Raw genomic sequence first — 107,926 nt, forward strand, 5'->3', positions numbered from 1 at the left:
GCTGGCGGGCATGCGGGCGATGGGCGCGGTCGCCTATGGACCGTCCAAGGCGGCGATGGCGCAGCTCTCGCGCGAGATCGGCGTGCTGCACGGCCGGCAGGGTATCCGCGTCAACACCGTCGCACCCGGGCATGTCATGACCCCGCACGCGATGAGCAAGCTGCCCGCCAGCATGCGCGAGGCGCGCCGCAAGGTCGGCCCGCTCGGGATCGAGGGTGATGCATGGGACGTCGCCCAGGCGGTGCTGTTCGTCGCCAGCGACGAGGCCCGCTTCATCAACGGCGTCCACCTCGCGGTCGATGGCGGGGTGGAGGGGATCGGCCCGATGGTCGGCCACGCGCTGATCTCCGAGGCATGAGCGGCCTTCGGCTGCCACTGCTGCCCGAGGAGGTGACGCCCGCCTGGCTCGGCGAGGCGCTGTCGGCCCATGTGCCCGGCGTCGCCGTCGAGCGGATCGAGGTCACCGACATTCTCTGGGGCACCGGCACCAAGATGATGGTGACCGCCGTCTACAACCAGGCCGGCCGCGACGCTGGCCTGCCCGAGCGACTGTGCGTCAAGGCCGGGCTCGCCGAGCATCGCGAGCTGGTCAAATTCTGCTACCAGACCGAAGCCCGCTTCTTCGCCGAGATCGCGCCTCGGCTGTCGATCGGCCTGCCGCGCTGCTTCTTCGCGGCCGCCGATGCCGACCAGGGCGTGGTCATCATGGAGGATCTACGCCCGACCGGCGCGCAGATCTGCCGGGTGCAACAGCCGCTCAGCCGCGAACAGGCAGCCGGCTTCCTCGACGACCTCGCGGCGCTCCACGCGCGCTGGTGGAACAGCCCAGCGCTGGCCGACGAGGGCGAGTTGGGCTGGCTGATGCGGCACGATCCATTGCCCGACGAGGCGTGGGGCGATTTCGGGCGTGGCCAGCTCCAGCCCGAGGCCTGGGCGCATTATATGAGCCTGCCGCGTTCGCTCGGCCTCCCGCGCGTCTGCCGCGATCGCGAGACGATGCACGCCGCCTTGCGGGCGTTGCGCCGCTTCGCGCCCGGCGGGCCGACCTGCGTGATCCATGGCGACGCGCATCTCGGCAACATGTATCTCGATGCCCAAGGGCGGCCCGGCTTCCTCGACTGGCAGACCGCGCGGCGCGGCCATTGGGCGCAGGACGTTACCTATTTCTACGTGTCGGCGCTCGATCCGCTCGATCGCCGCGCCTGGGAACGCGACCTGATCGCCGGCTACCTCGCCGCGCTGCAACGCCATGGCGCGGCAGACGTGCCGAGCGAGGCGGAGGCCTGGACGGCGATCCGCGCGCATATGGTCTACGGCCTGTTCTACTGGATGGTGAACCCGGTCGAGTGGCAGGCCGAGGAGAATAATGCGGCGGTGGCGCCGCGCTTCGGCTGGGCGGCGGTCGACCTCGGCGCGCCGCCGGCCGAGGCTATGTAGCATCCGCACCACAGTCCATCGAAAAATAGGTTCGGGCTGCTTCCGGCGCACCTGATCATGGAGCCGATATGTCCGCGGCGCCGTTGCCTCACCGGGCTCTTTGGCTGTTCTCTTCCCCCGAAACAATAAGCCCAGGGCACGGCCCCGAGGGTGTCGAGAGGAGGAGGATCGTCATGGCATTTCATAGAAACTGTCTCCTGGCTTGCGCGGCTTCGCTGCTGCCCCAGCTCGCGGCGGCGCAGATCGCTTCGTCGCCGGCCGAGGCCGCTGTCACCGATGCCGGCGACACCGGCGAGATCATCGTCACCGCTCGCCGCCGCGCGGAGTCGCTGCAGGACGTGCCGATCTCGGTCAGCGCGATATCGGGCAAGGCACTGACCCAGGGCGGGGTCACCGACGCGCTCAGCTTCCAATCGCGGGTGCCATCGCTCAGCCTGACCAACCAGGGCACCACGCGGTCCGAGCTCGGCTTCTCGATCCGCGGCCAGCGTACCCAGGAATCGCAGCTTCTGACCGATCCGCCGGTCGGCACCTATTTCGCAGAGGTGGTGCAGGCGCGCAGCACCGGCTTCGCCAACACCCTCTACGATCTGGAATCGGTACAGGTGCTGAAGGGCGTGCAGGGCACGCTGTTCGGGCGCAACATGACCGGCGGCGCGGTGCTGGTCGAGCCGGCCAAGCCCACCGATCAGCTCGCCGCCGAGGTGCGCGGCCAGATCGGCAATTTCGATCTGCGCGATGCCTATGCGATGCTCAACCTGCCGATCGCCGACGGGATCGCGGTCCGCTTCGCCGGCAAGACCCGCGAGCGCGACGGCTTCACCAAGGACGTCAGCAGCGGTCGCGACTATGACGACCAGAATTACGACACGTTCCGCGTCTCGCTGGCGATCAAGCCGGCGGAGAACATCGAGTCGACCACGATCTTCGACTGGGTCCGCACTCGCGAGCACGGTACCGCGCTGGTCGGCACCGCCGCCAACCCCGCCGCGCCGGCGATCGCCGGCTATGCGGCGCTGCGCGGCTTCGGCATTCCGGTGTCGGACGTGCTGGCGCAGTTCGCCCAGCAGGCGGCGCGCCCGCACTACCGCTTCGACACCGCCGCGGGCGAGGACGGCACGCTCGACGCCTATGGCGTCAAGCCGTTCGAGCATCTGAAGAATTACGGGATCACCAACCGCAGCTCGATCGATCTGGGCGGCGTCACGATCAAGAACATCTTCGGCTATCGCCGGCTCAAGTTCAACCAGATCATGGACCTGGACGGCATCCCCGCCTTCCTGATCAACAGCAACCGCTTCCGCGACATCAAGCAATATAGCGAGGAGCTCCAGGCGCAGGGCAAGGCCTTCGACGATCGGCTGACCTATGTGGTGGGCGCCTATTATTTCCTGGAGAAGGGCACCGACGGATCGACGTCGAGCCAGTTCCCCGAGCTGGCGATCGCCGGTCAGGGTCTGCCGCTGACAACGCCGGCGTCGACCTTCCTCAACGCCTATGTCGGGCAGGGCAGGGCGAAGACGGGAGCGCTCTACGCGGCGGGCACCTATAATGTCACCGACCAGTTCAAGCTCTCGGCAGGCATCCGCTACACCGAGGACAAGCGCCGCGCGACGGTGACCGCCTATTATCCCAATCTCGGCGCCTGCCTGTTCCGGCTCGCCGACGGCACCACGCCGAGCCTCGCGAACTGCCCGCAGACCAACAGCAAGAAATGGGACGACGTCACCTGGGACGTGACCCTGCAATATGAGCCGAGCGACGACCTGACCGCCTATGTCTCCACCCGGCGCGGGTTCCGTGCCGGCGGCTTCTCGCTGCGGGCGGCCTCGACCGCCGAGCTGGCGCCGTTCAACCCGGAAACGGTGCAGGAATATGAGCTTGGCTTGAAGAACCGCGCCGATCTCGGCGGTGGCGCGACGCTCCGGACCAGCCTCGCACTGTTCTACCAGGACTATAAGAACGTCCAGAAGCAGGCCTCGTCGATCGACGCGGCGGGCAATGTCAACACGGTCATCACCAACACCGCCCGGCAGAAGCATTATGGCGGCGAGCTGGAGGCGACCCTGTCCGCGGGGCCGATCGACCTGACCGCCTTCTATTCCTATGTGAAGGTCGACATCAGCAAGGGCCGGCAGCCTGGCGAGTTCGAGCTGGTCGGCGCTCCGCACCACCAGCTCGGCGCCAATCTGAGCTACCGGCTGTCCTTGTCGGAGAGCATCGGCACGGCGTCGCTCAACGCCAATGTCGCCTATCGGAGCAAGCAGCATCTCGACAAGAACGACGTGCTCGCCACCGAGCCGGGCTATGCCCTGGTCAATCTGCGCGCGAACCTCGACAATATCGCTGGCACCGGCTTCGGGGCGGCGCTGTTCGTCAACAACGCGACCGACAAATATTATCGGATCGGCGTGATCGGCATCTACAACGAGGCCGGCTACATCTCGAGCGTCTATGGCGAGCCGCGCACCTACGGCCTGGAGGTTTCGTACCGCTTCTGAGGGTCCAAGGCGGGAACCTGGCGGCCGGCCCGACGCCGGCCGCCATTTTTTATGGTCAGTCGCGCCTGACGAAGCGGTTCGGGATGTCACCGAACAGATAGGCGCGGTTGGCCTCCTCGTCGAAGGCGTCGAGCGTCCAGCCGCCAGGGTGGAAGCTGGTGCGGATCGCCTCGGGTTCAGGGATCAGCGCCACCTCGTCGCCCTGGATGTAGAAGTCGCGGCCGCTGACATGGCCGGCGGCGTCGGTGCAGAGCCACACCACCAGCGCCGCGACATGCTCGGGCAGCGCGGTCATGCGTGGCGCCGCCATCGGCTTGTTCCACAGCAGCGGGATGCCGAGCCGAGCCGATTCGGCGATGGTCTCGTCGATCTCCGGCGTGTGGGTGCCGGTCAGGTGCGAGACCGGGCGGATCATGTTGCAGCGGACGCCGAACTCGCCCAGGTCGCGCGCGATCGAGCGGGTGAGGCCGAGCACGCCTTCCTTGGCGGCCGAGTAATTGGCCATCCCCCAATGGCCGAAGCCAGAGGGCGAACCGGTGTTGACGATCGCGCCCGATCGCTGGCCGATCATGTGCCGGGCGGCGGCGCGGCAGGTGTGGAAGGTCGCGGTCAGGCTGACGTCGACGCAGAGCTGCCAGTCATCGTCGGTCATCCGGTCGATCCGCGCCGGGCGGACGATGCCGGCATTGTTGACGAGGATGTCGATCCGGCCCCATTGGTCGATCGCCGCCTGGACAGTGGCCTCGGCGCCTTCGCGGGTCGCGACGCTCGAACATTGGCCGATCGCTTCGCCGCCCGCATCGCGTATCTCCTTGGCGATCGCCTCGGCCAGCGAGGCGTCGGCCGCCTCCGTACCATAGGGGCCGCCACCGAGATCGTTGACCACCACCCGCGCGCCCTGCTCGGCTAGCAGCATGGCCTCGGCCCGGCCGATATTGCGCCCGGCGCCGGTCACCACCGCCACCTTCCCTTCGAGTCTTCCCGCCATCCGTTCCTCCATCGTTTCGGCGGAGCCTAATCGGAGGCAGGAGAGGGGACCACGCCGGGCGGCGGCGCCATCATGCTGATGATGAGTTTGCCGTGCGGCGCGCGCATGATAGCCTGCGGGAAAGCGATGGAGGGAGAGGCCTTGAACAAGGATATCAGCGACGAGGAAAGCCGTCGCATCATGAACATGGCGACGGACGTGCGACCCGACGAGAACGTCCACCGCGATCCTGCGCTGGCGCCCCCGCCGGTGGCGAAGGCGCGGCCGGTCACCAGCCGGGAGAGCCGGATGATCATGGCGCTAGCGACCGACATGCGGCCGCTGGAGAATGTCCACCCGGAGCGTGACGAGGAGGCCTGAGATCGAGCTTCTGATCCGCACATCCTGAGGAGGGACTGAACGGAGGTGAAGGCCCGCCTCGAAAGTTATCAGGCCGTCATGTCCCCGGACATGACTGAAGACTCCTTCGAGACGCCATTTCGCCTTCGCTCAATGGCTCCTCAGGATGAGCGGAGCTCGGGGCAAGTTTCTAGGGCGCCGTGCCTTAAACATGACCCGTTCACCCTGAGGAGCCACTGAGCTTGGCGAAGTGGCGTCTCGAAGGGCTCTTCGAGACGGGCTTCGACTTCGCTCAGCCCTCCTCAAGGCGAGCGGATAAGGTGATCCCCGATTCACGGCGCGATGCTCTAGGTTTGCCGCAGGCTGCGAACCTATCCCCGCTCCACGTCGGGGCCAAAGTCGGGACCGGCCGTGGCGGTCCAGGGGAAATGCTCGAAATAGCGCGCGCCGGCCTCGGCCTGGTCATGGACCACGGTCAGCCGGCTCTCGTCGATGATCCGATCCAGCACGCCCGCGACCCGCTCGGCATCGAGGTCCGGATCGCAGACCTCGCCGGTCTCGGCCATCACCAGGCTCGACAGCCGCCCGCCGCCGGTCAGCCAGATGCGGCCCGACATTGTGCAGTCGCGGCTCAGGAACCAGGCCATCGCCGCGGCGACCTGTTCGGGCGCGAGGTGGTCGCGGAACCAAGCCACCGTCGCCGGGTCGGGGATCTGCTCGATCATCCGCGAATAGGAGGTCGGCATCACCGCGTTGACGAGGATGCCGAGCGGCCGGCCCTCGATCGCGGCGTCGAGGGTGAGGCCGAGCATCCCCGCCTTGGCCGCCGCATAGGGCGCGTTGCCGCCGACGCCGAGCGCGCCGTTCGAGCTGACGTTGAGAATGCGGCCGTATTTCTGCACCGCCATCAGCGCCCACACCGCGCGCATCAGGTGATGGCCGCCGATCAGGTTGGTCGCGTAATGGCGCTCGACATCCTCGTCCCGATGGGCGGTGAAGGAGCCCGCCAGCGCGGTGCCGGCATTGTTGACGAGGATGTCGACCCGCCCGAACGCGTCGAGCGCGGCGCGGACGATGGCGCGGGCCGCGTCGGCGGTTCCCACGGCCTGGCCGTTCGCCTCGGCCTGGCCGCCGGCGGCGCGGATCTCTGCAACCACCGCGTGCGCCGGACCGGGCGTGCCGTCCTGCTGGCCCAGCACGCCGCCGCCATAGTCGTTGACCAGCACCTGCGCCCCGCGCCGCGCCAGTTCGAGGGCATAGGCGCGCCCCATGCCGCCGCCCGCGCCGGTGACGATCGCGACCTGGCCGTCGAAGCGGATCATGATCCGGCCGCCTTGGCCAGCTCGGGCATCAGCTCGGCGCCTGAGGCGAAGGAGCTGGTCCATTCGGGCCTGGCTTCGAGCCGCGCCATCACCTCGTCGATCGGGCCGCTCGACAGATCCTCGATCGGTCCTTCAAGGATCTGGACGCGGCGGACATGACCGGCGCCGGCATGATAGATGCCGCCTGAGCCGCCGCAGCGATCGCTCGCCAGCCAGCCGACCACCGGTGCGACCCGGTCGGGAGAGGCGTAGTCGGCCCATTTCGCGTCGAAATGCGCCGCCGACATCGGCGTGTAGGCGGCCGGCGCGATCACGTTGATCCGGATGTCGGTGCCCTCGGGCACGTCCAGCGCGATCGAGCGGGCGAGGCCGACCATCGCCGCCTTGGAGGCGCCATAGGCGGGCGAGCGCATCTGGCCCCACAGGCCCGCGCTCGACGCGGTGAGGATGATCCGGCCATAGCCAGCCGCCGTCATCGCCGGCCACACCGCGTTCAGCCCATGGAGGCAGCCCCACAGGTTGATGTCGAACACCTCGCGCATCGCGTCGGCGGTGACGGCGCCGAACTCGCCCCAGCGCACCACCCCCGCATTGCTGACGAAGATGTCGATCCCGCCGAAGCGGCCGAGCGCGAGATCGGCCATCTCGACCGCCGCCGCCTCGGATTCGACCGGCCCGTCATGCGCCACTGCGCGGCCGCCCGCCGCGACGATCTCGTCGACCGTCGCCTGCGCCGCCGAAGCGCCGTCCGCGGCGGGCCGGTTGCTGACGACCACCGCGCAGCCGCGCGCGGCGAGCCAGCGGGCATAGGCGCGGCCGAGGCCCTTGGCCGCGCCGGTGACGATCGCCGTCCGGCCCGTGAAATCGAGCTCCGCCATCACAGCATCATCTGGCCGCCGTCGACGTTGATCGTCTGGCCGGTGACGTAGCGGCTGTCGTCGCTGGCCAAGAACAGCGCGGCGGGGCCGATATCCTCGGCGCAGTCGCCCAGATAGCCGAGCGCGACGAGCTTCATCACCTTCTCGGCCTCCTCGGGGAAGTCCTTGACCCATTGCTGGGCGATCGGGCTCAGCGCGGCGGGGCAGATCACGTTGACGCGGACCTTGTACTTGCCCAGTTCGCGCGCGGCGGTGCGCGACAGGCCGCGAATGGCCTCCTTGGTCGCGGCATAGGCGGCGAAGCCGACCCCGCCGTGGATGCCCTCATAGGATCCGAAGTTGATGATCGATCCGCCGCCGCGCTTCTTCATCGCGGGCAGCGCCGCCTGCATGTGCTGGAAGGTGCCGTAGAGCCCCGAATTGATCGTCAGCGCGAACAGATCGTCGTCGGTATCCTCGAACATCGCGCCGGGACGCGACGTCTGGGCATTATTGACCAGGATATCGAGGCCGCCGAACAGCTCGACCGCCTTGGCGACCGCCGCCTCGGCGTCGGCGCGGACCCCGGCGGTGCCGGCGATCCAGGCGGCATCGCCGCCGGCCGCCTTGAGCTCGGTGACCGCCGCTTCCAGCTTGTCGGGAGTGCGGCCGGTGATCAGGACCTTGGCGCCTTCGCGCGCGAATACCTGGGTGATGCCCTGGCCGACGCCCTGGCCGCCGCCGGTGATGATCGCGACCTTGCCGCTGAGCCTGCCCATCTTCGTCGTCTCCCGATCTATTCGCTGATGAATTCGCGCAAGGCGCGGTGGAAATTGGACACGCTCTTCTCCTGGACCGGGTTGGTGCGCGATCCGGTGAAGCCCCGCGAACGCATGCCGCGCTGCACCTCGGTCATGTTCTGGAAATCCTGCTCGAGGATCAGGCCCCAGCCGTCGTGATCCTTCCAGTCCGCGAAATATTGCCGTTCGAGCGGCGGCTCCTCGCCCTCGGGGTAGAGCAGCAGCGAATAGACCTCGAAGATGCAGCGCTCGGGATCGTCGCGGTCGGGCCGCGCGCGATAGGCGAGCATCGCGTCGGGTGCCGGCAGGAACACCATGTTGGGGAAGAGGTGCCAGTCGGCGCCGGCCCGGCCGATCTCCTCGGGGGTCAAAGCGGGGAAGGGGATGCCGCGCTCGCCGGCCGCCTCATGGGCGATCTGGCCGTATTTCATCAGCACATCGAGCAGGCTGGCGTCGGCTGGAAGCTCGTCGACCAGCCGGTCCATCAGCTCCGACATGTGCGGCGGGATCGAGGCCTTCAGGTCCTGTTCGAGCATCAGCACGAAGTCGCGGACATTGTGCCGGTAGTCGACCGCCCTGGCGGCCAGCCGCGGCGATCGCTCGCCCAGCGAGATGCGGCCGGGGGCGAGCTGGTAGCTGCCGTGCCGGCCCTCGGCATGGGCCAGCGCCTCGTCGTCGTGGACGGGCAGCAACTGGCTGTGAGTGGTCTGGACGTGATAGCCCTCGTTGAAGGCCTCCAGCGCGGTCTTCCAGTTGCAGGCGATGCCGGTCGACTTGTACCAGCGGTAGCGCATCTTCTCGAACGGATAGTTGCGGAACACGTCGGGCAGCGGCGCCAGGAATTCGAGCAGCGGCTCGGTCTCCTCGCTCATGCAGACGAACACCCAGCCGCCCCAGCGGTCGACCCGTACCTTGGGCAGGGCGATGTCCTCGTCCTTCAGGCTGCCGTCCCAATTGTCGCGGTCGACGACATGGGCGATCGTCCCGTCGAGCTTCCACGACCAGCCATGGAAACGGCAATGGAGCCGGGCGGCATGGCCGCAACCTTCGGTCAGCCGGCGGCCGCGATGCTGGCAGGCATTGTGATAGGCGGCGATGCGGTCGGGCGCGGTGCGGACGACGATGATCGACTCGTCGAGCACGTCATAGGTCACATAGTCGCCGACGCGGGGGATCTCCTCCTCGCGGCAGGCCATCTGCCAGGTCCGCGGCCAGAGCCGCTCGGTCTCGCGCCGGGCGAAGTCGCGCGAGACGTAATCCTCCTTGGGGATGAAGTCGTCCGGCCCGGCCTTGGCACGCCGGGTGATCTCGGGCTGCAACTGTTGCACTGGCTGATCCACGTCGCGATCCTCTCCCGGCGGACGCGAAGAAAGGACAGTGGCGACCCCTTCGCGTCAATGCGTTAAGGCGCCTTCCTGCACGCTCATCACCAATCTGATCGGTTGGCGGGGCCGATTGTGCCGCCCGGCAAAGCCCTCGATGGTCCGCCCGACACCAGAGGAGGGAGCGGCATGGCGCAGCGATGGTTCGTCACCGGCGTGACCGGCGGATTGGGGCAGGCACTGGCGACGGCGCTGCTCGATCGCGGCGATGTCGTCATCGGAACCGCACGGCGCGTCGCCGAGGCGGAGGCTTTCGCCGGCAGCCGGCCGGGCGCCGCGCTCGGCATCGCGCTCGACCTCGACGACCATGCCCGCATCCCGGCGGCGGTCGAGCAGGCGATGGGGCTGGCAGGTGGCAGGATCGACGTCGTCGTCAACAATGCCGGACGCAGCCTGTTCGCGCCGGTCGAGGAGACGCCGCTCGACGACGCCAAGGCGCTGTTCGCGACCAACGTCTTCGGGCCGATGGCGGTGATGCAGGCCTTCCTGCCGCATGTCCGCCGGCAGGGGCGGGGGACCTTCGTCAACATCTCCTCGGGCTGCGGGCTGATGGGCGTACCGGGCCTCGGGGCCTATTGCGCCAGCAAGTTCGCGCTCGAAGGCCTTTCCGAGACGGTGGCGATCGAGATGGCCGGCTTCGGCGGCCGGGTGATGCTGGTCGAGCCGGGCGCGGTGCGGACCCGTTTCATCAGCCATGGCACCGCCGAGGTCGGCGCGCGGGGCGGCCATTACGGTACTCTCGACGGCGGCAAGGGGCTGCTCGACGCCTATTATCAGGACAAGGCGATGGCGCCCGAGGCGGTGGTCGCCGCGATCCTGGCGGCGCTGGACGGCGGCGATCCGCCGCCGCGCCTGGTGCTGGGTGAGGATACGCGGCCGGGCGCGCGGGCGAAGTTCCAGGCGCTCGCCGATCTGCTGGCCGATTGACGGGAGAAGGACGATGACAGGCACCGACGCCGCCTGGGCCGATTATCAGCGCGTGATCGACCAAGCGCGCACCCGCGCGATGACGTCGAGCTGGGCGAGCACGCCGCAGCTTCGCGCGCAGGCGGCCTATTATATCTCGATGCTGCAGGCGTTCGGCTTCAACCTCTACATGGCGCCGCGGCAGGCCTATCCGACCTTCTTCTCGCACACCATCTTCACGCCGGTGGAATATCAATGGGGGGCGCCGAGCCCGGATTTCCGCTACCACTGGACCGCGATCGACGGCCGCCGCACCTACCGGATCTGGGGCCGGCGCGGCAATACGCGCTGGCTCGACATCCAAGCGCAGCATGGCTGGTGGGGAGACGCCGACCAGCGCAACCTGGCCAATTGGGATATCGACGAGTTCGAGCTGGGCGCTGACGGCAGCTTCGAGGCGATCGCCTCCGCCGATCCGCAGCCCGGCAACTGGATGAAGCTCGATCGCGACAGCCACAATATCTGCCTGCTGGTGCGCGACGTCTGGGACGACTGGGCCAATGCCGACGGCGCCACCATCCACATCGAATGCATCGACCGCGCGCCGTCCGACACCGTGCTGCTGAGCGAGGCGCAGATCGCCGAACGGCTCGGCAAGATCGCGCATATGACCAGCTTCTCGGTCGACTGGTACCAGGACATGTCGGACACGGTGCTGCGCGAGGCGGGCGGGTCCAACCGCCTGTGGCTGCCGACCATGTCGGTGTCGAACGTCGGCGGCAATCCGCGCGCGGTCTATATCCAGATGATCTACGACCTGGCCGAGGACGAGGCGCTGATCATCGACAGCGAAATCCCCGACTGCAAATATTGGTCGCTCCAGCTCGCCGATCCCTGGTTCCAGACCACCGACTATCGCTTCCACGCCAGCTCGATCAACGACAAGCAGGCGCGCCGCGACGCCGACGGTCGCGTGCGGATCGTGCTGAGCCCGCGCGATCCCGGCGTGCCCAACTGGGTCGATACGGCGGGCCTGCTCAAGGGATTGGGGATGTGGCGCTGGTATCTCTCGCCGAGCCATCCGGTGCCGGCGACCAGCAAGGTCAAGCTGGCCGAGGTGCGCGATCACCTGCCGGCCGATACGCCGACCGTTTCCCCGGCCGAACGCGCGGAGATGCTGGCGACCCGACAGGCCCAGGTCGCGCGGCGGTTCGGTTTCTGAGGGCCGATCAGCGCGGCTCGTGGTCGACGATCAGGCGGGTCAGCTTCATCGTCGTGATCAGCCATCGGCCGTCGCGCTTCTCATAGCTCTCGTGATAATGGCCGAAGCCGTGCAGGCGGCGCAGCGGCGCAGCGGGATCGTCGTCGTCCCAGCGGAGGATGTCCTCCATCGCCCAGATCGCCCGCGCCTCGGTGGGCGACAGGATCTCGACCTCGGGACAATGGCCGTGATGGACGCTGCGGCAGCGGGCGAGCGGGGTGCTCGCCGCCTCGACGATCGCGGCGCGGCCGCGGATGACGCCGCCCGGCACGTCGTCGCTGATGTCGAACAGCGCGTCCTCCGCGAACAGCGCGGCGAAGCCGGCCCAGTCCTTGGTGTCGACGCAGCGGAAATAGCGCGCCTTGACCGCGCGGACCTCCTCGATCGCCAGCAGCGTCTCGATCGCGTCCATCAGGCCGCTCCCGCGGCGGCGATCGACGCCATGATCTCGGCGCTGGTCGGGTTGCGGCGCAGCGTCAGCCCGCCGGTGACGTGGAAGGTCTCGCCGGTCATGAAGCATTCGTCGCCAGCCATGAACAGCGCGGCGTTGGCGACGTCGTCGACCGTACCGATCCGGCCCAGCGGATATTCGCGCGCATAGGCCTCGGCCATGCCGGGCACGTCGTAGGCGCCCAGCATCGGCGTGATGGTGAGGCCCGGCGACAGGATATTGGCGCGGATGCCATGCCGGCCATATTCATAGGCGACGAAACGGGTCATGTGGTTGAGCCCGGCCTTGGCGCCCATATAGCTGCAGTGGTTCTCCGACATGATGTCGGCGACGGCCGAGGAGACGGTGATGATCGATCCGCCCCGGCCGACGGGGCGCTTCATCCGCCCTACCATCGCCTGCATGAAGAACAGGCCGCCCTTGAAGATGATCGACAGCATCTCGTCGACCTGTTCCTCGGTCTCCTCCTCGAAGGGAGCGAGCGCGCCGGTCGCCGCGGCGTTGACCGCGATGTCGAGGCCGCCATGGCGGGCGACCACGGCATCGGCCAGCGTCTCGATCTCGGCGCGGCGGCGGACGTCGCAGGGGAGGGCGGTGGCGCCGGTCTCGGCGGCAAAGGCGTCGAGACCCTCGCGCCCGCGCCCGGAGACGACCACGGTCGCCCCTTCGTCGATGAAGCGCCGGGCGATCGCCTGGCCCATATTGCCCGCGCGCGTCGCGCCCATGATCAGCGCGACCTTGCCGTCCAGCCTGCCCATATCACCCTCTTCCTATGAGGACCGCGATCATGCGCCGGATGGAAAGCGCGGTACCAGCCGCCGGCGTCGAACATCACAGCCATGATCGACGAGGGCGGCCGGCCGTTCGGGCTCGCTTCGCCTTGCCGCGCTATGTCATGTGTCGCCGGGCAAGGACAAGGATCGCGGAGAGGGCGTGTCATGGGCATGAAATGGCTGAAGTCGACGGATTGCGTGGCGTTCGACGTGCGCGACAATGTCGCCCGGGTCACGCTGAACCGGCCCGAGAAGCGCAATGCCCTGTCCGCCCAGACGATCCGCGAGCTGCACGAGGCGCTGCTGGAGGCCGACGACCGGCGCGACGTCAACGCGATCCTGCTGTCGGGCGCCGGCAAGGATTTCTGCGCGGGATACGACCTGACCGACAGCTATGGCGGCGCGGCCGCGGCGGCGCCCGATTATGACGTCGACCAATATCGCACCCGCGCCGGCACCCTCGACGACGACATCTGGAATCTCGAGCGGCAGCAGGAACTCACGCTGATCATGCTCGATCTGCACAAGCCGATCGTCGCCAAGATCCAGGGCAATTGCCTGGCCGGCGGCACCGACCTGGCCTTTTCCTGCGATATCGTCCTCGCCGCCGATGATGCCCGGATCGGTTTTCCGGCGGCGCGCGCCAACGGCACCCCGCCGACCAATTTGTGGTTCTATCATTGCGGCCCGCAATGGTCGAAGCGGATGCTGTTCACCGGCGATACCATCAGCGGGATCGATGCCGCGCGGATCGGCCTGGTGCTGGAAGCCTATCCCGCCGAGGAGATCGACGCCGAGGCTGACGAGGTGGTGCGTCGCATCGCCTGTGTGGATGCCGAGATATTGGCCACCCACAAGCGGGTGATCAACATGCAGATGGAACTGGCGGGCGCCAAGCTGTCGCAGCGCTATGCTGCCGAACTCGACGCGCGCGCCCATCTCAGCCAGGGACCGCGCCGCAGCCAGTTCCGCAAGGACATGGCGGAAAAGGGGCTCAAGGAGGCACTGACCAACCGCGACGCGCCGTTCGGCAACAGCCGGGTAGCACTCCGGGCGCGCCGTCCGGTGAGCTGATCACCCCAGCGCCCGACCCCAGAATGCCTGGGCGTCGGCATCGAGCATGTCCGCGCCATAGGTGATGCGGCCGTCCTCGACGCGATAGAGCATCGCCCATTCATAACGTATGTCCTCGCCGGTCGCGCGGCTGCGGCGATAAGCGCGGGCCTGGACCAGCGCGCACTGCTCGTCGATCCCATGGATCGCGACGATCTCGTCGCTACGCTCGGAGATCGCCGCCGCGCAGCGGGCGACAAAATCTAGAAAGGCGTCGCGACCGACCAGCATCTCCTTTGTGCCGGAAGGACCGAACAGGCTGTAGCGGGCGTCGGGATGGATATGCGCCCAACTGTCGGCGCGCGAACGGTCGATCGTCGCGATCGCATCCCATTCCTCGGCAGCGCCGAAGCGAAACACCGTCCGCAGCAGCTTCTCCGCTTCGTTCATGCCAACCTTCCTCAACCGCGGGCGAGCACCACCGTCGCCTCGCTCGACAACACCCCGCCATTGCCATGCGCCACCGCCAGTTCGGCGCGCTTCAACTGACGCTCGCCGGCTTCGCCCCGCAACTGCCGGACCGCCTCGACCAGCAGGAACAGCCCGTACATGCCGGGATGCACGCAGGAGAGGCCACCGCCGTTGGTGTTGACCGCCAGCCGTCCGCCCGGCGCGATCGCGCCGTCGGCGACGAAGCGGCCGCCTTCGCCCTTGGGGCAGAAGCCGAGATCCTCAAGGAACAGGATCGGGGTGATGGTGAAGGCGTCGTAGACCATCGCCAGATCGATGTCGGCCGCCGTCACCCCCGCCTGGGCGAAAGCCTGCGGACCTGAGATCGCAGCTCCCGTCACCGTCAGGTCGGGCATCGAGCTGATCTCACGATGGGTGACGGCATGCGCCGCGCCCAGCACCGGAATCGGCCGCCTGGCGCAGTCCCTGGCCCGGTCGGCCCGCACCATCACCACCGCCGCGGCGCCGTCGTTGAACAGGCAGCAGTCCCGCACGCTCAGCGGATCGGAGACCATCCGCGCCGCCAGCACCTCGTCGATCGTCAGCGGATCGCGCACCGCGGCCTCGGGGTTGAGCTGCGCCCAGCGCCGCGCCGCCACCGCCACCTCGGCGAGTTGGGCGCGCGTGGTGCCGTAGAGATGCATGTGCCGGCTTGCCGCCAGCGCATAGGAGGAGATCGGTGCGACCGGCCGGTAGGGGGCTTCCCACGGGCTCTGGCGGGTCATGCCGACGCCGGGCGGCGGGTTGCTCGCCGGATTCGAGCCATAGGCGATCAGCGCGCAATCGATCAGCCCCGCTTCGAGCGCGAGCGCCGCCTGCTGGACATAGACCTCGAACGCCGAGCCGCCGGTGCGGTTGCAATCGACGACCTTTGGAGTGAGCCCGAGATATTCGGAAAGCTCCATGCCTCCCAACGCCTCATAGGGCGCCGAGGTGTAGAGCGCGTCGACGTCGGCCAGCGACAGGCCGGCATCGGCGAGCGCCAGCATCGCCGCGCGCGCGGCCATGTCGACGGCCGAGACGCCGGGGCACCTGCCGATGCCGAAGGTGGCGGCGCCGACGATCGCGGTGCGCCCGCGCGGGAAACCATGGCTCATGCTCATGCCGGCACGAAGACGAGCAGCGGCTTGTCCCCCTCCTGGACGATGCGCGCGGCGACATCCATGCCGATGCGGACCGCATCCACATCGGCCCCGTCGATCCGGCTCATCAGTCGCGGGCCCTCGGCCAGGTCGACCAGCACGACATTGTAGCTGTCCGCGGGGTCCTTCTTGCGGACGACGGTGACGGCGTGGACGACGCCCTTGCCCGACGCCTCCACCCATTCGAGGTCGTCGGCGCCGGTGCCGGGCTCGACGATACGCGGGTAGAAGACATGGCCGCCAGTCGACCGGCTGCGCTGGATCATGAAGCGCCCTTCGGCCAGATGCGCGCGCCACTCCGCTTCGGGGTGGATCATAGCGGTCATTCTCCCCTGAAGACCGGCTTGCGCTTCTCGCGGAAGGCGCGGAGGCCTTCCTCATGGTCCTCGCTGCGGCTCGCGATCGGCTGCATGGTGAACTCCATGTCGAGATATTGCTCGAAGCCGGCGTTCCAGGAGAGGTCGAACTGGCGCTTGGCGAGGCCCATCGCGATGCTCGGGCCGGCGGCGAAGCTCTCGGCCAGCTCCATCGCGCGTTCCATCAGCTTGTCGTCGGTGGTCTTCTCGAGCACCAGGCCCAGCGACAGCGCCTCGTCTGCGCCGATGATCCGGCCCGAATAGACCAGCTCCTTGGCCTTCTGGACGCTGATCTGCTGGCGGAGCTGCCAGACCAGGCCGCCGTCCGGCGCCAGCGCGATGTTGCGGAAGATCGCGGCGAACCGGGCCTTCTCGGCCGCCAGCACGACGTCGCAGGCGAGCGCGTAGGACCAGCCTACCCCGACGCACACGCCCGGCACCGCCGCGATGGTCGGCTTCTTGAGCGTGTGGATCGCCCGCGCGATGCGGTTGAGCGTGTGCATACGGTCCATCGATCCGACCACGCCGCCCCGGCCCATGCCGCCGACGTCCATGCCCGAGCAGAAGGCGCCGTTCGCGCCGGTCAGGATCGCGGCGCGGATCTCATGGTCGAGCGCGATCTGCTCGAAGGCGCCATAGAGCTGGCCACGCATCTCCTGGGTGATCGCGTTCCTGGTTTCGGGGCGGTCGAGCGTCACGATCGCGACCGCTCCCCGCTTCTCCACACTGATCGTCATCTGGGCGCTCCAAGCCGAATTTCGACGCCCGGTGTGTTGGCGCGGGGTGCGATGGTCAAGCGAGCCGGGAAACATCGCAGACGTGATGAGCGCGGCCGACGATGGCAAGCGGCGGGCCCGGCGATTATCTCGCGCTCAGGTTGCGGGAGGACAGGACGGACATGAAGGAAGCGGCGATCGTCGCCACCGCGCGGACCCCGATCGGCAAGGCCCATCGCGGTTCGCTCAACAACGTCCATGGCGCCACCATGGCCGGCCATGCGATCGCGGCCGCGGTGTCGCGCGCCGGGATCGATCCGGGCGAGGTCGAGGACGTGCTGCTCGGCTCGGCGCGCTGCGAAGGCGCGGTCGGATCGAATATCGCGCGGCAGGCGGCGCTGCGGGCCGGCCTGCCGGTCGAGGTGTGCGGCGTCACGCTCGACCGCAAATGCTCGTCGGGCCTGCAGACCATCGCCTTCGCCGCCCAGCGCATCCGGGCCGGAGAGGGCGGCATCTACGTCGTCGGCGGCGTCGAGACGGTGTCGCTGGTCGATCCGCACCGCAACGCGTTCCGCACCCGGGACGACTGGCTGGTCGAGCACAAGCCCGAAATCTACATGGCGATGAACCTGACCGGCGACATCGTCGCCCGCCGCTACGGCGTCAGCCGCGAGGCGCAGGACGAATTCGCGGTGGCGAGCCAGGCGCGCGCCGCCGCCGCCCAGGAGCTGGGCCATTTCGATGCGGAGATCGTGCCGATCGACGTCACCCGCAACCTCGTCGACAAGGCGCTGGCGGTGACCGGGCAGGAGGAGGTCCGGTTCGGGCGCGACGAGTGCAACCGGCCGGGCACCGACGTCGAAGGGCTGGCGAGGCTCCAGCCGCTGTTCGAGGGCGGCACCGTCACCGCCGGCAATTGCAGCCAGCTTTCGGACGGGTCGAGCGTCTGCGTGGTGATGGACGCCGACGAGGCGGCACGGCGCGGCATCCCGATCCTCGGCCTCTACAAGGGGATGCAGGTCGCGGGTTGCGAGCCCGACGAGATGGGGATCGGCCCGGTGTTCGCGGTGCCGAAGCTGCTCGATCGCGCGGGGCTGTCGGTCGACGACATCGACCTGTGGGAGCTCAACGAGGCCTATGCCAGCCAGGCGCTCTATTGTCGCGATCGGCTTGGCATCCCGCAGGAACGGCTCAACGTCGACGGCGGCGCGATCGCGCTCGGCCATCCATTCGGCATGACCGGTTCCCGGATGACGGGCCATGCCCTGCTCGCCGGCCGCCGGCTCGGCGCCCGCAATGCGGTGGTGACGATGTGCATCGGCGGCGGGATGGGGGCGGCGGCGCTGTTCGAGCTGGTCTGACACCGGCGCGAGGCCAAGCCTTCACAACCGCGATATCCTTCCGCGCCGGCCGCGCGGGGACTGCCAAGCGACGCCGAACATGGCAGAGCAGGGTTCGAACGACCGGTGCGCCGGAAACAGAAAGGCTGATCGATGACCAACAGGGCCGTGCCCGACGCCGGGACCCAGATCGAGATCTACCGCCGCATGGCGCTGATCAAGGCCAATGACGAACGCTCGCGCAAGGTGATCATGACCGGCCGCCTGGTCATGCCCTATTACAGCCCGCGCGGGCAGGAGGTGATCCCCAGCGCGATCTCGGTCAACCTGACCGACGAGGATTATGTCTGCACCATCTATCGCGGCAGCCATGACCAGCTCGCCAAGGGGCTGCCGCTCAAGGACCTGTGGGCCGAGGTCGCCGGACGCACCACCGGCACCTGCAAGGGCAAAGGCGGCCCGATGCACGTCACCTACCCGACCAAGGGGATCATGGTGACGACCGGCATCGTCGGATCGACCATGCCGATCGCCAACGGCCTCGCCTGGGCCTCGCAGCTGCGTGGCGACGGACGGGTGACGGTCGCCAATTTCGGCGACGGCGCCGCGAATATCGGCGCCTTCCACGAATCGCTCAACCTGGCGTCGGTGTGGAAGCTGCCGGTGATCTTCGTGTGCCAGAACAACGAATGGGGCGAGCACACCGCCTATGACAAGACCAGCAACGTCAGGGTCGCCGATCGCGCCGCCGCCTATGGGATTCCGGGCGAGCGCGTCGACGGCAACGATCCCTTCGCGATGTACGCCGCCGCCCGCGAGGCGATCGAGCGCGCCCGCGCCGGCGAGGGGCCGACGCTGATCGAGGCGATGACCTACCGTTTCCACGGTCACGTCTTCGGCGACCAGGACGCCTATATGGACAAGGAGCGCAAGGCGCGGGCGATGGCCGATGATCCGGTGCCCCGTTTCCGCGCCCGGCTGATCGCCGACGGCGTCGCCAGCGAGGAGCAGCTCGCCGAGATGGAGGCCGGAATCGAGGCGCAGATCGACGAAGCGGTCGAATTCGCGCTCGCCAGCGACTTCCCCGGTGTCGAGGAACTGAAGCGCGACGTGTTCGCGGAGGAGCTCAACTGATGGCTACCCAGACCGCTGCCAAGCCCGCCAAGGCCAATATCCTCCAGGCGATCAACGCCGCCATCGCCGACGCGATGGAGGCCGACGACAATGTCGTGGTGCTCGGCGAGGATGTCGCCGATCCCGAGGAAGGGGGCGTCTGCGGGGTGACCAAGGGCCTGTCGTCGCGCTTCGGCGATGCGCGCGTCCGTTCGACCCCGATCTCCGAGCAGGCGATCGTCGGCGCCGCGATCGGCGCTTCGCTGGTCGGCTTCAAGCCGGTCGCCGAGATCATGCTGATGAACTTCACGACGGTGGCGATGGACATGATCGTCAACCACGCCGCCAAGCTGCGCTTCATGTCGGGCGGCCAGACCCATGTGCCGATCGTGATCCGCACCATGACGGGCACCGGCTTCGCCTCAGGCGGGCAGCATTGCGACTATCTGGAGGCGTGGTTCGCCCACACCGCCGGGATCAAGGTGGTGGCGCCGTCAAGCCCGCGCGACGCCTATGGACTGATGCGCAGCGCGATCGACGATCCCGATCCGGTGCTGTTCATCGAGAATCTGCCGACCTACTGGACACCGGCCGAGGCGCCCGAGAAGGACCATCGCGTGCCGATCGGCAAGGCGAACCTGCTCAGCGAGGGCAACGACGTCACCATCATCGCCTATGCCCGGATGATCCAGGAGGCGATGCCGGCGGTAGCCCAGCTCGCCGAGGCGGGGATCTCGGCCGAGCTGATCGACCTGCGCACCATCGCGCCCTGGGATCGCGACACTGTGCTGGCGTCGGTCGCCAAGACCGGCCGGGCGATGATCGTGCATGAGGCCGTCACCCCGTTCGGGGTCGGCGCCGAGATCGCCTCGGTGCTGAACGAGGAGCTGTTCGGCAAGCTCAAGGCGCCGGTGAAGAGACTCGGCGGCGCCTTCTGCGCGGTGCCCTTCTCCAAGCCGCTGGAGACGGCCTTCGCGCCGCAGACCGCCGATATCGCCGCCGCCGCCAAGGCGTTGATGGCTTGAAGATTTTAGCCTGACGATTTTCCAGGGGAGTTACCGAAGATGGCTGTTGAGGTTCTGTTGCCGAAGCTCGGCTTTTCGATGAACGAGGGCGTGCTCGCCGAGTGGCTGGTCGCCGACGGCGGCCAGGCGGTCGAGGGCGCGCCGCTCTATGCGCTCGAATCCGAGAAATCGACCCAGGAGGTCGAGAGCCCGGCGACGGGTACGCTCAAGATCGTCGCCCAGGTCGGCGAGACCTATGAGGTCGGCGCGGTGCTGGCCGTGATCGAATGACGGCGCGCTACAAATTGCATGTCTCCTCGCGTGCCCTGCCGGGCCGCGAAGAGGATTATGACCGCTGGTATGCCGAGACCCATGTCGCCGACATGCTGGCGCTGCCGGGCTTCCTCGCCTGCGACCGCTATCGCCAGCTCGATATGGAGGGGCGGCCGACCGGCGTATTCGTCGCCCTCTACGAAGTGGAGACCGACGATCCCGCCGCGTTGCTGCAAAGCGTTTTCGCGGCGGTGCCGACAATGCGGCTGACCGACGCGATCGATCCCGACAGCGCGGCCTTCGCCTTCCTGCAATGACGATGCGCGCGGTCGCGATCCGAGGCTATGGCGGGCCGGACGTGCTCGAGTTCTGCACCTGGCCGCACCCCGTGCCGAAACCCGGCGAGGCGGTGGTCGCGATCCGCGCCGCAGCGGTCAATCCGGCCGACGGCAAGTGGCGCGCCGGCATGTTCGCAAGCTTCGCGCCCGTCTCCTTTCCCCATATCCTCGGCTATGACATCGCCGGGGTGATAGTTGGCGGCGCGGGCCTTACGCCCGGAACCCGTGTGGCGGCCATGCTCGATCCATTCACCAAGGGCGGCTACGCCGAATATGTCGCGGTGGCCGCCGACAGGCTCGCCGCGATCCCGGATGGCCTGTCGTTCGAAACCGCGGCGGCGGTGCCGACGGCGGGGCTGACCGGCGCCCAACTCGTCGAGCGCGCGGTCGACGCGCAGCCGGGCCAGAGCATCCTGCTGACCGGCGCGGTCGGCGCGGTCGGGCGTTTCGCGCTCGATGCGGCGCGGCGGCGCGAGGTGAAGGTCGTAGCGGCGGTGCGCGGGACGCGGAAGGACGAGGCGCTGGCGCTCGGCGCGGCGCAGGCGATCGCGCTTGGCGAGGAGGATTGGTCGGGCGCGCCCTTCGATCATGTCGTCGACACGGTCGGCGGCGATGCGGTCGCGGCGCTGTGCCGGCACCTCCGCCCCGGCGGCCGGATCGCCACCGCAGCGACCACGCCGATCGATCCGCAGGGCCTGGCCGCCACCCCCGAATTCTACGCCGTGGTCGCCGACGCCGAGCGGCTCGGGCGGCTGCTGGACGCGGTGCGGAAGGGCGAGGTCGCGGTGCCGATCGCGCGGGTGATGCCGCTGGAGGAGGCCGCCGAGGCGCAGCGCCTCACCGATGCCGGCGGGGCCGGCGGCAAGATCATCCTGATGCCTTGATCCGTTCCTCGCGCAGCGCCGAGCGCCGGACCTTGCCGGCTTCGTCGCGGATCGGGCGGCAGGTGAACTCGGCCGAGCGCGGCCGCTTCAGCCCCGGCAGCCGGTTGGCGAGCGCGGCGAGGAAGGCGTCGACGTCCTCGGGCACATCGCCCGGTGCCGCGACCTCGACGATCGCGTGCAGCCGGTTGCCCATGTCGGCGTCGGGCAGGCCGATCACGGCGCAACCGCGCACGCCGGGCAAAGCCTCGATCGCTGCTTCGATCTGGGCCGGATAGATGTTGATGCCGCCGACCAGCACCATGTCGGTGCGGCGATCGGCGATGTGGAGATAGCCGGCCTCGTCGAGCCAGCCCATGTCGCCGAAGCTGTCGATGTCGCCCTTCACCCGGTCGGCCGCGCCGATATAGGCATAGCTGGTGGCGACGCCGCCGGCCTTGCGGAAGTGGATCTCACCGATCGTCCCGGTCGGCAGCGGCGCGCCCTGCTCGTCGGTGATCAGGATCTGCTGGCCAGGGCTCGCCTTGCCGACCGTGCCCGGATGCTCCAGCCATTCGGCGCCGCCGATGGTGGTGACGCCGATCCGCTCGGTGCCGCCATAGACCTCCCAGACCCGCTCCGCGCCGATGCGGTCGATCCACCAGCGCTTCACCTCGGGCGGGCAGGGCGCGGCCATGTGGAGCAGGGTGCGGATGGTCGAGAGGTCACGGCCTTCGGTTTCGGCAGCGGGCAGGCGCGCGATCCGCGCCATCATTGTCGGCACCATATAGGCATAGTCGACGCCATGCCGCTCGACCGCGTCGAGCCAGCCATGCGGGTCGAAGCGATCGAGGCAGACGATATGGCTACCCTGCGCCAGCGCCATCGTCGTCGTGTTGAACGGCGCCGAATGGTAGAGTGGACCGGGGTTGAGCAGCGTCAGCCGCGGCCCGCGCCGGCAGCCCTCCTTGTCGGGCCCCCAGACCGAGGGCAGCGGATCGACGATCAGCTTGGGCCGGCCGGTGCTGCCGCCGCTGTTGGCGATCTTGCCGGGCGTGGCGATGGCGGGCGGCAGGGGACTGTCGTCGATGCCGTCGGGCAGCGGATCGTCGATGGCGTAGAGCCGGCCGGCATCGACCGGCAGGCCGGGCGCCCCGATCACCGCGCGGGGATCGGCGAGTGCGAAGATCTCGGCGAACTCGGCCGGCGCCAGCCGTTCGGAGACAGGGCAGGGCGTCGCGCCGATCTTCCACAGCGCGAAGGCGCCTTCCAGATAGTCGGAACGGTTGGCCATCGCCAGGATCACGCGATCGCCCGCCGCGATGCCCCACCCGGCCAGATGCCGCGCGCGCCGGTTGGCGCGCCGATCGAACGCGGCGAAGCTCAGGCTGGTCGGGCCCAGGGTGAAGGCCGGCCGGTCGGGCGTCGCGGCGGCGTGGGCGCTGAGCAACATGCCGAGCGGCGCGCCGGCGACCGGTTGGCCGCTGGCGAGATCGATCCAGTCGGCGGGGTCGACGGGATCAGCCATCGCCGTCGCGGTACATGCGCTCGAGCGTCCCGGCGAGCGGCACCGGCACGAAGCCGTCGCCGAACGGCCAGTCGAGGAAGCCCGCCGCCGCCATCGTGCCGCCGTCGACATGCAGCGTCGTGCCCGAGACGAAGCGGGCGAGGTCGGACGCCAGGAACAGCACCGCGTCGGCCAGCGCTTCGGGCGGCGGCTGCTCGCCGCGCGGGATGTACATCGTCATGCCCTGCGGCTTCACCGCATCGGGCAGGCGCATGAACGCCTCGCCATATTCGGGCGGCAGGCCGTTCATATTGCCCCGGCTCGGGGTGGTGTCGGGCGCGATGCAGTTGAGCCGGATCTTCTCCTTGCCCAACTCGACCGCCATCGCGCGGGTGAAGTTGGTGGTCGCCGCCTTGGCGCCGGCATAGACCGAGAAGCCGGCCGCGCCGCGATGCGCCTCGATCGTGGTGAAGCTGATGATGCTGCCGCCGTCGCCCGATCGGCGGATCAGCGGCACCGCGCGCTGCACCGACTGGACGACATAGCCGTAGTTGCGCTGGATATCGTCGGCGATGGCGGCGCGGCTCGCCTCCATGAAGCTGCGCCGCCGGGTCCCGCCGGCGACGTTGACGAGGATGTCGAGGCGGCCGAAATCCTTGGCGAGCTGATCGTAATAGGCGTCGAGCGCGGCCTCGTCGGTCGCGTCGACATGGCGCGTAGTGACGGTGCGGCCGAGCGCGCGGGCCGCTTGCGCTGTCTCCTCCATCGCCGCCGCGTCGATGTCGCAGATCGCCAGGTCGACCCCGGCCTCGGCCAATGCGGTCGATATCGCCGCGCCGATCCCGAAACCGCCGCCGACCACCGCCGCGACCTTGCCGCCGAGCCCCGCGCGTTCGTCGAGGAAACCCGCCATCATCCTTCTCCCGTCTGGCTTACCATTTGCGGCGGAGCTGCGATCCGATCCGGCGGCGGCGCAGCGCTTCGGCGCGCTCATCGCTGTCGATCCGGGCCACGCCCTCGGGCAGGTGCCGGTCGAGATCGGCGAATTTCACCCGGGTGACGCTCGGCGTCGGGTGTCCCGAGCAGCGATACCAGCGCCCGATCAGCATGCCGTAGAGATTGCCGCCGGTATCGAGCCAGTTGGCGACGCCGGGGTCGCGATGCGCCAGCACCGCACGGAACTTGCCGTCGGCGTCGACCTTGGCCTGGAGGCCGTTGAGGCTCGACTGGCGATAGACATAGTCGACCTGGTTCCACAGCCCGTCGATCACCTGGATGTTCCAATAGGGCCGTTGCTCGGGCAGCTCGGATTCGATGATCAGCGCCTCGTCCTCGGCGATGTCGAACACCGTCTCCCAATAGGCCTGGGGCCAGTCCTTGCCGTTGCCCAGCTCCTGGAAGCTGGTCAGGTTGAAGCGGTTGACGAAGCCCTGCTCGGCGCAGCGGACGACCGCGCCGATCGAAATCTGCGACAGGTTGCGCGCATAGCCGCCGAACAGATGGGCGAGCTTCGCGTCGACCTGCGCCGGGGTGAGGGCCGGGCGGATCGGCGGCGCGTCGAGCCGTTCGATCGCGAGGCGGACGTCGCGCTCATTGCCCCAGTCGTAGGAGAATTGGCGGACCAGGATGAAGTCAGCTTCCTCAGGCAATTTCAGCCAGTTGCCCTGATAAGCTGCGGGGCGTTCGGAACTGAAGATCACCTCGAAGCGTCCGTTGGAGTCGATCTCCAGATCGTCGAAGTCGTAATTGCCGAGGCCTTTGCCGGGCAGCGGGTCCATACCGATGATCTTGTTGCCCAGCGCGAAGCCGGCGACCGGCGCATTGCCGCGCTCGCCGGTCACCCGATAGGTGCCGCTGCCGTCGATCGGGGCGTAATAATAGACCGCGTCGGGGTTGGGCTGGGCCAGGAACACCGAATTCTCGAAGGGCGCGAATTCGGGATGGTCGGGGGTCGACTGGAACAGCAGGAAATAGCCCTGCGACAGGTTCATCGCGAACTGGCGCCACAGTTGCGCCTGCATCGCCTCGCTGTCGGGGGAATGGGTGCGGGCGAGCAGGTCCGCCGCCGGTTTCAGCAGGTCCGCATAATCGGCCCAGTTCCGCATCCTGTCTCTCCTCACCGGTCGCCGGGCGAGAAAAGCAGTCGCCTGCGGGCATGGACAGTCCGCCGGCCGATCCACCGCATCCGTGATGGGCGGCCTTCTCCCATTATTCGATTGTCGATGATAATGGATATGCGGCAAGGGCCACTATTCGGGAATGGTGATGGATCGACTGACGGCGATGGAAGCCTTCGTGGCGGTGGCGGAGCTGGGCTCCTTCTCGCGCGCCGCGGCGCGGATGCGGATGTCGGCGGCGATGATGACGCTCCACGTAGCGCGGTTGGAGGAGCATCTCGGCGTCCGCCTGTTCAACCGCACCACCCGCCGCGTCGACCTGACCGAAGATGGCCGTGCGCTGCTCGACCATGCGCGCGCAGCGCTCCATGCCTATGTCCAGGCGGAGAACGCGCTGAAGCCCGGCAGCGGCCTGACCGGCCGGGTGAGCATCGACGCGCCCGCCTCGATCGGCCACGGCTTCGTCGTCCCCGCGCTCGAACATTTCCACCGGCTCCATCCCGACATCGTCGTCGATCTCAGCCTCGGCGATCGCGGCACCGTGTTCCGCGCCGACGGCTTCGACATATTGCTGCGGGTGGGGGAGGCGCCGCTCGCGGGATGGATCGCCGTGCCGCTCGGCGCCACGCGGCTCACCTGCCTCGCCGCGCTCGACTATCTCGATCGCCACGGCACGCCCGAGACGCCCGAGGACCTCAACGAACATCGCTGCATCCTCTATGCGAGCGTCGAGGGGCCGGGCGGCAATCCGTGGAGCTTCGTCCGCAACGGCCGGCGGGTGCGCATCCGCCCGCCCGCCGCCTTCACCTTCAACGATGGCGCCGCGATCATGGCGATGACCGCCGCGGGCCTCGGCATCGCCCAGAATCTGGAGATGCTGGCGCATGACGCGCTGCAATCGGGCACGCTGCGGCGCGTGCTGGAGGATTGGACGACACCGACCCTGCCGGTGGTGCTGATGAGTGCCAAGGACCGCTACGCGCTGCCCTATGTGCGCGCGGCGATGGATTTCCTGGCCGAGCGGATCGACTGGCGGCTTTAGAGCATCGCGGCCTTAAATCGAGATCACCTTATCCGCTCAGCCCTCCTCAGGGTGAGCGGGTCATATCCAAGGCGCGACACTCTAGCCCCGGTCGCGGGTCAGCGGGCGGAGATAGGAGATGTCGCCCTTGTCGCGGCGGTTGGGGCCGGATTTATAGAGCATCGCCTCGGCCTCCTCCGGCAGGCGGTTCTCCATGAACAGCCCCGCCTTCTCGTTGACGCAGACGCGGTGCGCGATCCGCCATTCGCCGTCGCGCTTCTCGAAGCGGTCGACATAGCGGCCGAAGGCGAGGGTGGGCGGGCCCATCCGGTTCTCGCCCCAGAAGACGTAGTAGGTCTCGCCATGGGCGGTGTCGCCGTCCAGCTCCAGGCTGTGGTTGGCGATGATATGCTGGTGCCTGGTCTGATATTCGCCGTGCCAGCCGATCGCCCAGTCGACGAAGTCGGCGGCCTCGCCCTCGGCGACCCCATGCTCGTCGAAGGCGTCGGGCCAATAGGCGGACAGCATCAGATCGCGATCGTGCCGGTCGACGCCACGGGTGTAGCGCAGCAGGCATTGCTGGATGTCGAAGCGGTCCTTCTGCTCGCGCATGAAGGCAACCAGCTCGGGCGTCAGCGCGGCATCGGACATGGCTGTTCCTTCGGTTCGGTCGGTCAGGCGGCGACGGGGGCGGAGCGGCCGCCGCGGACGAGGCGGCCGGGCAGTGCGCCGGTCGGCTCGCCGTTGCGATAGGTGACCACGCCGCTGACGATCGTCGCTTCATAGCCGTCGGCGCGCTGTGACAGCCGCCGCCCGCCCGTCGGCAAGTCGTAGCTCGCATGCGGCGCATGGAGGTGCAGCCGGTCCATGTCGATCACGTTGAGGTCGGCCTTGTAGCCGGGCTTGATCAGACCGCGGTCGTTGAGGCCCACCGTCTGCGCCGGCTCGTAGGCGAGCTTGCGGATCGCATAGGGCAGTTCGATGCGGCGGTCGGGCTCAGCGTCGCGGACCCAGTAGGTCAGGAAATAGGTGGTGTAGGCCGCGTCGCAGATCATGCTGTAATGCGCGCCGCCGTCGCCCAGCGCCGGCACCGTATAGGGGTGCTTGATCAGGTTGCGGCCCGAGCTTTCGAACTTGTCGCCCTCGGCATTGCCCATCGGCCGGTAGAGCACCTCATGGCCGTCGCGTTCGAGCAAGGCATCGTAGATCAACTCCTTGGGATCGATCCCTCGCGCGCGCGCCTTGGCGGCGATGCTGTCCTCGGCGCGCGGATTGTAGTTGGGCGGATCGCCCAGCACGAACAGGCAGTCGAGATCGGATACGATGAATTTGAAGAAGGGCTGCGGATCCTCGGGCGATTCGGAGATCAGCCGCTTGCGAAATTCGGGATCGCGCATCCGGGCGACCTTCTGGTCGAGCGGCAGATTCTCGATCTCGCGGAAGCTGGGGTTCAGCGCGAAGGGATGGAGCGACAGCTCCAGCCCGAGCAGGCCGCCGGTCGGGCGCGGGATCACCTGCCCGCGAATCTCCAGCCCTTCCTTGTTGGCCTGCTCCAGGTCGGCCAGCGTCTCGCGCCAGTCGCCCGGCGTCTGCGGCGTCTGCATGAAGGTGAAGGAGACCGGCCGGCCCGAGGTTTTCGCGATGTCGCGCAGCAGGTCGAAGCGCTGGCGCGCGGTGACGTCGTAGCTCGGCACCATCTGGAACACGCCCTTGCCGGCGTCGCGGAGGCCGGCGGCGAGCGCCAGCACCTCCTGGTCCTCGGTCGGCACCGACGGCGCCAGCTCGCCGGTGCGGAAGCGGTGGGCGTAGCTGCGCGAGGTGGTGACCCCCAGCGCGCCGGCCTCGATCGCCTCGGCGGTCAGCCGCCGCATTTCAGCCAGGTCCTGCTCGGTCGGCGGCTCCAGATGCGCGCCGCGCTCGCCCATCACGTAGACGCGGAGCGGCGAGTGGGGGAGCTGCGCGGCGAAATCGATATCGCTCTCCCGCTTGTCGAGTGCGTCCAGATAGTCGGGGAAGCTCTCCCAGTTGAACGGCACGCCCTCGGCCATCACCACCTCGGGGATGTCCTCGACGCCTTCCATCAGCTTGATCATCAGATGATGGTCGCCCGGTTTCACGGGAGCGAAGCCGACGCCGCAATTGCCCATCACCACCGTGGTCACGCCATGGTCGGACGAGGGCGCAAGCCGGTTCTCCCAAGTGATCTGGCCGTCATAATGGGTGTGGACGTCGACGAAGCCGGGGGTGACGATCCGGCCGCGCGCGTCGATCTCCTCGGCGCCCTTTCCCTCGACCGCGCCGACCGCGACGATCCGCCCATCCTTGACCGCCACGTCGGCGGTGAAAGGTTCGCCGCCGGTGCCGTCGAACAGCGATCCGCCGCGGATGACGATATCGAACTCAGCCATCTGTCCACTCCTCATGTCGCGCCAAGCCTATTCCCACGTCCGCCGCGCGACAAACGCGCGGCGCCAGCCTTCAGCCCTGTGATATCTGCGCGAAGAAGCGCCCGACATTGTCGGCGAAGGCGGCCGGCTCCTCCAGCGCGGCGAAATGGCCGCCCGCCTTCATCTCCCGCCAGTCGGCCACGTTGAAGGCGCGTTCGGCCGCGCTGCGCGGCGGATAGGGCATGAACTCGGCGGGGTAGAGGGCGAGGCCGGTCGGCACCCCGATCCGCTTGCCGGGCCGCGCCTCGGTGAAGATCGTATGGTACATCCAGATCGCCGACTGCACCGCGTCGTTGACCAGATAGGTCATGATATTGTCGAGCAGCCAGTCCTTGGAGAAGCGGCTCTCTATGTCGCCGCCGGTGTCGCCCCAGCCGTGGAATTTCTCGCAGACCCAGGCGGCGAAGCCGATCGGCGTGTCGGCCAGCGCCAGGCCGATCGTCTGCGGCTTGGTGGCATGTTCCATCATATAGGCGGATTCGCGGAGCTGGATCGCCGACAGCTTCTGCCGATAGGCGGTCGTCTCGGCATCGTCGCCCTCGGTCGCGGGCGGCGCCATGAACAGGTTCAGATGGATCGCGCTCACCACGTCGCCATGCTCGGCGCCGAGCGCGGCGGTCACCGCCGATCCCCAGTCGCCGCCCTGCGCGCCGAAACGCGGATAGCCGAGCGCCTCGGTCATCAGCTTGCGCCACAGCCGGGCGACGCCGGCGGGCCCGATCGGCCGGGGCGGCCGGGGCGAGAAGCCGTAGCCGGGCAGCGACGGGATGACGAGATCGAAGCCCATTGCGGTCAGCGGCTCGATCACGCCGAGGAATTCGAGCACCGATCCCGGCCAGCCATGGGTCAGGAGCAGCGGGAAGGGGCGGGCCGGCCCGGCGCCGCGCACATGGATGAAGTGGATGTCGATCCCGTCGATCCGCGTGCGGAAATGGGGCAGCCGGTTGAGCGCGGCCTCGCAGCGGCGCCAATCGTAGCGGGTCCGCCAATGATCGAGCAGCCCGGCCAGCCAGCGCGCGTCGGTGCCGTAGCGCCAGTCGGCGTCGTCCTCGGGCGCGTAGCCGACCTCGGACAGGGCGAGCCGGGCGGCGATGCGGTCGAGCTTCGCCTGCGGGACGTCGATGCGGAAAGGGGTGACCATCGCCGTCAGGCCGCCACGCGGCCCATGTCGCCGCCCTTCTCGAACCGCTTGAGATAGTCGGCCATGCCGTGCGGCTCGGGCCGGCGGGCGGGGTTGTAGAAGGGCGAGAAGATCTTGAGGATTTCCGCCCCGGCAGTGCTCCGCATATGCGCCTGGAACTGCTTCACGCGCGCCTTGGAGCGCTCGACCTCCTCGGGTGTCATCGACCGGCGATCGGCGTCGATCAGCGTCTGGGCGACGCGGTTGGTATAGGCGCCGAGATGGCGGACCGTGCGGACGAAGCCGTAGCAGCGATAGAGCCAGCCGTTCCAGAAGCGGCCCCACAGGCTGCGGGCGTAGAGCGCGCGGAACAGCTGGAAGCACACCTCGCGATGCTCATATTCCTCGGCCATGTGCCATTTCCACAGCGCGACGGCTTCATAGTCGGCGCCCTCCAGATAGGGCGTGTACTTGTCGAACCACATCACCGCGCCGAGCGAGCCCAGTGCCTCGAACCCCTCCGAATAGGCGAGGCAATATTTCAGCGAGCGATGGTCGAGCATCTCCTGATATTCGCGCTCGATCCGCTGCTCATGCTCGACGATCTCGGGATAGGCCTCGCGGATGTGGCGGTTGAAGCCGGCATGCTGGCGATAATGCTGGGCCTCCTGCGCGATGAAGATGTCGATCGCCGCATGGAGTCGGGTCTCGCTGGCCGGCAGCACCGCCTTGGCCTTGTTCATCACCTTGATCAGCCAGGGCTCGACGAACACCGGGATCGTCGAGGAGGCGTTGACGTTATGCGCGAACTCGCGGTTCGGTGCCCAGTGCGGGCGGACATGCGAATAATCGATCTTCGGGATACGGGCTTTCATCGGTCCTCTCCTCGTTGCCCTCAGCCCCAGGCGACCGGGAGCCGGCGGCGGCCCCAGTACATCCAGCTATCGATCCGCTCGGTCTCGCCGGTCAGGCGCAGGTGGGGCAGCCGTTCGACCAGCTTTCGCAGGCCGATCTGCGCCTCCAGCCGGGCGATCGGCGCGCCCAGGCAGAAATGGACGCCATAGCCGAAGGAGAGATGGCGCTTCACCTGGTTGAGCGGGCGATCGATCCTGAACGTGTCGGGATCCTCGAAGATGGCGGGATCGCGGTTGGCGCCCATCATCGAGAACATGAGCTTGCTGCGCTCGGGCAGTTCGGCGCCGTGCATCGTCACCGGACACAGGCTGGTGCGGAAATGCGAGTTGATCGGCGGATCGAAGCGCAGGCTCTCCTCGATCGCGTTCTCGACCAGGTCGGGATCGGCCTTGAGCTGCTCCCACAGTTCCGGCTTTTCCAGCAGCCGCCACACCACGTTGGTCAGCAGGCTGGTGGTTGTCTCCTGCCCGCCGGTCAGGAAGGCGGTGCAGATCTGGAACAGTTCCTGGTCGTTGAAGCGCCGCCCCTCGACCCGGCTGACCAGGCCGAGCGAGATATAGTCGAAGGGCAGCACCGTGCCCCAATGCTCATGGGTCGGATCGTCGATGCCGGCGTCGCGCAGCAGCGTCTTGCGCTCCTCGATCAGGCCCATGAAGTGCGGCATGATCTCGGCGATCAGCGACTGCTCTGCGGCCGGGTTCTTGTCGTTGAACAGCAGCGACTGGAGCTCGTCGGCCCAGCGCTTGTAGTCGGCGTACATCGCCTGATCGGCGCCCAGCATGAAGCACATGGTGCGCGCGGGCAGCGGCAGGGCGAACAGGTCATGGAAATTGCCGCTCTTGTCGGCGCGCGCCTCGAGACCGGCGACCAGTTCCTCGGCGATCGCCTCGACCTCGGGCTGGTAGAACTTCATCCGTGACGGGGTCATGCCCTTGCGCAGCGCCGCGATATATTCGAGGTGGAAGGGCGGATCGGTCAGGATGCCGAAATCGCTGAACTCGGCCCAGTCGATCGGTCCGTCGCCCCATTTGAACGACCACACCGGATTATCGGACAGGACCTTGTCCCGGATCTCCTTGTAATCGCTGGTGATGTAGAACTGATATTCGTCGCCCTGATAATGGTAGAAGGGGCATTTGGCGGCGAGCTCGGAATAGGCCGGACCGGGATTGCGCACCGTCTCCGGATCGAGCGGATCGAAGGCGTGATCGGCCCTGGTCTTGAGCTGCCGTTCAACCACCTCGTCGCGTGGCCTGGCCTGCGCCGCACCCGTCATCCCGTCCTCCATTATCTGGTGCGGGAAATTTACGCCGGGCCGGGCCGCCAATTGAACGGCGAATTGTTTAGGGTCCTAATCATCGCTGTGGGGCACGCCCACGAAATCGCGGTCGAGCTGTTCGTGCATCTCGCCGAGAATCCGGCTCAACGCCTCGCGGTCGGCGGTCGCCAGGCGGCGGAACAGCTGGACGATCTTCGCCTCGCTGGCGATCAGCCATATCGCATCCTTGATGAGCGTGCGGCCCTTGTCGGTCAGGTGCAGCTCGAAGGCGCGCTTGTCGTCGTCGCACCGTTCGCGGACCAGCAGGCCGTCCTTCTCCAGCCGGGCCACCCGCGTCGAGAGCACGGCGTTGGAGACATAGAGGATCGAGGTGAGATCGGTCGCCCGCAGTGCGCGGCGACGATCACGGCCGAGGCTGCCGAGCAGATGGACGTCGGCGAAGCTGTAGCCGAGCTTGCGGGCTATCCGGTCGAGATCGGTCGCAACGAGGTGGCCGACCGTCGACAGGTGCCACATCGTCGCGAAATATTCGACGTCGAGTTCGGGCAGCAGCCGCGCATAATAGTCGCGGCCGGCCTCCAGCTCCTCGATCGGTTTCTTGGGCATGGCGGCGGTTGTGCCACCGGCCGGCGATCAGGGCCAGACCAGTTCCAGCCGCAGCACCCCATTGACCATGCCGGTCGCCAGCACCGGCCGGGTGCCCGGCTTGATCCGGAAGTCGGGGATGCGGCTCAGCCATTCCTGCAGGAAGATGCGGATCTCGCGCCGGGCGAGCACCGCGCCGGGGCAGGCATGGGCGCCGTTGCCGAAGGCGGCGTGGACCGGCTTCTCACGCGAGAAGTCCACCACCAGCGGATCGGGATTGATCCGGTCGTCGACGCCGACGAACAGGTTGGCGGGCAGGATGCGATCACCGGCGCGGAAGCTGACGCCCTTATAGTCGAAGTCGCTGGCGATGACGCGCGCGGTGTTGGCGAGGCCGTGGCGGCGGACCATCTCCTCGATCGCGTTCTTGACGAAGGCGTCGTCGTCGAGCCGCTCGACGAGCTGGCGGCGCTGCTCGGGATTCTGGGCCAGGAAGCGGGCGATGAACGCGATCATGCCGGCCACCGTGTCGAGCCCGCCGAACAGGACGAGCGTGGCGTAGGAGGTCGCCTCGGCCTCGGAGATGCGCTCGCCGCCGATGTCGACGTTGACGAGCTTGCTGAGCAGATCGTTGCCCGGCATCTCGCGGCGCGCGCGGATCCAGGGGAGCAGATAGGCGCCCATGAGCTGCTGCGATCGGCCGCGTGTCTCGGCATCGCGCCCGCGCACCGAATCCTCGGCGAGGGCCAGCAGATAGGCCTTGTCGTCGAGCGGCAGCTCGACCAACTCGAGGAAGACGTGGATCGGCAGGACCTTGGCGAAATCCTCGACGAACTCGCACTCGCCGCGCGGCAGCAGCCGTTCCACCGCATCGATCGCAACCTGCCGTACCTTCGACTCCAGCTCGGAGACGATCGACGGCAGCAGCGCCTGCATCAGCGGGCGGCGATAGCGGGCATGCTCGGGCGGGTCCATCTCCAGCGGAATCTGGCGCGGCGCGTCCGGCATCGGCGGCAGCACGATATGCTGGTGCGAGAAGCGGTTATAGTCGCGCTGCATCTCGACGATGTCCTCGCCCCGCGTGGCGACCCAGTGGCCGCCATTGTGCGGCGTCCAGAAGATGTCGGGCGACGCCTGCTGGATGGCGCGATAGGCGGCCTGGATGTCCTCGGCGGCGCCGGGGATGTCGTAGAGGTCGAAATCGCGGACCAGTTCGGCCGGGACATGCTCCGGCCGGGGGGCGAGCGTCCTTTCCATCACGTCTTGCATCGAATGCTCCTCCGATCTCGGCGTCAGGCGGCGGGAATGGCGGCCGCGTCGCGTTCGCGCGCGGCGGCGGCGACGGCGTTGAACTCGTCATAGACGGTCATCGGCCGATGCAGCGTGGTGGCGTCGCATATCCGGTCGAACTGCTCGGCGACATCCTCCACGCTTGGCGCGTCGGAGCCTGCCGGGGAAATCCAGCCCTGGGTCGCCTGGATCAGCACCTGGGCATAGCGGCCGCCATTGGCGCTGAAGATGCCGTGGGTCGCCTGGCACCGCTCGCTGGCGAGGTAGAGGGCGAGGGGGGTGTTGAACGCCGGCAGCAGCCGGTCCTGCACCGCCGAATAATCGGCCTCCTGCACCGACCGGGCGAAGTCCGGTATCTCCATGAAACCGTCGTCCATCTCGGCCATCAGCCGCGACTGGGCGGTCGGCATGAGCAGGTTGGACGTGATGCCATAGGCCGATCCCTCGATCGCGACGATATGGCTCAGCCCCATCAGCCCGCCCTTGGCGGCGGCATAGTTGGCCTGCCAGGCATGGCCGAACATCGCGCTGGCCGATCCGGTGAAGACGAAACGGCCATAGCCGTTGCGCCGCATGATCCGATAGGCGGGCTGGGCGACGTAGAAGGCGCCTTTCAGATGGACGTCGACCAGCGCGTCGAGCCGGGCGTCGTCGATATCCTCGAAACGCGCGTTGCGCAGGAAGCCGGCATTGCTGATGACGATGTCGACCTTGCCGAACGCCTCGACCGCGGCGGCGACGATCGCCTCGCCGCCGGCGCGGGTGGCGACGCTGTCGTAACTGGCGGCTGCCTTGCCGCCCGCGGCGCGGATCTCGTCCACCACCGCGTCGGCGGCGTTGTGCGACGCGCCGAGGCCGGCGCCGCTGCCGCCCAGGTCGTTGACCAGCACCGCGCCGCCGCGCCGCGCGATCTCCAGCGCATAGTCGCGGCCGAGCCCGTTGCCGGCGCCGGTGATGACGGCGACGCGGCCGTCGAAGCGGATATCCCCGGCCATGGCTCAATCCTCCGGCGCGATGGCGACGCGCAGGCCGGCGAGGCCGTCGTCGATGGTGATCTGGCACGACAGGCGCGAGGTCTCGTCGCGATGGTCCGAGCTGTCGAGCAGGTCGCTCTCGTCCTCGCTCATCGGCGGTAGCTTGGCGAGGAAGGCGGGCTCCACCTTCACGTGGCAGGTTGCGCAGGAACAGCAGCCGCCGCACAGCGCCAGCAGCTCGTCGGCGCCGCCGTCGCGGATCACCTCCATCAGCGACAGGCCGTTGTCGGCCTCGAGGCTCAGTTCCTGACCGTCACGGGTGGTGACGAGGATGGTCGGCATGCGGTCAGTCTCCGAAACGGACGTAGAGATGCCTGGGTACACGCATCATCGAACCCTGGATCTGCGGAGGCGCCTTGTCCGGATCGAAGCGCAGCCCCGGCAGGTGATCGAGCGCGGCATGCAGCGCACGGGTCATCTCCACCCGCGCCAGATGCTGGCCGACGCAGATGTGCGGCCCGCGCGAGAAAGCGAAATGGGGCTTGCGATCGCGGAAGATGTCGAAGCGATCGGGATCGGCGTAGATCTCCGGATCACGGTTGGCGGCGCCCGCAACCACGTCCAGCAGCGACCCGGCCGGAATGGCGACGCCGGCCAGCTCGGTGTCGACCGCCGCCATCCGCATCTGCACCGCCACCGGCCCGTCCCAACGCAACGCCTCCTCGATCGCCTGCGGGATAAGCCCGCGGTCGGCGCGGATCGCCTCCATCTGGTCGGGATGTTCGAGCAGCGCGGTCAGCAGGATGCTGGTGCCGCGATAGGTGGTGTCGCCAGCCGCGTTCATGAGCTGGCGCAGGAAGGAGATCAGCACCTCGTGCGGCAGATATTCGCCGTCGACCTCGGTCAGCGCCAGCAAACTGACGAGATCTTCGCCCGGATCGCGCCGGCGCTCCTCGACCAGCGCGGTGAAATAGTCGCCGAGCTTGCGGCCCGCCTCGATCGCCTTCTCATGGTTCACATAGTCGGTCTGGCCGAGCGCGAGCCGCTGGAAGGTGTGGACGTCCTCCTCGGGCAGGGCGAGCTGGTGGTAGATGACCTCGAACGGATAGCGCAGCGTGAACTGCTCGATCAGGTCGGCGTGGCCGAGCGGCAGGAACTTGTCCATCAGCCCGTGGACCACGGGGTCGACGATCGTCTCGCCCCATTTCTTCACATATTGGGGCAGGAATATCTTCTGGAAGATCCGGCGCCAGCGGCCATGCTCCGGATTGTCCATGGTGCTGATGCTGCCCTGGCCGAAGGTGACGCCCAGGTTGAACTTGTAGCCCGCGTTGGAGAAGCGATCGGTATCGGTGAGCACCTCGTTCACCTCGCTCGATCCGACGACGGTGAACATCTTGCGGTCGGGGTAGAGCGCCGCGGGCAGGCCCATCAGCGGGCGATAGCCGCCCTCGATCACAGGCGCCTCGGCGCGCCAGCGCGCGATCAGCGGATAGGGATCGGCATGATCGCCGAAATTGATCTCGTCGGAATTGAACGGATCATAGTTCGGATCGTCGAACTCCTGGATCCGGACGGCGCTCTCCATCGCTCACCACCTTATATGAAGTGGTCACTACATAAGAGTGCGCCGTCGCCGCTGTCAATCGGAGCGGCCCCGCCACATCATATCCGCGATCATTTGCTCGAGCGCCGCGATCAGCGCCTCGCGGTCGGTGTGTGGCGGGAACAGCATCGGCTGGAACAGCACCGCCGAGGCGATCATGCCGAAGCCCAGCCGCACCGCGATCGCGGTATCGGCGCGGGTCGCGCCGTCCTGGGCGGCATAGGTGGTCGATTTCTCGAAGAAATTGTCGAGGCCGCCGAAGGGCAGGGCGGGTTGTGCCCGGCCGTCGGCCGGCATCTGGAACAGCAGCGCGCGGAACATCTCCTGGTTCTGCTCGAACAGGGTGTAGACGGCCCGGACGAAACGCCGCGCATCGGCGTCCCGGTTGGGGTCGCGCGGGTCGGGGTGGAGGGCGACGAAATCCTCCATCAGCCGGTTGAAAGGCGCCGTAACCACTTCGTCGAACAGGGTCGCCTTGTCGCCATAATAGCGGAACAGCAGGGTCTCGCTGACGTCGGCGAGACGGGCGATCTCCTTGGTCGTCGCGAAGGCATAGCCGCGCTCGGCGAACAGCTCGCGCGCCGCGGCGCGGATGCGCTCGACCACGTCCTCGCGGGTGCGGCGGCGGCGGCGGGTGCGGGGCTCGGGGGCGGCGTCGATCGCGGCGTTGCTCATGGCCGCTTTAGACCGTCTCGCGAGGGCCGAGTCCAGCGCACTAGCGGTTGCGTCCTTCGAGGATCAGCGAAGCGGCGTGCCAGGCTGCGGCCATGATCGGGCCGTTGGTGTTGGCCGAAACCATGGTCGGCATGATCGAGCCGTCGACGACGCGTAGCCCGTCGACGCCGCGCACGCGCAGCTTCTCATCGAGCACGGCATCGTCGAAATCGCCCATCCGGCAGGTCCCGCAGGCATGGTAGCCGGCCTGCCCCTGGCTGCGGAAGGCGGAGAGAATCTCCTCGTCGGTCCGCATCGAGCGGCTCGGCTCGCGCTCGCCGATCACCATCGGCGCGATCGCCGGCTGGTGCATCCATTCGCGGATGTAGCGGTGCATCGCCACGGTGACAGCGCAGTCATAGGGATCGGTCAGATAGCCGGCGTGAATCTGCGCCGGCTGGTTCGGATCGGCCGATGCGATCCGTACCCAGCCTTCGCTGCGCGACCGCAGCGGATAGCCGAACAACTGGACGCTGTGGGCGCGATCGACGACCATGTTGCCCTTGTCGTCAGGCATCGCCACCGCAGGCGAGAACAATATCTCGATGTCCGATGTCTCGGATTCCGGCAGCACCCTGGCGAAGGCGCCGACCGTGCCATAGGCCACCGCCATCATCCCCGATCGATTGAGATAGTAGCGCAGGACGTTGGCGGCGAGGCGCAGGCCCCGAAGCTGGGGATTGTGGCTGTGCGGCACGCTGATGTCGAACTGCATCATCATCAGCCGATGCTCGAGCAGATGCTCGCCCACGCCGGGGCTGTCGACCACCGGGGCGATGCCGAGCGCCTGGAGATGCGCGGCATTGCCGACGCCCGAGCGTTGGAGGATCTGCGGCGACATTAGCGATCCCGCGGAAAGGATGACCTCGCCCTCCGCGTCGAAGCGCCGTGGCGCGCCGCCGACCGTCGCAGCGACGCCGATCGCGCGGCGGCCGTCGAACAGGATGCGGTCGACCGTGGCGCCGGTGACGACGCGCAGGTTGGGCCGCCCGCGCGCCTGCTTGAGGAAGGTCTGCGCCGTGCTCTGGCGGCGGCCCTTCCAGATGGTGCGGGTGGCGTAGCCGACGCCCTCCTGCCGGGGCCGGTTGAGATCCTCGACGCGGGGCAGGCCCATCTGCTCGCCGGCGGCGATGAACGCCTCGGTCAGCGGGGTCCGTTCGCGCTCGACGCTGATGCCGAGCGGGCCGCCGCCGCCGCGCACCTCGTCCTCGCCCAGTTCGTGCCGCTCGATCGCGCGGAAGGCCGCACCCATCGCGCTCCAGCCCCATCCCCTGGCGCCGAGCTTCTCCCAACCGTCATAATCCTCGGGCTGGCCCCGGAAATACATCATCCCGTTCACCGAGGAGGAGCCGCCGAGCATCTTGCCGCGGATCCAGGTCTCGGACGGCACGTCGTCATGCGCCTCGGTCTGGAAATACCAGACGTGGCGCGGATCGGTGTAGAGCTTGGCGACACCGCGCGGCATGTGGATGAAGGGGCTGCGGTCCTCGGGCCCCGCCTCCAGCAGCAGCACCCGGTTCGCCGGATTGACGGACAGCCGATCGGCCAGGACGCAGCCGGCCGAGCCGGCGCCGACGATGATGTAATCCCAGCTCACAGCGCGGCCCGGATCACATCGCCGATCAAGGTGCGGCTGTCCTGGTTGATCTCGATCGTGTCGAACATGCGGTTGTGGCAGAAGGCGACCGCGAGCTTGCGGTCGGGATCGGCCCAGCCGATCGATCCGCCCATGCCGGGATGACACAGCGCGCGCATGTTGCGCGGGCTGGAGACGGGCGGGGCCTCCGCGCCGCCCAGCCAGAATCCCGCCCAGCCGATCGGCACCTTCATGCCGAAGAATACCGGATCGGCATCGTCGAAATGCGGGCGCGGGCCGGCGAAGCTCGCCACCCGTTCCTCGGACAGCAGGCGGACGCCGCCGAGCTGCCCGCCATTAGCGAGCATCGCCCAGAAACGTGCCTCGCTGCGCGCGTTGAAGATGCCGCCCACCGCTGGGATGCAGGCGCGGCGGACATAAGGACGCTCGAACGGATCGGGCATCAGGTCGACGACGAGCGGCTGCGCCTCTCGCATCGCGTTGCCGTCGGGCATCACATAGACGGCGACGGCGTCGAGCCGGGCGATGCGCGGCTCGACCTCGGCGGGAATGCCGAACCACAGGTCGGTCGCGCCCAGCGGCTCGGCGATCTCCTCGCGGACGAACTGGCCGAACGGGCGCCGCTTGGGATCGGTGCGGCGGACCACCTCGCCGACCAGCCAGCCGAAGGTCATCGACTGGTAGGAGGAACGGCTGCCGGCTGGATAGGCGCCCGGCATCTCGGCAATGCGGCCGCACATCCAGTCCCAGTTGGTCATCAGCTCGGGGGTGACGTCGGGCGGCATGCGCAGCACGCCGGAGACATGACCGAGAACGTGGCGAACAGTGACGTCGCCCTTGCCGGCCTGTGCAAAGTCGGGCCAGTAAGTGGCTACAGGAGCATCATAATCGACCAGGCCTCGTTCGGCCTGGATATGGAGTGCCGTGGCCGTCACCGCCTTCGACACCGAATAGACGTTGAACAGGGTGTCGCCATCGACCGGTCGGCCGGTCTCGGGGTCGGCGATGCCCGCCCAGCAATCGACGACCTGCTCCTCGCCGACCCAGGCCGCGACCTGCACGCCGATCTCGCGCCCGTCGGCGACGAGCGAATCGAGCGTGCGCTGCACCGCCTCGTTGACCTTGTTCGCCACCGCCATATCGCGCCTCTCCCTCTGGCCTCGTCTCTTCCGTTCGCCCCACTTATCAAGTACGCACTACATAGTATAGTGTGCGGCGGAGCAGCCGAAGGGAGAGGTCATGGGCGGAAAATACGAGACAATCGCGCTGCGGCGCGAGGGCGACATCCTCGAGCTGCGAATCCATCACAAGGGTGAAGCCGCGCGCTGGGGACTGTGGGGCGGGCTGCATCGCGAACTGGGGCTGGCCTTCGCCGAGATTGCCTCCGATCCCGATCTCCGCGCGTTGATCCTCACCGGCACCGGCGACAGATTCTGTGCCGAATTCGACATGGAAGGGGAGATGCCGCCGCCCATGTCCCCGGCGGTCTGGGACGTGATCTTCCGCGAGGGTCGGAGCCTGCTCAACAACCTGCTCGCGATCGAGGTGCCGGTCATCGCCGCGGTCAATGGTCCCGCCTTCATCCATGCCGAGCTGGCGGTGCTGGCCGATATCGTGCTCGCGTCCGACACGGCCGTGTTCGCGGACAAGGCGCACGGCGTGGCCGGGGTGGTGCCCGGCGACGGCGTCCATACGATCTGGCCGATGCTGCTCGGGCCCAACCGCGGCCGCTATTTCCTGCTGACCGGTCAGGAAATCGGTGCGCAGGAAGCGCTGGCGCTGGGTATCGTCGGCGAGGTGCTGCCGCGCGACGCGCTGCTCGATCGTGCGTGGGAGCATGCCCGCGCGATCGCCGCGCGCCCACCGCTGGCGATGCGCTACACCCGGATCGCCCTGACCACCCGACTGCGCGAGCAGGTGGCCCGCGAGCTGGGGCCGGGCCTGATGCTCGAAGGCATGGCGGTACTGGCGGGGCAGGGCAACTGATTATTCTGGAATATTGAAAAGTATCTTCAAAAACGAAGGGATTATATCGTCGGGGCGACGGGCTTATCCTCCACCCCAAGACATAAGGAGGGAGAGGAGCTTGGACTTCCCACATCTGTTCGCGCCGTTCGCGATTCGCGACCTGCGCCTGAAGAACCGCATCGTCATGGCGCCGATGGAGAGCCATCTCGGCAATGCCGACGGTTCGGTCTCGAAGGAGGCGATCGCCTATTATCGCGAGCGAGCGCTGGGCGGTGTCGGCATGGTCGTGGTCGAATATACCTGCGTCGACGGGCAGGAGGGTTTCAGCTCGATGGCGCCGCAGCTGCGCCTCGATTCCCCTTTCTACCGCTCAGGCCATGGCAAGCTGGCGGCGGCGATCCAGTCGGCCGGGGCGCGGGCTTGCGTCCAGCTCAGCCACGCCGGCCGCCAGTCGCGCGAATCGGTGCTGGGGCGCCAGCCCGTCGCTCCCTCGGCGGTGCCGCTGTCGTCGCTTTATCTGAACGCGGTGCCGCGCGCACTGGAAGCGGACGAGATAACCCGCATCGTCCGGCGCTACGCCGATGCCGCCGCGCTCGCCGCGCAGGTCGGTTATGACGCGGTGATGCTCCATGGGGCGCACGGCTATCTGCTCCAGCAATTCCTCTCCCCCCTGGTCAACCGGCGCGACGACGAATGGGGCGGCGATTTCGAGCGACGGCTGCGCTTTCCGCTGGAGGTGGTGAAAGCGGTCCGGGCCGCGATCGGCAACATGCCGCTGCTCTACCGCATGTCGGTCTCCGACTTCATCGATGGCGGGCTGACGATCGAGGACAGCGAGCGGATCGCGCCGCGCCTGTGCGAGGCGGGCGTCGATGCGATCGACATCTCCTGTGGTTCGCTCGACCGGGTCGATGTGATCGTCGAGCCGATGTCGATCGAGGAGGGCTGGCGCCTGCCGATGGCGCGGCGCATCCGCGCGGCGACCGGCAAGCCGGTGATCTGCGCGGGGGTGATCCGCCGGCCGGAGATGGCCGAAGCGGCCATCGAGGCCGGCGATACCGACATGATCTCGCTCGGCCGCGCGCTGCTCGCCGATCCGCTGTGGCCGAACAAGGCGCGGATGGGGCGGGCCCAGGACATCCGCCCCTGCACGTCGTGCAACTGGTGCATCAAGGAAACCGGCGGCAATCGCGGGGTGAGTTGCGCCGAGAATCCGCGCTGCGGCCATGAGACCGACCCGCCGATCGACGCCTTCGGGCGCGGCCTGCGCGCAGTGGTGGTCGGCGCGGGGCCGGGCGGGATCGCCGCCGCGCTGCTGCTCGATCAGGCCGGCTTCGCGGTGACGCTGTTCGAGAAGCGCGGCTCGGCGGGCGGCAACCTGATCACCTCGGCGACGCCTCCGAACAAGGAGAAGCTGTTCTGGTATCACGACTTCCTCCAGCGGCGGCTGGCGGCGAGCGGGGTCGACCTGCGGCTCGGCACCGAGGCGACCGCGGAGAGGGTCGGCGACGAGCGGCCCGACGTGGTGGTGGTCGCAGGCGGATCGCGCCTCGCACCGCTGGACCTGGGCGGGGCGGGCGGGCTGCCGGTCCACCCCGCCTTCGCGCTGCTGCTGGGCGACGTCGAGCTGCCGCCGTCCTCGCCCGAGCGCCCGATCCTGATCTACGGCGGCGGCGAGACCGGCACCGAGACTGCCGAGCATCTCGCCAAGCAGGGCCACCATGTCCTGCTGGCCACCCGCTCCGACGCAGCGATGCTCGCCCGCAACGCCGAGCCGCTCTACCGCATCCACCTGCTCCAGCGGCTGCGCGCCAACGCCGCGATTGCCGTCGCCGACCATAGCCTGCTGACCGCGATCGAAGGCGACCACGTCCTGCTCGAAAGCCGGGGCGAGACACGGCGCCAGCCGGCGGCGGCGGTGCTGCTGGCGCATGGGTTGGTGCCCGATACGACCATCGCCGAAGCGCTGCTCGACCTGCCGGTGCCGGTGGTGCCGATCGGCGATGCGGTGCGGGTCGGCCGCATCGGCGAAGCGGTGCGCGACGCCTATCGCTGCGTCCAGGATCTACGAAGGACCATATATCAACCGGAGGCCATAGCATGCTGATCGAAGACACCAGGGCCGAGGGCCTGACCATCCGCCCGCTGGCGCCGGGCTTCGGCGCCGAGATCGTCGGCGTCGACCTGAGCCGGCCGATCGACACCGCGACCGAGGAGGCGATCCGCGCCGCCTGGATCGAGCATGGCATATTGCTGTTCCGCGGCGAGGACCAGGACGACGCGGCGCAGATGCGGCTGAGCGCGATCTTCGGCGAGATGGAGCCCGCCGCCACCGCCGACATGAACGATCCCAACAACAAGTTCATGATGACGCTGGCCTATGATCCGGACGACAAGGCGCCGCGTTTCCAGCAGCACTACAATGTCGGCGGGATCGATCGCGCCGGCTGGCTCGGCTGGCATTGGGACCAGGCCTTCATGCCGACGATCGTACGCGGCGCGGTGCTGCGGATGGAGATGCCTTCGCCCGAAATGGGCGAGACCGGCTTCATCGACGCGGTCGGCGCGTGGGACCGGCTGCCCGACGATCTGAAAGCGCGGATCGAGGGGCTCGAGGTCGTCTATCTGTTCAACCCCGATTTCGTCTCGGGCCAATATGGCTTTCCCGAGGACATCCGCGCGCTGCCGCGCGAGCGGCCGTCGAAGGAGCCGTCCTACGACTTCCCGCCGGTGGTCCATCCGATGGTGATCACCCAGGTCGAGACCGGCCGGAAGGTGCTCAAGCTCTCGCCGATGCACGCGCGCTACATCCTCGGCATGGACGCGGCCGAGAGCGACGCGCTGCTCAAGGAGGTGGCCGCCCACCTCGTCAATCCGGCCCATGCCTATTTCCATGACTGGCAGAAGAACGACATGGTCGTCTGGGACAATTGGCGGGTGATCCACGGCGCCAACGGCGTGCCGCTCCACTGCGCCCGCCGCGCGCGCCGCACCACGATCATGGGTGACTATAAAGTCGGCCGCTACCTCGACCCGACGCTCGACCGCGATCGCAAGGTGAAGCGGCTGGTCGACTGAGCGACGGAAGCGGCCCGCTTCGCCAGGAGGCGGGCCGTCCGGTGGGAGAGGGGAGATGCGCGAGACGCGGACCAGCCTGTGCCGGTTGTGCACGGCCTATTGCCCGATCATCGTCACGGTGGAGGAGGGGCGGGCCGTCGCCGTTGCCGGCAACCCGGAGGCCCCGCTCTATGGCGGCTATATCTGCCCCAAGGCGCGCGCGCTGCCCGAGCAGCATTATGGCCCGTCGCGGCTGACCCGGCCGCTCCGGCGGCGGGCGGACGGCGGCCATGATCCGATCGCGTCGGGCCAGGCGCTCGACGAGATCGCCGCGCGGCTCGGCGCGATCGTCGACCACCATGGCCCGCGTTCGGTGGCGGTCTATGTCGGCATGGGCAGCGTGCCCTTCATCGCCAGCTACGCGATCGCGGCCGGCTGGCTACGCGCGCTGGGATCGCCCATGTTCTTCACCGCCGGGTCGATCGACAAGCCCGGCATCCTGATCGCGCTGGCCATGCACGGCATGTGGCAGGCCGGGCAGCCGCCGGTGGATACGGCTGACGCCTGGCTGTTCGTCGGGATCAATCCGGTGATCAGCAAGTCGCCCGGCTTTCCCGGCCAGAATCCGGGCCTGTACCTCAAGCGGCTGGTCGACCGGGGCGCCAAGCTGATCGTCATCGACCCGCGCCGCACCGAGACCGCGAAGCGCGCCCATATCCATCTTCAGCCGCGTCCCGGCGAGGATCCGACGCTGCTCGCGGGCCTGATCCACGTCATCCTGGAGGAAAAGCTGTTCGACCAGGCGTTCGTCACGGCGAATGCGCAGGGGCTGGAGGCGTTGCGCGCGGCCGTGGCGCCCTTCACCCCGGCCTATGTCGCCGCGCGCGCCGACGTGCCTGAGGCCGACCTGATCGAGGCGGCGCGGGTCTTCGCGCGCGCCGGCCATTCGGGGGTCAGTTGCGGCACCGGGCCGAGCTTCGCCACCCATTCGACGCTCACCGAATATCTCGCCCTGTGCCTCACCACCCTTTGCGGGCGTTGGGCTCGCGCCGGCGAGCGGCTGACCAAGCCCAATGTGCTGCTGCCCGGCTTCGAGGCGCGGGCGCAGCCCTGGCCGGCCTTCCAGGGCTGGGGCTTCGAGCCCCGGCTGCGCGTCCGCGGCCTCGGCGGGTGCGTCAGCGGCCTTTCCGCCGCCGCGCTGGCCGACGAGATATTGCTGCCGGGCGAGGGCAAGGTCCGCGCGCTGGTGGTTTGCGGCGGCAATCCGATGATGGCCTGGCCCGACCAGATGAAGGCTCATGCGGCGCTCAACGATCTCGACCTGCTCGTCACCATCGACACGGAGATGACGGCGACCGCCGAGCTGTCCGATTATGTGATCGCGCCGAAGCTGACGCTCGAGACACCGATGACCACCTACATGCCCGAGAGCGTCAAATATTACGGCACCACGCGTGGCTTCGACCAGCCTTATGCTGCCTATACGCCGGCTATCGTCGATCCGCCCTCCGGCCATGACCTGATCGAGGATTGGGAATTCTTCTGGGGCCTGGCGGAAAGGCTGGGCTTCCCGATCCCGGTCACCACCTATTTCGGCAATGGTCCCCAGGCCGAGCATGCGCCGGTCACCTTCACCCTCGATCCGAAGGGGCCGAAGCCGACCACCGATCAACTGATCGCGATGGCGCATCGATCCTCGCGCGTGCCGCTGGAGCAGGTGAAGCAGAATCCCAACGGCCAGATCTTCGAGAGCGACCAGCGGGTGGCGCCGCGCGCGCCGGGCAATGACGACCGGCTGGAACTGGCCGCCGCGCCGATGATCGACGAGCTGGCCGCCGTGCTGGCCGAGGACAATCGCGCCATCGAGGCGGACTATCCCTTCCGGCTGCTGCCGCGCCGTCTCAACAATATCCTGAATTCCTTCGGGCGTCGTTATGCGCAGCTCGCGCGGAAGCCCTATAATCCGGCGTTCATGAACCCCGAGGACATGGCGGCGCTGGGCCTCGCCGAGGGAGACGCGATCCGCATCACCTCCCCGCATGGCGAGATCGTCGGCATCGCCGAGGGCGAGGCGGCGTTGCGGCCCGGCACCGTCTCGATGGCGCACGGCTTCGGCCGCAATCCGGGCGAGGAGGACCCACGTGGCAGCGGCGCCAATACCGGCCGGCTGATGTCCGCCGAGGTCGACTATGATCCCATTACCGGCATCCCGCGCATGGGTGCGCTGCCGGTGCGGATCGCACCCTTCATGGTTCAGGGATAGGCGCGGATGCCCCCGATGCCGGGCAAGTGCCCCGGCATCGGCAAGCGGCCCGCCCATCTCATCGAATGGGTGATGAGGTGGGCGCCGGCCTTCAGCTCGGCCGCCGGATGAGGCACGGTCCGCTCCTATCCGAAGGAGAGGCGGGGAGCGCGACTATGCAGCGGATCGAGCGGCGGATCGACGTGAGCGAGGCAGCGGGGCTGGGCGAACCGGTCGAGATGGCGGTGAGCATCTTCCTGCCCGATCCGGCGGACGTGCCGGAACGACCCGTTGCGATCTTCGCGGTGCCGGGCGGCGGCTATTCGCGGGCCTATTATTATCTGAGCTTCGCCAGTCATGAAGGCTATGACGAGGCCGCCTGGCATGTCGCGCGCGGCACCATCCATGTCGCTATCGACCATGTGGGAGTGGGCGAGAGCAGCATCCCCGACCTGTCGCGGATCAGTTTCCAGACGCTGGCCGCGACCCATGACAGCTGCGTCCGCAAGGTCGCCGCGATGATCGAGCGGGGCAGTCTCGCACCCGGCTTCCCGGCTTGTCCGGGCTTGTTCCGCGTCGGCATGGGCCAGTCGATGGGCGGCGGCGTCACCATCCTCGCGCAGGGGCGCTTCGCCACCTTCGACGCGATCGCGCCCTGCGGCGTCAGCGCGATCCACACCGCGTTGCCGCAGCGCAGCGCCGAGGAGTTCGAACTCGGCAAGCGCCGCTTCGCCCAGGTCAGCGTCGGCGACGCCAGCCAGAGCCACCTGACCACCAGCCATGAGGGCGTGGACTATGTCTATCCCTTTCACTGGGAGGACGTGCCGGCCGACATATTGGAAGCCGACATGGCGGGCGGCTATCCGATCCGCCAGACGGCGCCGGCGTTCGGCAGCCTGACCATCCCGCATTGCGCGGTGCAGATGATGACGCCGGGCTGCTTCGCCGAGGATGCGGCGCGGATCGAGGTGCCGGTGCTGGTCGCGGTCGGCGAGCGCGACACCTGTCCCGATCCGCGCGCCGAGCCTTCGGCCTATCGCGCGTCACCCGACATCGGCGTGTTCATCGTGCCGCGCATGGCCCACATGCACAATTTCGCCTCGACCCGCGAAATGTTGTGGCAGCGCCTCCATGGCTGGAGCCGGATGCTGGCGGCGGCTTAGAATATCGGGCGCTTCACCTGACCCACTCATCCTGAGGAGGGACTGAGCCTGGCGAAGGCCCATCTCGAAGGATATTTCCAGCCTCGAACGTCCCTTCGAGACAGCATTTCGCCTACGCTCAATGCTTCCTCAGGGCGAGCGGGGGCTTTTGAGTCAGACTCTCAGGATGGGCGGAACGGGAGCGTCTCGTTCTAGACGGTCGTCCGCCGGTCCCATTCGCGCTGCCGCCGGGCGATGCGCGCGGCGCGTTCGGCGGCGTCGATGCGGGTTGTATCGGCGGGGATATGCCGGTCGATCTCGGCGAAGGGCACGATGTCGAGCCAGTGACGCGGCCCCTCGCGGACCTGGGTGGTGGGGATACCCTGCCAGCGGATCATCGGCAGCAGGTCCCTGAGCCCGCCGGTGTCGACCCAGTTGGCGATCCCCGGATCGCGCGCGGAAACGACCAGGCTGATCGTGCCGTCGGCATCATGCTCGGCCTGGGCGGCGGTGAGGCCCGACTGGATGCGGTGCGCGTCGATCGAACGGTACCACCACATCGCCATCTGGAAGCTGTTGTAGCAGGCGCCCGCCGGATCGAAGCGGACGATCGCGGCCTGGTCGTCCTCCAGATGGAAATGGCCGAGGCTGCTCGCCTGGGTGACGAGGCCACCATAGCCGGCGACCCGGATAGGCTGGACCATTGTGTTGACCGGCTTGCCCGCCGAGAGGCGGAAGAACCAGTAATAGAGAGGCACGTCCTCGCGCATCCGGCGCAGCGCCTCGTCGAGCCGCTGTTCGAGGTCCAGCGGGGCGGCGTCGTCAAGCCGCTCGATGCTGAGGTCGAGCGGGGTCTCGCGCCCCCAGTCCATCATGCTGTCGCGGATGAACAGGAATTTGGTGCGCGGCGTGCTGGTCAGGTGATTGGACCGGCCATCGGCAGGTTCGCCATCGATGCTGATCGTGAAGCTACCGTCCTCGTCGAGGGCGATGCCGGGCAGTTCAAGCGTCTGGGCGGTGACCGACGTCCCCCAATTCTCGACCAGGGTGAAGGAGGCATGGGCGGGGCGGGCGTCAAGGATGCGCCCGCTGACCCGATAGCGGCCCCCCGGCGCGATGCCGGCCAAACGGTAGCAATTGTCGGGATTGTCGCCGCCCATGCGCGCGTCCGGCACGTCGCCGCCCTGCCAGCGATAGCCGGGCATGAAGTTGCGGACGATGCGCGGCGCGGCCGGATCGATCGCCGTCGCCTTGAACAGATAGTTGGTGACCCAGCCGTCCATCGCGCTGTCGAAGCTGTCGAGCAGGCCGTCGGGGATGTCGGTGCCGTGGCCGACGCGCCAGAGCTGCGCGGCATGGTCGCGCGCGGCGCGGGTCTGCGGCAACGCCCACATGTGCCGTACTTCCTCCTCGGCCGCGAACTGGCCGGCATTGGCGATCGGATTGGGCGCGATCGGATCGGTCATGCGAATTTCCCGAGGCCGAAGCGCCGGCAATAGCCCTCGAACGCGCTCTCGATCATCTCCCGCGTCAGGCCATAGGGCTCCATCGTGTAGCGATAACGGCCATAGCGATCAGGCGCATTGGTGGGATCGGCGAGCCACGCTTTCATCCGCGCCTCGAATTCCGGGCCATAATCGAGTCCCCATTGGCCATAGGCCTTGCGGACGATCGCGATCGGATCGCGCACCAGTTCGCGAAAATCGACGTGCAGGATGCGCGGGTCGTCGGCGAAGGGGCTTTCGATCGCCTGCGCGACCGATTGGGCGATGCCCTGGACGAACGCCGGGCCGAGCTCCCTGAAATCCATCTGCCAGTTGGTGATGGCGCCATAGAGCACCGCGGTGATCGCCATGGTCGACGGATGCACCTCCACCGGGTCGCGATGCGGCCAGATGCAGAGCGCGTCGGGATAGGCCTCGAACAACTCCTCCAGCACGAACTGGTGGTAGATGCCCTTGACCACCCAATGCTTCGGCTCCTGGTTCCACTGGAGATGCTGGAGGAACTGGCGGTGGAAGCCATAGGCCTCGCGCGCATTGCCGGCGTCGAGGATCATCGCCAGCGCCGGCATGCGGTAGAGCAGGGTGGGATAGGCGTTCTGGAAATCGAGGGTGAAGATCTCCTCATCCTCGATCAGGCAGTGGCCGCGCTTGTCCCAATAGGGATGCATGGTCAGCAGGCCCGGCGTTTGTGCGACCAGCCGGTCGAGCTCCTTGCCGGTATATTCGATCCGCTCCGGCACCACCGGCACCTCGCCGGGGGGCGGGGAGGGGTCATGGGTTTGCCACCACAGCGGCGCGCGGGCGTTGGGGTCCTCGGCCAGCAAGGAGTGGATCAGCGTGGTGCCGGTGCGGGCGAAGCCGATCACGAAGATCGGACGCTCGATCCGCTCATCGGCGATCGCGGGGATGCGCTTGCGGTCGGCCGCGAGCCGCAGCCGCGTCGCGAGCAGCTTGCGGAGCTGGAGCTCGACCTCCTCCTTGCGTTCGTCGGCCATGACGACCTGCCCGTTGACCCACGACACCAGCTTCTCGACCCGGCCACGCAGGCCATCATCGAGCGTGTCGAAGGAACCGCTGATGATCCTGGCGCTGTGGAACAGCCGTTCGACGTCGATCGGCGTCCCGTCACCGGCGTTGTCGGTCCTGATGTCGGGTGATCTGCTGTGCATCGACGGGCGTCCTCTCATCCTCGGCCGGACCGGCGCCGGCCGTCGACGATTTCGTAGGATGGTTCGCCAGGTTTCTCAATTGTCGCAGCGGCGCCATCGCATATGTGAATGACGTAGCGATATTCTCAATGGAATGGCCGTGCGGAGAAGGGCGGTGGGAATATGAAAAGAACGATCGTTCTTTATTGATCTTCCGGTTCCGCATCGATCAGCGCTTGCGCGGCCTGAAGGGCGTCGAGCATCACCCGATAATCCTGTCCGGGCAGCGCCGTCGGCCACATGATGTGGGACGAGTGGCGATCGAGCTCGACGAGGCGCTGGAGCAGCGCGATTCCGTTCTGGGTGAGCTGGACGAGCATGCCGCGCCGGTCGTCGGGATTGGGCACCCGCTCGATCAGACCGAGCGCAAGCAGCCGTTCGAGCCGCTTGGCGACGCCCGCGAGCGAGATGACGAAATGCTTCTTGAGCGCGGTGGGCGCGAGCCGGTGCGGCGGACCGGCGCGGAACAGCGTGTCGAGCACCAGCACCTCGCCCGCCGTCAGCCCCTCGCTGGCCGCCGTCCGGGCAAGGCCGATCTCGATGCTGCGCGCGAGCCGCAGCAACCGCACCGTCATCATATAGGCGCGGGTCAGCTCGCCGTCATAGCCGGTGGACCACCGCTCCATCGCTTCATCGAGGCCGGCATCGGACGTCGGCGGCAAGGGGCTCGAATGAAAGGCGGGCCCCGGTCGCAGCCGCCGGTCCGCCGACCAGGCGAGCACCCCGGCCTCGACCAGTTCGCCCACTCGCCGGGCCGCCGACGACTTGCTGGCATAACCCCAGAGCCGGGCGAGCCCTGCCATCGAGGGGATCGTGCCGTGCCGGGCGTGATGCGCCTCCAGCGCCGCGCGGCACGCGTCGATCATGGGAGCGGTCGTCCGGCTTCGGGGCATGACGCCATCATGGCGTCCCAAAGGCGGCGAGGGAAGCCGTCGATCAGGCGAACAGGCTGTCGCCGAAACGCTCGGTGTGGCGGACCAGGTCGCCATATTGCTTTTCGAGGCTCATCAGCCGGCGGAAATAATGGCTGACTGCATATTCGTCGGTCAGCCCGTAACCGCCATGGACCTGAATGCCGCTGCGCGATACGAGCTGCCCGGCTTCGCCGATCACGATCCGCGCGGCCGACAAGGCGGCGGCGCGCTCGGCGGCGGGGCGGTTGCTGTTGGCGATCGCGTGGTAGAGCATCGAGCGCGCCTGGTGGGTCGCGACGAACATGTCGGCCAGGATGTGCTGGATCGCTTGGAACGAGCCGATCGCGGCGCCGAACTGCTTGCGCTCCCTGGCATAGTCGCCGCAGATGCGGATGCAGGCTTCCATCGCGCCGACCGCCTGCGCCATCAGCGCCACGCCGGCGCGATGGATCGCCTCGTCGAGCACCGCCTCGCCGCGATTGCTGCCGATCAGCAGCGCGTCGGCGGAAAGCGCGACGTTGGTCAGCCGGATATCGGCGGCGCGGGTGCCGTCGATCAGCGGATAGGCGTCGACGGTGAGGCCATCGGCATCGGCCGGCACCAGGAACAGCGCGACCCCGTCCTCATCCTCGATCCGTGCCGAGAGGATCAGTTGCGCCGCGCTAGGTGCGTCGGCGGCCATCAGCTTGGCGCCCGTCAGGACGAAGCCGTCGGCGGTACGCCGCGCTACGGTGACGACCGCCTCGGTCGACAGCGGATCGGCACCGGGTTCCTGATGGGCGAGGGCGACGCGCAGCGTGCCGCTGGCGATCTCGCCCATCAGCGCGTCGGCGCGGCCCCGGTCGGCGGCCTGGCGGAGGATCTGGCTCGCCAGCACGACGGAGCTGACATAGGGCTCGGTGGCGAGCGACTTACCCAGCGCGATGTTGAGCAGGGCGACGTCCTCGATCGTGCCGTCGAGCCCGCCGGCCGCCTCGGGCAGCGGCAGCGCCAGCCAGCCCAGCTCGGCGAACTGGGCCCAGCGGCCTTCGTCGAAACCGAGCGGATCGTGGCGCCGCTCGCGCCAATATTCGACGCCCGAGCTGTCGGCCAGCAGCCGCTCGGCGCTGTCGAGCAGCATCGTCTGAATGTCGGATTTGGCGAAATCCATGGGTGATCCTCAGAGTCCGTAGGCCAGCTTGGCGAGGATGTTCTTCTGCACCTGCTTGGTGCCGCCATAGATGGTGGCGGCGCGGGTGATCAGGGCGATGGTGGTGCGGCCGGGCACATGCTCGGCCCAGTCGGCGCTGGGCGTGGGGGCTTCGGGGCCGGGCTCGTAATAGCGCAGCGACTTGGCGCCGAGCGCGTCGAGCTGGAGCATGGTGATCTCCTGCTGCAGCTCCGACCCGCGGATCTTCAGCACCGAGGCGGCGGCCGCCTCGGGAAAGCCGGTCTCTTCATGGGCCAACACGCGCAGCACCGACCATTCGAGCGCGATCAGGTCGGCCTGCACCCGGGCGAAGCGCGCGCGGTAGGCGGGATCGTCGCACACGCGCCGCCCGCCGACCCTCTCGTGGCGGGCGATCTCCTTGGCGCGCTCCAGCTCGCGCTTGCTCCAATAGATGAAGCTCGACGTCGTGCGCTCATGCTCGAGCAGGAATTTGGCGTAGGTCCAGCCCATGCCCGGCTCGCCGACGAGCTGGTCGGCCGGCACCTCGACATTGTCGAGGAACACTTCGCACAGATGCGCCTCGCCGTTAATCTGCGGAATCTGCCGGACAGTGACGCCGGGGCTCGCCATGTCGATGATCAGGAAGGAGATGCCCTTTTGCGGCTTCACCGTCTTGTCGGTGCGCACCAGGAAGAAGCCCCAGCGCGCATGGGCGGCGCCGCTCGTCCAGATCTTCTGGCCGTTGACGATATATTTGTCGCCGACCAGCTCGGCCGAGGTGCGCAGCGAGGCGAGGTCGGAGCCCGAACCCGGCTCGGAGAAACCTTGCGCCCAATAGGTTTCGCCGTTGCGGATCATCGGCAGGAAGCGTTCGCGCAACGCCTCCGACCCGAAGGTGTAGAGCACCGGACCCAGCATATGCGTGCCGCCCCAGTCGAACTCGGGCGCGTCGGCAGCGTAGAGCTCCTCGTTGAAGATGAAGAGCTGCTGCGGGGTCCAGTCACACCCGCCATATTCCTTCGGCCAGTGCGCCACCGCGCGGCCATGGCCGTTCAGGATGCGCATCCATTCCTGCTGGTCCTGGATGGTCGCGTTGTTCTGGACCTTGGTGCGCTGCCGTGCCTTCATCTCGGCTGGCAGGACCTCGTCGATGAAGGCCCGGATTTCCTTGCGAAAGCTTTCCAGTTCCGGATCGTGCAGCAGTTCCATTGGATACCTCGAACAATATGGCCATCCCATGACGCCAGCCCTGGCGGGGCGCAAGCGGGGCCCGGTTCCCATCATCAATGCGATGGAGCGGGGCGCTGGTTTGACACGCCGGAGCCCTGGTGATGCTATAGTTTGCATGCAACATGCGGATAGCCTGATCTGGATTTCGGGCGCGACCGAGGGGATCGGCCTCGGCTTGTCGCGCAACGTTCCCTATGCCGAGGCGCGGGTGATCAACCTGTCGCGGCGCACGCATCCGGCGATCGAGAGCGTCCACCTCGATCTCGCCGATCCGTCGAGCTGGAACGCGGTGGCCGCCCATTTCCGCGAGACGCTCGCCGGCTTCCGGGGCAAGCGCGCGATCTTCGTCCAGAATGCGCATCTGAAAGGGATGACCGGTTTCGCCGGCGAGGTCCCGGCAGCGGATTATGCGCGTGACCTGACCGCCAACATGGTCGCGCCGATCCGATTGGGCGAGGCCTATCTGCGCGCCGTGATCGACAGCGGCTATACCGGCGAGGCCGGGTTGGTGATGATGTCGTCTGCCTCGGCGCGGTCGCCCTATGAGGGCCAGTCGGTCTATTGCGCGGGCAAGGCGGCGCTGGAGATGTGGGTGCGGGTGGTGCGGCGCGAGCTGCTCCAACGCGGACGCGAAACCATCTGGGTGACGGCGGTGCGTCCCGGCTTCGTTGATACGGGGCTGACCCGCCATGTCGCGGCGATGGCCGATCGCGACTATCCGGTCGCCTCGATGCTGCGTGGACAGATCGAGCGCGGGGAAGGCGTGATGGATATCGATACCGCCGCGCGACACATCTGGGCGGCGTTGCCGGCCGACCGTTCGCTGCTGCTGTTCGGCGATCAGGTGCAGGTCGATCGCGCGGGGAGTCCGGCATGAGCGGATTCCCGGTCGAGGACCGCACCGCCTAGGTCACTGGCGGAGCGAGGGGAATTGGGCTGGGGATGGCGCGCGAAGGCAGACGGCTTTAAGTTCGATAATATATATTATGTTAAATATCAATATGGGCAATATCGCTATTTTCAGGGATTTTCGAGCCCTCTCAATGGCTTCCGATCTATAATCCCCGGCCGAGCAGCAGCACGATCGCCGTCGCCGCCATGAAGATCACCGCCCATATCAGCGCGAGCCGAACCAGCCGTCCCGCCGGCAACTGCCGGCGAGCCAGCGCTGGCGCCACGAGAATCAGCATCGCGACGATTGCGATCAGCCCGACGATCCTGTCTCCACTCATGGCTGCATCTCCAGTCCGTCATAAGCCGGCTCGACGCCGTCCGGCAGGCTTTCGCCAAGCCGCGCATAGTCCATCGACTGGTCCATGTGCGTCAACAGCGCGCGACCCGGCGCGCACATCCGGATCGCGTCCAGCGTCATGGCGAGATGCGCATGGGTCGGATGAGGCCGCACGCGCAGCGCATCGACAACCCAGATGTCGACACCGCTGAACAGGTCGATCATCTCATCGGTAAATTCATGGAAATCAGTGGAATAGCCGATCGACTTGCTATCATGATCGAAGCGTAGTCCGGCGCTGAATATCGATCCGTGCGGCTGCGCCACGCAGCGGACACGGATGTCGCCGATCGTCATGTCCGGCTGAAGCAGCCGGGGTTCCACCGTCGGCGGATAGCCGTCGCGCCCGGTGAAGACATAGTCGAAGCGCCGCCTGAGCTGCTGCATCGCCTCGGCAAAGGCGTAGCCGGGCACCGGCGCGCGGCGCGCATGATATATCTGCCGGACATCGTCGATGCCGTGGCAATGATCGGCATGGTCGTGCGTCCACAGGATCGCGTCGATCGCGATGACGTCGGCGTCGAGCAGTTGCTGGCGCATGTCCGGCGTGGTGTCGACGAGCAGCCGGGTCGTGGCGCTTTCGATCAGGATCGAGGCCCGGCTGCGGCGGTTGCGTGGCTCCGCCGGATCGCAATCGCCCCAGTCATTGCCGATCCTGGGGACACCCGACGAGGTTCCACAACCCAGGACCCGGATCTTCATCTCGTCGCTTTCGTGAACAAATTGAAGAAGTTCGCACTGGTTCTCGCGGCCAGGTCCTCGATATCCCAGTCGAGCTCGTTCGCCAGCATGCGCGCCGTATCGACGACGAAGGCCGGCTCACACGGCTTGCCCCGGTGCGGCACCGGAGCGAGGAACGGGCTGTCCGTCTCGATCAGCAACCGGTCGCGCGGGATGAGATGCGCGGTTCGGCGCAGGTCGCCGGCATTCTTGAAGGTCACGATCCCTGACAGCGAGATGAAGAAGCCGAGGTCGAGCATCGCGCGGGCGAGATCCGCGCTGCCGGTGAAGCAGTGGATAACGGCGGTAAACGCCCCCTTCCCCATCTCCTCGGCCATGATCGCCTTGGTGTCCTCCTCCGCCTCGCGGGTGTGGACGATCAGCGGCAGGCCGGTCTGTCGGGCGGCCGCGATGTGGCGGCGGAAGCTGGCCCGCTGCCGATCGCGGTCCGACTTGTCGTAATAGAAATCGAGTCCGGTCTCCCCGATACCGACGACGCGCGGATGCTCGGCCCGCTCGACCAGCAGCGCGGTCTCGACGTCGGCATGGGTGTCGGCATCGTGCGGATGGATGCCGACGCTGGCCCAGACGTCGGGCTCATGCTCGGCGGTCGCCAGCACCGCGCTCCATTCGGATGCCCGGGTCGAGATGTTGAGCATCGTCGATACGCCGGCCGCGCGCGCTGCCGCGAGCACCTCCTGCTGGCGATCGGCCAGCCCGGAATAGTTGAGGTGGCAATGGCTGTCGACGAACATCAGGCGTCCGCCGTTTCCAGCTCGAGCCGTGGGAACAGCGGCACCGGCTGCGCCACGCGATAGTCCGAGGCCCGCAGCTCGTCATACCAGGCCTGGCTCTCGATCGCCGCGAAGTCGCGCGCGTCGGCGGCGACGCCCATCTGGTCGAGCAGCTTGCCCGCGCTGTCGGGAATGACCGGCAGGATCGCGATGGCGAGGTCGCGGATGACGCTGAACAGCGTACCGAGCACCGTCCTCATCCGCTCCGGGTCGGTCTTGCGCAGCGCCCAGGGCGCCTGGGCGTCGACATATTGGTTGCAGGCGAACACCGCCTTCATCCACGCCTCGATCCCCACCGAGAAGGCGAGCTGCTCGAAGGCGCGGGGCGTCTCGTCGAGGCAGGCCGCCGCGACCGTCCGGATCAGCGCCGCATCCTCCTCGGTACGGTCGAGCGCGGGCAACTCGCCGTCGAGATTCTTGAAAATCATCGACAGGGTGCGCTGCGCCAGATTGCCGAAGCTGTTCGCCAGCTCGGCATTGGCGCGGTTGACGATCGCTTCATGGCTGTAGCTGCCGTCCTGCCCGAAGCTGACCTCGCGCAGCAGGAAATAGCGGAGCTGGTCGACGCCGTAGCGCTCCGCCATCGCCATCGGATCGACCACGTTGCCGACCGACTTCGACATCTTCTCGCCCTTGTTGAGCAGGAAGCCGTGGCCGAACACCTGCTTCGGCAGCGGGATCTTCGCCGACATCAGGAAGGCCGGCCAATAGACGGTGTGGAAGCGGACGATGTCCTTGCCGATCAGGTGCAGGTTCGCCGGCCAGTATTTCGCCAGCGCCGCGTCACGGTCGGGATAGCCGATGCCGGTCAGGTAATTGGTCAGCGCGTCGACCCAGACATACATGACATGGCCGGGGCTGCCCGGCACCGGCACGCCCCAGTCGAAGCTGGTGCGCGACACCGACAGGTCGCTGAGTCCGCCCGAGACGAAGCTGACGATCTCGTTGCGACGGGTTTCCGGCCGGATGAAGTCGGGCTGGTCGCGATAGAGCTGGAGCAGCGGCTCCTGATAGCGGGACAGCCGGAAGAACCAACTCTCCTCCTTGGTCCATTCGACCGGGGTGCCCTGAGGCGACAGCTTCTGCCCCCCTTCCCCCTCGGTCAGCTCCTTCTCGTCGTAGAAGGCCTCGTCGCGAACCGAATACCAGCCCTCGTAGCGATCGAGATAGAGATCGCCATTGGCCTCCATCGCCTGCCAGATCGCCTGGCTGGCGGCGTGATGGTCGGCGTCGCTGGTGCGGATGAAGCGATCGCAGGAGATGTTGAGAGTGTCGCACATCTCCTTGAAATAGGACGACATCTCATCAGCCAGTGCGCGCGGTGTGATATCGCGGGCGCGCGCCGCCTGCGCCATTTTCAGGCCATGCTCGTCGGTCCCGGTCTGGAAACGGACGTCGCGGCCCATCGACCGCTGGAAGCGCGCGATCGTGTCCGCCGCGATCGCCTCATAGGCATGGCCGATATGCGGGCGACCGTTGGGATAGCTGATCGCGGTGGTGATGTAATAAGGTTCCGACATGGCTCAGCCATTAGGCAGCGCTTCGGTAATCCGCAACGCCTCGATTGCCCGGAAGTGCCGCCGATGCCGCTTATCGACCGGGCGCGGGCGCCAGTTTGGCGAGCATCGTCGCCAGCTCGAACACCGTGGTCGACTGGTCGAGCGAGAGGTGGACCGCGCTCTCGCCGATCCGGCGGGCGTCCTCCCACAATGCGATCGCTTCGGCCAGCGCCGGTCCATGGCGGCGCCGCGCCTCGGCGGCGATGCGTGCGGGCACCCGTTCCAGATAGGCTTCGTAGCGCGCCTGCGCCGCCTTGGTGCCGAGCTGCTTCGACAGGATCGCCCGGATCGCGTTGGTGGGATCGCCCTGCTCCACCAGCCGGTCCATCGCCGCGTCGAGCGTCGCGATCTCGAGCCCGGCAAAGCCAAGCGCCCGGCCCGGCGAGCCATTGCCGACGCCGACCAGCGCATCGATCTCCTCCGCCGGCTCCTCGGGCAGCGCGCGACAGAGCGCCAGCCGCATGTCGGCATCGCCGAGCGGCGCGAAGCGGAGCTGGCGGCAGCGCGAGCGGATCGTCGGCAGCAGCCGGCCGGGCGCGTGGCTGATCAGGAAGAATGTTGTGCCGGCGGGCGGCTCCTCCAGATTCTTGAGCAGCGCGTTCGCGGCGGGGCGTTCGAGGTCGTCGATCGCGTCGATGATCACGACGCGGCGTGGCGACAGGCTGGGCGTGGTCGCGAACAGGCTCTGGAGCGAGCGGACCTGCTCGATGCTGATCGACCGTGCCAGGTCGTCCGACTTGTCCTTGGTCAGCCGCGCGAGGATGCGGATGTCGGGATGACTGCCGGCGCGGATATAATTGACGATCGGATGATCGTCGGGCGTCTCGATGCCGGGCAGGCCAACCCGCGGTCCCGCCGCGTCGGCCAGCAGCCGGGTCGCCGCCGCGAGCGCGAAGCTGGCCTTGCCGACGCCTTCGGGCCCGGTCAGCAGCCAGGCATGGTGGAGCCGCCCCGAATCCGCCGCCTCGCGAAACGCCGCCACCTGCTCGTCATGACCGACCAGGCTCATGGCAGCAGGTCCGCCAGCGCCTCGATCAGCCGCGCGGTCACTTCCTGTGGCGATCCTTGCGCGTTGATCGTGCGGATCCGTACCGGTTCCTGCGCGGCAATCCTGCGGAAGCTCTCCGCGACGCGATCGTGGAAGGCCTCGTCGCGCTTCTCGAACCGATCGCTGTTGGCGATTCCCGCTTCGGCCTGCCGGAACGCCGCGTCGAACACCGGCATGTCGAGCAGCAGGGTCCGATCGGGCAGGCAGCCGGCGCTACCGATCGCGTGCAGCGTGCGGATCGCCTCATCGCCAAGCCCGTCGGCACCGCCCTGATAGGCGATCGAGCTGTCAAGGAAACGGTCGCACACCACCCAGCGGCCGGCCTCGATCGCCGGCCGGATCGTCCGTGCGACATGGTCGGCGCGCGCGGCGGCGAACAGCAACGCCTCGGCGCGCGCGTTCCAGCGGTCGACAGCGCCTTCGAGCAGCAGGCGGCGGATCGCCTCGGCCCCGTCGCTGCCGCCGGGCTCGCGCGTTTCGACGACATCGAGCCCGCGCGCGCGCAATGCGGCGGCCAGCGCCTTCGCCTGGGTCGACTTGCCGACCCCCTCCCCGCCCTCGAGCGTAATGAACCTGCCCGGCTTCACGGCCTCAGGCGAGGCCGAACAGCCAGCGCAGGCCCGCCATCATGCGGTCGAAGAAGCCGGCGGTGCCGACGTCCTGGTCGGCGACGAGCGGCAGCTTCTGCGGCGCCATGTCGGGGCCGCTGACGACGAGATCGGCGATATGGTCGCCCTTCTTGAACGGCGCCTTGATCGGCCCCTGATAGACCACCTTGGTCTTCAGGTCCGAACCCAGTCCGGCGGGGACGGTCACGACCAGATCCTTCGGCGCGACCAGGCCGACCTCGCGCTCGTCGCCGAGCTGGACCTCGGCCACCTGCACCTTGCGGCCCTTCGGCACGACCGGCTTCGACTGCCAGGCGCGGAAGCCCCAGTTCATGAAGGAGACCGACTGGTCGATCCGCTGGTTGAACGAGGTCAGCCCCGACATGACCATGACGAGGCGACGGCCGTTCTGCTCGGCCGAGCCGGTGAAGCCGAAGCCGGCCTCCTCGGTATGGCCTGTCTTGAGACCGTCGGCGCCCGCGACGCGGCCGAGCAGCGGATCGCGGTTCGCCTGGGTGATCGCCTGGCCCGACCCCATCGTCTTGCCCCAGGTGAAGTTCGGACGGCTGTAGAAGGTCTTGTAGAGCTTGGGATGATCCTCGATGGTCCGTTCGGCCAGGGTCGCCAGGTCGCGCGCGGTGACGTAGGTGACGCCGCCGTCGGGCCAGCCGTTCGATGTGCCGAAATGGCTGTTGGTCAGCCCCATCTCCTTCGCACGCCGGTTCATCAGCGCGACGAAGGCCTGCTCGGTGCCCGAGATATGCTCGGCCAGCACGACGCAGGCGTCGTTGCCCGACAGGGTGACGATGCCGAACAGCAGGTTGGCGACGCTCACCTGTTCGCCGGGCGACAGGAACATGGTCGATCCGGCCGACGGGCCGTGCCACTGCTTCCACGTCTCGGGCCGGACGGTGGCCATCGCGTCGAGCTTGAGCTCGCCCTTCTTGATCAGGTCGAACGCGACATAGACGGTCATCATCTTCGCCATCGACGCCGGCGGCATGCGCAGATCGGGATTCTTGGCGTAGAGGATCGCGCCCGACGACAGGTCCTTCAGGAACGCGACCGGCGCGGGCGTGTCGAACGGCGGCGCGGCGGCCTCGGCCGGGATGGCCGCCATCAGGAAAACAGCCGAAAGCAGGGCGATCTTGCTGCGCGTCATTGCCTGGAAATTCCCTCCGAACCTTGCATGTCGACCGAACCGTTGCCACCGGCGATACGGACCAGCCGGGCATCCTGATAGCCGTAGGACCGGGCCTGCGCCAGCGCGGTCGTGGCCTCCTGCTCATTCTTGTACGGGCCCATCCGCACCCGCCAGAGATTGCCGACCGGCTCGACCCGGCCGGCGACGATCTCGGCGATCTCCTCGGCGCGGGCGCGGCTGCCGACCGCCGTCACCTGGATGAACCAGCCACCGACCGGCACTGCCTCGTCGGGCACCGCGGCGGCGACCCGCGCGGGCGCCCTGGGCTCGGCCGGACGCGTCGCGAAGCGGCGGTTGAGCGCGGCCAGTTCGGACGAGGAGGCATAGGCCCGATCGGACGCCGGCCGGCCCCAGCGCAGCGCGAGCCGGTCGGCATCGGACGGATAGACCCGGCGCACCCGGACCCGCGAGACCCCGGCCCGCTCTATGCCGAGCAGCTGGGCCGATCGGCGCGACAGGTCGATGATGCGGTTGGTGACGAACGGGCCGCGATCGTTGATGCGGACGACGATCGTCCGGCCGGTGTCGAGCGCGGTCACCTCGACATAGCTGGGCAGCGGCAGCGTCTTGTGCGCGGCGCCGACCCGATCCATGTCGAACTGCTCGCCATTGGCGGTCTGCCCGCCGTGGAACTGCGCGCCGTACCAGGAGGCGAGCCCGACCTCGTCATAGCTCCCATCGTCGGACGGGTAATACCAGACGCCCGCGACCTGATAGGGCTTGCCGACCTTGACCGGCGTGTCCGACGCCGGCCCCTGCGGCTTCGACGGCATCGGCCGGTGCGCAGGGCCCGGCCGGCCCGGACGCGGAACGCCGCAGCTCGCCAGCAGCAGGGCCAGGCCGAGGAGCGCGGCGCTGTTCGACGCGCGCATCATTCGACGATCGCGTCGCCGAGCAGGCCGACCGAGAGCGCGTAGAAATTGGAGCAGTTATAATCGAGGATCGAGCGGTAGTTGGTGGTCAGCAGATAGCCGGTATTGCCGTTGCCGTCGGGCTCGATCAGCGTCGCCAGCTCGTCCTCGGCGGGCACCCGGCCGCTCAGCATCATCAGTCCCTTGTCGCGCCATTCGGCGATGGTCAGCCAGCGGCTCTGCCGGGCGAACACGCGCGGGCAGCGCGGCGAGGACAGGGGCGAACGGATCGCCGCCCGGTCGATCCCCTCGGGAACACGCACCGCCACACCCCAGGGGACGCCCTTCTTCCAGCCCGCGTCGCGCAGATAATTGCCGATCGAGGCGAGCGCGTCGGGCTCGCTGCGCCAGATGTCGGCCTTGCCGTCATTGTCGCCGTCGATGGCGAGGCGGAGGTAGACGCTCGGCAGGAACTGCGGATAGCCGGTGGCGCCCGCCCAGCTTCCCTTGAGCTGGCTGCGGGGCACGCCCCGGTTCATTAGCAGCAGCGTCTTGAGGAACTCGTCGGCGAACAGCTCGCGCCGGCGGCCCTCATAGGTCAGCGTGCCGAGCGCGTTGAGCAGGTCGAAATTGCCGGTGAAGGTGCCGTAGCCGGTCTCGTGCCCGTAGATGGCGAGCATGATCTGCTCGGGAACCCCCGTCTCCTGCTCGATCCGCAGCAGCAGCGGGCGGAGCGAGCCGTAGCGCGAACGGCCCATGTTGATCCGGACCCGGTCGACATGGCTGGCGAGATAGGGCGCGAAGGGTGGTGGCGCGGCGGCGCTGCCGGGCGTCGCGCCGGGCTGACCGCGATCGAGCCGAACCACCCGCGCGTTGAAGCTGAGCGTCGGCAGGGTCGCGTCGAACAGGGTCGGCGAAATCCCCATCGCCAGCGCGCGCGGGCGCAGCGTGGCGATGAAGGCGCGCATCCGGCTGTCCTCGGTCGGAACCGCGGCGGCGGGGGCGTCGGTCAGCCGCGCCGCATCGTCGGGCGCCTGCCCCTCTTCCAGCACCGGCTGCGCGACCGCCGGCATCGCCCCGGCCACCGCCGCCATCAAAGCCAAGGCGGCAACCGCCCCACGCAACACCGAACTTCGCATTCCAACCCCTTTGTCCGCAGCCTGCTTGCCACAGCTTGGACCGGGGGTGAAATGCTTTGATCGCGCGACTTGCACGAAAGGCCGCAGCGGCGATAAGGGCGGACATCCCTCGGGCTGGCCCGACGGAGAGGTGGCCGAGTGGTTTAAGGCAGCGGTCTTGAAAACCCCTTGACGAGAACATGGGGTTCGCCGCGCCAACCTCGGAAATCAGCCGAAAGCCAGTGTTTACCGCGCTTCCACGATCACGCGATACGCGCGTTTCGGCTTTGTTCGCGCGGAACAGATTGGCGCAAAGGACGGCACAGTGAACAGCCACGAATTTTTGAATCGCCTGAAGAGCCTCTTCAATATTGACGGCTATCAGTTGCCAGAGTTGACCGACGAGCAGCAGCGCGATTTCGTCCGCGATCCGGTTCATTATCTCATGCGCTCCTCCGATGATCACGCCGACGCGATCTGGCGCGAAGTGGAGAAGCGGCAGGTGGCGGCATGACCGGGGCCGCACAACTCGCCGAGGGCAAGTTCAAGGGCCCCGTTCGCTTCTACGACGGGCGCGGCGGATGGGCTCGGCAGGATTTCGAGAGCATCGACAATCCTCGTTTCGGTTACGCGTGGCAGCGCGAGAACCGCAAGGACAAGGGCCGCCAGTGGTTCATGGTCGATGGTGCGGAGGTCAAGAACTTCGATGAGGCCGACCGGTTGCTGGCCCTACCGCCTGCCTCCGACAGCCCCACAGAGAAGATGCGCCGGGAACTCGACGAGTTTCGTGCGTCGCCGAAAATCGGCATGGCCACCCGCGCACTGAGTGAAGCGCAGTGCAACGCGGCTGTCGGCCCCTTCGCGAGCCAGAGAGCCACAATGCAACGCGCGGATCATGGCTGGCACGTTGGGATCAACAGCTACGCCGACAAGTTGCGCAAGGATGGCAAGCCGCATCCTGGTGGGCTCTACAATGCCAAGACTGCGGCGCATGAGGCGTATCGGTCGATGTATCTGTGGGCTGGCGACCGCGAGAAAGATACTGGCCTTCAATGCGCACTCGGCAAGAAGTGCCGTGCCTGCCCGATCCTTCAAGAGGTCGAAGCCGCCATCATCGCAAATAGGGATGCGGAGAAATTCGGCCGCCCCGAAATCGAGGTTGAGGACATCGACTTCGCTAAGACATGGACCTGCATCGGCCACATTCTACAAGAGCGCCCGAACGAGTTCTTCGACGGGCACTTCTTCACGACTGCCGAGGATCGGAAGCATCGATGGTAACCCCCTCCCCCACCCCTAGGAGACGAATGATGTCTGATCTGTTGGAGTTGGCGGAGCGGTGCGAGGACAAGGCCATCCGCGCCACTCGTTATGCAGTTAATCCGCCCGGTGGATACAGTGGCACTCATGAACGCGCCGAGGCAGCCCAATGGTTCGCAATTGCAGCCGCCCTCAGAGCCCGCGCCCAATCGGTCAAACCAAAATGAAGCCGTAAGGCTACCGTGGGGGCAGGGAATCGAACCCTGCGATGCTGGTAATGCAGCCCGGATCGTTCGCGACCTCCCCGGACCTTAACGCCAGCCAGCGAACCCGCGCTAACCCCGTCTCGGTAACTGTCGGCCGCCTACGGCCATACGGATTTGTGATGCAGGCCGGGCTTGATACCGGCTTATCTCCGCGTCAGGATTCGAACCTGAGTAACTGGTTATCCAGCTTCCAGTATGAGCCAGCTTCGCGCGGAGGAAGCGCCTGGAATAACGAGCGTGCGTGTCCATCCACGCCGCCGCATCACGTTTCCTACCTACCAAATTCCCTCGAATCCGGCAACTGGACAAGTAGGATTTCCGGCGCTCCACAATAAGCATGTCTGAAGCCAACGAACGCCTCATCGCCACATTCTTCCACGCCTCGCGCGCGGCATCCAAGCGCAAGGACAGCCCGGCCGTCGAGAAGATATTCGAGGCGTTGAAGGCTAGGGCGCAGCTTGTTAATGTCAGTGATGGCCTTTCACCAGAGCACTCCCCCTGCCGCGAAAAGTGAGATGTAGGATTCGGCCATGATAAGAAAAATGCGGCCAACGATCTTTTGGCGAATGGGGCATATTATGCGGAAGCTTATCCATCGCCTGGTGCAATTGGTGCAATGCCCGTTTGGCAGGCATCACCGATCAAAATCGGCCGCCTATACGGACGGGTCGCAGTTGCGCAGTAAATGTCGCGGCTGCGGAAGGCCGATGCATAAGGGGCGCGATGGATGGGTGATCACGAAATGACCTTTGATCACCAGCGCTGAAGCATATTCTCGAACAGGGGCTCCAGTCGCCGGGCGCCTGTGAGCGTCAGATGATCACCATCAAAATAGAGCAGCGCTCCATCCGGATTGACGACGCTGCATTTCCCCCTCTCGCAGAATGCCGGAGTTGGATCGACAACATTGCGGAGATGGGCCTTCACCAAGCCGATTGCCGAACTGCCGTCCTCTCGCACCAGGCTTTCCCGACTACCGTGCCGCATCCTATAGATCGTTGCGGGAACGTGCTTTGTATATTCCGGCGCTGGCAGGATGAACACATATTTTGAGCCCTTGAGAGCCTCTTCGGCTGCCGTCACCAGCTCGGCGTCTATGTCCCTGATAGCGTAGTGGAGAATTGCCCCTTGCACCTCCGGTCGCGAGATTTCCCGTTTGAGCCACTTTGCCCCGAAACGCGGGTCCATCAAGGCCGCTTTGGTGACTGCGAAGCGCACGCCATAGCCATGTCTGGCGGCAACGGTGACAAGGGTGCTCTTGATCGCGTCGGCGTGGCTATCCCCCACCAGGAAGATTTGCCCTTTCGGCCCGGAGGACAGGTCGCAGGTCGTTGAGGTCGGCGACAGGATACGCGCCATCTTCCCGCACCGATAGGTGGCCCGGTCGGCCCACGCCGCGAAGATCAGCCGGTCAGCCCTGCTGAAACGCATGTCCTGAACCAAGGGCATGGCGAGGGCCACGCCGATCAGCAGGGCGGATGCCAAGGCGCAGTTCTTCCAGTTGACGAAGCGTGGCCCGTTACGCTCGACCCAGCGATAGAGCGCGATCGACGCAACCATGAATATGGCTGTAGCGGCCAGAGGTAGAACGACCGTGCCATTACCGAGCCGCGTACCGCTAAAGGGCTGGTAGCTTAGCAGGACGATGACCGGGAAATGTGCCAGATATAAGGAATAGCTTATATCTCCAATCCGCTCTCCTGCACGTCCGATCGCACTCTTGATCAACTGAACGGGGAGTCCAAGCCACAGGATCGCGGCTGTCAGAAATGTCGCGCCGATCGCGCCCAACCCCGGATGGCCGTTGATGACGCTGAGCGCGGTGCCGTCGATGGGCAGGAACGCAAGCACCAATATGCTCGCGAGCGCGCATAGCCCGATCCACCCACCGCGCGGGTCGGTCGGGGCGTAACGGGCCACCAACATGCCTGCCGCGAATTGCCATAGCCGCAACGGCATCATGAAGAACGATGTTTTCGGGCTGATCGTTACCACGAACAGACAGGCGATCATGGACAGGATCAAGATCAATGGGATGGCAATCTTGTACCGGCGCCCCAACAGCCATAGCATCGGGAAGATCAGGTAGAATTGCAACTCGACGCCCAGCGACCAGAGGTGCAGCATCGGGTTGAATTCAGCCTTGTTGAAGTAGGAGCTTTGCGACCAGAAGCCGATATTGGACGAGAACAGCGACGCGTATACCGCTTGCGTCACAACCTGGCCGAAATCAGTTGGAAGCGTGATGAAGAACGCCCCAACAAGAGTGGCGAGAATCGCTGTATAATAGGCTGGGAGGAGGCGTTTCGCTCGTCGGATATAGAACCCTGACGGGCCGTCCTCCGCCTTGTAGAGCTTCTGCATCAGGAAGCCCGATATGACGAAGAACACATCGACGCCGATAAAGCCTGCGTGGACCGGAGCGCCGAGATGGTAGAGTATGACGAGCGTGACGGCTACGGCCCGCATGAACTGGATATCAGCGCGATACTGCATGCTAATCCCCTGCCTGTCGGCGAGGAATAAGCCTGCTTCAAATCAACATCAATCGGTCAAACCAAAATGGAGCCGAAAGGCTACGACTTCGGCTTGCGCTTCTTCAAGAGGCCGTCCACGGCATCCACGGCCTCCGCCACCTCGATCGCGGCGGCCACCGGGGGTACGGCTTTGGGGGCGATGAGGGCGACCAAAGGCGAGATGCCTTTGAGTTTGCCAAGCAATTTTCCGATCTTGATCTTCATTGCTTTTCCTCCTGATTGGCCCGAACCACATCAAGCATCTTTTCCATGCGGCTGCCATTGTCGGCGGAGCCCTTGGAGGAGCCCAGCCAGAACCCCACGGCCAACATGACGATGTTCTTGAGCGTCTCTTCCAGCCCCTCGCTGTAATGGTTGAGAAGCGCCCATCCGAAATAGGCGACGATCACCGCAGACAGGGCTATGCGGGGGGCATCCTTGGCGGTCACCGCTCATTCCTCGAAATGATACCCGGCGCCATGATCGGCAGCGGGATATGCGCCTGCGGTACGCCTGACGGCCATCGCCAGTCGGTGATGCGATCGAACGGGAAGTCAGAGATGTTCACCTGATTGCGCTGGTTGCCGCCGAGCCCCTTTATGGCTCCCGCTGCGGTCCTCCCTGCGGCAAAGGTGACGTGGCCGCCTCCCTCCCGCTCCATGACGCATACGGCGCCTACCTGAGGCTCGCATTCGACGCCCCATGTCGCCCAATCGAGAGCACGCGGCGCGGTCTTTGGGATGGCGATCCCGGCATCCTTGAAACACGCGCCGATGAACGCGCCGCACCATGCCACCTCATCCGTCTTATAGATGGCATAGCCGACGCGCGCGAAAAGGTTGACGATCACGTTGTTGTGCTGTGGGCCTGGAATCTCTGTCGTGCCGATCAGCTTGCGCGCTACGACCATCCATGCGGGATCGACGGAAGGAAGTTCCCAAGCCTTGGCGAGGGCGGCATTGATGTCGTCCACCTGCGCCTGTTTCAGGGGGCCCCAGCGTCGGCGCAGCTCGCCATAGAAAGCGGTATGATCGAACGCCGTCATCGCCCCCTCCCATGCTCGCGGAGCCATTCGCCCCAGACAATCTCCATGCGGTCCTCCAAGCGCTGGAGCCGCTTGTCCGTGTCCCCCTGAAAGGTCGAGTAGGCAGCGAAAGCCGTCATAGCGAGGCTGATCAATGTCAGCACCACCGAAGGCGTCAGCTGCCAATCATTCCTGGGGTTCCTCGGACTGTTCACGGTTCCATGCCCGCCATGCCATGCGGGACAGGATGGTGAGGCCGACCGAAAAGCCGACGAATGCCAGCGCGAAGCCCACCTCCGATCCCCCATGTCGCGACGAGAAGGATCTGCACCCAAGCCAGTCGCGTCAGCCAGAGCCAGTAGGGATAGATGCCGTCCGGGTTGTTCGTCACGGCGAAGCAGAAGTGCATGACGATCTGCGCGATATAGACCCATCCGATCGCCGACTGCCATTTGCCCGCCGGGTTCCGCAGGATCACCAGCGCCGTCACGAAATCGACGCAGGCGAACCATGCCCAAGGTGCGAAATTGCCGGTCGATGCGACGAACAGGCTGTTGACCGCCCAATTGCCGAGCATGGCAAGCGAGACGCGCATCATCTGCCTGCTACGGCAGAGCGCCGAAAGCCCCAGCAGCACGACATAGGCGATGAGGAATTCGTACAACATCACGAATTCTTCGGCGGCTTGGGCGGGGGCGGCGTTCCTCCGCTTTTGGGCTCCGGCCGGATCGGCTTGGGCCTCTTCGCCATTCTCAATTCCCCTTCCTGCGGCTCATGGAGTTCTGGTTGGCCGGTGCCATGCGGTTGCGCCGCATCGTCGGCCGCTTGACGATGGGCTTGGCGGCGATCGGGTCCTGATCGTCGGCACCGGGATAAAGGGCCTCTTCCACCTGCTGCCGAAGCTTTCGGTCCCGCGCCTTTTCGGCCGCATATCGAGCGGTCCCCTTGACGCCGGGGATTTGCCCGAGAATGGACTTTTCAAGCTTCTGTAGGGCATCGACGACAACCCCGGCGGTGTTGGAGTAATTGATGGTGCCGGGTGGCGCCGTATAGGCAGCCTGCACCGTCGCATTAAGATCGCGGATTTCCTGCGCGCCCTTCTTACCGAAGATGTAATCAAGCTTTCCGGAGCTATCCAGATCGCGAACGATCGCATTGAACTTCGCGGGCGATGGGAAGGGGTTCCCCGCTGGATCGGTCGCGGGGCTCTTTGTCACCTGATCGCGGATATACTGGATGGTCTGGCCCTGAAGCTCCTTCCATGCCTGCTGGCCCGGCTCGCCGGTCTTTTTGAGGAGGCGCCCGACATTCATGGTATCGTCGAGCGACCCATCAAGGATGACGTGATCGAATACGTCCTCCAGCGCTACCGACCGATCCTTGGTGCCCGGCTTGCGACGCAGAAGCTTTTCCACGGCCCCCGCGTTCTCGAATTCCTTGGCGTATTGGATGCGGCGGGATCGAGCCTCACGGTAGAGCTGGCCAGTAGCGCCCTCCGTCGTGCTGTCGATGAGCTTCTTCAGTTCCGGCGCGAAGGCTGCGTTCGGGGTGCCAGGCTGCGTCGTCTTGTTGATGAGCTGCCGGATATCCTCCATTGCATTGATGGATATGGAACCCGTGTTTTCCGGGTCGTTCTTGCCGATCTGCTCGGCGACGGCCTGAATGATCGGGGCGAGCTTTTCGCGGGTTGTCGGCGTCTGTTCGTTGACGAAATCGATCAGCGGCTTGTAGCTGACCGGCTCCTCCATCTCGCCAGCCTCGCGCGCCTTCGCATAGGCGTCGCTGACTTCCTTCTTCCGGGCCTTGGCCGCATCGACCAGCGCCTTGTCAACAACAAGACCTACCGGTCGGAGCTGCCCTTCTCCCGCTCTTTCGGCGCCCGTTGCAGAGAGATAGGCATCGAAATTAGCAAGGATATCCTCATTCTGTTCAATCTGACGCTGCACCAATGGCTGACCAACGGTATCGGCATTGGACTTGCGCGTCTCGTTTTCAAAGCGAAGCTGCGCAGGATCGCGCGTGATCTGCCCCTTTGTCAACTGGACAGGACGGCGAAGCCCCTGCGCCGTGGTCTGGCGAAGCATCGAGGCGCTGGCATCCATGGCGCCGCCGCCTTTAAGCGCAGGGGCGCCCTCGCGGGGCCTCATGGCGTTGCGGGCGACTTCGGCGGCGCGGCCGGTCTGCGCGGCGATGCTGTTGGCGATCGGGGCAGCCCCCCTCATGGCGCCACGGCCTGCCGCGCCAGCGATTTCAGGAGCGGCAAAGGACAGAGTGCCAAGATAGCTGACGATATCCTGCTCGGGCACGCCCGTCTTGTCGGAGAGCCACTTTGCGCCCTTGCCGATATTCTTGCCGATGAATTCGGAGAAGCGGCGGATATTCTCGCCCTTATATTCCGGGGTGTCGGTCACGCCGAAAATGCGCCCAACGGGGTTTTCCAGCGGAGCGGCGTCACGGGCGGCAGCGGCGCTTGCGGCCTTCGGATCGGCTCCCATGGCGCGACGTTCGGCGTAGGATAGCCAATTGACGGCGCCGGGCAGGATTGAGCCTACAGTGGAATCGAGGAAGGAAGCGGTGTTGCGTCCGAAGCCTTTCAGGCTCACGCCATCCTGCTTAGGCTGTGCCTTCGCAGGAGCTTCAATGCCGAACCGCTGACGGATAGCCGCCTGCGTCGCCGGGTTGGCATCGGCATAGTTCGGGTCCTGCGGCGCCCATTTGTCGAAGATCGCCTTTTTCGTCGCGGCATTGGCGTTGACGAAGTTGGGATCATCCCGGATCGTGGCGAGATCGGGCATCGGTCAGTCCGCCAGAAGGGGGTTGCTGGTGTCCACGCCCTTCCCCTTGCTGGGGGCTCGAACGGGTGACGCGGATTGATCGCGAAAAGCTGACGCTGGTCGCCGATATGTGGATTCCAGATTGCGTGCGGCCTTGTCGATCATCTTATCGACGATATTAAGCTGCGTCTTTAGCGCGCTAGTTTCAGTCCGAGTCCCCGCGAAGGAGCTGGGGTCGGTCAACTGCCGCTCAAGTATCGAGATGTCTGGCCCCGCCAAGGCGCCAAGCTGATAGAGGTCCTTCAGCCCCATCATGACAGCGGTGTACTTTGCGGCTTGCGAGGCTGTCACATCATCTTTTGCAAACTCAAAGCGCCCGCCTGCCCACGCTGGCAACGTCACCCCCGACATGCCGGCACGTTTGCCACTATCCAAGGAGGCCCGGTATTCCTTCAGGGCGCCCTTCAGGTCGGCCAACTTGCGAGCGGCGTCGGAGAATGCCTGCGGGGCGCTCCCTCCAGGTCCATTAATGGCTGCGTCGCGCGCGTCCTTCTGGCGCTCGAAATTCAAACGCGCTCGGTTAACGCCAAGGTTCCCTTGCGCGACCGCCAGATTTCCCGCAGCCATTTTGTTGCTGAACAGGTCCTGCTTCTTTTTCCAATCGAACTCCCTCTCCTTGAAGTCGAAATCTAGCTTCTTTTCCGCGTCCAAGGTGCTGCGAAGCATCGCCTCCTGAATGGCGGGCAAGCTTTTCGGATCGGCGCGGATTTGCGCCTTGATCTGCTCCGCCGCCTGAGGGTCCATACTTCCCTTCTCGACATAGCTGTCGATCGTTGCGTAGGCATCTTCCGGCGTCTTGACCGAGGAAATCGCCACCTTCGCGTCGTTAAGCTGCTGCTTGCCGAACTCATACTTGGCCTTGGCGGCTGCTGCCTGTTCGGATTCGGCCTTCGCCATTTCCGCCTGTACGCCGGGGATGAGATCGCCACGGCCAAGCCCCGCAAGGCCAGTGATCAGGCTCTTGCTGTCGATCTTACCCGTCTTGGGATCGACCGAGCGCGAATAGACGCCGCGAAGTGCGTTCTGCTCCTGCTGCTGCCGCGCCACGCGATCAATCTCGGCCTGCTGCGATTTGATCGTCATGACGTTGCTCATCATGCCAAGGCGATTCTGCGCCATGGCATTGAAATCCGGCAACTGGACCGGCTGCACCATCAGGGGAATGCGGGTGTCGAGCGCCATCGTTACCTCAAATCGGCTGAAGCGTTGTCGGGTTATTGGCGAAGTAGTTGTTCAGTCCGTTTATGTTGGAGGTGTTGAGCGCCCCAATCTGGCCGCCGATGCCCCCTCCCGGATTCATATATCCGCCCATCAGCCGGTTCATGGCGTTCATATTCTGAATGCCGCTATAGGCATTGAAGCCCTGCCCGATCGCGTTGGAGATCGCGTTGGCAGTCCCCACATAGCCCGACGCCCGCGCGTTTCCGGCCTGAAGCTGCGTATCAGCAATCCCACGCCCGAGATTGCCCGCTTCGTTCGTCAGGGTATTGGCTGAGGTCTGCCCCGCACCCATCAGGCTTTGCAGCGGATTGAGCTGGTTGGCACGGTTGGTCTGGTAGCGATTGAAGGCGTTCATGTACTCCTGCGAGCCCATGTCCTGCCCGTATCGGAGAGCGCCCTTCATATTCGCGCCGGAAATACCCATCCCCCGCGCGGCCATGGAGTTGTTGAGCGCCTTCATCCCCTCCTCAAGGCGGAACTTGTAGCCGGGATCGGCCTCGAAATCCGCCATGGAGAAATCGCGGGCATATCGACCGAATGCCGGGTCCTTGGGGTTGACGGATACCCCCTCCACATCATTGGCGGGCGACAGCCCCAGCAGTGTCAGGATGCGATTCTGCGCGGTAAGGCCAGCCTCCCGGAACGGAGCCTGCAATTCGACCTGCTTGTCGAACATGCGCTCCTGGGAGGCTTGCGCCTGCTCGGCGGCATTGGCCTGCGCCTTGGCGGCCTTCTTCGCCGCAGCGGAGCCCATCACTGCGGACCCGACAGTCGCGGCTCCGACGATACCAGCGGCGGCTATTGCGGGAGGCATGACGGCTTCTCCAGAATAAGGGTTTTGTCTCCGATATCCTTGAAACCAAGGCTAACCAGATAGGAGTACATGATGTCCTCGCGCTCGATCGGCCGCGCGATCACCTTCGGCATGTCGAACAGCTCGCAGAGGATATTCCGAGTGACCCAGCGCCGGCGCCACTGCGGGAGAATGGCGATGTGCAATTCCCCGTCATGCGTGAAGGCAGTGCCGATCGGCACACCATCGCGCTCGATCGCGCGGACGACCCAGTCCTTGAAGGCTTCAAGATACTGCTCGAAGGTTATCGGATAGGGCCAGTCGATGGCCTCAAACCCTACTTTCAGTGCCGCATCGCGGTTATCGCCCAGCTTCGTGCTCATGACGCGCTCGTGCAAATGCCGTTGACGAAGGTGAAGTTCGTATAGGCGCCCGATCCGGTGAATCCGGGATTGTCCGTGATGGCCGTCACGCGACCATATTCATCGGTGGTGACATCGGGATTGGAATAGGTGCCGGGCGTGACGATCGCCCCCTGCAAGTCGATTACGCCGGTCGTGCTATCGTAATTGATGCGTCCGACCGCCCCACTGATCGCCGCCCGCGCCCGCGCAACGGTGAAGTACAGGTTCGTGATGCCCTCAACGATGTTATCAGTGTTGAGCTGGAAAACCTGCGTTGCGGTCACGCGCCCCTTGTCATCGACCGTGATCTGGATTGTGTCGCTGGCGCTTCCGTAGGTGCCTGGCGTGCCTGCGTCGGCAAGGCCCAGCGTGAAGCTGTCCGGATCGAGAAGGCGTTCCAGTTCGCCGGTCACAGGCACCAGCGCAATCGAATTGGGAAAGGCCTGCGTCTGGTCATCGGCCGTCAGCACGACAGCCCCAACAACGGAATTACCGTTGCGCCATTGCTGCTGGAGGAAATCATACCAGGGGCGCGATACGGCCCCCGTACGCTCATCGATGAACGCAACGCGCGGCGGCGTGATGTTGATCGGCTTGGTGGGAGGCTGGGACGCCATCAGGCATTCGTCGGGCTGATCAGCAGCTCCGCCCCCGAGATGATGATAGGTACGGGATCGCTACCGGAAACCTCATAGACCCGGTCGCGAATTTTCATGGTCATGCCAAGCCGCCGCCATATCGTGCGCGTACCATATTGACCCTGAGCCCCCATCGAGGCCCAATGCTCGTTCGACCATGTATTGCCGCCATCGTCGGACCAACGCAGTATCACCTGCGGGTTCTCGCCCTGCCCCGAAATCACGCCCACACCAGTCCGGCAATCGAGTTGCAGGCTATGGTGGGCCGTGCGCTTCAGATTGTTGATGCCGGTCGGCAGAGCACGCCAGCGGCGGAGCCATTTCTGGATGGAACCGTTGTCGTCATAGGTGTAGAGATCGAAGGCGTAGATATTGCCGTTCTCGAAATCGCCTACGGCAATCTCATGATTGAAATAGACCTGACAATTGGAACGATGCCGGGTGAAAACGCCAAGGTTCGTATCCCAGCCCGCGCGCTCGGTCCAGCTATCGGTCGCGACATCATAGACCCACGTGGTATTTGCGCTCGGGAAGATCAGCACATAGAAGCTGTGGCCGCCCTGCTGATAGGTGTAGCCGATCGCATCGGACGTATCCGCATATTGCTGGATTTGCCATTCGACGGCATGGGTCGATACGCGCTGGGCGATATAGCCCTGCGCGCGATAGACCATCCCGAACCCCCTTGCATCCTGCCCCAGCCAGTAAATCTGGTTGTCCATCTTCGCGACGGAATAGGGAGCGAGGCAGCCGACCTCGTTGAAGGCGCCCTGAATGCGGGCAAAGGGAAAATCCGCCCCTCCGGCATTGTACCACACTTCCGTGGAGTTCGTTCCGAACAGCCAGATTTCCAGATGATCGATGATCATCGACACCACGTTGTCCGGAAAGCCCTCGGCGGAAGCGAAATCGAGTGGATCTATGCTCGTCCCGTCCAGAAGCGACGTGATCCAGAACTTCTGGCTATTCGGTTCGGTGAACACGAAAAAGCCGTCGAGATAGCCGACGATCTGTGCTCCGGGGAAATCCGGATCGGTGATCGCCGCAAAATCTCCCGTGCTGGAATTATAGATATAACCAGCAGGATTGCAGGCGATGAAAAGCTGCGTGCCGTTGTCGGCCATCGAGACCGGCCCAGTTCCGCTGACCGTGCCGATCAGGGTAGCCGACCAGTCCGACGCGATCTTGTACACCTCGTAGCCCGACACGGCATAGGCGAAGCCGCCGAACTGCCAAAGCCCCCGGATCGGACCATCCCCGATCGTGGCAAGCAGGCGCAGGCCCGGCGCGCGATTGAGGAACGCAGCGTCCTTGCCGCCCTCCGGAATGATCTCCGGAAAGAGGTTGACCATGCGGTTATCGGCCGCGTTGACCGAGCGAGCGCGATAGCTCGACCCGAGGATCGGCGTTTTCATCAGCCGTAACTCCCCGAGTAGATGTTGAAGCGCGTGTTCTGAACGATCAGCGGGTAAGGAAGCGCCATCAGGTCATCGGGGTTGTTGATGCGCTTCAGGTTGCGCTTGCTCGATACTGCGATGCGGACGACCTGGCCGCTCGGCTCCACGCCGAACTCGGGAGCCAGCTCGCAGGCCAGATTATAGCGGAAAGCGCGCAGATAGCCGGGGGGAAGCGTCACGTCCGTGCTGAGCGCCGCCGGTTGATCGAGCGTCTGGACCGAGATGAAGTGCCACAGCAGCGATGATGTCGGCACGGGATAGACGTGCATCGTGACATCAGGGAAGGTGTTGTTTACCCAGATGACGTTCGGATAGGTCGAGGTGACCGTTTTCAGCGCGATCCCGTTATACTGGTCCTCGTTGACGAACTGCACGCCGAAGGACAGGTTCGAGGGGCCGATGAAATAGGTCGATTCCATCAACTGGATCGGCCGAATGCCCACGAAATTCCCGGAAGGGCCAAGCGTGCGGATGCGCTCGCCAGCAGGCCATGTGAACGTCTGGTCGATGGTCGAATAGACGGACAGCCGCTCTGTATTCCAGCTATCGACCATCTGGTCGAAGGCTGAAAGGCAGTCCTGCGACGTATCAGCGGAGGGGACCTCGCCCTCCGCCAGCACGCCCAGCAGCCGGAGTGCCCCATTGATGAGGTCCCCGGCCGTCGTCATGCAAGCTTCTCGCGCAGAGTGTCGGCATCCCAGCCCGGAAACGGTCGCTTGCCGAACTTCTCCTGATATTCGGCCCGCAAAGCCTTCACATCGCCCTCAGGAGCCTCGGAGCCGCCCTTGCGGCCGTCCCCGTCATGGTCCAGCGGGTGGCGCGCCATGGCGTTGCGGGGCTCGGGAGCAGTCGGATCGAACCGCCTCCACCCCCGAGCCTCGTCATATTTGGCCTCAAGATCGCTGGTTGCGACCTTACAGCCCCCTTCCGGGTTGATGAGATAGATGACGGCCATCAGCTTGCCGCCAGCAATCCGAGGTTCTTGAGCGCCAGAACGATATCGCTGATGCGATACGCCTTGGTGCCGCTGCCGCCGGTAAAGGTGCTGTCATCGTTGACAGCCGTACCCGAGCCGGCCGTAAAGCCGGTTGCGGTGCCGGTGGTCGCCTGCTGGATCACGGGCGTTGCATTGAAGAAGCCGAGCTTCTGACTGGCAGCCGTGCCGATCTTGCTGCCGGTGCTGGTGTTGAGGGCGAGGTTGGCGGCATCGGCCAGCGTGACGGTCCCTGAAAGCGTGGGGCTTGCAAGCGTCGGGCTGGAGAGAGTGGAGCCGGTGATGGTGGCGCCGGTGATGGTCGTGCCGCTGGTCAGCTCGGGATCGCTGTAGGCGACGCCTACGGGCTTGGTATTGGGCATGTCGGAATCCTTTCCTGTTGGGGCGCGGCAGGTTCAAACCGCGCCCCGTGGGGAATCAGCCGTAGCGGTAGATCGTCCAGGTCCCGGTTCCGGTCTTGCGGAACAGGAAAAGCTGGGACGTGCCCGCAGTCGCCGCGACGGTCTTGAGCGTCGAAGGGGTGACGCCCGTGCCGCCTTCCAGCGTGATCGCGCCCGATCCGCTGCCATCGACGTTGGTGATCGAAAGCAGGAAGGTCGAGCCCACCTTGGCATTCGACACGGCTGCGTCGATCTGCGTGCCGGTCGGGGTGGTGTAGGTGGCCGCCGACGAGCCCGGAGAGCCCAGCAGGATGCCTGCGAGGAGCTGCGCGGTCGTGAGGGTGGCCGTCGAGGTGGCCGTGGCAGGCGTGCCCTGATAGCCAAGGCGAATCTCGTTGAGATTGCCGTCGCCGATCTGCTCGCCGCCACCAACGGAAGGAAGTGCCATTGTCGTAGTCCTTTCCTGTGAATCAACCCCAGAGGCGGACGGCCATCTGCGGACGAATGACCGAGTAGCCGTAGAGCACGTCAATGCGGCACGGCATGCGGTCGTTGTTGATGTCGTACTGGCGCACGATGCGGAGCGAGATGCCGTTGTGGACCTGACGCGAGGCCATATCGACGCCCTGCGGCATCACCAGATCGGCCGTCGCGAAGGTGATGGCATCGCGATGATAGATCAGGTTCTGCGGATACTGCGTCGAAGCGGTGCCCACGAACACGACGGCCGCTCCCGACTGTGGGAGAGTATCCACGGTCGCCAGCGCGTTGGAGGCCGAATAGATCGGCGCAACGGTGATGTTGCCCTCGCCCGAGCTGCCCAGCGTCACGTCCGACAGGGCGACGAACTGGAACAGCGAACCCGTCGATTCACGGGTCTGCGGGTTCACCATGTAGCACGGGTTGCTACTCGGCGTTCCCACGGTGAACACATCGCCCGTCTTGACGGTCGCGCCATTGCCTGCGCCGGTGATGGCGATCGTGGTCGCACCTTCGGTGGTGACGGACGCCGAGAGCGTGCCACCAGTCGCCGAACGCGAGCCCGTGGTGAACTGCTTGATCGACTGTGACATGTTGATCTCATCGTAGCCGAGCACGCCTTCACCCATCATGCCGTTCTTGAACTGCCGGCTGATGGTGCTGCCGGGGTTGAACAGGCCCTTCATACCCTCGACGAGCCCGGCATTCGCGGCCGGGTTGACGGTGGCATAGCGCGGGCTCATCACCGCCGCATTCTCGTTGAGCTTCTGCTGGCCCTGCAACAGAACCAGCGAAGTGGCGGGGGTCGTGCCGGGAGTGCCGACCGAGTTGCCGATGCCCTTGAAGGCGTTCGCAACGTCCGCATCGACCGAAGCGGCAAGCTGCGAGATGCGCGGCTTCAGCACGCGCTCCGCGAAGTCGTCGAGCTGCATGGTAAGCTCGGCGGTCGTGAAGTTGACGCCGATATGCTTCTGGTTGGAAACGGTCAGCGTGGTGAACTGCTCGTTGTCGTCCTGCACCTGAAGCGCCGCGCCGTCCGTGACCAGAGCGCGGTCTGGCAGGCGGATGCGCAGCGTGGTGCCGATCTTGGCGCCCTCGACAGCGTAGGAGCTGTCATACTGGCGGTTGACGTTGCGGGTGATCACCAGATTGTTCTCGAGGATTTCGAGAGACTTCCGGGTGATCATGTCGATCGTGAGAAGCGAATTGCCCATAAAAAACTCCATCGGGCCCCGTGGGGCGCTGGGATCGGTTCGTCATCGCGACGATCCAATCAGTTGCGTTTAGCGTCGCTGAGCCTCCAGTTTCCGGATCTGGCGCTGCCGTTCGGCTTCGATCCATTCCGACGTGCCCATCTGGGTGATGGAGCGTGGGTCGGTGGTGTCGATCGCCTTCGCCCCACCAGTGGGACGAGTGACAGGCGAGATCGGCGCCGGAGCGCTCGATGTCTTTCGAGCGGGAGGATTGGCTTCCAGACGGGCCTCGATCTTCCCGATCTCACGCGCCTGCTGCACGGGATGGAGTGCCGAGATTCGAGCGGCTTCCTTGGGGTTGCTCCCGAGCCAGTAAAGGACATCGGGCCCCTGTTCGGATGCCTGTATCGCGAGCGCCATGTGGTCGGTGACAGGAAGGGTTGGATTATATGCGACCTGCTGGAAGTCGTCATACTTCTCCAGAGCCGACTCTTCGCGCTCGTAATACTGCTCCTGAAGCTGCCGCTGTTGCTTCTGCTGCTCTCGCTCGGCGATGATCTGCTCGGCGATCTTGTAGGGATCGCTTTCCCCGTCATCGTCGGGTTCGATCGGCATCGGCTCGGGCTGCCGCTCCATCTCGCGCCGCCATTTCCGCTCCTCGCGGGCAAGGCGCTTTGCCAGGATCGCGTCCAACTCTTCCTGAGTGAAGGTCTTGGGCGCTTCTTCGCTGGTCTCCGGCTGCTCAGTTTCAGCGGTTTCAGGAGCGGCCGTGGTCTCCTGTTCCGGCGCGGGAGCCGCTGGGACTTCCGCTTCAGGAATAATATCCTGATTTTCTTCGGACATCAACTTGATCCTTCAAGTTACCGGGCTGACCGCGCCCGTGCGGTTTCTTCAAAACTTCATCAAACGGCGGCACCGGTGGCATCCACCCATGTCGTTCCGGTCCACCAGATGGGCTTACCGGCCGCGACAAGCGTGGTATCCATGTACATGACGCCTATTTCCGTGGCAGTGAGGGTCGGACGGTTGGCCGTTGTCCCCCGATTTGCGCTGTTCTGCCCCTTGGTGAAGGCGCTATAGGTGATCGTCCAGGTGAGCCCGTTGCCCGATCGCGCATGAAACAGCGTCGGGTAAGCCATGTTGGAAACGGTGAGCGGCACGCCGACAGCAGCGCCGTTGATCGTTCCTCCGGATGGCGGGTTGAAGGTCCACGTTCCCGTAGGGTTGAGATTGGCCCCGGTCCCCTCCGCCATGATGTAGACGGAGCCATAGCCGAACAGCCTGTTGAGGTCGCTGTCCTGCGCCAGATTGATCGTCTGCGTGTTGCGCGAAATATTGTAGAACGACATCGGCGCCGGGGTGGTCGTCGCAGTGATCGGCGACGTACTTCCTCCCGCAGCGAAATCATGTGACGGCGTAAGCGTCGCCAAGCTCATGCCGTTGAAAACGGTCGATGAGAAGGAGAAGTTGTTCGACCCGTCGCGGGGGGCGAACGAAAGGCATTTCGCATAATTGATAACGCGAGCCGATCCGAAGATATAGCCGCTGTCATCGGTGGTCAGCTTGACGATATCGAAGCTGTTTCCCTCGTAATAGGACAGCGCGCACTGACCACCTCGGGAGCCCGACGTAATCGAGGCGCCGAGGACAAAGCCGACGCCGTTGCTCTGGAAAACCCCATTATCGACCGAGGTCATGTAGAGCGAGCGGTTGTATATCCCGATCGCACACTGGATGGCGTCCAGCGTGCCGATGTAGATGCAGCTCGCATCCCCGCCGGCGGCATAGAACCCTCCGCCTACGAGAAGCTCAAGATTGGCCGGATAGGTGACGGTGCTGTCGATCCACGGATAGACCGTGATCTTGTTCGATACCGTGTCTATGGCCGTGATGAAGTAGAGCCCCCCACCGATGATGCACATACTGATCCCGGCCTCGATATAGCTGGGAACAGTGTTGCAGGTGAGTTCGGTGCGCTGTCCGATGCTCCCGGCGCTCCCGGTATTCGATACCGAGCTGACCGTCAGAGTCACACCGGTGGTGCTCCGCGTGCCGCACCAGCGGGTGCTTACCAATCCGAAATTGTTGAGGGTTGTGGTCCCCGTGTTCTTGATGCCGTAATACTTCGTGTATTGGACATAGATCATCTCGGAATTGAGACGGGCGCAGTTGTTGATCAGGACGCCGATGCCATTGGTGCGCGTGGACCAGGTAGAACCGCCGCCACCCCAGACCGCCAGCGATCCGGTGAGATTGCCGAAGTTCCAGCTATCGAAGCGAACAATCTCGTCCTCTGCCGTGAAGGACGCGTTGATCCGGGCCTGACAGTTGATGACCGGCGAAGCGTTGGCGGTGCCGGTGAACGTGATTTTCGACGTGACCTTAAAGACGCCCTCCATGAAGGGAATCTTCGTGTTGTTGCTCATGACGTAGTTGGCAAAACGCTGAAGGGCCACGGTATCATCAGCTACGCCATCGCCGACCGCGCCGAAGTCATAGGGCGTCACGCGCTCGCGCATCTTGTCCTGGGACGTGCGCGCCACAGCGCCGGTGCCTGCCTGAATGAAGCCGACATAGGACGATCCGGCCGATGACCCGATATTGGCGACGAACTGGTCGAACTCTACCGACGATGCAATGCCCGGGATATTGTCATATGTCCGGATCGAGCCGCCATCAGCGTCCTTCAGCTCATATTTGTAGTTCTGCGTCGATAGCTGCCAGATTTCGCTCGGAGGACGCCCGGCGCTGTCCAGTTCGACATAGGGACCGTTGGAGACGTTCCCCGAGCTATCCGCATAGGTCGCCTCTGGGGTCGTCGTTCCGGCCTGATAGGTGTAGAGGCGACCGCCCGACAATATCCGGCCGTTGTCATCGAGGAACTGCCAGCCAGCCCCGCCGAGTGGAGAGAGTGCGACGTCCACCATCGCGGCTACTCGTAGAAAACCGTGACCTTGGGGCCGGTTCCCCCAAGGACCACATAGAGGCCATTCGAGAAGCCAACGCCGCCCTCATCGCCGGTGAATACGTAATTTCCCGGTGCGGCAGGCGTGAACTGAGCGACGATCGGATTTCCGGTGCCGGTATCGGCGGAATCATAGATCGCGACGGTCGGATTGGTGCCTGCGCTGACGAAAACGCCCTTGAGCTTGCCGATCCCCACCTTCACATTTGCGGTGGTTTCGAGATATTTGAAGATTGCAGCCATTTTCCCTACCCCAGAAACCTCAGTTTGTAGATGGTGCGAAGATAAAGCTCGCAGACCTCATCGATCAGGTTCTGGAGCGGTGAATCGTCCTTGGAGCACACGGAAAATCGGCCATTTTCGATCTCGCCAAGCTGCCCCTCAAGGAACTTGACGATATCGTTGCCATTCTTGGGCTTTGGCAGGCTGATCGGGCCGATCAGGCCGTGTCTGCCCTGATATGTCTCCGCGAAATCATCGGCGAGCCCAATAATTCCCTCGTAAAACTTGTTGAGCGCCTTGTGCCTGGCATAGGAGCGCGTGTTCAGATGCGCCGAATGGGCCACATCTCGCCCCAGAAACAGCAGGCCGATGAACTGCGCGGCGTTCATTCCGCCATCCCCGCCGCTGGTGCCGGAGGCGCGCCCGGAGGAGGCATCATTGCCCCTCCAGCATCAGTTTCCGGCCCCTCTCCCCCGCCAAAAAGCGGCTCGTCAGGCGTCTCGCCGATGAATTGGGAGGTTTCCAGCGCGTCACGAAGCGTCGAAAGCACGAGCGCCTGCACATCTTCCGGTTGCAGGCCGGTATTCATCGCGGAAATGCGCTTGGTTACAGCGTCATATTCCTTGGTATCCGCGTCGCGCGCCTCAATCGAGTTGTGCGCGTTCTGGAGCATGCCCATCGCCTGCTCGAGCTGCTGCGTGAGCATCTGAATCTGCTGCTGCGCGGCTGCCAGAGCGGGGTTGTCGTCCTCTTCGCCGATGATCTTCGGATCGATCGTGCGCTTGATGCGCTCCGCCATGTCCTGTGCGCCCGGCCAGTCCATGTTACGGATCATCAAATCGCCGATGATCGGCCAAAGCTGCGGCGCGGCTTGCAGAACCGACACCATGCCCTCGACGGCCTCCTGCCGCTTGGTCATGTAGCTCGGGCCTGTCGTGACCATAACGTCATAGGTGCCGACGCCGGGGTTGTAGATCTTCTCGATCACAATCCCGGCTTCGTTCTTGACCTCCCGAACCGGCTCCAGCTGCGCCGGGTTGATCTTGACCATCTTCACTTCGTCATCGACGCCGATGATCCGTGCGATGCGCTGCGTGTCGTAGATTTTCGGGATCAGGTCGATCAGTTGCCGGGTAATGTGGCGGATCGCGCGGGCGAGATTGTCCACATAGTGATAGGTCCCAACATCGCCCTGACGCTCGCGTGCGAGGATCGCCTTGCCCGACTGCTCGTTCGACTGCGCGCCGAGCGATGCGTCATACTGACCCGTGGTGCCCTTGATGTCGTCCGAGGCGCCCATCTTGGCCTGCCAGAGGCCCGACTGCGGGAGAGGTGGTGCTGCGCGCTGCGGAAGCGGCAGAGGGCCTCCTTGCGCATCGGTGACATCGGGATTTACCTCAAGATACGGCCAGTTGTTCGTGTTGGCTGTCTTCCATTGGGTTTCGTAGCCCTCGAACTGACCGCCATAGCCGACAAACGGAGCCTTGGGAGCGAGCGCCAGCATCTCTGCTTCCTGACTCGTCCAGTAGTTGTACATGCGCTGCGCATCCTTGGCATTGCGCACCAGACCGGACAGCCAGACGCGGCCCTCCACCTCGAACTCATTGCCGACGACGCGGACGACGGGAATCCACTTGCCCGGCCATTCCCGGCTTTCGAGCACCTCGAAGCCGTTGGTCTTGACCCACATCACGCGCTTGCGCTGGACTTCGCGCGTCTTGATCGGTGCGCCCTGCGCCAGCTCGATCAGCTTATTGTTGCGATCGGAGGTGAACGCCGTCTGACCGCTGGCGTAGAGATTGAGCGTGTCGGCCTTGTACTCATAGTAGAAATATTCGGCGACGCGGACGGTATCCTGCTGAATCCACGCGCCGATGCTTTCGTCGCCTACGCCCTGATCCTGCAACCCGGTGACCGGCAGAGCGTCGGGAAACTCGCGCTCATACTCGTCCTTGGTCATGTCCTGCGTGATGAAGCACCACTCGGCATCCGAGCCGCAGGGGTCCTGTATCGTCGGGTCCATGTAGACCGAGAAGGCGTTGCGGATGCGCCCGATCTTAATATCCTGATCGAAACTGTCCTCGCGGCAATATTCGGTCAGGAGGCGGATATAGCCTTCGCCATAGGTGACCTGATTCTCGCAGGCCGTGTCATAGGCAACGTCGGCATCCGAGATATACTCGATGTGCCGAACCATGCCCTCGTAGATTTCGGCTACCTCGATGTCGGCGTTGTCATCGACTGGAATGACCTTGCCGCTCGGACGGTTCTGCCGCTGCTCGTTCGTGACCTGGCGCACATGCTGCGGGAGCTTGTTGATGGTCAGGCAAGGGCGCGCGTTGATCGTCTGTCCCTGCACGCTGCCGCGCGTGCTGAGCACGTCCATCGGCCATTGCCATTGATTGTCCGGCGAGCCCGCGAAAAAGCGGAGATCGTCCAGCTCATCCTCGCGGCTGTCGGAGAAGGCGGCTTCGGCCATGCGGAGACGCTGGCGCATGGTTGCCAGCATGGTCTCTTGAGACTTATCGAGGCCGCGCGCTTCCCCCGTCATGGGGGAGATCAGTTATACTAACTGGTACGTGTCAGACAGGGCTCTTTAATTCGGCCGCCACAGCTTCCCGGAACTCGATCGGCGAAGATAGGAGGCTGGATGAAGATTCTGCCGTAACCATATATCCATAAGGACTTGCTTGTGCCTCGCCACAGCCGTGATATGTTGCGCCTTTCTTCGTTCGCGCTCCAATGTTACGATTGCGCAAAATATCGCACGCGCATTGGCGTAGGGGTCGTGGAAGCCATGTCGCCATGCGTACATGCGCCACAGCCAGATCAGCGAGCGTGGGATTCTCACAGCATCCCCATGTCGCGCAACTGCCTCAACACGCGATTGGCATTCCAGCGATGCTCGAAGCCGCAAGCGCGCATCAACTCGCCCTTGGTATAATTCTCGTTCGCCGCCTGCTTGGCGATGACGAACGCGAGCACCTTGCGCTTGGCTCGGGTAAGCTGCCCCTTCGGTCGGCCACGGATCGTTGCCTCCTGCATGTTACCACTCCTCGTCCCTGCCAAAGCCAATGGGGCGCGCCGTGCGGTAGATTGGCGTGCCGTCTGACCAGATCAGGCCAGTGTCGACATCTTCGCTGCCGTCCACCTCGAAATGAGGCAATAGAGGCTTGTCCGTCGAAAACGTCTCATCTTCGACCCACCCGCGAGCTTTTGGCCTGCGAACGTACCTCATGCCCTCACGCTCCCATCCACGATGCGGAACCGGGCATGACGAGAGGCCGATGCACGATATCGCGCGATTGCCGGTTCCTGGGATTGCGCCGCACGGCCTCGCAGGCGTAGCGCAGCGCGTCGATCAGGTGATTGTTCTTGTCCTCCAGCACCGACAGGATTTTGTCCGTCAGGGGATCGCGCTTGTAGCTGTAGTGGGTCAGCTCATCGATAAGGTGGACGCAGCGCGGGTGGACGATGATGTCGTAGCTTTGGAGGAACGAAACGCCCTCCTCAAGCGACCGAGCGCCCTTCACCGCCGATTGTATCTTCGGGAAGCCGTGGCGGCGGAGATAGTTGATCGTCTCGGGGCGCGAGCTGTCCGAGATCAGCGGCCAGCGTTCGATCTCCGGGACGGCCATGAACAGGTCCGGCAACTCGTCGATCTCGCAGCCGATGCGATAGCTCTCGTAATCGACGTAGAGATTGTGGCCATCAATCCAGCACCGAAGCGCGCAGGACGGATCGATCGAATAGCCGAAGTCGGCGCCATAGCGGAAAACGGCACCGTTCGGTGGCTCGCATTCCTCGACGCGCCAGCGCTTGAACACGCGCGTTTCGCTGTTCGTGAGATAGCCGCCCTCCCACACATGGCGAAACTTCTCGGGATCGCGCTTGCGGTCGTATTCGGCCTCCACCAGCATCTCATCGGGACACCACGGATTGTCCTGATAGTTGACATGGACAACGATCGCGCCGGGCGGTGGCGTCTCCCCGCACAGCAGGGCATCGACAGGATCGTCCGGGCTGTTCGGGTTCCACGTGAACCACAGTTCGGAGCCGGGCTTGCGGATGGTAGGGCGCAACAGGTCCAGCGATCGCTGGCTGAGCGTCTGGGCTTCCTCGACCCATGCCCGATCGAACCCCTCCAGCGACTTGATGCTGTCGGCTGTGTGGTTCTGCATGCCCTGGAAGATGATCAGCCCCTTGCCGTGACGCGACTTGATGATTGATTCCTGCACCTCGAAATATTGCTGGGCACCGAGGCTCTCGATCTTCGCTTCCAGCAGGCGCTTGACCGATTGCTGGAGCGTTTTCTGCACCTCGCGGATGCAGACGCTCGCGCTGTTCTGGTCGATGATGTGCGCCTCGATCATGGCCTCCGCGCGCTCATGCGATTTGCCCGAGGCGCGCCCGCCCTTGATGCCCTTGTAGCGTGCGGGTTCAAGGAGCGGGACGGCCCAGCGCGGGGTCGGGATCGAGAGGACGCCTTCAGGCATCGGGGCTTTCCGCGCTCTTATCGATCACTTCACGCCGGATCGTGTTGATCACGTTCAGCGGATTGTCGGCATCGCCCGCGACTTGCATCGGCAGCACCTTGCCTACCAGCGTCATGAACGCGGCGGGGTTTGCCTTTGCCTGGTCGGCGAGGTACGTTTGCCCTCCAGCGTCGTCCAACGCGCCTAGGATCATATCCTTCAGCGCTTTCGTGACCTTGTTGGGCGTGCCTTTCTGGCGACCGCCGGTCTTTTGCCTACCCGTCTCTAGTTTAGACATGGACAACCTCCTGCCGAATGCCCTCTATTTTGCCCGGAGAGGTGCCTTGTGGCGCGAAGAATGGATTTTGGGTACAAAGACACCATTCACCCCTCCCGCGCCTTGAGATGGCCATTGATCCCAGCCTCAAACGCGAGAAGCTCGATCGCCTCGATCACATATTGGATCGTGTCGAAGCGGTTATAGATATCCTCGCCGAGAGGATTGGCAGCTGCGTGCTTGGCACGATAAATGTTCAACCGCTTCTCGAATGCCTTGACGATACGGTCGAGCGCGTCCGCTTGACCCTCGCTCATCCCTGCTTCTCCTTGAGATGATCCCCGCGCGAGATTTTGGCTGCCGCGAGGTACAGCGCATTGTATGCGCCGGCGCTCCAGGCGTTGCTCAGATGCTCTGTCCCCGGCTGTTCGGGATCAGGCGCGCGGTTGAGTGCGGCCTCAGCTCGTTGCTCCAACCAAGCCACGATCGCGGCGCGCTCGGCTTCGGCGCTCTGTCGGAAATCAGGATCGCCCATTACTTCTCTCCCACGGCAGCGCGGATCATGGCGGTGAAGATCGGATCGAGGTCGTCAGCAGTGCCCGACCAATTGCAGGGCGTCTCATCCCAACCGGATTGGCGCATCTCTCGGCTCACATTCTCGGCGAGCGCGGTGAGGCAGGCGCGGGCCAGAATGTCGTATGGGCACTCTTCGGGGAGGGCCAAGCCGGGATAGTCACGTGACCACGACACGGCTCGCTCTTCCATCGCCCGAGCGCAGGCTGTCAGGGTGTCGGTCATGGGGCTTTCCTAAAGGACGGGTAGGTCATCACCATGCACACGACCCATGTATTGAAGGTGAGCAAGAGCAGGCGATTGAACGGAGGCCACCGATCGATGCTGGGCGGCATTTCCCAAACCGTGAATGCGTAGGCAGCGACCAAGAACAGGTTCACGGCCACAAGCCAGATCAACGCGAAGGCCAACTTCCGTTTCATCACTCCTCTCCCTTGATGGCTGGGGTGGCAGCTAAAGCAGGGGTAAGGTCACGTGCGGAAACCCAAGCATCCACCGGCTTTGCGCCACGTCGCTTCACGTCAAAAATGATCTTGATCGGATCATGAAGGAGATCAGGCCGAATGTTCTCAATCGTCGCGAGACGCCCCTCCTTCGCAAACTTGCGGTAAGGCAGATTCCACGATGGGCAGAAGTTCAGCGTAACGCGGTCGCCGACTGCAAAATCACTCATATCCTCTCTCCCTTCTCGACCTTGGCGGCGGGCATGAGCTCTGCGTCCGGGAAATGCTGCTTGGCCTGCCTGACGATCTCCACGGTCGCGAGAAGCGTTGCGACCTCATTGGGGGTCAGCAGCACCAGCGGTTCGCCATAGCGGGCTGCAAGAGCGTCTCTGGACCCCTTATGCTCGGCTATGACGACCTGGATGCCGGACGCATCGTCCATGCCCATCAGATAGGCATCCTCTGGCGCCTGAGCGGCTTCCATGGCTTTGCAGGCAGCAGCCCAGCCACGAACCATGGCCTCAGACTGCACGCGCAGTTCGTCAGACGCGCCGATCGTGAAGGCGGCGTGATAGAGCTCGATCTGCTCGGTGAGGGCCTCATGGAGATCGGCATCCACCCGCTTGAGCGAGGATAGCCGCCACCGGGAATGATAGGCTTGCTCGGCGGGCGCGACGAGTTCGAGGGCGGCGGCGCAGGCGGCTTCAGTTGGCATGGCAACCGCCCTCCGACGCATGGCGACGGGATGGCAGGGCACTCGCGCGCGCGTATACCCCTATATCTCTCTCCATTTTCCTTTTTCCTACACCATATAAAGTTTTATAAAAAAGTGCCCCAGTGCCCCTGACCGACACCTTCACCATTGAAATCAAAGGATTATTTGTGGGGGCACATTTGGGGGCACATCTGCGGATGGGGGCACAAAAGTGCCCCGCGCTCAGAAAAAAGTGACCCCCTGAGGTGGCGAAGTGCCCCAAATGTGCCCCATAAAGTGCCCCGGACATTTCGGCTAAAACCTTGTTTTAGCGAGGTCTCTGCCGGTTGGTGGGGCAGATACCGGGGGCACTTTTTCTTCATCAGAAGAAGAATTGATCACATTCCTGTAAGCAGGACGCATGTCATAATACCGATTGACCTCCTCTTTCACAAGGGAGAAGCCGACCTTCTTGTCGAATCCCGCTGCCGATCCCACGCGGTGATCCCAAGCGAATAGACCTTCCTCATTGAGTCGTATCCCGCCGAACATTCGCTCGCCGTGTGATTTGCATTCATCTATTGTCGGGAAGCGGGAAAGGATCTCTCGCGTGATGGAATTTGATGAGAAATCCTTCCCATCTTCACTCTCCAATGCCCACCAGCCATTGAAGCTGGCTGCGAGATCTTTTCGAGCGACTTTAGTATCATCCGACAGCTCGACGCATTCGCGTATCCAAGTCCCAATCGGGTCATTGCTGTCCTGGAAGCTTCGCTTGGCATCCGTCATAGGTGCCGGCGGATCGAACCGACCACGCGCCATGACACGCCGCCTGCCTTCCACAGCCCACCAAAGGACGCCGGTAAGCTCCTCGGCTATCACCTTGTCGGCGAGGCTTTCGTAGCCCTCGGGCTCGGGAGCGGTTTCCGGACGCACGACCGTCATCGGCAATATAAGGCTTCGGTTATATGTGGCGTCCGACTTGTCGTTGACGCGCGGTAGATTGTTGGCGGTCAGCATGACCGGAAAGCCGAAGCGACCTTCCCAGTTCTTACCGCCCTTCATCTGCGCCGAGGTGTCCTCGCCGGTCACGACGACCTTATAGGTCTCGGCATCGAGATATTCCTTCGGGCCAATCGCGTCGTCAGCGATCCACCCGCGCTTGCCGATGAGCGGCTCCTTGCCGAACCGGCCCTCAAGATCGCGCATCAGTGCGTTGCAGATATGCTTGGGGCCAAGGAGGCCACGCAGCACCTTGGATACCTGTGTCTTGCCGCTGCGCGATGGCCCATGGACCAGCATGCCTTTAAGCAGCGGTCGACTGCGCGTGACCGCGATCGAGACGCCGTACCATTCCTGGATTGTCGAGATGATCTCTGCGGAGCAGCCCCGGTCGGCGAATGCGCCCTGAAGGAAGTCGAGCCATGCCGGACATTCGCGCGAGCCCCGGACGTTGGCCGACACCTTGAATAGAGCATAGTGCTTCGGGCTATGGTCGATGATCTCGAGCGTGTTGAGGTCGAGACAGCCATCCTCTGCGATGAGCAGGCCGTGCGCGTCGAACGTCACCTCGTTATGAGTGAGTTCCGGCCTGTCCATGAAATAGGCCTTGGCAGCATTGAGCAGCGCCGTCTTTGGTTCGAGACCCAGCGCCGCGCAGGCTTCTTGAATAATCGCCCGCAAGCGCTGGTGAAGCGTGTCGTTCCAGACCTCCCAGATGCCGCCTTCATAGCAATAGGTGGTCCCCTGGGTATGCATCACCGGCCCGTATCGCTCTTTCCACACTCCGATCGCGGCCTTCCCCACCGCGACAGTGGCCGACTTACTTTCCTTGACGGTACCCTTGGGAGACGGCTCTTCCTCGTCATCCGCATCCGCATCATGAACGAGCTTCAGCGCAGCATTGCCGCTGGTGGAGGGAATCACCCTTTGGGGTGCTGATTTCTGCCGCTCCTCGACCTTTTTGCGGCCAGAGGAAATCATGTTGCGGAGCGCCTTTTCCTCCGCGCTCCAGTCCCATCGATCATTGGCCGGCGCGTGATGAGCAGTCGCCTTCAGCAGCATCTCGACGATCTCGTCATCGTCATAGCCGCGCGCGAGGAGACTCATCGATACGCGAAGTTGTGTCGGATGGATGCCGTTGCGATGATGGCCTGGGACGATCCCTGCCAGTTCAGCTTCGACATCGATTGCAGGCTCGTAGCCGACCTCGCGTGCGTAGCGAACGAATGGGTCGGTCTCGACGACAGGCCGCGGCGCTTCGATGCGACCATGCAGGACGGCGCGCTGCGTGCCCAGCCATAGGCGCAGCGTGTCGAAGTCATGGACGCGGCCGCTGTTCTCGATCACCTCGCACAGGGCGGGCTGTCCATCATAGAGCAGCTTGGTAGCGCTCTTACTGTTCATCGTGCCTGGCAGGCGCAGGATGCGGGCGAGTTCGGCGCATTGGAGGTCGCCTGCCAGCACCATGGCAAGCTGGCGCAGACATGCGGTTACGACCTCACGGGTATGCTGGCCCGGCGAAACGTCGACAGGTTGTTCGAGCAACCAATAGGCATGGAGGCCACCGCCTGAATTGACGATCAGCGATGGGGGATGTGGCAGGAAATTGAGCGCGGCCAAGGCATCGTCACCGGAGATGCCCTGCTTCGCACAGTCGATATCGACCCAAAGCGCGGGGCATTCGGCAACCGTATCGAGATTGCCGCTGGTGGCGCCCTCCTGCCGCGTGCAGACACCGAAATACACGCCGATCCCGTCGACGTCCTTCTCGATGCAGAAGGACACGCGCTGGAGGTCGGTATCGGTCATCACCGACTTGGCACCGGCCAGTCCCTTGACGTTCGGGCACGCGCGCAGCTCGACCTTGTGAAGGGTCTCGGCGAAGAAGCCCTTCAGAAAGTCAGCCGTTGCGGTGTAATCCCTGTTTCGCATCATGCCCCCGTAGGCTGGTGTGGAGTGGTCCCGGCAGCGTTGCAGCGCCACCGGGACCGGAAGTCTCAATTAAAAGCGGGTCTTCGCGCCGGCTGCCTTCGTGGCGGCCGGCGTCTCCGTCACAGTGGCACTTGCTGAAAGGGTATCATCCTCTTCGACGGCTCCGACCGGAGGTGGCACGCTGCCATTCTCGACCCAATCGACGATGTTGAGCACGGGCACGTAGGTCTTCTTGTAGACCGGGTGCATGTAGCTGTTCCGGGCCAGTTCCAGGACCGGAAACAGGCCAGGGTGCTGGCCCCGCTGGGCGGCATATGCCTTGCACAGGTTGCCGATGCAGCCGATGCCACCCTTCGACGACGCCGAGAACGTCATCTGCTCACCGGTCTCGGGATCCGCGAGCGGAAGTTCATTGGTGAAGTTCCACGGGTCGACCGGCTTGCCGTCCGCGTCGGTGTCCCAGAGCGTCTGGTCGGTGTAACCGAGTTCTGCGCGGCTATCGGGTCGGATACCGGAGGTAAGCAGGTTCATCCGGCGCTCGGCCGGCTTACCATCCTCCCAGCGAATCCACCCGATCGAAAGCTCGTTCATATTGGCGACGAGCAGGCGACCGAGTTCGACATCCTGATTGTCCTGCCCGAGCAGCCATTCGCCCTTGGAGAACTTCAGGAAGGTGCCGCCATTGGCGGCTTCCGCGCCATAGGCTGCAAAGGGATCATATCCCCCCTGCACGGCGATCGCGCCGCCCTGTTCGACATTCGTAAGTGCATTCATCTTCTTGCTTCCTTCTACTGAAAGGCCGGCGCTGGCCGGTCCTGATGTTCAAGCCGCTCCTGTGCGGCTTGAATCTCACGCTCGAGACCGAGGAAGTCGTCTTCCCCGTCCCAAAAAAGAGGGAGTTCGGCCTTGAATTGCGCGATGTCGGCCGCAATGCTGGTGACATAAGCCTCCAGCATGTTGACATCCTCACAGGCGCCAAGTTCGCTGATGATCTCGGCGTAGCGGAGGCGCGCGGCCGCTCGGGTTTTCGTGACACCGACTAGGCGATCGGGCGCCGTACTGGTGGCCTTCCTGCCATAAGCGGCGAACGGATCGGTCATGCCCTGCCTCCCGCATGCAGGAGAGCGCGGGCACGAAAATAGACGTTGGTTTCCGGCGGCAGTGGATCGTCCAGGATTTCGTTGCCGAGGCGCAGATTGAGCCGGTTGCAGTGGCGATCGACCATGCGCAGCGCGTAGATGCGAACATCCTGGCGGCTCTCCGGCAACCAGCTTTCCGCGATAGCTCCGATCAGTTCATCGCCGTCCTGCGGCTCGATCTTGCGAAGATAACGATTGAACGCCCGCAGACGTGGCTCGCTGGCCAGCGTTGCGCGCGCTTCACTGGTCTTCCACTTGCGATAGCGCGCCGACAGCCGTTGCTTTTCCTCCATCCGCTCTTCGAACGCGGACTTGACGTCCTTACGGAGCTGCGCACGCATCTGCGGCGCGGGAATGGCCTTGTTGCCATATTCGGCGAACAGGTCGTCCATGGGCGACTGGTAGGTCATGCCGCCACCTTCATGGCGGGCACAGGCGCACCCCATTCCCGCAGCTTGGCGAACAGCGACGCGCTGTTGTTGAACACGCCGCAGTTGAAGCCGGCTTGTGTCAGCCAGTTGAGCCAGTTGATCTGGTCGACGGACAGGGAGCCGTTGCGCGCCTTGATCTCCACGAACGCGATGCCGCCGGGCCAGAGGATTGTCGCGTCGGGGAAGCCTGCCGCCAGTCCCTCAGCCTTGCTCTTACGAGCCTCCCACATGGTGCGGCGCGCACCGTTGGGAGTCGCCACAAAGCGGAGCTTCGGCGCGATCTTGAGCAGCGTCGTGCGCATGCGCACCTGGATGGCAAGTTCATCGCCCTGCTCTGCGTTAGCGCGTGGATCGACGTGGAAGAGATAGCCGGTCATGCGACCCTCTTCCGGCTGTTTTCCTGAGCGCGCACAGCTTCTTCCAGCACGACGCTTTCCAGCTCGGTCAAAGCGCGGGTGCGCCCGATCGCGGTATAGCGCTCCTCGATCTCGCGATTGTTCATGCCGGGCGCGAGGCGCGCTTTTGCATCAAGGATGCAGCGCCGGCAGTAGAGATGCGTCTTGGTAGCCGCGCACTCGGCGCTGGTGCAAACGTCGGGATGCCGGCGCATCTCCAGCAACTTGGGACGCCCTTGCAGGTTACGCGGAGCTTCGTAGTTGAAACTTACCATAGCCGTTCTCTCGTTATCGGGGTGCCGCCCAACACCCCGGCGAATGGGGTTAGGTGGCGCAGCGGCACAGCGCGCTGTCAGCGGCACGAGCATCCGAAGTGTCGTCGAAAACCCGGTAGACGAGCCCGCGAGCGGTCAGCATGTCGCCGGCCTGAAGCGCTGCGATGAAGTCGCCGATCAGATTATGGTCGACGACGGGCTCGACATCAGGAATACCCTCGCCCTCACAGAGCCCGCAGGCATCGTTGATGTCGCCTTGGTCGACCGCGACCTCAAATATGCTCAGAGTGTCATCTTCGCTGAGTGTCGAGATGTCTTCTAAATCGCGTTTTGCCAGCGCGTTGCGGATTTCCGCGATCGACACGCGGGCAGTCAGCTTCACGGTTCCCACATATTTCATGCTTTCCTCCCACGAAAGCTCATGCTCTCGGTGACTTGCTCAACCGAAAGGTTCATGTGCTCGGCGATGCGATTGAACGGGACCTTGGTGGTCGCGTAATAATCGAGCATCGTCTTGATCTTGGCGTTGAACTGGCGCTCCTTGTATTCGCGCGCATTCTTCACGATCGGCGCGGGAGCCTGGAACATCTGGAGCGTTCGCTTGGATGGGCTGCGCTTCTTGGGCGCGCCCTCAACTTCGACAAGGTTCAGGCGCAGCGGGTTCGCAAGTGGCGCATCGACGAGCGATTGCATGAACTTATCCATGGAGCTTCCCCACCTTGATCAGATGAGCCCGCATGGCGCTCGTGGTTTTACGGATAGCCTTGCGCTGCTGTCGGGCCTTGCGGGACAGGGGCTTGGCGGCGAGGCGGGTGAGGAAGCGCGTCATGCTGCAATCGCCTCGCGCTGGCGCCGAGACATGTTGCGGCGAGCCTTGAAAGCTCGAAGCTCTTCGTTCTGCGCCCGAAGTGCATCGCGCTGTGCGATGGCGATCTGGTAATCACGAAACCAGCGGTCGCCGCGCTTCTCGGTCAGGGCAATGCGCGCCTCCAGCGTCGCGATCCTGCGGCGAGCCGGATTGAGCGCGAGAAGCTGGATACCGATCCCGGCGGCGGATGCCCCGGCGAGCGCGAAAAGGAATTCATGGTACATGGGTATTCCTCCTGTTGGTTAGGCGGCGCCGCGCAGTTCATCTGCTTGGCGAACAATGGCGTTCAGCGCCCCGAGATGCGGCCGCAGCAGCGCGGCAATCGCGAGCGTCTCGTTGTGATCGCGGTGGCTGTCGTCCTGGCTGCGGATCAGCGCGGCCATGGCGTCGATCGTCCCAGCGGCCGTGCTGAGGTCGTTCGCGGCCTCGACAGTCATCGGGACCATCTTGAAGCCGTAGAGCGCCGCAACCTCGTAGAGCGCGGTCGGGTCGGCGAAGAGGCTGTTGAAGATCGTGTGCGCCTCGGGGAGATTGCTCGCCGTCACTGCACGATCGATCGTCTTGGTGCTGTCCAGCCCCATGGCAGCGGCCATCGTGCCTTTGCCGACAGCAGGCCATACCCGCCCCCAAGCCGCAGCAAGGGCGCGCTGAAACTTGTCCTTCTGGATCGGCTCGCGCTGACAGACTTTTGTGCGTTGCGTCATTAGAGCTTGTCTCCATTATGGACCGAACCGCCCACAGCAGCGCCTTCACCGCCGTCGTCATCTCGCCGGGGTGCTGGTTGGTGGTGCGGGGTGTCGCGACCCGGGTCCCATTCACCGGCAGCATCGATCTCGGCGACCGTGCTGTGCGGATAGGGCCAGATGGCGGCTGCGGCGGTGGGAAGAGCACTCATGCGGCCTCACTCCGGGAGGCGCTTCCATGAGCCGTCCGCGCGATAGTCAGGAGCAGATCGCGGAAGGCGGGTGGCGTTCCGATGCGTGGGCTGCTGTCAGTGCCGCCCCCGCGCCCTCCAACTTCTCCCAGACGCTTGGCACGGGCGAGGCCCATGCGCGCAATGATCGCCGGATCGAGGCGCGGTTCCCCGATACCCCAATCCAGTTCGGGCAGCTCGCAACCGACCGCGTAGAGCCAGGTCGGCTTGCGGGCGTAATGGCCGTAGCGCCCCTGTTCGACACAGCAGGTCCACCCGCCATGAAAGTCGGCGGCGATCCAGCCACCCTCACGAGGAGGCCGGTTCAGCCCGAAATGCGCCCATGCATGGCTTTGGTCGGGATGCTCAAGGATGCCACCCCATTTCCGGACGGCTTCAAGCGCAGCCTTGAAGCAGCCGCCATCGTCGCCCTTGATCTTCCGGATGCCGGTCTTCTTGACGGTCAGCGGCTGACCAAACCACATCTTGCCCCAGCGCTGGCAAGGCGGGTGCGCCACGACCGGATGCGGGCCGGTGTACTGCCGGGCATCCCGCGCTTCATCCCACGGGTCCACATCAGGCAGCCCGAAATAGCAGCCGCCGGTTTCGACGTAGAGAGCCGCGATCATTCCCCCTGCTCCCTGATGATCCGCAGCGCTTCACGCTGTTCATCTGAAAGACCGTCGTGATCTTCGGGATCGAGTTCGTCGGCGCGGGTCAGCATCCACATGGCTGCGAACCACAGGGCGATCGGGTAAAGGATGATCGCGCATCCCGCCGCTGCGAGACGGTCGGCTTCGGTCCAGATGATGGGGAGCACGGTCATGCGGCTGCCTGCGGCGCGCGTTGGTACTCCGCCATAAAACGCATCAGCCGCTCGGCATTCCTGAGCGTCAGCGAACGTCCATTGCGGAGATTGCTGACGAGGTTGCCATCACCTAGCGCGTCCAACCCTAAGCGCGTGGGCTTGATGTTGGTATCGGCGATGAAGGCGTCGATTGCCTGCAAAAGCTCGGCGTCGGTCATAAGCATGACCAGATTGATAAGATATTTCTGATTACATGGCAACCATTAGATCAGATATATCTGAATTGGCTCTCGCGCGCCTGCCGTGGGATATTTCTCACATGGCGAAGTTCCAGAAACCCGATGTGCGGCCGCAAGTTCTGCGTTTCATGGCGCGCTTAGATGAAATACGTCCTGACGACCTGAAGGACTCGGAACACTGCAAGCTTGCCAAGGTGAACAGCAATTATTTGCAGAACCTGCGTGAGGGCAAAGAACCAGGATTGTTCAAGGCGGACCGCCTTGCCAGTGTCGCAGGTGTCACACTGGCCGAGCTTATGGAGGGGGTGGGTAGACCATTTTGGCCTAATGCAGAGCAGCTCGCCTCAATGATCGATCGGGCAATGGGAGAGATTCCCGCCATTGCGACGCGCGCGGAGATGCCGCGATACGTCGCCCAAGGTCTTCTGAAGCGGCTAGAGCGATTTCGATCTCACGGGATAATTGACGATGACGATGAGGATATAGGCTCCGCTCCCGATACGCCCGCTCCAACTCCGACCGCCACCACTGAAGGCGCTCCGGCAGAACCGCGCATTCAAGCGAACAAGTGACACATCCAACCTCGCACGCAGGCTCGCGCAGCAGTAGCTCCTTAGCCATCGACTCGACCCTCCGTTCCATGTTTGTTCTCATAACGGGCTCCCTGAGTCGAGATTGTTTTTCCTATAATTTTCCTATCGGGTGCGAATGGGCCAGCTTCGTTAGGAAAGCTTACCCAAAGGTTAAAGGTCCGAATTCGACCGATTTCCGGCATCGCAACGGCCATTAAAACGGGGTGGGTGGGATGATCTGGGCGCCGACGATTCTTCAGCGCGTCATCTTCGGTTTTGGAGCTGTCGGCTGCTTTCTGTGGGCGCTTCAGCGACCGGGCCACGGGTCGGGCGATGTGTTGCCAATGGTACTATTTGTGGCCGCGACCGCTCTCGGCTACTTGGCGGCGTGGCCCATGGCTCGCGAGCGAGATTGATCTCCCGCGACCGTTTTGGACATGAAATCATTTGACGACTCGAAGGACGGTGGCGACAGCGAGTGTGTAGTCAGGGTGGATAGCGTATGTTCCAGACGGCCATAAGCCTGCTCGATCGCCAACCCAAAGAGATCGCGGGCTCCAATATCGTACTGCCCACCGGCAGCGGTCTATCGGCTCAATGGAAGACCCAGCAGGAAGGCTCGATCTCTCGATACGAGAGTGAAAGCTATGAGGCGGACCGGACCATCTCGATGCTGTTCGGTGGCTTCATCGCCACTACGCTCGACAAGCAATATCCGGTGCTCGACGTGGGCTGCGGCCTGTTTCGAGAACTGCCCTCCTATGTGAGCGACATGGGGCTGCGCAGCTACATCGGCATGGAGCCGCTGGAGGTGATCGTCGAGCGCGACTATCCGTGCCTGGTTGGCTCCGTCGCGGAGGATATTCCACTTAAGGATGGCAGCATCGGGGCCGCGATCTTCGCGACATCGCTCGATCATATCGAGAAGCCGGAAGTCGCAATCAATGAGGTCCTACGCGTCCTTCGGCCCGGTGGTAGCCTCTATTTCTGGAATGGTCTCTACGACCCGCATATCCTTGCCGAGCAAAAGACGTTCGGCAATATCCTCAACCATTCGCGCGGCCTGAAGCGAGCGCTGCGGGTGCTCGTACCGCAGATCGAATATGCTGTCCTGCTGCGACGAATGTGGAACCGCAAGCGCGACCTGGCGGCCGGCCGGCCGCTGGACCACGCCCACTATCGCTATTTCACGCAGGCCAAGATCCAGGCGGACATGGAATCCTATGGCCTACGGATCGTCCGGCAAGTGTTGGTGCCTGGGAGCAATTCCCATTTCTCGGAATGCAAGCCGATCAAGCGCGTAGCGTCGCGATGATCAATCCTGGGGTTAAAGGGGGAGGGATTTATGCGCGGCATGTTCCTTGTGGGTCTATTAATGCTCGGCGGGTGTGCGCCAACGATCAAGGCAAATAACGAGCTGGGCGGGATCATCGATCTTAAGGTAGGGCATCGAGAAAACGCCGGCCTCGCCCTCGCAGATGCCGAATGCCAGAAATACGGGAAGCGAGCTCGGATAACGAACAACGACGAATGGACCGGCCAGATGCGCTATGAGTGCGTCAAACCTTGAAAAATGGGGCGCAAATGCGGCGGGCGGGCTTGCTGTTGGGTGTCCTGACATTGGCCGGATGCGACGGGCTCAAGTTGAACAAGGTCCAGCGCGACCAAGTTTATGAGATATCTGAAACCGTGGCGTCGGCCCAAGCCATCCGACAAGCTGAAACGGAGGGCGGCCTTTCAACGCGAGTCACGGACCTTGAGAACCGCGTGAAGCTACTCGAAATGCGGGCGAGCGAGAACGACAAGGAGCATAAGCTGATAGCCACGTCCGTCGACCGCTTCGCTGGAAAATACAACGAGCATATCGAGACGATGCACCGCTGACCCTATCCCCTAGGACTGAGGGTGGGGAGTAAGTCGAATTGGATGCGTTATGACTCGACTCTGGCGGGGTGTTTGGTAGGTTCTCGCCCGGAGATTTTCATGGACGATGACGCGGCTGCGGAAGATTTTTATGCGGACACCATGGCGCGTTATCGCCACCGTGATGTCCCGACCATTTATGCGGACGGTATACTCGGGCATGCATCCGCAAATGGGGTCCATCGGTTGACTTTCGTGCAGCAGATTTTCGACCACACGCCTGGGGCAACCCAGACGGCGATCGTGCCTGTCTTGGTGCTGGCTTATCCCACTGAGCAATTAGTGGGCTTGGCGCGTAGCGTTATCGAGTTTCATGAAAACCTAGCCAGAAAGAATGTCGAAAATGCTGAATGAGAGCATTCTGCTCTCGCGTGCTGGCTTCCAAGCGCCGGCCCGAGCATCGAACACGCCCAAGTCGGCAAATGCCCATTTCGGGAGAATACCATTCGCCGGGCTCTCAACCGTCTCTGTAAATTTGGCGTCTGCATACGTATATAAGGGGCAGACGGATCAGCGGCTCGCGACTCCACAGGATATGAGGATCGAAGTGACGAATGCTCGGGAGGATAGGGCTCTCTGCTTAGCTGCAACGCTGAGCGCAGCCTTTTTCGTCCTAGCGCTGATCGCCGCCGGCCTCTCGTTTGTGCCGCGCATATCGGAAATATCCAAGACCGCCGGGCTCGTTTTGCTGCTCATTTGCATATACTTCGCCAGCTCGGCGTCTGACCTGGCACGCGATGATGGCGAGTGACGCCAATACCAAATTCATCAAAAAGGCGATAAAGAACTCATCCAAGCTTTTTTGGCGAGGCGTGGGCGGCTTGGTCGCCGCCGCGCTCGTATACCGTTTCCTACCCGATACCGATGAGACTCCAATCATCGTGATGAAATGGCTATTGGTCGCCGTAGCGGCAGGGAGCGCTGGAGCGACATTGATAGGCATTTTCGCCAAGGGCAAATAGCGCAAGGCCCTAACACCCCCTCAACCGCCCTCCCCGATCGAATTTCTCCCATCGCACCGCGACGCCGGCCCGGATCGCCAAGCACGACAGGTCGCGGCCGTCTGGTAGCGTCGCCCAGGCCGTGACGCGCGTGTAGCTTTTGCGTATCGGCTCATAGGTCAGCCGCACGGGCTCGGCGAAATAGATCTGCCCTCCATTCGGTGAGCGTGTTTCCCGCGCGATCGTAGCCCCCATGGCCCCTGCCATCCGCCGCCGTTGCTCGATCGGATCACCGGGCGCGCAGGGCTGGTTTGGCCGACACGTCCCATCCATCTCCAATGCCCCAATGCCTTGCAGGCGGAGCTTCGTGCCGTCTGCGCAGTGGATGGGGCCGTCAACGTCGTGGAGGGCGATGGCGAGGCAAAGCAACATCACGGGCGAACTCGCATCATTCTGTGTCAGACTCGACTCTACCTGACCAAGCGGTAGCATTTGGGGCGAGGGGGAATCACATGAGCAACGCAGCGTCAGAAGATGGAAGTGTTGCGCTTCCTCCAAGCGCGTTACTCAAGTTACGCCGTGCCGACCAGCATATCAGCGATCTTGTTGGGCTAGTCGATGCATTTCTTGACGAACGCCCGTTCAAGTTGATCCGCCGCTTCGATCCAGATACTGGCGACCTGACGATTTCGATTAAGCAGGAGAAGCCCACGCCAGATATCATCCCGCTCACCTTGGGCGACGCCCTACACAATCTCCGTTGCGTATTAGACCACACCTATTTCGCCATTATCAGTCGACATACCCACAGGCGCGATAATATTCAGTTCCCGATCTACAGGCCAGAAATCAAAGAGAGTGTGTTGGGGCGTCGCCTCATAAAGCTGACCACGAAGGAGGTCGGTAGTGCTGTTGAAGCTTGTGAACCTGAGCCCGGCGGCCGCTACGGCATCTATGAACTCGATGCCATTGACGTTGAAGATAAGCATCGGGTCCTGCTCATCACAGCTAGGGGCGTAGATATTCCGGCGCAACTTTTCAACTTTATCGCCCCCGAAGCTGGCTTGATCATTACCGGACCTGGCATAGTCCGCTTCGCTGGCGGCGATGGCGGTGAGGATAATTATATCTTTAGCGTCCCCCTTCCCCCATCGCATCCCACAGCCCAATCTGGCGCAATCGAAACGGACATTCCCGTGCGGGTAAAGTTTGCTCTTACCTTCGGAGATGGGCCATTCGCTGGCACAGATATAATCCCTAAAGTCGCTCAGCTCCGCACGCTCATTGAAGAGGCTGCTTCCAGCATCTGGCGAGCGGCCAATCCCTGAAGCCGCTTCCACGGCATTATCAGCGCGCGAATCAAGAACATCAGATTTTTCTGATTTTAATGTTGACGATAAGAAATATCTGATCCATACAACCTCCATCACCTGACCTGCCCCGGCACGCGAGACGGTGAACAAGCGCTCTCCCCCAGACCGCTTGGAGCAATGGCCCGACGCTCTCCATGCCCCCTCGGATGAGCGTCGGGCCGAAATGGAGGATGAGATGGATACCAAGCAGATTATCGAAGTGAATGGCGTGAAGCTCGAAGTTGACCTGCGCACCGCGCGCCGGATCGAGGAGCTTCAGGTCGGTAGCCGCGTCAAGGTTCTCGACAGCACTGGGTACAGCGGCGCTCAGGTTTATCCCGGCATCATCGTCGGGTTCGAGCCCTTCAAGGAACTTCCGACGATCATAGTCGCCTATGTGAAGGCGGAATACAATGATGTTGGGCTGAAGACCATCAGTTACAACGCCAAGACCGAAAAGGTCGAGATCGTCGCCAGCATCGACGATGACTTCAGCGTCTCCAAGAAGGAGGTGTTGGGATGGTTCGACCGTGAAGAGCAGAAGGCGCGCAATACGCTCGCCGAGATCGCGGCCAAGCGCGAATTCTTCCTCGATCGCTTCAAAGCCTATTGGCGTGATGAGCCTCTTGTCGACGCGATGACCAAGGACGGTCTCGCGACCGCCTAACCCACCCTCCGCCCGCCTTGCGGCTACCCGGCTCTCACGAAGGATCAAGAATAATGGCGAAGATCATGAAGCTCACGCCGGAACAGGAGGCCGAGCTTCCCGCATTCAGGCAGAAATATCTGGACATAGCATGCGGCGGTTTGCGGATTAATCGCGAGAAGCTTCAAGGCCATCTGAACGATGCCTATGCGTTAATCGGTAAGCCTGCACCCGCGCTGTTCATCTTCGATAGCCCTGCTGCTTGCATGCTGGCGATTAAGATATTCAAGATGGGCGAGAAGGGGTTGAGCCAGCTCTACAGCCAGCTCCGCAGCCAGCTCTACAGCCAGCTCGGCAGCCAGCTCGACAGCCAGCTCTACAGCCAGCTCTACAGCCAGCTCCGCAGCCAGCTCTACAGCCAGCTCCGCAGCCAGCTCTACAGCCAGCTCGGCAGCCAGCTCGACAGCCAGCTCTACAGCCAGCTCTACAGCCAGCTCGGCAGCCAGCTCGACAGCCAGCTCTACAGCCAGCTCGGCAGCCAGCTCTACAGCCAGCTCCGCAGCCAGCTCGGCAGCCAGCTCGACAGCCAGCTCTACAGCCAGCTCTACAGCCAGCTCCGCAGCCAGCTCTACAGCCAGCTCGGCAGCCAGCTCTACAGCCAGCTCTGCAATGAGGGTCTATGGGAAGGCGGCTACCTCTGGGGGGCCCTCGACCTCTATTGGCTGGCGTCCTGCCGGTTCGGCCAGAAGATTGGGGCTCGATATGACGAGGATAGTGCTCGGCGCCTCGACATCATGGAGGGCATTTCCTCACAGTGCGGATACTGGTGGCCGTTCGAAGGTATCGTCATTGCCTCGGAAAAGCCGATCAGGGTTCGTTGGGATGACAGCAGACTACTTCACGGCGAGACGGGTCCGTCCGTTGAATGGGCGGACGGCTATGCACTTCACACATGGCATGGACAGTCGATACCCGCCGCGTGGGTGACCGATAGACCGCCGACACCGGCCGAGGCCCTGACCTGGGAAAATCTCGACCAGCGCGCAGCCGCCTGCGAGATCATCGGATGGCACCATATCCTCGATGAGGTGGGTGCGGTCACGCTCGACGACAGCGGCGACCCAGCCTGGGGTAAGCTCGTAGAGGTCAACCTGCCCGATAACGGACCACAGCGCATGCTTGATGCGATGTGCGGTACGGGCCGCCGGTTCGCGCTGCTTGTCCCCAACTCCGTCGCCACAGTCGATGAGGCTCAGTCTGAGCTGCACGGCGGTATCCCCGCATCGATCCTCCGCAACTGCCACGAAAGGACCTGACATGAAGTTCGATTTCGACACCTCGCGCAAGAGTCACGCTCAGGGGGATGTGTACCTGATCCCTATCGTTGCCATCCCCGCCGAAGCTCTGGCCCAGCCAGTTGAGGCTGAAGCTGGCAAGTTGATCGTCACGCACTCGGAAACCGGCCATCATCATATCGTGATGGAGCGTCCCGACGTGAAGATGTTTCGCGGCATGGACATGTTTCGCGACTTCCTCCTGATCGAGAACAATCCGGCGACGCTGGAACATCTTCGCGATCACCACACCCATGCGCCACAGGAGATCCAGCCCGGCGCCTACCTGATTCAGCGCCAGCGCCAGCCATCGCCCGAAGGCTGGCAGCGCGCTTCCGACTGAAACCCACCCTCCGCCCGCCTTGCGGCTCCCCTGTCGCAAGGCCCCGCAACAGCGAGGATCCCCATGATAGACCAAAAGTCTCAAGAGAGGTTCTTTAGCAAGTTCGACGCGACTAAGCCGACCGAATGCTGGCTATGGCGCGGCTGCCTTACCAAAGACGGTTATGGACGATTTCCTATAAACCAGCGCCATATTCGCGCTCATCGGCTCTCTTGGGCCCTCGCTAACGGCAGAAATATCCCGGAAGGAATGGTTGTCTGCCACTCCTGCGACGTACGCCATTGCGTTAACCCCTCGCATCTTTGGCTCGGCACTCCCGCTGCCAATACTGCAGACATGATCGCAAAAGGGAGGCAGCCGCGAAAATACGGCCCTACCTCTGGACCACTGTGGTTTAGGGATGCAATTGCGAAAATTGAAGCTGGCTTGCCGGCATTCAATCGGCTCGGTGGTCGGATCAAAACTCATTGCCGGGCTGGGCACCGCAGGTCGTTCGAAACCTGTACCCCGCATGCTGTTCCGGGCGCGCAAAGCATTCTTTGCAAGGTTTGTAAGCTTAGCTCGCTTCGTAAGGCTCGGGCCAACCTCAAGCATGGGACGGCGTCATGAACGCTCCTGCCAAGATCACTGCTCCGACCGAGCCCAAGATGCTCGCGGACTTCCGCGCCCTGCCGGACATCGCCCGCCACAAGGTGCTGCAACTGCTGATTACAGAGTTCGGCTTGGCGGATCGGGAAGCCGACCTGTTCCTAGCCGCAGCCGCTTGGGAGCTTGCCAACGGCAATGAGGAGCGCGCCAGCGATCTCTATCCCAAGGGCTGCATCAGCCGCGACGGATGGGATCGCCATAACGCCCAGATCGCCCGCGATGTCATGGCTTACGAGCAGACACGGGGCTTTCGCATCGCGAAGGGCGCCGGGCTGTGAGCGCGCAGCGCACACCGCTCCGAGAACGCCTCTTGGCGCGTGTAGGGGGCTCCGTTGAAGCTTTCGCGGTTAACTGGAATTGGCGCTCGCATTCGCCGCGCGTCCGGGCCGAGCAGAGCCTTGCGGATGCCGAGCGAGAAATCAACGATGTCCTTGCGGAATTGAGCGCCGATGGCGCTACGCCGGAACAGGCGGATAGCTGGATTGAACGCTATCTCGACAAGTGGGCGGCATACGAAGCGGCCGGCGCACGCACCGCCAACCCGATGATCACCGGTCCCGCGAACTTCCCGGTCGAACGGAACCGTAAGCTGCTCGCGACCGAGATGCGGCGGTATGACGAGCTAAGTCAGCACGTCAAAGGTGCCGGGGCGTGGCTGCGCCGCCAGAACCGTATCGCGCAAGCGAAACTAGCGGCCAGCGATGGAAACTCGGGCGCCTTCAAGTCGGTCGAGGTCGATGGCGTCCGCGTCGTCGAAAACACCGAGATGGATCGGATCCAGATATTCTTCCCTGGAAAGCCCGCTCCAGATGAAATCGCCCTGCTCAAAGGGAGAGCCTTCAAGTGGGCGCCCAGCATTGGGGCTTGGCAGAGGCAGCTTACCGACAATGCGCGGCGGGCAACGCAGCAGGTTCTTGCCGCCATCGCCAAGGCGACCGGCGCATGACTCTGTCCCACAGCCTCTGCACCGGCGCCATGATCGCCGCCGGCATCGTCGCGCTTGTCGCGATCGTCATCAGCTTCCGTGAGGAATGGTCACGCGTCCGCGTGGTCCTTGGTTTCCAGCCGGCCGCTCCCATCGTGCCGCATACCCCTAGCCCTGCCGAGGAGCGCGGTGGGGCCAACCGGGAGATCGTGGGATGACCAAGCCCCCGCTCCCGGTCGGCTACCGCCACCCCTGGTTCGTCCCTCCCACCCCCGCCGAATCCCTCCGCTTCCACCTCAACCGACTGAAGGAGGCCAGCCGTGGCCATCTCGAAATATCACGCCGTTGAACTGAGCGATGAAGAGCCAAATGGCGCTTCGGCCATCGCGGTAATGCAGGTCTTCACCAACGCCGCCGCCACGATCGAGGTTCGTCAGGAGGACGACATGATCTGGATGTCCTTTGAGCACGCACGGGCTCTCGGTGAGGCTCTCCTTGAACTGACCAAGGATGTCGCAGCATGACCACCGACCCCACCCGCGCGGCGGAGATCGTCGTGGAGCAGCGGCATATTGATGCAGCACAACACATCTATGACAAGGTTCCACTCTTCGCGATGGGGCATGTCAAAGCGCGGCCCAGTCACGATCTCGTTCAAGCCTTCGCCCGCTTCGAACGCGACCACATGCAGCGCCCCACCGATACCGCGAGGGCGGGGGAGCGAGCGACTATCCAGAAGTGGAGAGATAACGCATTCGAAGCCGCTGCGACTATCGTAAAGAGGTATGTCGAAGTCGGTGGCGCGGACGAAGCAGCATATGCGGTCCATGACATTCTCGCACTGCATAGTGATCCAGCAGCGGGTGTAGCCGCTATTGGTGGCTACGAGATAAAGCAGACGCCCATCGCCACCCCCTTCGCCTGTAAGGATGAGACGGTGAGCGGCCGGTTGGTCCAAGGTGCTGAGAGTGACGAAGAGGCAGTTGCCTGCCTCATCTGGGCGCAGTTGTGCCCTGGCATGGTCATGGGCGACGAGGACCTACCTCACTATCTCAACGCCGCGAGGGCCGCACTGGCTGAGCTTGGTGTCGCCGCCCTCGCCTCCACCCCACAACCGGCGGCAGCGGAGACGGTGGACGCGCTCTGGCTTGAACTATGCGAGTACGACGATCGCACGTCGCCCGAAGAATATCCCGACCACGCCCTGATAACTCGTGACGAGTTGGCAGAATTCATTGCACGGGCCGTAGCAGCCGAGCGCGAGCGGTGCGCGGTGATCGCTGAAAGGGAAACCGGTTACTACCCTTCCGGAAACATGATGTTCGGGCCATCGGTGCCTCGCGTCATCGCCGCAGCCATCCGCCAGAGCGCGAAGGGCGGCGAGTGATGGGCGCCTACGAAGCTGCTGGCGAAAGCGACGAATGGTACACGCCGCGTTATATCTTTGAGGCGCTGGGCGTGCGGTTCGATCTCGATGTGGCGTGCCCTGTCGATCGGACGCATATCGCGGTCCCAGCGGACAGTTTCATTTCCGAGGGCAGTCTTGATAAGCAATGGTCTGGGCTGATCTGGATGAACCCACCATTCGGCCACCAAGCGACCAAGCGTAAATGGCTCGGCAAGTTTTTTGACCATGGCAACGGCATCGCGCTTACGCCTGATCGCACATCGGCGCCTTGGTTTAGAGAGGCGTGGCGGCGCGCGGATATCGTGCTGTTCACGCCCAAGATCAAGTTCGTGCGACCCGATGGATCCCTAGGGTTGTCGCCGGGAACTGGAACTTGTCTCTGGGCGGCCGGCCCTGTCGCGATCAAGGCGCTGCACCACGCGGCCGACGGCGGTCTAGGCATCGTCGCAAAGCCTATATCCCCCGGAGCCGACCAATGAGCGAAGATAATGCGCCCGACGTTGCGGGGATCGCGGCGCGGTTGAGCGAGGCTCAGTGTCGTGCGCTGCTTGAGGGCCAATGTGGAGCCGCGCCGGGCAACGAGTCGTGCCTGTGCGCTTTCCCTGAAAATGCGGCCCTATGGGAGCTCGGGCTGGTCGAGCGCAAGGGAACGGCCGCCATATGGCGTACCGCCCTCGGCAAACAGGTCCGCAATCACCTCATGGAGAAGAACGATGTCCAGGGATGAGCAGGCGCGGGTGCATGGCCTAACCATCGCGCGCGGGATCGTCGAAGCCGACCTTGTCGATGCAAAAGCGCACGCGGATTGGGACTGGATCGGCCAGTCGCAAGAAGCGCTTGATGCGATAGACGAAGCCCTCCGAGGCGCTTCGGGCGGTGGGGTGGAGGATTCCTACATCGCATTCCAGCAGCGACGTGGGCGGCTCCCGGATTTGATTGAGGGGGCGATCGAAATCCATCGCAATTTCATGCTCGACGATGATTATGACACCCAGCGATGCCTTGATCGTGTCATCGAGAAGCTCAAACAGGCGCGGGACTTTTACGACGCACCCACCCCCGACCACCCCGCAGAAAACGCAAAGTCCTCGGGCGACGTGCGGGCGGCGTTATATGAGGATGGTTACCTCTGGAAATGGGTCGAGCGCGGCTTATTCGACGAACATATCAGCCCCCGTAATGCTCTTGAAGTTATGGCTCACCATCCGGGAGCGCCTTGGAAAGAGGGGCGTTGGAACGTCGACCACAAACCATATGCGAAGGCTTTTTATGAGGCGTTCCCCCGCGCCGCCCTCGCGCGCAGCGGCAAGGGGGAGTGATTCCATGACCGGTCAAGCCGAGCGCATTCCGATCGCTCAGGCTGAGTTGATAACCGGGCTCCCCCGGCGCACCTTGCAGAGCTTGGCCGCGCGCGGGGAAGTCTGGAGCGCGGCGAAGCTGGGACGCGGATGGACCTTTAACGAACAGAGCTTGCGAGCATGGATAAAGGCAAAGGAAAACGCGGTGGGGAGCCGGAAAACCTCTACCAGCGCGAGAACGGCATTTGGTATGGCCGTATCACCGTCGATGGGCGTGATCTCCGAAAGTCCCTTAAGACGCGCAATCGAAAAGAAGCTGAGAGACGCCGCGAAGCTTGGCTGAAGGAGAACAGCCCGTACAAGGGCACGGTCCGCCATACCTTTCAGGAGGCATCCGTACTGTGGCTGGAAGCTGGAGAATGGAAGCCCAAGACCCTCGAAGGCTATGCGAAGCTCCTGAAGGGCGTGGAGGCGCATTTCGGAGCGATGTTCTGGGATCAGGTCAACAAGGCTGAGCTACAGCGCTTCATCGCGGCCCGGCGCCTGGCGGGTTCCGGCACCGCGACGATCAATCGCTACCTCACGGTCATATCGGGCATTGCCGACCACGTGCGCGAGCTGCCGGGATGGCCCGACCTCAACCCGGTAAAGCTGCTTCCGGTAAAGCCGCGCAAGGAAAAGCGGCATCCCTATATTCGTCCCCCGGCATCGCACATCGAGGCCTATTTCGCCCGCATGCGAGGCACCTTCGGGGACCTGTGCAGGTTCGCATTGGAGACAGGCGCTCGGAAGGATGAGATCACCACATTGAAGCGCCACGACGCGGACGGCGGCAAGGCGCAGTTGTGGCGGACCAAATCGCACTTCCGGGTTATCTCACTGTCGCCAGTGGCTCGCGCCATCGTTGAACGGCAGCCGGCCG

General features: G+C 64.8%; 128 protein-coding genes (2 of these 128 running past the window's edge). 43 read left to right on the forward strand and 85 right to left on the reverse strand.

What is annotated here, in order from left to right:
* From B5X82_RS02925 to B5X82_RS02935, 3 genes are all read left to right on the forward strand, one after another.
* On the forward strand, window positions 1-358 hold the 3' end of the coding sequence (locus tag B5X82_RS02925) for an SDR family NAD(P)-dependent oxidoreductase (protein WP_079646517.1). 461 nt of this gene lie to the left of the window's left edge; the window shows 358 of its 819 coding nt (coding positions 462-819); the start codon falls outside the window, past its left edge; its stop codon occupies window positions 356-358.
* Window positions 355-1,437 carry a phosphotransferase gene (locus B5X82_RS02930; RefSeq protein ID WP_079646518.1) on the forward strand — a complete coding sequence of 361 codons (1,083 nt, stop codon included), beginning with the start codon at window positions 355-357 and terminating at the stop codon, window positions 1,435-1,437. The genes B5X82_RS02925 and B5X82_RS02930 overlap by 4 nt, the downstream gene beginning before the upstream one ends.
* A gap of 173 nt (window positions 1,438-1,610) precedes the next feature.
* The gene (locus B5X82_RS02935; protein WP_079646519.1) at window positions 1,611-3,938 is read left to right on the forward strand and encodes a TonB-dependent receptor; all 2,328 of its coding nucleotides are present in this window, start codon (window positions 1,611-1,613) and stop codon (window positions 3,936-3,938) included.
* Window positions 3,939-3,993: 55 nt separating this feature from the next.
* On the opposite strand, the gene B5X82_RS02940 is transcribed toward B5X82_RS02935, so the two are convergent.
* Window positions 3,994-4,926: an SDR family NAD(P)-dependent oxidoreductase gene (locus B5X82_RS02940; RefSeq protein ID WP_079646708.1), complete on the reverse strand. Its 933-nt coding sequence runs from the start codon at window positions 4,924-4,926 to the stop codon at window positions 3,994-3,996.
* A gap of 141 nt (window positions 4,927-5,067) precedes the next feature.
* Here B5X82_RS02940 and B5X82_RS02945 point away from each other — a divergent pair, with 141 nt between their 5' ends.
* Window positions 5,068-5,286, forward strand: a complete 219-nt coding sequence (locus B5X82_RS02945; RefSeq protein ID WP_223811325.1) for a hypothetical protein — start codon at window positions 5,068-5,070, stop codon at window positions 5,284-5,286.
* Between the two features lie 350 nt (window positions 5,287-5,636).
* Here the strand turns inward: B5X82_RS02945 and B5X82_RS02950 are convergent, their stop codons facing one another.
* From B5X82_RS02950 to B5X82_RS02965, 4 genes are read right to left on the reverse strand one after another with little or no spacing between them, the layout of a single operon-like run.
* Complete coding sequence (locus B5X82_RS02950; protein ID WP_079646520.1) at window positions 5,637-6,587, reverse strand: SDR family NAD(P)-dependent oxidoreductase; 951 nt, start codon at window positions 6,585-6,587, stop codon at window positions 5,637-5,639.
* On the reverse strand, window positions 6,584-7,465 hold the full coding sequence (locus B5X82_RS02955) for an SDR family NAD(P)-dependent oxidoreductase (RefSeq protein WP_079646521.1): 882 nt from the start codon (window positions 7,463-7,465) through the stop codon (window positions 6,584-6,586). The genes B5X82_RS02950 and B5X82_RS02955 overlap by 4 nt, the downstream gene beginning before the upstream one ends.
* A complete protein-coding gene (locus tag B5X82_RS02960; protein WP_079646522.1) occupies window positions 7,465-8,223 on the reverse strand; it encodes an SDR family NAD(P)-dependent oxidoreductase in 759 nt (252 codons plus the stop codon). The genes B5X82_RS02955 and B5X82_RS02960 overlap by 1 nt, the downstream gene beginning before the upstream one ends.
* Before the next feature lie 17 nt (window positions 8,224-8,240).
* Entirely contained in the window at window positions 8,241-9,584 is a 1,344-nt protein-coding gene (locus B5X82_RS02965; protein WP_079646523.1) for an aromatic ring-hydroxylating dioxygenase subunit alpha, read from the reverse strand.
* A gap of 171 nt (window positions 9,585-9,755) precedes the next feature.
* Here B5X82_RS02965 and B5X82_RS02970 point away from each other — a divergent pair, with 171 nt between their 5' ends.
* The gene (locus B5X82_RS02970; protein ID WP_079646524.1) at window positions 9,756-10,553 is read left to right on the forward strand and encodes an SDR family oxidoreductase; all 798 of its coding nucleotides are present in this window, start codon (window positions 9,756-9,758) and stop codon (window positions 10,551-10,553) included.
* Window positions 10,554-10,566: 13 nt separating this feature from the next.
* Window positions 10,567-11,754 (forward strand): DUF1214 domain-containing protein, encoded by a 1,188-nt coding sequence (locus B5X82_RS02975; RefSeq protein WP_079646525.1) that lies wholly within the window; start codon window positions 10,567-10,569, stop codon window positions 11,752-11,754.
* A 7-nt stretch (window positions 11,755-11,761) separates the two neighbouring features.
* Here the strand turns inward: B5X82_RS02975 and B5X82_RS02980 are convergent, their stop codons facing one another.
* Window positions 11,762-12,205, reverse strand: coding sequence for a nuclear transport factor 2 family protein (locus B5X82_RS02980; protein ID WP_079646526.1), 444 nt, complete (start codon window positions 12,203-12,205; stop codon window positions 11,762-11,764).
* Window positions 12,205-13,002 (reverse strand): SDR family NAD(P)-dependent oxidoreductase, encoded by a 798-nt coding sequence (locus B5X82_RS02985; RefSeq protein WP_079646527.1) that lies wholly within the window; start codon window positions 13,000-13,002, stop codon window positions 12,205-12,207. Before B5X82_RS02985 ends, B5X82_RS02980 begins: the two co-directional genes overlap by 1 nt.
* 186 nt (window positions 13,003-13,188) lie before the next feature.
* On the opposite strand from B5X82_RS02985, the gene B5X82_RS02990 reads away from it, so the two are divergent.
* Entirely contained in the window at window positions 13,189-14,091 is a 903-nt protein-coding gene (locus B5X82_RS02990) for a crotonase/enoyl-CoA hydratase family protein (protein ID WP_235862581.1), read from the forward strand.
* On the opposite strand, the gene B5X82_RS02995 is transcribed toward B5X82_RS02990, so the two are convergent.
* From B5X82_RS02995 to B5X82_RS03010, 4 genes are read right to left on the reverse strand one after another with little or no spacing between them, the layout of a single operon-like run.
* On the reverse strand, window positions 14,092-14,520 hold the full coding sequence (locus B5X82_RS02995) for a nuclear transport factor 2 family protein (protein WP_079646529.1): 429 nt from the start codon (window positions 14,518-14,520) through the stop codon (window positions 14,092-14,094). It abuts the gene before it with no gap.
* 11 nt (window positions 14,521-14,531) lie between these two features.
* On the reverse strand, window positions 14,532-15,677 hold the full coding sequence (locus tag B5X82_RS03000) for a thiolase (protein ID WP_079646710.1): 1,146 nt from the start codon (window positions 15,675-15,677) through the stop codon (window positions 14,532-14,534).
* A 2-nt stretch (window positions 15,678-15,679) separates the two neighbouring features.
* Complete coding sequence (locus B5X82_RS03005; RefSeq protein ID WP_223811324.1) at window positions 15,680-16,048, reverse strand: Zn-ribbon domain-containing OB-fold protein; 369 nt, start codon at window positions 16,046-16,048, stop codon at window positions 15,680-15,682.
* On the reverse strand, window positions 16,045-16,815 hold the full coding sequence (locus B5X82_RS03010) for an enoyl-CoA hydratase/isomerase family protein (RefSeq protein WP_079646531.1): 771 nt from the start codon (window positions 16,813-16,815) through the stop codon (window positions 16,045-16,047). The genes B5X82_RS03005 and B5X82_RS03010 overlap by 4 nt, the downstream gene beginning before the upstream one ends.
* A gap of 161 nt (window positions 16,816-16,976) precedes the next feature.
* Here B5X82_RS03010 and B5X82_RS03015 point away from each other — a divergent pair, with 161 nt between their 5' ends.
* The 6 genes from B5X82_RS03015 (at window position 16,977) to B5X82_RS03040 (ending at window position 21,746) form a co-directional block, all read left to right on the forward strand.
* Complete coding sequence (locus B5X82_RS03015) at window positions 16,977-18,155, forward strand: acetyl-CoA C-acyltransferase (protein ID WP_079646711.1); 1,179 nt, start codon at window positions 16,977-16,979, stop codon at window positions 18,153-18,155.
* 132 nt (window positions 18,156-18,287) lie between these two features.
* Entirely contained in the window at window positions 18,288-19,268 is a 981-nt protein-coding gene (locus B5X82_RS03020) for a thiamine pyrophosphate-dependent dehydrogenase E1 component subunit alpha (protein ID WP_079646532.1), read from the forward strand.
* The gene (locus B5X82_RS03025) at window positions 19,268-20,272 is read left to right on the forward strand and encodes an alpha-ketoacid dehydrogenase subunit beta (protein ID WP_079646533.1); all 1,005 of its coding nucleotides are present in this window, start codon (window positions 19,268-19,270) and stop codon (window positions 20,270-20,272) included. Before B5X82_RS03020 ends, B5X82_RS03025 begins: the two co-directional genes overlap by 1 nt.
* A gap of 39 nt (window positions 20,273-20,311) precedes the next feature.
* The gene (locus B5X82_RS03030; protein WP_079646534.1) at window positions 20,312-20,542 is read left to right on the forward strand and encodes a biotin/lipoyl-containing protein; all 231 of its coding nucleotides are present in this window, start codon (window positions 20,312-20,314) and stop codon (window positions 20,540-20,542) included.
* Window positions 20,539-20,841 carry a DUF4286 family protein gene (locus B5X82_RS03035; RefSeq protein WP_079646535.1) on the forward strand — a complete coding sequence of 101 codons (303 nt, stop codon included), beginning with the start codon at window positions 20,539-20,541 and terminating at the stop codon, window positions 20,839-20,841. The genes B5X82_RS03030 and B5X82_RS03035 overlap by 4 nt, the downstream gene beginning before the upstream one ends.
* Window positions 20,838-21,746, forward strand: coding sequence for an NADP-dependent oxidoreductase (locus tag B5X82_RS03040; protein WP_079646536.1), 909 nt, complete (start codon window positions 20,838-20,840; stop codon window positions 21,744-21,746). Before B5X82_RS03035 ends, B5X82_RS03040 begins: the two co-directional genes overlap by 4 nt.
* Here B5X82_RS03040 and B5X82_RS03045 read toward each other — a convergent pair.
* The 3 genes from B5X82_RS03045 to B5X82_RS03055 are packed head-to-tail and all read right to left on the reverse strand — an operon-like array spanning window position 21,730 to window position 25,334.
* Window positions 21,730-23,250 carry an AMP-binding protein gene (locus B5X82_RS03045; protein WP_079646537.1) on the reverse strand — a complete coding sequence of 507 codons (1,521 nt, stop codon included), beginning with the start codon at window positions 23,248-23,250 and terminating at the stop codon, window positions 21,730-21,732. The genes B5X82_RS03040 and B5X82_RS03045 overlap by 17 nt on opposite strands.
* Window positions 23,243-24,145 (reverse strand): SDR family NAD(P)-dependent oxidoreductase, encoded by a 903-nt coding sequence (locus B5X82_RS03050; protein ID WP_079646538.1) that lies wholly within the window; start codon window positions 24,143-24,145, stop codon window positions 23,243-23,245. Before B5X82_RS03050 ends, B5X82_RS03045 begins: the two co-directional genes overlap by 8 nt.
* A gap of 16 nt (window positions 24,146-24,161) precedes the next feature.
* Entirely contained in the window at window positions 24,162-25,334 is a 1,173-nt protein-coding gene (locus B5X82_RS03055) for a DUF1214 domain-containing protein (RefSeq protein ID WP_079646539.1), read from the reverse strand.
* A 160-nt stretch (window positions 25,335-25,494) separates the two neighbouring features.
* On the opposite strand from B5X82_RS03055, the gene B5X82_RS03060 reads away from it, so the two are divergent.
* Complete coding sequence (locus tag B5X82_RS03060) at window positions 25,495-26,388, forward strand: LysR family transcriptional regulator (RefSeq protein ID WP_176152446.1); 894 nt, start codon at window positions 25,495-25,497, stop codon at window positions 26,386-26,388.
* A gap of 81 nt (window positions 26,389-26,469) precedes the next feature.
* On the opposite strand, the gene B5X82_RS03065 is transcribed toward B5X82_RS03060, so the two are convergent.
* The 13 genes from B5X82_RS03065 to B5X82_RS03125 form a co-directional block, all read right to left on the reverse strand.
* Complete coding sequence (locus B5X82_RS03065; RefSeq protein WP_079646541.1) at window positions 26,470-27,018, reverse strand: nuclear transport factor 2 family protein; 549 nt, start codon at window positions 27,016-27,018, stop codon at window positions 26,470-26,472.
* Window positions 27,019-27,041: 23 nt separating this feature from the next.
* Window positions 27,042-28,775, reverse strand: a complete 1,734-nt coding sequence (locus tag B5X82_RS03070) for an N-acyl-D-amino-acid deacylase family protein (protein WP_079646542.1) — start codon at window positions 28,773-28,775, stop codon at window positions 27,042-27,044.
* A gap of 70 nt (window positions 28,776-28,845) precedes the next feature.
* Entirely contained in the window at window positions 28,846-29,955 is a 1,110-nt protein-coding gene (locus B5X82_RS03075; protein ID WP_079646543.1) for an epoxide hydrolase family protein, read from the reverse strand.
* Window positions 29,956-29,960: 5 nt separating this feature from the next.
* Entirely contained in the window at window positions 29,961-30,809 is an 849-nt protein-coding gene (locus B5X82_RS03080) for a metal-dependent hydrolase (RefSeq protein WP_079646544.1), read from the reverse strand.
* Between the two features lie 20 nt (window positions 30,810-30,829).
* The gene (locus B5X82_RS03085; protein WP_079646545.1) at window positions 30,830-32,125 is read right to left on the reverse strand and encodes a cytochrome P450; all 1,296 of its coding nucleotides are present in this window, start codon (window positions 32,123-32,125) and stop codon (window positions 30,830-30,832) included.
* Between the two features lie 75 nt (window positions 32,126-32,200).
* Window positions 32,201-32,734: a MarR family winged helix-turn-helix transcriptional regulator gene (locus tag B5X82_RS03090; protein WP_079646546.1), complete on the reverse strand. Its 534-nt coding sequence runs from the start codon at window positions 32,732-32,734 to the stop codon at window positions 32,201-32,203.
* Window positions 32,735-32,761: 27 nt separating this feature from the next.
* Window positions 32,762-33,982 (reverse strand): cytochrome P450, encoded by a 1,221-nt coding sequence (locus B5X82_RS03095; RefSeq protein ID WP_079646547.1) that lies wholly within the window; start codon window positions 33,980-33,982, stop codon window positions 32,762-32,764.
* 23 nt (window positions 33,983-34,005) lie between these two features.
* Complete coding sequence (locus tag B5X82_RS03100; protein ID WP_079646548.1) at window positions 34,006-34,998, reverse strand: SDR family NAD(P)-dependent oxidoreductase; 993 nt, start codon at window positions 34,996-34,998, stop codon at window positions 34,006-34,008.
* A gap of 3 nt (window positions 34,999-35,001) precedes the next feature.
* A complete protein-coding gene (locus B5X82_RS03105; RefSeq protein WP_079646549.1) occupies window positions 35,002-35,319 on the reverse strand; it encodes a 2Fe-2S iron-sulfur cluster-binding protein in 318 nt (105 codons plus the stop codon).
* Window positions 35,320-35,323: 4 nt separating this feature from the next.
* Window positions 35,324-36,565, reverse strand: coding sequence for a cytochrome P450 (locus B5X82_RS03110; RefSeq protein ID WP_079646550.1), 1,242 nt, complete (start codon window positions 36,563-36,565; stop codon window positions 35,324-35,326).
* A gap of 54 nt (window positions 36,566-36,619) precedes the next feature.
* Window positions 36,620-37,258, reverse strand: a complete 639-nt coding sequence (locus B5X82_RS03115) for a TetR/AcrR family transcriptional regulator (protein ID WP_079646551.1) — start codon at window positions 37,256-37,258, stop codon at window positions 36,620-36,622.
* Between the two features lie 40 nt (window positions 37,259-37,298).
* A complete protein-coding gene (locus tag B5X82_RS03120) occupies window positions 37,299-38,894 on the reverse strand; it encodes a GMC family oxidoreductase (protein WP_079646552.1) in 1,596 nt (531 codons plus the stop codon).
* Window positions 38,891-40,033, reverse strand: coding sequence for a serine hydrolase domain-containing protein (locus tag B5X82_RS03125; RefSeq protein ID WP_079646553.1), 1,143 nt, complete (start codon window positions 40,031-40,033; stop codon window positions 38,891-38,893). Before B5X82_RS03125 ends, B5X82_RS03120 begins: the two co-directional genes overlap by 4 nt.
* 100 nt (window positions 40,034-40,133) lie before the next feature.
* Between B5X82_RS03125 and B5X82_RS03130 the strand changes: the two genes are divergently transcribed.
* From B5X82_RS03130 to B5X82_RS03150, 5 genes are all read left to right on the forward strand, one after another.
* Window positions 40,134-40,880, forward strand: coding sequence for an enoyl-CoA hydratase/isomerase family protein (locus tag B5X82_RS03130; RefSeq protein WP_079646554.1), 747 nt, complete (start codon window positions 40,134-40,136; stop codon window positions 40,878-40,880).
* A 100-nt stretch (window positions 40,881-40,980) separates the two neighbouring features.
* Window positions 40,981-42,969, forward strand: coding sequence for an oxidoreductase (locus B5X82_RS03135; RefSeq protein ID WP_079646555.1), 1,989 nt, complete (start codon window positions 40,981-40,983; stop codon window positions 42,967-42,969).
* A complete protein-coding gene (locus B5X82_RS03140) occupies window positions 42,963-43,940 on the forward strand; it encodes a TauD/TfdA dioxygenase family protein (protein ID WP_079646556.1) in 978 nt (325 codons plus the stop codon). Before B5X82_RS03135 ends, B5X82_RS03140 begins: the two co-directional genes overlap by 7 nt.
* 55 nt (window positions 43,941-43,995) lie before the next feature.
* A complete protein-coding gene (locus B5X82_RS03145) occupies window positions 43,996-46,182 on the forward strand; it encodes a molybdopterin-containing oxidoreductase family protein (protein ID WP_079646557.1) in 2,187 nt (728 codons plus the stop codon).
* A 155-nt stretch (window positions 46,183-46,337) separates the two neighbouring features.
* Window positions 46,338-47,324, forward strand: coding sequence for an alpha/beta hydrolase (locus B5X82_RS03150; RefSeq protein WP_079646558.1), 987 nt, complete (start codon window positions 46,338-46,340; stop codon window positions 47,322-47,324).
* A 191-nt stretch (window positions 47,325-47,515) separates the two neighbouring features.
* Here the strand turns inward: B5X82_RS03150 and B5X82_RS03155 are convergent, their stop codons facing one another.
* The 5 genes from B5X82_RS03155 to B5X82_RS03175 form a co-directional block, all read right to left on the reverse strand.
* Complete coding sequence (locus B5X82_RS03155; protein ID WP_079646559.1) at window positions 47,516-48,769, reverse strand: hypothetical protein; 1,254 nt, start codon at window positions 48,767-48,769, stop codon at window positions 47,516-47,518.
* Complete coding sequence (locus tag B5X82_RS03160) at window positions 48,766-49,977, reverse strand: sulfotransferase family protein (RefSeq protein ID WP_079646560.1); 1,212 nt, start codon at window positions 49,975-49,977, stop codon at window positions 48,766-48,768. Before B5X82_RS03160 ends, B5X82_RS03155 begins: the two co-directional genes overlap by 4 nt.
* Window positions 49,978-50,159: 182 nt before the next feature.
* A complete protein-coding gene (locus B5X82_RS03165; protein WP_235862582.1) occupies window positions 50,160-50,882 on the reverse strand; it encodes a MarR family transcriptional regulator in 723 nt (240 codons plus the stop codon).
* A gap of 70 nt (window positions 50,883-50,952) precedes the next feature.
* Window positions 50,953-52,080, reverse strand: coding sequence for an acyl-CoA dehydrogenase family protein (locus tag B5X82_RS03170; protein ID WP_079646562.1), 1,128 nt, complete (start codon window positions 52,078-52,080; stop codon window positions 50,953-50,955).
* 9 nt (window positions 52,081-52,089) lie between these two features.
* Complete coding sequence (locus B5X82_RS03175) at window positions 52,090-53,289, reverse strand: acyl-CoA dehydrogenase family protein (protein ID WP_079646563.1); 1,200 nt, start codon at window positions 53,287-53,289, stop codon at window positions 52,090-52,092.
* A gap of 136 nt (window positions 53,290-53,425) precedes the next feature.
* Between B5X82_RS03175 and B5X82_RS03180 the strand changes: the two genes are divergently transcribed.
* Window positions 53,426-54,187 (forward strand): SDR family NAD(P)-dependent oxidoreductase, encoded by a 762-nt coding sequence (locus tag B5X82_RS03180; protein WP_079646564.1) that lies wholly within the window; start codon window positions 53,426-53,428, stop codon window positions 54,185-54,187.
* A 178-nt stretch (window positions 54,188-54,365) separates the two neighbouring features.
* Here the strand turns inward: B5X82_RS03180 and B5X82_RS26645 are convergent, their stop codons facing one another.
* The 9 genes from B5X82_RS26645 to B5X82_RS03220 all read right to left on the reverse strand — a co-directional run bounded on the left by B5X82_RS26645 (window position 54,366) and on the right by B5X82_RS03220 (window position 62,524).
* Window positions 54,366-54,542 (reverse strand): hypothetical protein, encoded by a 177-nt coding sequence (locus B5X82_RS26645; protein WP_016744408.1) that lies wholly within the window; start codon window positions 54,540-54,542, stop codon window positions 54,366-54,368.
* Window positions 54,539-55,303: an MBL fold metallo-hydrolase gene (locus B5X82_RS03185; RefSeq protein ID WP_079646565.1), complete on the reverse strand. Its 765-nt coding sequence runs from the start codon at window positions 55,301-55,303 to the stop codon at window positions 54,539-54,541. Before B5X82_RS03185 ends, B5X82_RS26645 begins: the two co-directional genes overlap by 4 nt.
* Entirely contained in the window at window positions 55,300-56,076 is a 777-nt protein-coding gene (locus B5X82_RS03190; RefSeq protein WP_079646566.1) for a TatD family hydrolase, read from the reverse strand. The genes B5X82_RS03185 and B5X82_RS03190 overlap by 4 nt, the downstream gene beginning before the upstream one ends.
* Entirely contained in the window at window positions 56,076-57,635 is a 1,560-nt protein-coding gene (metG, locus tag B5X82_RS03195) for a methionine--tRNA ligase (protein WP_079646567.1), read from the reverse strand. The genes B5X82_RS03190 and metG overlap by 1 nt, the downstream gene beginning before the upstream one ends.
* A 70-nt stretch (window positions 57,636-57,705) precedes the next feature.
* A complete protein-coding gene (locus tag B5X82_RS03200; RefSeq protein ID WP_079646568.1) occupies window positions 57,706-58,683 on the reverse strand; it encodes an AAA family ATPase in 978 nt (325 codons plus the stop codon).
* Window positions 58,680-59,309, reverse strand: a complete 630-nt coding sequence (tmk, locus tag B5X82_RS03205; RefSeq protein WP_079646569.1) for a dTMP kinase — start codon at window positions 59,307-59,309, stop codon at window positions 58,680-58,682. The genes B5X82_RS03200 and tmk overlap by 4 nt, the downstream gene beginning before the upstream one ends.
* A 4-nt stretch (window positions 59,310-59,313) precedes the next feature.
* A complete protein-coding gene (locus B5X82_RS03210) occupies window positions 59,314-60,492 on the reverse strand; it encodes a D-alanyl-D-alanine carboxypeptidase family protein (protein ID WP_079646570.1) in 1,179 nt (392 codons plus the stop codon).
* On the reverse strand, window positions 60,489-61,409 hold the full coding sequence (locus B5X82_RS03215) for a septal ring lytic transglycosylase RlpA family protein (protein ID WP_079646571.1): 921 nt from the start codon (window positions 61,407-61,409) through the stop codon (window positions 60,489-60,491). Before B5X82_RS03215 ends, B5X82_RS03210 begins: the two co-directional genes overlap by 4 nt.
* Window positions 61,406-62,524: a lytic murein transglycosylase gene (locus B5X82_RS03220; RefSeq protein WP_079646572.1), complete on the reverse strand. Its 1,119-nt coding sequence runs from the start codon at window positions 62,522-62,524 to the stop codon at window positions 61,406-61,408. Before B5X82_RS03220 ends, B5X82_RS03215 begins: the two co-directional genes overlap by 4 nt.
* Window positions 62,525-62,828: 304 nt before the next feature.
* On the opposite strand from B5X82_RS03220, the gene B5X82_RS26175 reads away from it, so the two are divergent.
* The 3 genes from B5X82_RS26175 to B5X82_RS26650 all read left to right on the forward strand — a co-directional run bounded on the left by B5X82_RS26175 (window position 62,829) and on the right by B5X82_RS26650 (window position 64,543).
* Window positions 62,829-63,017 carry a hypothetical protein gene (locus tag B5X82_RS26175; RefSeq protein WP_139385012.1) on the forward strand — a complete coding sequence of 63 codons (189 nt, stop codon included), beginning with the start codon at window positions 62,829-62,831 and terminating at the stop codon, window positions 63,015-63,017.
* A complete protein-coding gene (locus B5X82_RS03225; RefSeq protein WP_079646573.1) occupies window positions 63,014-63,784 on the forward strand; it encodes a hypothetical protein in 771 nt (256 codons plus the stop codon). Before B5X82_RS26175 ends, B5X82_RS03225 begins: the two co-directional genes overlap by 4 nt.
* Before the next feature lie 582 nt (window positions 63,785-64,366).
* Window positions 64,367-64,543, forward strand: a complete 177-nt coding sequence (locus tag B5X82_RS26650) for a hypothetical protein (RefSeq protein WP_176152447.1) — start codon at window positions 64,367-64,369, stop codon at window positions 64,541-64,543.
* Window positions 64,544-64,782: 239 nt separating this feature from the next.
* Here the strand turns inward: B5X82_RS26650 and B5X82_RS03230 are convergent, their stop codons facing one another.
* The 44 genes from B5X82_RS03230 to B5X82_RS03435 form a co-directional block, all read right to left on the reverse strand.
* The gene (locus B5X82_RS03230; RefSeq protein WP_079646574.1) at window positions 64,783-66,525 is read right to left on the reverse strand and encodes an acyltransferase family protein; all 1,743 of its coding nucleotides are present in this window, start codon (window positions 66,523-66,525) and stop codon (window positions 64,783-64,785) included.
* Between the two features lie 80 nt (window positions 66,526-66,605).
* The gene (locus tag B5X82_RS26655; RefSeq protein WP_176152448.1) at window positions 66,606-66,770 is read right to left on the reverse strand and encodes a hypothetical protein; all 165 of its coding nucleotides are present in this window, start codon (window positions 66,768-66,770) and stop codon (window positions 66,606-66,608) included.
* On the reverse strand, window positions 66,767-66,994 hold the full coding sequence (locus B5X82_RS03235) for a hypothetical protein (RefSeq protein WP_079646575.1): 228 nt from the start codon (window positions 66,992-66,994) through the stop codon (window positions 66,767-66,769). The genes B5X82_RS26655 and B5X82_RS03235 overlap by 4 nt, the downstream gene beginning before the upstream one ends.
* Entirely contained in the window at window positions 66,991-67,590 is a 600-nt protein-coding gene (locus B5X82_RS03240; protein ID WP_176152449.1) for a TIGR02594 family protein, read from the reverse strand. The genes B5X82_RS03235 and B5X82_RS03240 overlap by 4 nt, the downstream gene beginning before the upstream one ends.
* Window positions 67,591-67,780: 190 nt before the next feature.
* Window positions 67,781-68,236, reverse strand: coding sequence for a hypothetical protein (locus B5X82_RS03245; RefSeq protein ID WP_079646577.1), 456 nt, complete (start codon window positions 68,234-68,236; stop codon window positions 67,781-67,783).
* 85 nt (window positions 68,237-68,321) lie between these two features.
* Window positions 68,322-70,364 (reverse strand): hypothetical protein, encoded by a 2,043-nt coding sequence (locus tag B5X82_RS03250; RefSeq protein ID WP_079646578.1) that lies wholly within the window; start codon window positions 70,362-70,364, stop codon window positions 68,322-68,324.
* A 3-nt stretch (window positions 70,365-70,367) separates the two neighbouring features.
* Window positions 70,368-71,585, reverse strand: a complete 1,218-nt coding sequence (locus B5X82_RS03255; protein WP_079646579.1) for a hypothetical protein — start codon at window positions 71,583-71,585, stop codon at window positions 70,368-70,370.
* A gap of 7 nt (window positions 71,586-71,592) precedes the next feature.
* Window positions 71,593-72,378 carry a hypothetical protein gene (locus B5X82_RS03260; RefSeq protein ID WP_079646580.1) on the reverse strand — a complete coding sequence of 262 codons (786 nt, stop codon included), beginning with the start codon at window positions 72,376-72,378 and terminating at the stop codon, window positions 71,593-71,595.
* Window positions 72,379-72,422: 44 nt separating this feature from the next.
* Complete coding sequence (locus B5X82_RS03265) at window positions 72,423-72,800, reverse strand: hypothetical protein (protein ID WP_079646581.1); 378 nt, start codon at window positions 72,798-72,800, stop codon at window positions 72,423-72,425.
* Complete coding sequence (locus B5X82_RS03270) at window positions 72,797-73,438, reverse strand: hypothetical protein (protein ID WP_079646582.1); 642 nt, start codon at window positions 73,436-73,438, stop codon at window positions 72,797-72,799. The genes B5X82_RS03265 and B5X82_RS03270 overlap by 4 nt, the downstream gene beginning before the upstream one ends.
* Window positions 73,438-74,874: a packaged DNA stabilization protein gene (locus tag B5X82_RS03275; RefSeq protein ID WP_079646583.1), complete on the reverse strand. Its 1,437-nt coding sequence runs from the start codon at window positions 74,872-74,874 to the stop codon at window positions 73,438-73,440. Before B5X82_RS03275 ends, B5X82_RS03270 begins: the two co-directional genes overlap by 1 nt.
* Window positions 74,874-75,584 carry a hypothetical protein gene (locus B5X82_RS03280; RefSeq protein WP_079646584.1) on the reverse strand — a complete coding sequence of 237 codons (711 nt, stop codon included), beginning with the start codon at window positions 75,582-75,584 and terminating at the stop codon, window positions 74,874-74,876. Before B5X82_RS03280 ends, B5X82_RS03275 begins: the two co-directional genes overlap by 1 nt.
* Window positions 75,581-75,871, reverse strand: coding sequence for a hypothetical protein (locus B5X82_RS03285; RefSeq protein ID WP_079646585.1), 291 nt, complete (start codon window positions 75,869-75,871; stop codon window positions 75,581-75,583). Before B5X82_RS03285 ends, B5X82_RS03280 begins: the two co-directional genes overlap by 4 nt.
* Window positions 75,871-76,272, reverse strand: a complete 402-nt coding sequence (locus tag B5X82_RS03290; RefSeq protein WP_079646586.1) for a hypothetical protein — start codon at window positions 76,270-76,272, stop codon at window positions 75,871-75,873. Before B5X82_RS03290 ends, B5X82_RS03285 begins: the two co-directional genes overlap by 1 nt.
* A 55-nt stretch (window positions 76,273-76,327) precedes the next feature.
* Window positions 76,328-76,738: a hypothetical protein gene (locus B5X82_RS03295; RefSeq protein WP_079646587.1), complete on the reverse strand. Its 411-nt coding sequence runs from the start codon at window positions 76,736-76,738 to the stop codon at window positions 76,328-76,330.
* 22 nt (window positions 76,739-76,760) lie between these two features.
* A complete protein-coding gene (locus B5X82_RS03300) occupies window positions 76,761-77,984 on the reverse strand; it encodes a P22 phage major capsid protein family protein (protein WP_176152450.1) in 1,224 nt (407 codons plus the stop codon).
* Between the two features lie 69 nt (window positions 77,985-78,053).
* The gene (locus B5X82_RS03305) at window positions 78,054-78,806 is read right to left on the reverse strand and encodes a hypothetical protein (RefSeq protein WP_079646589.1); all 753 of its coding nucleotides are present in this window, start codon (window positions 78,804-78,806) and stop codon (window positions 78,054-78,056) included.
* Between the two features lie 59 nt (window positions 78,807-78,865).
* Complete coding sequence (locus tag B5X82_RS26915; RefSeq protein WP_079646590.1) at window positions 78,866-80,890, reverse strand: hypothetical protein; 2,025 nt, start codon at window positions 80,888-80,890, stop codon at window positions 78,866-78,868.
* Between the two features lie 5 nt (window positions 80,891-80,895).
* Window positions 80,896-81,171: a hypothetical protein gene (locus B5X82_RS03315; RefSeq protein ID WP_079646591.1), complete on the reverse strand. Its 276-nt coding sequence runs from the start codon at window positions 81,169-81,171 to the stop codon at window positions 80,896-80,898.
* 5 nt (window positions 81,172-81,176) lie between these two features.
* Complete coding sequence (locus tag B5X82_RS03320) at window positions 81,177-81,539, reverse strand: DUF5856 family protein (RefSeq protein WP_079646592.1); 363 nt, start codon at window positions 81,537-81,539, stop codon at window positions 81,177-81,179.
* On the reverse strand, window positions 81,536-83,701 hold the full coding sequence (locus B5X82_RS03325) for a portal protein (protein WP_079646593.1): 2,166 nt from the start codon (window positions 83,699-83,701) through the stop codon (window positions 81,536-81,538). Before B5X82_RS03325 ends, B5X82_RS03320 begins: the two co-directional genes overlap by 4 nt.
* A 296-nt stretch (window positions 83,702-83,997) precedes the next feature.
* Window positions 83,998-84,195, reverse strand: a complete 198-nt coding sequence (locus B5X82_RS03330; RefSeq protein WP_079646594.1) for a hypothetical protein — start codon at window positions 84,193-84,195, stop codon at window positions 83,998-84,000.
* Between the two features lie 197 nt (window positions 84,196-84,392).
* Window positions 84,393-85,646 (reverse strand): PBSX family phage terminase large subunit, encoded by a 1,254-nt coding sequence (locus B5X82_RS03340; protein ID WP_079646596.1) that lies wholly within the window; start codon window positions 85,644-85,646, stop codon window positions 84,393-84,395.
* The gene (locus B5X82_RS03345; protein WP_079646597.1) at window positions 85,639-85,923 is read right to left on the reverse strand and encodes a hypothetical protein; all 285 of its coding nucleotides are present in this window, start codon (window positions 85,921-85,923) and stop codon (window positions 85,639-85,641) included. The genes B5X82_RS03340 and B5X82_RS03345 overlap by 8 nt, the downstream gene beginning before the upstream one ends.
* Window positions 85,924-86,009: 86 nt before the next feature.
* Complete coding sequence (locus tag B5X82_RS03350) at window positions 86,010-86,219, reverse strand: hypothetical protein (RefSeq protein ID WP_079646598.1); 210 nt, start codon at window positions 86,217-86,219, stop codon at window positions 86,010-86,012.
* The gene (locus tag B5X82_RS03355; protein ID WP_079646599.1) at window positions 86,216-86,437 is read right to left on the reverse strand and encodes a hypothetical protein; all 222 of its coding nucleotides are present in this window, start codon (window positions 86,435-86,437) and stop codon (window positions 86,216-86,218) included. Before B5X82_RS03355 ends, B5X82_RS03350 begins: the two co-directional genes overlap by 4 nt.
* Complete coding sequence (locus B5X82_RS03360) at window positions 86,437-86,700, reverse strand: hypothetical protein (protein ID WP_079646600.1); 264 nt, start codon at window positions 86,698-86,700, stop codon at window positions 86,437-86,439. The genes B5X82_RS03355 and B5X82_RS03360 overlap by 1 nt, the downstream gene beginning before the upstream one ends.
* A complete protein-coding gene (locus tag B5X82_RS03365; protein ID WP_079646601.1) occupies window positions 86,697-86,897 on the reverse strand; it encodes a hypothetical protein in 201 nt (66 codons plus the stop codon). Before B5X82_RS03365 ends, B5X82_RS03360 begins: the two co-directional genes overlap by 4 nt.
* On the reverse strand, window positions 86,897-87,148 hold the full coding sequence (locus tag B5X82_RS26185; RefSeq protein ID WP_139385013.1) for a hypothetical protein: 252 nt from the start codon (window positions 87,146-87,148) through the stop codon (window positions 86,897-86,899). Before B5X82_RS26185 ends, B5X82_RS03365 begins: the two co-directional genes overlap by 1 nt.
* A complete protein-coding gene (locus B5X82_RS03370) occupies window positions 87,145-87,633 on the reverse strand; it encodes a hypothetical protein (protein WP_079646602.1) in 489 nt (162 codons plus the stop codon). Before B5X82_RS03370 ends, B5X82_RS26185 begins: the two co-directional genes overlap by 4 nt.
* 294 nt (window positions 87,634-87,927) lie before the next feature.
* Window positions 87,928-90,597, reverse strand: a complete 2,670-nt coding sequence (locus B5X82_RS03375) for a phage/plasmid primase, P4 family (RefSeq protein WP_139385014.1) — start codon at window positions 90,595-90,597, stop codon at window positions 87,928-87,930.
* An 18-nt stretch (window positions 90,598-90,615) separates the two neighbouring features.
* Window positions 90,616-91,320 carry a hypothetical protein gene (locus B5X82_RS03380; protein ID WP_079646604.1) on the reverse strand — a complete coding sequence of 235 codons (705 nt, stop codon included), beginning with the start codon at window positions 91,318-91,320 and terminating at the stop codon, window positions 90,616-90,618.
* A 14-nt stretch (window positions 91,321-91,334) separates the two neighbouring features.
* Window positions 91,335-91,646 carry a hypothetical protein gene (locus B5X82_RS03385; protein WP_079646605.1) on the reverse strand — a complete coding sequence of 104 codons (312 nt, stop codon included), beginning with the start codon at window positions 91,644-91,646 and terminating at the stop codon, window positions 91,335-91,337.
* Window positions 91,643-92,095 carry a hypothetical protein gene (locus B5X82_RS03390; protein WP_079646606.1) on the reverse strand — a complete coding sequence of 151 codons (453 nt, stop codon included), beginning with the start codon at window positions 92,093-92,095 and terminating at the stop codon, window positions 91,643-91,645. The genes B5X82_RS03385 and B5X82_RS03390 overlap by 4 nt, the downstream gene beginning before the upstream one ends.
* The gene (locus B5X82_RS03395; protein WP_079646607.1) at window positions 92,092-92,493 is read right to left on the reverse strand and encodes a VRR-NUC domain-containing protein; all 402 of its coding nucleotides are present in this window, start codon (window positions 92,491-92,493) and stop codon (window positions 92,092-92,094) included. The genes B5X82_RS03390 and B5X82_RS03395 overlap by 4 nt, the downstream gene beginning before the upstream one ends.
* A complete protein-coding gene (locus B5X82_RS03400) occupies window positions 92,490-92,786 on the reverse strand; it encodes a hypothetical protein (RefSeq protein WP_139385015.1) in 297 nt (98 codons plus the stop codon). The genes B5X82_RS03395 and B5X82_RS03400 overlap by 4 nt, the downstream gene beginning before the upstream one ends.
* A 49-nt stretch (window positions 92,787-92,835) precedes the next feature.
* Window positions 92,836-93,186, reverse strand: coding sequence for a hypothetical protein (locus tag B5X82_RS03405; RefSeq protein WP_079646609.1), 351 nt, complete (start codon window positions 93,184-93,186; stop codon window positions 92,836-92,838).
* Window positions 93,183-93,491, reverse strand: coding sequence for a hypothetical protein (locus B5X82_RS03410; protein WP_139385016.1), 309 nt, complete (start codon window positions 93,489-93,491; stop codon window positions 93,183-93,185). Before B5X82_RS03410 ends, B5X82_RS03405 begins: the two co-directional genes overlap by 4 nt.
* Before the next feature lie 120 nt (window positions 93,492-93,611).
* The gene (locus B5X82_RS03415; protein ID WP_079646611.1) at window positions 93,612-93,878 is read right to left on the reverse strand and encodes a hypothetical protein; all 267 of its coding nucleotides are present in this window, start codon (window positions 93,876-93,878) and stop codon (window positions 93,612-93,614) included.
* Between the two features lie 18 nt (window positions 93,879-93,896).
* The gene (locus B5X82_RS03420) at window positions 93,897-94,358 is read right to left on the reverse strand and encodes a hypothetical protein (RefSeq protein WP_139385017.1); all 462 of its coding nucleotides are present in this window, start codon (window positions 94,356-94,358) and stop codon (window positions 93,897-93,899) included.
* Window positions 94,358-94,549 carry a hypothetical protein gene (locus B5X82_RS26190; RefSeq protein ID WP_139385018.1) on the reverse strand — a complete coding sequence of 64 codons (192 nt, stop codon included), beginning with the start codon at window positions 94,547-94,549 and terminating at the stop codon, window positions 94,358-94,360. Before B5X82_RS26190 ends, B5X82_RS03420 begins: the two co-directional genes overlap by 1 nt.
* Complete coding sequence (locus B5X82_RS03425) at window positions 94,546-95,196, reverse strand: hypothetical protein (protein WP_079646612.1); 651 nt, start codon at window positions 95,194-95,196, stop codon at window positions 94,546-94,548. Before B5X82_RS03425 ends, B5X82_RS26190 begins: the two co-directional genes overlap by 4 nt.
* Window positions 95,193-95,393: a hypothetical protein gene (locus B5X82_RS03430; RefSeq protein ID WP_079646613.1), complete on the reverse strand. Its 201-nt coding sequence runs from the start codon at window positions 95,391-95,393 to the stop codon at window positions 95,193-95,195. Before B5X82_RS03430 ends, B5X82_RS03425 begins: the two co-directional genes overlap by 4 nt.
* Window positions 95,390-95,593, reverse strand: a complete 204-nt coding sequence (locus B5X82_RS03435; protein ID WP_235862583.1) for a hypothetical protein — start codon at window positions 95,591-95,593, stop codon at window positions 95,390-95,392. Before B5X82_RS03435 ends, B5X82_RS03430 begins: the two co-directional genes overlap by 4 nt.
* A gap of 101 nt (window positions 95,594-95,694) precedes the next feature.
* Here B5X82_RS03435 and B5X82_RS03440 point away from each other — a divergent pair, with 101 nt between their 5' ends.
* From B5X82_RS03440 to B5X82_RS03545, 20 genes are all read left to right on the forward strand, one after another.
* The gene (locus B5X82_RS03440) at window positions 95,695-96,186 is read left to right on the forward strand and encodes a hypothetical protein (RefSeq protein WP_079646615.1); all 492 of its coding nucleotides are present in this window, start codon (window positions 95,695-95,697) and stop codon (window positions 96,184-96,186) included.
* 502 nt (window positions 96,187-96,688) lie between these two features.
* Window positions 96,689-97,501: a class I SAM-dependent methyltransferase gene (locus B5X82_RS03445; RefSeq protein WP_079646616.1), complete on the forward strand. Its 813-nt coding sequence runs from the start codon at window positions 96,689-96,691 to the stop codon at window positions 97,499-97,501.
* A gap of 30 nt (window positions 97,502-97,531) precedes the next feature.
* Window positions 97,532-97,756 carry a hypothetical protein gene (locus tag B5X82_RS03450; protein WP_079646617.1) on the forward strand — a complete coding sequence of 75 codons (225 nt, stop codon included), beginning with the start codon at window positions 97,532-97,534 and terminating at the stop codon, window positions 97,754-97,756.
* On the forward strand, window positions 97,741-98,070 hold the full coding sequence (locus tag B5X82_RS03455; RefSeq protein ID WP_176152451.1) for a hypothetical protein: 330 nt from the start codon (window positions 97,741-97,743) through the stop codon (window positions 98,068-98,070). Before B5X82_RS03450 ends, B5X82_RS03455 begins: the two co-directional genes overlap by 16 nt.
* Before the next feature lie 99 nt (window positions 98,071-98,169).
* A complete protein-coding gene (locus B5X82_RS03460; protein WP_079646619.1) occupies window positions 98,170-98,463 on the forward strand; it encodes a hypothetical protein in 294 nt (97 codons plus the stop codon).
* A 383-nt stretch (window positions 98,464-98,846) separates the two neighbouring features.
* Window positions 98,847-99,071 (forward strand): hypothetical protein, encoded by a 225-nt coding sequence (locus B5X82_RS26195; protein WP_139385019.1) that lies wholly within the window; start codon window positions 98,847-98,849, stop codon window positions 99,069-99,071.
* A 491-nt stretch (window positions 99,072-99,562) separates the two neighbouring features.
* Window positions 99,563-100,378, forward strand: a complete 816-nt coding sequence (locus tag B5X82_RS26200) for a hypothetical protein (protein ID WP_139385020.1) — start codon at window positions 99,563-99,565, stop codon at window positions 100,376-100,378.
* A gap of 220 nt (window positions 100,379-100,598) precedes the next feature.
* Window positions 100,599-101,069 (forward strand): hypothetical protein, encoded by a 471-nt coding sequence (locus B5X82_RS03480; RefSeq protein WP_139385021.1) that lies wholly within the window; start codon window positions 100,599-100,601, stop codon window positions 101,067-101,069.
* Between the two features lie 269 nt (window positions 101,070-101,338).
* Window positions 101,339-102,364, forward strand: a complete 1,026-nt coding sequence (locus tag B5X82_RS26660; protein WP_176152452.1) for a DUF6745 domain-containing protein — start codon at window positions 101,339-101,341, stop codon at window positions 102,362-102,364.
* 1 nt (window position 102,365) lies between these two features.
* A complete protein-coding gene (locus B5X82_RS03495) occupies window positions 102,366-102,725 on the forward strand; it encodes a hypothetical protein (protein WP_079646625.1) in 360 nt (119 codons plus the stop codon).
* A 63-nt stretch (window positions 102,726-102,788) separates the two neighbouring features.
* Window positions 102,789-103,334 (forward strand): HNH endonuclease signature motif containing protein, encoded by a 546-nt coding sequence (locus tag B5X82_RS27315; RefSeq protein WP_079646626.1) that lies wholly within the window; start codon window positions 102,789-102,791, stop codon window positions 103,332-103,334.
* Complete coding sequence (locus B5X82_RS03505; RefSeq protein ID WP_079646627.1) at window positions 103,331-103,651, forward strand: hypothetical protein; 321 nt, start codon at window positions 103,331-103,333, stop codon at window positions 103,649-103,651. Before B5X82_RS27315 ends, B5X82_RS03505 begins: the two co-directional genes overlap by 4 nt.
* Complete coding sequence (locus B5X82_RS03510) at window positions 103,648-104,319, forward strand: hypothetical protein (RefSeq protein WP_139385022.1); 672 nt, start codon at window positions 103,648-103,650, stop codon at window positions 104,317-104,319. Before B5X82_RS03505 ends, B5X82_RS03510 begins: the two co-directional genes overlap by 4 nt.
* Window positions 104,316-104,516 carry a hypothetical protein gene (locus tag B5X82_RS03515; protein WP_079646629.1) on the forward strand — a complete coding sequence of 67 codons (201 nt, stop codon included), beginning with the start codon at window positions 104,316-104,318 and terminating at the stop codon, window positions 104,514-104,516. Before B5X82_RS03510 ends, B5X82_RS03515 begins: the two co-directional genes overlap by 4 nt.
* 102 nt (window positions 104,517-104,618) lie before the next feature.
* Window positions 104,619-104,822: a hypothetical protein gene (locus tag B5X82_RS03520; protein ID WP_079646630.1), complete on the forward strand. Its 204-nt coding sequence runs from the start codon at window positions 104,619-104,621 to the stop codon at window positions 104,820-104,822.
* A complete protein-coding gene (locus B5X82_RS03525) occupies window positions 104,819-105,685 on the forward strand; it encodes a hypothetical protein (RefSeq protein WP_079646631.1) in 867 nt (288 codons plus the stop codon). Before B5X82_RS03520 ends, B5X82_RS03525 begins: the two co-directional genes overlap by 4 nt.
* Window positions 105,685-106,185 (forward strand): DNA N-6-adenine-methyltransferase, encoded by a 501-nt coding sequence (locus B5X82_RS03530; protein ID WP_079646632.1) that lies wholly within the window; start codon window positions 105,685-105,687, stop codon window positions 106,183-106,185. Before B5X82_RS03525 ends, B5X82_RS03530 begins: the two co-directional genes overlap by 1 nt.
* Window positions 106,182-106,433: a hypothetical protein gene (locus B5X82_RS03535; protein WP_079646633.1), complete on the forward strand. Its 252-nt coding sequence runs from the start codon at window positions 106,182-106,184 to the stop codon at window positions 106,431-106,433. The genes B5X82_RS03530 and B5X82_RS03535 overlap by 4 nt, the downstream gene beginning before the upstream one ends.
* Window positions 106,420-107,025 (forward strand): hypothetical protein, encoded by a 606-nt coding sequence (locus B5X82_RS03540; protein ID WP_079646634.1) that lies wholly within the window; start codon window positions 106,420-106,422, stop codon window positions 107,023-107,025. Before B5X82_RS03535 ends, B5X82_RS03540 begins: the two co-directional genes overlap by 14 nt.
* Before the next feature lie 159 nt (window positions 107,026-107,184).
* Window positions 107,185-107,926, forward strand: partial view of a tyrosine-type recombinase/integrase gene (locus tag B5X82_RS03545; RefSeq protein WP_079646635.1) — the 5' portion only. Its footprint extends 350 nt past the window's final position; the window shows 742 of its 1,092 coding nt (coding positions 1-742); it begins with the start codon at window positions 107,185-107,187; its stop codon lies beyond the right edge, outside the window.

Source organism: Rhizorhabdus histidinilytica, from assembly GCF_900167915.1.
GTDB classification, from domain to species: domain Bacteria; phylum Pseudomonadota; class Alphaproteobacteria; order Sphingomonadales; family Sphingomonadaceae; genus Rhizorhabdus; species Rhizorhabdus histidinilytica.

Coding starts and splice junctions, on each gene's coding strand:
- B5X82_RS26915 (WP_079646590.1), bottom strand. CDS start 80,890: ATGGTGGACGTCGCACTCTCTCCACTCGGCGGGGCTGGCTGGCAGTTC.
- B5X82_RS02995 (WP_079646529.1), bottom strand. CDS start 14,520: ATGAACGAAGCGGAGAAGCTGCTGCGGACGGTGTTTCGCTTCGGCGCT.
- B5X82_RS03305 (WP_079646589.1), bottom strand. CDS start 78,806: ATGTCCGAAGAAAATCAGGATATTATTCCTGAAGCGGAAGTCCCAGCG.
- B5X82_RS03315 (WP_079646591.1), bottom strand. CDS start 81,171: ATGGCTGCAATCTTCAAATATCTCGAAACCACCGCAAATGTGAAGGTG.
- B5X82_RS03360 (WP_079646600.1), bottom strand. CDS start 86,700: ATGACCGACACCCTGACAGCCTGCGCTCGGGCGATGGAAGAGCGAGCC.
- B5X82_RS02960 (WP_079646522.1), bottom strand. CDS start 8,223: ATGGGCAGGCTCAGCGGCAAGGTCGCGATCATCACCGGCGGCGGCCAG.
- B5X82_RS03005 (WP_223811324.1), bottom strand. CDS start 16,048: ATGACCGCTATGATCCACCCCGAAGCGGAGTGGCGCGCGCATCTGGCC.
- B5X82_RS03460 (WP_079646619.1), top strand. CDS start 98,170: ATGGACGATGACGCGGCTGCGGAAGATTTTTATGCGGACACCATGGCG.
- B5X82_RS26190 (WP_139385018.1), bottom strand. CDS start 94,549: ATGAGTGCTCTTCCCACCGCCGCAGCCGCCATCTGGCCCTATCCGCAC.
- B5X82_RS03530 (WP_079646632.1), top strand. CDS start 105,685: ATGGGCGCCTACGAAGCTGCTGGCGAAAGCGACGAATGGTACACGCCG.
- B5X82_RS02975 (WP_079646525.1), top strand. CDS start 10,567: ATGACAGGCACCGACGCCGCCTGGGCCGATTATCAGCGCGTGATCGAC.
- B5X82_RS03410 (WP_139385016.1), bottom strand. CDS start 93,491: ATGGATAAGTTCATGCAATCGCTCGTCGATGCGCCACTTGCGAACCCG.
- B5X82_RS27315 (WP_079646626.1), top strand. CDS start 102,789: ATGATAGACCAAAAGTCTCAAGAGAGGTTCTTTAGCAAGTTCGACGCG.
- B5X82_RS26185 (WP_139385013.1), bottom strand. CDS start 87,148: ATGAGTGATTTTGCAGTCGGCGACCGCGTTACGCTGAACTTCTGCCCA.
- B5X82_RS02970 (WP_079646524.1), top strand. CDS start 9,756: ATGGCGCAGCGATGGTTCGTCACCGGCGTGACCGGCGGATTGGGGCAG.
- B5X82_RS03020 (WP_079646532.1), top strand. CDS start 18,288: ATGACCAACAGGGCCGTGCCCGACGCCGGGACCCAGATCGAGATCTAC.
- B5X82_RS03140 (WP_079646556.1), top strand. CDS start 42,963: ATGCTGATCGAAGACACCAGGGCCGAGGGCCTGACCATCCGCCCGCTG.
- B5X82_RS03515 (WP_079646629.1), top strand. CDS start 104,316: ATGACTCTGTCCCACAGCCTCTGCACCGGCGCCATGATCGCCGCCGGC.
- B5X82_RS26660 (WP_176152452.1), top strand. CDS start 101,339: ATGGGCGAGAAGGGGTTGAGCCAGCTCTACAGCCAGCTCCGCAGCCAG.
- metG (WP_079646567.1), bottom strand. CDS start 57,635: ATGTCGGAACCTTATTACATCACCACCGCGATCAGCTATCCCAACGGT.
- B5X82_RS03435 (WP_235862583.1), bottom strand. CDS start 95,593: ATGACCGACGCCGAGCTTTTGCAGGCAATCGACGCCTTCATCGCCGAT.
- B5X82_RS03260 (WP_079646580.1), bottom strand. CDS start 72,378: ATGGGCTCCGCTGCGGCGAAGAAGGCCGCCAAGGCGCAGGCCAATGCC.
- B5X82_RS03380 (WP_079646604.1), bottom strand. CDS start 91,320: ATGAATGCACTTACGAATGTCGAACAGGGCGGCGCGATCGCCGTGCAG.
- B5X82_RS03405 (WP_079646609.1), bottom strand. CDS start 93,186: ATGAAATATGTGGGAACCGTGAAGCTGACTGCCCGCGTGTCGATCGCG.
- B5X82_RS03055 (WP_079646539.1), bottom strand. CDS start 25,334: ATGCGGAACTGGGCCGATTATGCGGACCTGCTGAAACCGGCGGCGGAC.
- B5X82_RS03100 (WP_079646548.1), bottom strand. CDS start 34,998: ATGGCCGGGGATATCCGCTTCGACGGCCGCGTCGCCGTCATCACCGGC.
- B5X82_RS02940 (WP_079646708.1), bottom strand. CDS start 4,926: ATGGCGGGAAGACTCGAAGGGAAGGTGGCGGTGGTGACCGGCGCCGGG.
- B5X82_RS03180 (WP_079646564.1), top strand. CDS start 53,426: ATGCAACATGCGGATAGCCTGATCTGGATTTCGGGCGCGACCGAGGGG.
- B5X82_RS03330 (WP_079646594.1), bottom strand. CDS start 84,195: ATGCAGGAGGCAACGATCCGTGGCCGACCGAAGGGGCAGCTTACCCGA.
- B5X82_RS03065 (WP_079646541.1), bottom strand. CDS start 27,018: ATGTCCGATGCCGCGCTGACGCCCGAGCTGGTTGCCTTCATGCGCGAG.
- B5X82_RS03350 (WP_079646598.1), bottom strand. CDS start 86,219: ATGAGCGAGGGTCAAGCGGACGCGCTCGACCGTATCGTCAAGGCATTC.
- B5X82_RS03420 (WP_139385017.1), bottom strand. CDS start 94,358: ATGACGCAACGCACAAAAGTCTGTCAGCGCGAGCCGATCCAGAAGGAC.
- B5X82_RS02930 (WP_079646518.1), top strand. CDS start 355: ATGAGCGGCCTTCGGCTGCCACTGCTGCCCGAGGAGGTGACGCCCGCC.
- B5X82_RS02985 (WP_079646527.1), bottom strand. CDS start 13,002: ATGGGCAGGCTGGACGGCAAGGTCGCGCTGATCATGGGCGCGACGCGC.
- B5X82_RS03275 (WP_079646583.1), bottom strand. CDS start 74,874: ATGAAAACGCCGATCCTCGGGTCGAGCTATCGCGCTCGCTCGGTCAAC.
- B5X82_RS02980 (WP_079646526.1), bottom strand. CDS start 12,205: ATGGACGCGATCGAGACGCTGCTGGCGATCGAGGAGGTCCGCGCGGTC.
- B5X82_RS03535 (WP_079646633.1), top strand. CDS start 106,182: ATGAGCGAAGATAATGCGCCCGACGTTGCGGGGATCGCGGCGCGGTTG.
- B5X82_RS03145 (WP_079646557.1), top strand. CDS start 43,996: ATGCGCGAGACGCGGACCAGCCTGTGCCGGTTGTGCACGGCCTATTGC.
- B5X82_RS02990 (WP_235862581.1), top strand. CDS start 13,189: ATGAAATGGCTGAAGTCGACGGATTGCGTGGCGTTCGACGTGCGCGAC.
- B5X82_RS03440 (WP_079646615.1), top strand. CDS start 95,695: ATGGCGAAGTTCCAGAAACCCGATGTGCGGCCGCAAGTTCTGCGTTTC.
- B5X82_RS03370 (WP_079646602.1), bottom strand. CDS start 87,633: ATGCCAACTGAAGCCGCCTGCGCCGCCGCCCTCGAACTCGTCGCGCCC.
- B5X82_RS03280 (WP_079646584.1), bottom strand. CDS start 75,584: ATGACGACGGCCGGGGACCTCATCAATGGGGCACTCCGGCTGCTGGGC.
- B5X82_RS03105 (WP_079646549.1), bottom strand. CDS start 35,319: ATGCCGACCATCCTCGTCACCACCCGTGACGGTCAGGAACTGAGCCTC.
- B5X82_RS03320 (WP_079646592.1), bottom strand. CDS start 81,539: ATGAACGCCGCGCAGTTCATCGGCCTGCTGTTTCTGGGGCGAGATGTG.
- B5X82_RS03155 (WP_079646559.1), bottom strand. CDS start 48,769: ATGACCGATCCGATCGCGCCCAATCCGATCGCCAATGCCGGCCAGTTC.
- B5X82_RS26195 (WP_139385019.1), top strand. CDS start 98,847: ATGATGGCGAGTGACGCCAATACCAAATTCATCAAAAAGGCGATAAAG.
- B5X82_RS03385 (WP_079646605.1), bottom strand. CDS start 91,646: ATGACCGATCCGTTCGCCGCTTATGGCAGGAAGGCCACCAGTACGGCG.
- B5X82_RS02935 (WP_079646519.1), top strand. CDS start 1,611: ATGGCATTTCATAGAAACTGTCTCCTGGCTTGCGCGGCTTCGCTGCTG.
- B5X82_RS03285 (WP_079646585.1), bottom strand. CDS start 75,871: ATGGCCGTCATCTATCTCATCAACCCGGAAGGGGGCTGTAAGGTCGCA.
- B5X82_RS26650 (WP_176152447.1), top strand. CDS start 64,367: ATGTCTGAAGCCAACGAACGCCTCATCGCCACATTCTTCCACGCCTCG.
- B5X82_RS03355 (WP_079646599.1), bottom strand. CDS start 86,437: ATGGGCGATCCTGATTTCCGACAGAGCGCCGAAGCCGAGCGCGCCGCG.
- B5X82_RS03110 (WP_079646550.1), bottom strand. CDS start 36,565: ATGGAGAGCGCCGTCCGGATCCAGGAGTTCGACGATCCGAACTATGAT.
- B5X82_RS03115 (WP_079646551.1), bottom strand. CDS start 37,258: ATGAGCAACGCCGCGATCGACGCCGCCCCCGAGCCCCGCACCCGCCGC.
- B5X82_RS03300 (WP_176152450.1), bottom strand. CDS start 77,984: ATGGGCAATTCGCTTCTCACGATCGACATGATCACCCGGAAGTCTCTC.
- B5X82_RS03185 (WP_079646565.1), bottom strand. CDS start 55,303: ATGAAGATCCGGGTCCTGGGTTGTGGAACCTCGTCGGGTGTCCCCAGG.
- B5X82_RS03270 (WP_079646582.1), bottom strand. CDS start 73,438: ATGGCGTCCCAGCCTCCCACCAAGCCGATCAACATCACGCCGCCGCGC.
- B5X82_RS03525 (WP_079646631.1), top strand. CDS start 104,819: ATGACCACCGACCCCACCCGCGCGGCGGAGATCGTCGTGGAGCAGCGG.
- B5X82_RS03225 (WP_079646573.1), top strand. CDS start 63,014: ATGACCGGGGCCGCACAACTCGCCGAGGGCAAGTTCAAGGGCCCCGTT.
- B5X82_RS03295 (WP_079646587.1), bottom strand. CDS start 76,738: ATGGCACTTCCTTCCGTTGGTGGCGGCGAGCAGATCGGCGACGGCAAT.
- B5X82_RS03230 (WP_079646574.1), bottom strand. CDS start 66,525: ATGCAGTATCGCGCTGATATCCAGTTCATGCGGGCCGTAGCCGTCACG.
- B5X82_RS03480 (WP_139385021.1), top strand. CDS start 100,599: ATGGATACCAAGCAGATTATCGAAGTGAATGGCGTGAAGCTCGAAGTT.
- B5X82_RS03395 (WP_079646607.1), bottom strand. CDS start 92,493: ATGACCGGCTATCTCTTCCACGTCGATCCACGCGCTAACGCAGAGCAG.
- B5X82_RS03035 (WP_079646535.1), top strand. CDS start 20,539: ATGACGGCGCGCTACAAATTGCATGTCTCCTCGCGTGCCCTGCCGGGC.
- B5X82_RS03200 (WP_079646568.1), bottom strand. CDS start 58,683: ATGAGCCTGGTCGGTCATGACGAGCAGGTGGCGGCGTTTCGCGAGGCG.
- B5X82_RS03025 (WP_079646533.1), top strand. CDS start 19,268: ATGGCTACCCAGACCGCTGCCAAGCCCGCCAAGGCCAATATCCTCCAG.
- B5X82_RS03365 (WP_079646601.1), bottom strand. CDS start 86,897: ATGAAACGGAAGTTGGCCTTCGCGTTGATCTGGCTTGTGGCCGTGAAC.
- B5X82_RS03075 (WP_079646543.1), bottom strand. CDS start 29,955: ATGGTCACCCCTTTCCGCATCGACGTCCCGCAGGCGAAGCTCGACCGC.
- B5X82_RS03215 (WP_079646571.1), bottom strand. CDS start 61,409: ATGATGCGCGCGTCGAACAGCGCCGCGCTCCTCGGCCTGGCCCTGCTG.
- B5X82_RS03495 (WP_079646625.1), top strand. CDS start 102,366: ATGAAGTTCGATTTCGACACCTCGCGCAAGAGTCACGCTCAGGGGGAT.
- B5X82_RS03240 (WP_176152449.1), bottom strand. CDS start 67,590: ATGACGGCGTTCGATCATACCGCTTTCTATGGCGAGCTGCGCCGACGC.
- B5X82_RS03130 (WP_079646554.1), top strand. CDS start 40,134: ATGGGCGGAAAATACGAGACAATCGCGCTGCGGCGCGAGGGCGACATC.
- B5X82_RS03160 (WP_079646560.1), bottom strand. CDS start 49,977: ATGCACAGCAGATCACCCGACATCAGGACCGACAACGCCGGTGACGGG.
- B5X82_RS03190 (WP_079646566.1), bottom strand. CDS start 56,076: ATGTTCGTCGACAGCCATTGCCACCTCAACTATTCCGGGCTGGCCGAT.
- B5X82_RS03415 (WP_079646611.1), bottom strand. CDS start 93,878: ATGTACCATGAATTCCTTTTCGCGCTCGCCGGGGCATCCGCCGCCGGG.
- B5X82_RS26645 (WP_016744408.1), bottom strand. CDS start 54,542: ATGAGTGGAGACAGGATCGTCGGGCTGATCGCAATCGTCGCGATGCTG.
- B5X82_RS03175 (WP_079646563.1), bottom strand. CDS start 53,289: ATGGAACTGCTGCACGATCCGGAACTGGAAAGCTTTCGCAAGGAAATC.
- B5X82_RS03255 (WP_079646579.1), bottom strand. CDS start 71,585: ATGGCGCTCGACACCCGCATTCCCCTGATGGTGCAGCCGGTCCAGTTG.
- B5X82_RS03245 (WP_079646577.1), bottom strand. CDS start 68,236: ATGTTGTACGAATTCCTCATCGCCTATGTCGTGCTGCTGGGGCTTTCG.
- B5X82_RS03165 (WP_235862582.1), bottom strand. CDS start 50,882: ATGATCGACGCGTGCCGCGCGGCGCTGGAGGCGCATCACGCCCGGCAC.
- B5X82_RS02955 (WP_079646521.1), bottom strand. CDS start 7,465: ATGGCGGAGCTCGATTTCACGGGCCGGACGGCGATCGTCACCGGCGCG.
- B5X82_RS03090 (WP_079646546.1), bottom strand. CDS start 32,734: ATGCCCAAGAAACCGATCGAGGAGCTGGAGGCCGGCCGCGACTATTAT.
- B5X82_RS02950 (WP_079646520.1), bottom strand. CDS start 6,587: ATGATCCGCTTCGACGGCCAGGTCGCGATCGTCACCGGCGCGGGCGGC.
- B5X82_RS03425 (WP_079646612.1), bottom strand. CDS start 95,196: ATGATCGCGGCTCTCTACGTCGAAACCGGCGGCTGCTATTTCGGGCTG.
- B5X82_RS03170 (WP_079646562.1), bottom strand. CDS start 52,080: ATGGATTTCGCCAAATCCGACATTCAGACGATGCTGCTCGACAGCGCC.
- B5X82_RS03095 (WP_079646547.1), bottom strand. CDS start 33,982: ATGCAAGACGTGATGGAAAGGACGCTCGCCCCCCGGCCGGAGCATGTC.
- B5X82_RS03290 (WP_079646586.1), bottom strand. CDS start 76,272: ATGCCCAATACCAAGCCCGTAGGCGTCGCCTACAGCGATCCCGAGCTG.
- B5X82_RS03045 (WP_079646537.1), bottom strand. CDS start 23,250: ATGGCTGATCCCGTCGACCCCGCCGACTGGATCGATCTCGCCAGCGGC.
- B5X82_RS03345 (WP_079646597.1), bottom strand. CDS start 85,923: ATGTCTAAACTAGAGACGGGTAGGCAAAAGACCGGCGGTCGCCAGAAA.
- B5X82_RS03060 (WP_176152446.1), top strand. CDS start 25,495: ATGGATCGACTGACGGCGATGGAAGCCTTCGTGGCGGTGGCGGAGCTG.
- B5X82_RS03250 (WP_079646578.1), bottom strand. CDS start 70,364: ATGCCCGATCTCGCCACGATCCGGGATGATCCCAACTTCGTCAACGCC.
- B5X82_RS03450 (WP_079646617.1), top strand. CDS start 97,532: ATGCGCGGCATGTTCCTTGTGGGTCTATTAATGCTCGGCGGGTGTGCG.
- B5X82_RS03085 (WP_079646545.1), bottom strand. CDS start 32,125: ATGACGGGTGCGGCGCAGGCCAGGCCACGCGACGAGGTGGTTGAACGG.
- B5X82_RS03445 (WP_079646616.1), top strand. CDS start 96,689: ATGTTCCAGACGGCCATAAGCCTGCTCGATCGCCAACCCAAAGAGATC.
- B5X82_RS26200 (WP_139385020.1), top strand. CDS start 99,563: ATGAGCAACGCAGCGTCAGAAGATGGAAGTGTTGCGCTTCCTCCAAGC.
- B5X82_RS03210 (WP_079646570.1), bottom strand. CDS start 60,492: ATGACGCGCAGCAAGATCGCCCTGCTTTCGGCTGTTTTCCTGATGGCG.
- B5X82_RS03040 (WP_079646536.1), top strand. CDS start 20,838: ATGACGATGCGCGCGGTCGCGATCCGAGGCTATGGCGGGCCGGACGTG.
- B5X82_RS03505 (WP_079646627.1), top strand. CDS start 103,331: ATGAACGCTCCTGCCAAGATCACTGCTCCGACCGAGCCCAAGATGCTC.
- B5X82_RS03540 (WP_079646634.1), top strand. CDS start 106,420: ATGTCCAGGGATGAGCAGGCGCGGGTGCATGGCCTAACCATCGCGCGC.
- B5X82_RS03150 (WP_079646558.1), top strand. CDS start 46,338: ATGCAGCGGATCGAGCGGCGGATCGACGTGAGCGAGGCAGCGGGGCTG.
- B5X82_RS03430 (WP_079646613.1), bottom strand. CDS start 95,393: ATGACCGTGCTCCCCATCATCTGGACCGAAGCCGACCGTCTCGCAGCG.
- B5X82_RS03015 (WP_079646711.1), top strand. CDS start 16,977: ATGAAGGAAGCGGCGATCGTCGCCACCGCGCGGACCCCGATCGGCAAG.
- B5X82_RS03030 (WP_079646534.1), top strand. CDS start 20,312: ATGGCTGTTGAGGTTCTGTTGCCGAAGCTCGGCTTTTCGATGAACGAG.
- B5X82_RS03125 (WP_079646553.1), bottom strand. CDS start 40,033: ATGGCGGTGGCGAACAAGGTCAACGAGGCGGTGCAGCGCACGCTCGAT.
- B5X82_RS03000 (WP_079646710.1), bottom strand. CDS start 15,677: ATGAGCCATGGTTTCCCGCGCGGGCGCACCGCGATCGTCGGCGCCGCC.
- B5X82_RS26655 (WP_176152448.1), bottom strand. CDS start 66,770: ATGAAGATCAAGATCGGAAAATTGCTTGGCAAACTCAAAGGCATCTCG.
- B5X82_RS03265 (WP_079646581.1), bottom strand. CDS start 72,800: ATGAGCACGAAGCTGGGCGATAACCGCGATGCGGCACTGAAAGTAGGG.
- B5X82_RS03050 (WP_079646538.1), bottom strand. CDS start 24,145: ATGATGGCGGGTTTCCTCGACGAACGCGCGGGGCTCGGCGGCAAGGTC.
- B5X82_RS03340 (WP_079646596.1), bottom strand. CDS start 85,646: ATGCCTGAAGGCGTCCTCTCGATCCCGACCCCGCGCTGGGCCGTCCCG.
- B5X82_RS03070 (WP_079646542.1), bottom strand. CDS start 28,775: ATGGCTGAGTTCGATATCGTCATCCGCGGCGGATCGCTGTTCGACGGC.
- B5X82_RS03390 (WP_079646606.1), bottom strand. CDS start 92,095: ATGACCTACCAGTCGCCCATGGACGACCTGTTCGCCGAATATGGCAAC.
- B5X82_RS03220 (WP_079646572.1), bottom strand. CDS start 62,524: ATGCGAAGTTCGGTGTTGCGTGGGGCGGTTGCCGCCTTGGCTTTGATG.
- B5X82_RS03010 (WP_079646531.1), bottom strand. CDS start 16,815: ATGACGATCAGTGTGGAGAAGCGGGGAGCGGTCGCGATCGTGACGCTC.
- B5X82_RS03080 (WP_079646544.1), bottom strand. CDS start 30,809: ATGAAAGCCCGTATCCCGAAGATCGATTATTCGCATGTCCGCCCGCAC.
- B5X82_RS03325 (WP_079646593.1), bottom strand. CDS start 83,701: ATGACGGGGGAAGCGCGCGGCCTCGATAAGTCTCAAGAGACCATGCTG.
- B5X82_RS03400 (WP_139385015.1), bottom strand. CDS start 92,786: ATGGTAAGTTTCAACTACGAAGCTCCGCGTAACCTGCAAGGGCGTCCC.